Annotated in this window: 118 protein-coding genes and 4 pseudogenes (1 of these 122 running past the window's edge); 61 read left to right on the top strand and 61 right to left on the bottom strand. The window is 73.7% G+C overall.

The features are described from left to right. A protein-coding gene (locus tag ACZ52J_RS02200) for an AfsR/SARP family transcriptional regulator (RefSeq protein WP_465615100.1) crosses the window boundary here: on the bottom strand, positions 1 to 2584 show its 5' portion. It extends 323 nt beyond the left edge of the window; the window shows 2584 of its 2907 coding nt (coding positions 1-2584); the start codon lies at positions 2582 to 2584; its stop codon lies beyond the left edge, outside the window. A 367-nt stretch (positions 2585 to 2951) separates the two neighbouring features. On the opposite strand from ACZ52J_RS02200, the pseudogene ACZ52J_RS02195 reads away from it, so the two are divergent. Continuing rightward, positions 2952 to 3203, top strand: a pseudogene (locus tag ACZ52J_RS02195) (solute carrier family 23 protein); the annotation flags it as partial. 101 nt (positions 3204 to 3304) lie between these two features. Here ACZ52J_RS02195 and tnpA read toward each other — a convergent pair. Continuing rightward, a pseudogene (gene tnpA, locus ACZ52J_RS02190) lies at positions 3305 to 3615 on the bottom strand (IS200/IS605 family transposase). An 85-nt stretch (positions 3616 to 3700) separates the two neighbouring features. Between tnpA and ACZ52J_RS02185 the strand changes: the two are divergent. The 3 genes and pseudogenes from ACZ52J_RS02185 to ACZ52J_RS02175 all read left to right on the top strand — a co-directional run bounded on the left by ACZ52J_RS02185 (position 3701) and on the right by ACZ52J_RS02175 (position 6963). After that, complete coding sequence (locus ACZ52J_RS02185) at positions 3701 to 4936, top strand: RNA-guided endonuclease InsQ/TnpB family protein (protein WP_465615099.1); 1236 nt, start codon at positions 3701 to 3703, stop codon at positions 4934 to 4936. A gap of 13 nt (positions 4937 to 4949) precedes the next feature. Next, positions 4950 to 6104 (top strand): annotated as a pseudogene (locus ACZ52J_RS02180) (uracil-xanthine permease family protein); the annotation flags it as partial. A 136-nt stretch (positions 6105 to 6240) separates the two neighbouring features. Then, complete coding sequence (locus tag ACZ52J_RS02175; RefSeq protein ID WP_465615098.1) at positions 6241 to 6963, top strand: heparin lyase I family protein; 723 nt, start codon at positions 6241 to 6243, stop codon at positions 6961 to 6963. Positions 6964 to 7032: 69 nt separating this feature from the next. Here the strand turns inward: ACZ52J_RS02175 and ACZ52J_RS02170 are convergent. The 3 genes and pseudogenes from ACZ52J_RS02170 to ACZ52J_RS02160 form a co-directional block, all read right to left on the bottom strand. Continuing rightward, positions 7033 to 7164: pseudogene (locus ACZ52J_RS02170) on the bottom strand (DUF397 domain-containing protein); the annotation flags it as partial. A 96-nt stretch (positions 7165 to 7260) separates the two neighbouring features. Further along, positions 7261 to 7470 carry a DUF397 domain-containing protein gene (locus ACZ52J_RS02165; protein WP_465615097.1) on the bottom strand — a complete coding sequence of 70 codons (210 nt, stop codon included), beginning with the start codon at positions 7468 to 7470 and terminating at the stop codon, positions 7261 to 7263. Beyond that, complete coding sequence (locus ACZ52J_RS02160) at positions 7470 to 8303, bottom strand: helix-turn-helix domain-containing protein (RefSeq protein WP_465615096.1); 834 nt, start codon at positions 8301 to 8303, stop codon at positions 7470 to 7472. The genes ACZ52J_RS02165 and ACZ52J_RS02160 overlap by 1 nt, the downstream gene beginning before the upstream one ends. A gap of 128 nt (positions 8304 to 8431) precedes the next feature. Between ACZ52J_RS02160 and ACZ52J_RS02155 the strand changes: the two genes are divergently transcribed. Both ACZ52J_RS02155 and ACZ52J_RS02150 read left to right on the top strand, forming a co-directional pair. After that, positions 8432 to 8728: a hypothetical protein gene (locus tag ACZ52J_RS02155; protein ID WP_465615095.1), complete on the top strand. Its 297-nt coding sequence runs from the start codon at positions 8432 to 8434 to the stop codon at positions 8726 to 8728. After that, positions 8725 to 9231, top strand: a complete 507-nt coding sequence (locus tag ACZ52J_RS02150; RefSeq protein ID WP_465615094.1) for an NUDIX domain-containing protein — start codon at positions 8725 to 8727, stop codon at positions 9229 to 9231. Before ACZ52J_RS02155 ends, ACZ52J_RS02150 begins: the two co-directional genes overlap by 4 nt. Positions 9232 to 9292: 61 nt before the next feature. Here the strand turns inward: ACZ52J_RS02150 and ACZ52J_RS02145 are convergent, their stop codons facing one another. Together ACZ52J_RS02145 and ACZ52J_RS02140 are read right to left on the bottom strand one after the other, a co-directional pair. Then, complete coding sequence (locus ACZ52J_RS02145) at positions 9293 to 9505, bottom strand: DUF397 domain-containing protein (protein WP_465615093.1); 213 nt, start codon at positions 9503 to 9505, stop codon at positions 9293 to 9295. A 10-nt stretch (positions 9506 to 9515) separates the two neighbouring features. Further along, positions 9516 to 9725, bottom strand: coding sequence for a DUF397 domain-containing protein (locus tag ACZ52J_RS02140; RefSeq protein WP_465615092.1), 210 nt, complete (start codon positions 9723 to 9725; stop codon positions 9516 to 9518). Positions 9726 to 10013: 288 nt separating this feature from the next. Between ACZ52J_RS02140 and ACZ52J_RS02135 the strand changes: the two genes are divergently transcribed. Next, positions 10014 to 10241, top strand: coding sequence for a hypothetical protein (locus ACZ52J_RS02135; protein WP_465615091.1), 228 nt, complete (start codon positions 10014 to 10016; stop codon positions 10239 to 10241). 235 nt (positions 10242 to 10476) lie between these two features. On the opposite strand, the gene ACZ52J_RS02130 is transcribed toward ACZ52J_RS02135, so the two are convergent. The 4 genes from ACZ52J_RS02130 to ACZ52J_RS02115 all read right to left on the bottom strand — a co-directional run bounded on the left by ACZ52J_RS02130 (position 10477) and on the right by ACZ52J_RS02115 (position 14639). Then, positions 10477 to 11673, bottom strand: a complete 1197-nt coding sequence (locus ACZ52J_RS02130) for an erythromycin esterase family protein (protein WP_465615090.1) — start codon at positions 11671 to 11673, stop codon at positions 10477 to 10479. 54 nt (positions 11674 to 11727) lie between these two features. Beyond that, positions 11728 to 12087, bottom strand: coding sequence for a hypothetical protein (locus ACZ52J_RS02125; protein ID WP_465615089.1), 360 nt, complete (start codon positions 12085 to 12087; stop codon positions 11728 to 11730). Positions 12088 to 12194: 107 nt separating this feature from the next. After that, positions 12195 to 13448, bottom strand: a complete 1254-nt coding sequence (locus tag ACZ52J_RS02120; protein ID WP_465615088.1) for an RNA-guided endonuclease InsQ/TnpB family protein — start codon at positions 13446 to 13448, stop codon at positions 12195 to 12197. A 399-nt stretch (positions 13449 to 13847) separates the two neighbouring features. Beyond that, positions 13848 to 14639 (bottom strand): alpha/beta fold hydrolase, encoded by a 792-nt coding sequence (locus ACZ52J_RS02115; protein WP_465615087.1) that lies wholly within the window; start codon positions 14637 to 14639, stop codon positions 13848 to 13850. A 499-nt stretch (positions 14640 to 15138) separates the two neighbouring features. On the opposite strand from ACZ52J_RS02115, the gene ACZ52J_RS02110 reads away from it, so the two are divergent. The 5 genes from ACZ52J_RS02110 to ACZ52J_RS02090 all read left to right on the top strand — a co-directional run bounded on the left by ACZ52J_RS02110 (position 15139) and on the right by ACZ52J_RS02090 (position 22131). Next, positions 15139 to 16557: an MFS transporter gene (locus ACZ52J_RS02110; protein ID WP_465615086.1), complete on the top strand. Its 1419-nt coding sequence runs from the start codon at positions 15139 to 15141 to the stop codon at positions 16555 to 16557. A gap of 361 nt (positions 16558 to 16918) precedes the next feature. Next, positions 16919 to 19705, top strand: coding sequence for an ATP-binding protein (locus ACZ52J_RS02105; RefSeq protein WP_465615085.1), 2787 nt, complete (start codon positions 16919 to 16921; stop codon positions 19703 to 19705). A 144-nt stretch (positions 19706 to 19849) separates the two neighbouring features. After that, positions 19850 to 20953, top strand: a complete 1104-nt coding sequence (locus ACZ52J_RS02100) for an NADH:flavin oxidoreductase/NADH oxidase (RefSeq protein WP_360497544.1) — start codon at positions 19850 to 19852, stop codon at positions 20951 to 20953. 162 nt (positions 20954 to 21115) lie between these two features. Then, the gene (locus tag ACZ52J_RS02095) at positions 21116 to 21538 is read left to right on the top strand and encodes a carboxymuconolactone decarboxylase family protein (RefSeq protein WP_465615084.1); all 423 of its coding nucleotides are present in this window, start codon (positions 21116 to 21118) and stop codon (positions 21536 to 21538) included. Positions 21539 to 21585: 47 nt separating this feature from the next. Continuing rightward, entirely contained in the window at positions 21586 to 22131 is a 546-nt protein-coding gene (locus tag ACZ52J_RS02090) for a hypothetical protein (RefSeq protein WP_465615083.1), read from the top strand. A 49-nt stretch (positions 22132 to 22180) separates the two neighbouring features. Here ACZ52J_RS02090 and ACZ52J_RS02085 read toward each other — a convergent pair whose 3' ends face one another. From ACZ52J_RS02085 to ACZ52J_RS02060, 6 genes are all read right to left on the bottom strand, one after another. After that, entirely contained in the window at positions 22181 to 23254 is a 1074-nt protein-coding gene (locus tag ACZ52J_RS02085; protein WP_465615082.1) for a hypothetical protein, read from the bottom strand. Further along, positions 23251 to 24114, bottom strand: a complete 864-nt coding sequence (locus tag ACZ52J_RS02080; RefSeq protein ID WP_465615081.1) for a hypothetical protein — start codon at positions 24112 to 24114, stop codon at positions 23251 to 23253. The genes ACZ52J_RS02085 and ACZ52J_RS02080 overlap by 4 nt, the downstream gene beginning before the upstream one ends. After that, positions 24111 to 24983 (bottom strand): hypothetical protein, encoded by an 873-nt coding sequence (locus tag ACZ52J_RS02075; protein WP_465615080.1) that lies wholly within the window; start codon positions 24981 to 24983, stop codon positions 24111 to 24113. Before ACZ52J_RS02075 ends, ACZ52J_RS02080 begins: the two co-directional genes overlap by 4 nt. Before the next feature lie 71 nt (positions 24984 to 25054). Next, entirely contained in the window at positions 25055 to 25969 is a 915-nt protein-coding gene (locus ACZ52J_RS02070; RefSeq protein ID WP_465615079.1) for a hypothetical protein, read from the bottom strand. A gap of 188 nt (positions 25970 to 26157) precedes the next feature. Further along, on the bottom strand, positions 26158 to 26430 hold the full coding sequence (locus tag ACZ52J_RS02065; RefSeq protein ID WP_465615078.1) for a zinc ribbon domain-containing protein: 273 nt from the start codon (positions 26428 to 26430) through the stop codon (positions 26158 to 26160). 658 nt (positions 26431 to 27088) lie between these two features. Then, a complete protein-coding gene (locus ACZ52J_RS02060) occupies positions 27089 to 28081 on the bottom strand; it encodes a helix-turn-helix domain-containing protein (protein ID WP_465615077.1) in 993 nt (330 codons plus the stop codon). A gap of 71 nt (positions 28082 to 28152) precedes the next feature. On the opposite strand from ACZ52J_RS02060, the gene ACZ52J_RS02055 reads away from it, so the two are divergent. The 3 genes from ACZ52J_RS02055 (at position 28153) to ACZ52J_RS02045 (ending at position 32151) form a co-directional block, all read left to right on the top strand. Then, positions 28153 to 28479, top strand: coding sequence for a cupin domain-containing protein (locus ACZ52J_RS02055; protein WP_465615076.1), 327 nt, complete (start codon positions 28153 to 28155; stop codon positions 28477 to 28479). A gap of 165 nt (positions 28480 to 28644) precedes the next feature. Further along, the gene (locus tag ACZ52J_RS02050) at positions 28645 to 29298 is read left to right on the top strand and encodes a hypothetical protein (RefSeq protein WP_465615075.1); all 654 of its coding nucleotides are present in this window, start codon (positions 28645 to 28647) and stop codon (positions 29296 to 29298) included. 81 nt (positions 29299 to 29379) lie between these two features. After that, entirely contained in the window at positions 29380 to 32151 is a 2772-nt protein-coding gene (locus ACZ52J_RS02045) for a M4 family metallopeptidase (RefSeq protein ID WP_465615074.1), read from the top strand. A gap of 140 nt (positions 32152 to 32291) precedes the next feature. Here the strand turns inward: ACZ52J_RS02045 and ACZ52J_RS02040 are convergent, their stop codons facing one another. Beyond that, positions 32292 to 33275, bottom strand: coding sequence for a hypothetical protein (locus tag ACZ52J_RS02040; protein WP_465615073.1), 984 nt, complete (start codon positions 33273 to 33275; stop codon positions 32292 to 32294). A gap of 267 nt (positions 33276 to 33542) precedes the next feature. Here ACZ52J_RS02040 and ACZ52J_RS02035 point away from each other — a divergent pair, with 267 nt between their 5' ends. Both ACZ52J_RS02035 and ACZ52J_RS02030 read left to right on the top strand, forming a co-directional pair. After that, the gene (locus ACZ52J_RS02035) at positions 33543 to 34694 is read left to right on the top strand and encodes an alpha/beta hydrolase (protein WP_465615072.1); all 1152 of its coding nucleotides are present in this window, start codon (positions 33543 to 33545) and stop codon (positions 34692 to 34694) included. A 54-nt stretch (positions 34695 to 34748) separates the two neighbouring features. Then, positions 34749 to 35855 (top strand): RICIN domain-containing protein, encoded by a 1107-nt coding sequence (locus ACZ52J_RS02030; protein WP_465615071.1) that lies wholly within the window; start codon positions 34749 to 34751, stop codon positions 35853 to 35855. A 10-nt stretch (positions 35856 to 35865) separates the two neighbouring features. Here ACZ52J_RS02030 and ACZ52J_RS02025 read toward each other — a convergent pair whose 3' ends face one another. After that, complete coding sequence (locus tag ACZ52J_RS02025; protein WP_465615070.1) at positions 35866 to 36303, bottom strand: hypothetical protein; 438 nt, start codon at positions 36301 to 36303, stop codon at positions 35866 to 35868. Between the two features lie 22 nt (positions 36304 to 36325). Continuing rightward, positions 36326 to 36847 (bottom strand): peptidylprolyl isomerase, encoded by a 522-nt coding sequence (locus ACZ52J_RS02020; protein ID WP_360497583.1) that lies wholly within the window; start codon positions 36845 to 36847, stop codon positions 36326 to 36328. A 217-nt stretch (positions 36848 to 37064) separates the two neighbouring features. On the opposite strand from ACZ52J_RS02020, the gene ACZ52J_RS02015 reads away from it, so the two are divergent. From ACZ52J_RS02015 to ACZ52J_RS02005, 3 genes are all read left to right on the top strand, one after another. Further along, positions 37065 to 37256 (top strand): hypothetical protein, encoded by a 192-nt coding sequence (locus ACZ52J_RS02015; RefSeq protein ID WP_465615293.1) that lies wholly within the window; start codon positions 37065 to 37067, stop codon positions 37254 to 37256. Next, the gene (locus tag ACZ52J_RS02010; RefSeq protein WP_465615069.1) at positions 37249 to 37545 is read left to right on the top strand and encodes a hypothetical protein; all 297 of its coding nucleotides are present in this window, start codon (positions 37249 to 37251) and stop codon (positions 37543 to 37545) included. The genes ACZ52J_RS02015 and ACZ52J_RS02010 overlap by 8 nt, the downstream gene beginning before the upstream one ends. A gap of 99 nt (positions 37546 to 37644) precedes the next feature. After that, positions 37645 to 38634, top strand: coding sequence for an NAD-dependent epimerase/dehydratase family protein (locus ACZ52J_RS02005; protein WP_465615068.1), 990 nt, complete (start codon positions 37645 to 37647; stop codon positions 38632 to 38634). 7 nt (positions 38635 to 38641) lie between these two features. Here the strand turns inward: ACZ52J_RS02005 and ACZ52J_RS02000 are convergent, their stop codons facing one another. After that, the gene (locus tag ACZ52J_RS02000; RefSeq protein ID WP_465615067.1) at positions 38642 to 38971 is read right to left on the bottom strand and encodes a DUF1330 domain-containing protein; all 330 of its coding nucleotides are present in this window, start codon (positions 38969 to 38971) and stop codon (positions 38642 to 38644) included. A 275-nt stretch (positions 38972 to 39246) separates the two neighbouring features. Here ACZ52J_RS02000 and ACZ52J_RS01995 point away from each other — a divergent pair, with 275 nt between their 5' ends. Continuing rightward, entirely contained in the window at positions 39247 to 41133 is a 1887-nt protein-coding gene (locus ACZ52J_RS01995; protein ID WP_465615066.1) for a glycoside hydrolase family 35 protein, read from the top strand. Positions 41134 to 41166: 33 nt separating this feature from the next. Here ACZ52J_RS01995 and ACZ52J_RS01990 read toward each other — a convergent pair whose 3' ends face one another. The 3 genes from ACZ52J_RS01990 to ACZ52J_RS01980 form a co-directional block, all read right to left on the bottom strand. Continuing rightward, positions 41167 to 42078 carry a DUF4253 domain-containing protein gene (locus tag ACZ52J_RS01990; protein WP_465615065.1) on the bottom strand — a complete coding sequence of 304 codons (912 nt, stop codon included), beginning with the start codon at positions 42076 to 42078 and terminating at the stop codon, positions 41167 to 41169. 151 nt (positions 42079 to 42229) lie between these two features. Next, positions 42230 to 43210 carry an aldo/keto reductase gene (locus ACZ52J_RS01985; RefSeq protein ID WP_465615064.1) on the bottom strand — a complete coding sequence of 327 codons (981 nt, stop codon included), beginning with the start codon at positions 43208 to 43210 and terminating at the stop codon, positions 42230 to 42232. Between the two features lie 74 nt (positions 43211 to 43284). Beyond that, positions 43285 to 43833 carry a hypothetical protein gene (locus ACZ52J_RS01980; protein ID WP_465615063.1) on the bottom strand — a complete coding sequence of 183 codons (549 nt, stop codon included), beginning with the start codon at positions 43831 to 43833 and terminating at the stop codon, positions 43285 to 43287. Between the two features lie 427 nt (positions 43834 to 44260). On the opposite strand from ACZ52J_RS01980, the gene ACZ52J_RS01975 reads away from it, so the two are divergent. After that, entirely contained in the window at positions 44261 to 45118 is an 858-nt protein-coding gene (locus tag ACZ52J_RS01975) for a hypothetical protein (RefSeq protein WP_465615062.1), read from the top strand. Positions 45119 to 45328: 210 nt separating this feature from the next. Continuing rightward, positions 45329 to 46093 carry a hypothetical protein gene (locus tag ACZ52J_RS01970; protein ID WP_465615061.1) on the top strand — a complete coding sequence of 255 codons (765 nt, stop codon included), beginning with the start codon at positions 45329 to 45331 and terminating at the stop codon, positions 46091 to 46093. Positions 46094 to 46278: 185 nt separating this feature from the next. Here the strand turns inward: ACZ52J_RS01970 and ACZ52J_RS01965 are convergent, their stop codons facing one another. Next, entirely contained in the window at positions 46279 to 46356 is a 78-nt protein-coding gene (locus ACZ52J_RS01965; RefSeq protein WP_464336931.1) for a hypothetical protein, read from the bottom strand. Between the two features lie 99 nt (positions 46357 to 46455). Then, on the bottom strand, positions 46456 to 46992 hold the full coding sequence (locus ACZ52J_RS01960; protein WP_465615060.1) for a cupin domain-containing protein: 537 nt from the start codon (positions 46990 to 46992) through the stop codon (positions 46456 to 46458). 439 nt (positions 46993 to 47431) lie between these two features. Between ACZ52J_RS01960 and ACZ52J_RS01955 the strand changes: the two genes are divergently transcribed. After that, entirely contained in the window at positions 47432 to 48280 is an 849-nt protein-coding gene (locus ACZ52J_RS01955; RefSeq protein ID WP_465615059.1) for an HNH endonuclease, read from the top strand. Between the two features lie 110 nt (positions 48281 to 48390). On the opposite strand, the gene ACZ52J_RS01950 is transcribed toward ACZ52J_RS01955, so the two are convergent. Continuing rightward, positions 48391 to 49299, bottom strand: a complete 909-nt coding sequence (locus tag ACZ52J_RS01950; RefSeq protein ID WP_465615058.1) for a LysR family transcriptional regulator — start codon at positions 49297 to 49299, stop codon at positions 48391 to 48393. Between the two features lie 65 nt (positions 49300 to 49364). Between ACZ52J_RS01950 and ACZ52J_RS01945 the strand changes: the two genes are divergently transcribed. Next, positions 49365 to 50174 (top strand): NAD(P)-dependent oxidoreductase, encoded by an 810-nt coding sequence (locus tag ACZ52J_RS01945; protein WP_465615057.1) that lies wholly within the window; start codon positions 49365 to 49367, stop codon positions 50172 to 50174. Between the two features lie 218 nt (positions 50175 to 50392). After that, on the top strand, positions 50393 to 51691 hold the full coding sequence (locus ACZ52J_RS01940) for a hypothetical protein (protein WP_465615056.1): 1299 nt from the start codon (positions 50393 to 50395) through the stop codon (positions 51689 to 51691). A 42-nt stretch (positions 51692 to 51733) separates the two neighbouring features. On the opposite strand, the gene ACZ52J_RS01935 is transcribed toward ACZ52J_RS01940, so the two are convergent. Next, positions 51734 to 52144 carry a RidA family protein gene (locus tag ACZ52J_RS01935; RefSeq protein WP_465615055.1) on the bottom strand — a complete coding sequence of 137 codons (411 nt, stop codon included), beginning with the start codon at positions 52142 to 52144 and terminating at the stop codon, positions 51734 to 51736. 266 nt (positions 52145 to 52410) lie between these two features. Here ACZ52J_RS01935 and ACZ52J_RS01930 point away from each other — a divergent pair, with 266 nt between their 5' ends. The 3 genes from ACZ52J_RS01930 (at position 52411) to ACZ52J_RS01920 (ending at position 54709) form a co-directional block, all read left to right on the top strand. Then, a complete protein-coding gene (locus tag ACZ52J_RS01930) occupies positions 52411 to 53646 on the top strand; it encodes an FAD-dependent monooxygenase (protein ID WP_465615054.1) in 1236 nt (411 codons plus the stop codon). 95 nt (positions 53647 to 53741) lie between these two features. Further along, positions 53742 to 54515, top strand: a complete 774-nt coding sequence (locus tag ACZ52J_RS01925; protein WP_465615053.1) for a MerR family transcriptional regulator — start codon at positions 53742 to 53744, stop codon at positions 54513 to 54515. Further along, on the top strand, positions 54512 to 54709 hold the full coding sequence (locus ACZ52J_RS01920; protein WP_465615052.1) for a hypothetical protein: 198 nt from the start codon (positions 54512 to 54514) through the stop codon (positions 54707 to 54709). Before ACZ52J_RS01925 ends, ACZ52J_RS01920 begins: the two co-directional genes overlap by 4 nt. A gap of 99 nt (positions 54710 to 54808) precedes the next feature. Here the strand turns inward: ACZ52J_RS01920 and ACZ52J_RS01915 are convergent, their stop codons facing one another. Both ACZ52J_RS01915 and ACZ52J_RS01910 read right to left on the bottom strand, forming a co-directional pair. Continuing rightward, a complete protein-coding gene (locus tag ACZ52J_RS01915; RefSeq protein WP_465615051.1) occupies positions 54809 to 55225 on the bottom strand; it encodes a VOC family protein in 417 nt (138 codons plus the stop codon). A gap of 5 nt (positions 55226 to 55230) precedes the next feature. Next, positions 55231 to 55656, bottom strand: coding sequence for a helix-turn-helix transcriptional regulator (locus ACZ52J_RS01910; RefSeq protein WP_360497804.1), 426 nt, complete (start codon positions 55654 to 55656; stop codon positions 55231 to 55233). Positions 55657 to 55772: 116 nt separating this feature from the next. On the opposite strand from ACZ52J_RS01910, the gene ACZ52J_RS01905 reads away from it, so the two are divergent. Further along, positions 55773 to 56993 carry a PP2C family protein-serine/threonine phosphatase gene (locus ACZ52J_RS01905; protein ID WP_465615050.1) on the top strand — a complete coding sequence of 407 codons (1221 nt, stop codon included), beginning with the start codon at positions 55773 to 55775 and terminating at the stop codon, positions 56991 to 56993. Between the two features lie 109 nt (positions 56994 to 57102). Here the strand turns inward: ACZ52J_RS01905 and ACZ52J_RS01900 are convergent, their stop codons facing one another. Then, positions 57103 to 58410, bottom strand: coding sequence for a cryptochrome/photolyase family protein (locus ACZ52J_RS01900; RefSeq protein WP_360497807.1), 1308 nt, complete (start codon positions 58408 to 58410; stop codon positions 57103 to 57105). A 272-nt stretch (positions 58411 to 58682) separates the two neighbouring features. Here ACZ52J_RS01900 and ACZ52J_RS01895 point away from each other — a divergent pair, with 272 nt between their 5' ends. Then, the gene (locus tag ACZ52J_RS01895) at positions 58683 to 59258 is read left to right on the top strand and encodes a carbonic anhydrase (protein WP_360497810.1); all 576 of its coding nucleotides are present in this window, start codon (positions 58683 to 58685) and stop codon (positions 59256 to 59258) included. Between the two features lie 122 nt (positions 59259 to 59380). After that, a complete protein-coding gene (locus ACZ52J_RS01890; RefSeq protein WP_465615049.1) occupies positions 59381 to 60028 on the top strand; it encodes a flavin reductase family protein in 648 nt (215 codons plus the stop codon). 79 nt (positions 60029 to 60107) lie between these two features. Here ACZ52J_RS01890 and ACZ52J_RS01885 read toward each other — a convergent pair whose 3' ends face one another. Both ACZ52J_RS01885 and ACZ52J_RS01880 read right to left on the bottom strand, forming a co-directional pair. Beyond that, positions 60108 to 60749, bottom strand: a complete 642-nt coding sequence (locus ACZ52J_RS01885; RefSeq protein ID WP_465615048.1) for a hypothetical protein — start codon at positions 60747 to 60749, stop codon at positions 60108 to 60110. 286 nt (positions 60750 to 61035) lie between these two features. Further along, positions 61036 to 61476 (bottom strand): nuclear transport factor 2 family protein, encoded by a 441-nt coding sequence (locus ACZ52J_RS01880; RefSeq protein ID WP_465615047.1) that lies wholly within the window; start codon positions 61474 to 61476, stop codon positions 61036 to 61038. Between the two features lie 120 nt (positions 61477 to 61596). On the opposite strand from ACZ52J_RS01880, the gene ACZ52J_RS01875 reads away from it, so the two are divergent. Next, a complete protein-coding gene (locus ACZ52J_RS01875; RefSeq protein ID WP_465615046.1) occupies positions 61597 to 62220 on the top strand; it encodes a TetR/AcrR family transcriptional regulator in 624 nt (207 codons plus the stop codon). Positions 62221 to 62309: 89 nt separating this feature from the next. On the opposite strand, the gene ACZ52J_RS01870 is transcribed toward ACZ52J_RS01875, so the two are convergent. From ACZ52J_RS01870 to ACZ52J_RS01860, 3 genes are all read right to left on the bottom strand, one after another. Then, positions 62310 to 63089, bottom strand: a complete 780-nt coding sequence (locus ACZ52J_RS01870) for an SDR family NAD(P)-dependent oxidoreductase (protein WP_465615045.1) — start codon at positions 63087 to 63089, stop codon at positions 62310 to 62312. Between the two features lie 191 nt (positions 63090 to 63280). Next, positions 63281 to 63553 (bottom strand): DUF4287 domain-containing protein, encoded by a 273-nt coding sequence (locus ACZ52J_RS01865; RefSeq protein WP_465615044.1) that lies wholly within the window; start codon positions 63551 to 63553, stop codon positions 63281 to 63283. A gap of 113 nt (positions 63554 to 63666) precedes the next feature. Beyond that, positions 63667 to 67656 carry a Pls/PosA family non-ribosomal peptide synthetase gene (locus tag ACZ52J_RS01860; protein ID WP_465615043.1) on the bottom strand — a complete coding sequence of 1330 codons (3990 nt, stop codon included), beginning with the start codon at positions 67654 to 67656 and terminating at the stop codon, positions 63667 to 63669. A gap of 542 nt (positions 67657 to 68198) precedes the next feature. Between ACZ52J_RS01860 and ACZ52J_RS01855 the strand changes: the two genes are divergently transcribed. Continuing rightward, a complete protein-coding gene (locus ACZ52J_RS01855; RefSeq protein ID WP_465615042.1) occupies positions 68199 to 68792 on the top strand; it encodes a histone deacetylase in 594 nt (197 codons plus the stop codon). Positions 68793 to 68870: 78 nt separating this feature from the next. Here ACZ52J_RS01855 and ACZ52J_RS01850 read toward each other — a convergent pair whose 3' ends face one another. The 3 genes from ACZ52J_RS01850 to ACZ52J_RS01840 form a co-directional block, all read right to left on the bottom strand. Further along, positions 68871 to 69389 carry a SixA phosphatase family protein gene (locus ACZ52J_RS01850; protein ID WP_465615041.1) on the bottom strand — a complete coding sequence of 173 codons (519 nt, stop codon included), beginning with the start codon at positions 69387 to 69389 and terminating at the stop codon, positions 68871 to 68873. 201 nt (positions 69390 to 69590) lie between these two features. Continuing rightward, positions 69591 to 69977, bottom strand: a complete 387-nt coding sequence (locus ACZ52J_RS01845; RefSeq protein WP_465615040.1) for a DoxX family protein — start codon at positions 69975 to 69977, stop codon at positions 69591 to 69593. A gap of 63 nt (positions 69978 to 70040) precedes the next feature. Then, positions 70041 to 70520 carry a carboxymuconolactone decarboxylase family protein gene (locus ACZ52J_RS01840; RefSeq protein ID WP_465615039.1) on the bottom strand — a complete coding sequence of 160 codons (480 nt, stop codon included), beginning with the start codon at positions 70518 to 70520 and terminating at the stop codon, positions 70041 to 70043. A 184-nt stretch (positions 70521 to 70704) separates the two neighbouring features. On the opposite strand from ACZ52J_RS01840, the gene ACZ52J_RS01835 reads away from it, so the two are divergent. Continuing rightward, positions 70705 to 71628, top strand: a complete 924-nt coding sequence (locus ACZ52J_RS01835; RefSeq protein WP_465615038.1) for an RNA polymerase sigma-70 factor — start codon at positions 70705 to 70707, stop codon at positions 71626 to 71628. A gap of 268 nt (positions 71629 to 71896) precedes the next feature. On the opposite strand, the gene ACZ52J_RS01830 is transcribed toward ACZ52J_RS01835, so the two are convergent. Then, the gene (locus ACZ52J_RS01830) at positions 71897 to 72343 is read right to left on the bottom strand and encodes an anthrone oxygenase family protein (RefSeq protein ID WP_465615037.1); all 447 of its coding nucleotides are present in this window, start codon (positions 72341 to 72343) and stop codon (positions 71897 to 71899) included. 90 nt (positions 72344 to 72433) lie between these two features. Here ACZ52J_RS01830 and ACZ52J_RS01825 point away from each other — a divergent pair, with 90 nt between their 5' ends. Continuing rightward, entirely contained in the window at positions 72434 to 73012 is a 579-nt protein-coding gene (locus tag ACZ52J_RS01825) for a TetR/AcrR family transcriptional regulator (protein ID WP_465615036.1), read from the top strand. A gap of 105 nt (positions 73013 to 73117) precedes the next feature. Here ACZ52J_RS01825 and ACZ52J_RS01820 read toward each other — a convergent pair whose 3' ends face one another. From ACZ52J_RS01820 to ACZ52J_RS01810, 3 genes are all read right to left on the bottom strand, one after another. Next, positions 73118 to 73585 carry an NUDIX hydrolase gene (locus ACZ52J_RS01820; protein WP_360497689.1) on the bottom strand — a complete coding sequence of 156 codons (468 nt, stop codon included), beginning with the start codon at positions 73583 to 73585 and terminating at the stop codon, positions 73118 to 73120. Between the two features lie 75 nt (positions 73586 to 73660). Further along, positions 73661 to 73909: a hypothetical protein gene (locus ACZ52J_RS01815; RefSeq protein WP_360497692.1), complete on the bottom strand. Its 249-nt coding sequence runs from the start codon at positions 73907 to 73909 to the stop codon at positions 73661 to 73663. Further along, positions 73906 to 74112: a hypothetical protein gene (locus tag ACZ52J_RS01810; RefSeq protein ID WP_465615035.1), complete on the bottom strand. Its 207-nt coding sequence runs from the start codon at positions 74110 to 74112 to the stop codon at positions 73906 to 73908. Before ACZ52J_RS01810 ends, ACZ52J_RS01815 begins: the two co-directional genes overlap by 4 nt. Before the next feature lie 118 nt (positions 74113 to 74230). Here ACZ52J_RS01810 and ACZ52J_RS01805 point away from each other — a divergent pair, with 118 nt between their 5' ends. From ACZ52J_RS01805 to ACZ52J_RS01790, 4 genes are all read left to right on the top strand, one after another. Then, on the top strand, positions 74231 to 75070 hold the full coding sequence (locus ACZ52J_RS01805) for a helix-turn-helix domain-containing protein (protein ID WP_465615034.1): 840 nt from the start codon (positions 74231 to 74233) through the stop codon (positions 75068 to 75070). After that, a complete protein-coding gene (locus ACZ52J_RS01800; protein WP_465615033.1) occupies positions 75055 to 75264 on the top strand; it encodes a DUF397 domain-containing protein in 210 nt (69 codons plus the stop codon). Before ACZ52J_RS01805 ends, ACZ52J_RS01800 begins: the two co-directional genes overlap by 16 nt. A 94-nt stretch (positions 75265 to 75358) precedes the next feature. Beyond that, positions 75359 to 75739, top strand: a complete 381-nt coding sequence (locus tag ACZ52J_RS01795) for a nuclear transport factor 2 family protein (protein ID WP_465615032.1) — start codon at positions 75359 to 75361, stop codon at positions 75737 to 75739. A gap of 18 nt (positions 75740 to 75757) precedes the next feature. Further along, positions 75758 to 76192, top strand: coding sequence for a GNAT family N-acetyltransferase (locus ACZ52J_RS01790; RefSeq protein ID WP_465615031.1), 435 nt, complete (start codon positions 75758 to 75760; stop codon positions 76190 to 76192). Between the two features lie 14 nt (positions 76193 to 76206). Here ACZ52J_RS01790 and ACZ52J_RS01785 read toward each other — a convergent pair whose 3' ends face one another. Next, positions 76207 to 76641, bottom strand: a complete 435-nt coding sequence (locus ACZ52J_RS01785) for a hypothetical protein (protein ID WP_465615030.1) — start codon at positions 76639 to 76641, stop codon at positions 76207 to 76209. Between the two features lie 231 nt (positions 76642 to 76872). On the opposite strand from ACZ52J_RS01785, the gene ACZ52J_RS01780 reads away from it, so the two are divergent. Continuing rightward, positions 76873 to 77127 (top strand): hypothetical protein, encoded by a 255-nt coding sequence (locus tag ACZ52J_RS01780; RefSeq protein WP_465615029.1) that lies wholly within the window; start codon positions 76873 to 76875, stop codon positions 77125 to 77127. Between the two features lie 95 nt (positions 77128 to 77222). Here the strand turns inward: ACZ52J_RS01780 and ACZ52J_RS01775 are convergent, their stop codons facing one another. The 3 genes from ACZ52J_RS01775 to ACZ52J_RS01765 all read right to left on the bottom strand — a co-directional run bounded on the left by ACZ52J_RS01775 (position 77223) and on the right by ACZ52J_RS01765 (position 79291). Then, positions 77223 to 77351, bottom strand: a complete 129-nt coding sequence (locus ACZ52J_RS01775) for a hypothetical protein (protein ID WP_465615028.1) — start codon at positions 77349 to 77351, stop codon at positions 77223 to 77225. A 74-nt stretch (positions 77352 to 77425) separates the two neighbouring features. Beyond that, a complete protein-coding gene (locus ACZ52J_RS01770; protein ID WP_465615027.1) occupies positions 77426 to 77965 on the bottom strand; it encodes a GNAT family N-acetyltransferase in 540 nt (179 codons plus the stop codon). Between the two features lie 363 nt (positions 77966 to 78328). Then, a complete protein-coding gene (locus ACZ52J_RS01765) occupies positions 78329 to 79291 on the bottom strand; it encodes an ArsR/SmtB family transcription factor (RefSeq protein ID WP_465615026.1) in 963 nt (320 codons plus the stop codon). Positions 79292 to 79460: 169 nt separating this feature from the next. Here ACZ52J_RS01765 and ACZ52J_RS01760 point away from each other — a divergent pair, with 169 nt between their 5' ends. Then, complete coding sequence (locus ACZ52J_RS01760; RefSeq protein WP_465615025.1) at positions 79461 to 79883, top strand: hypothetical protein; 423 nt, start codon at positions 79461 to 79463, stop codon at positions 79881 to 79883. Positions 79884 to 80219: 336 nt separating this feature from the next. Here ACZ52J_RS01760 and ACZ52J_RS01755 read toward each other — a convergent pair whose 3' ends face one another. After that, complete coding sequence (locus ACZ52J_RS01755) at positions 80220 to 80702, bottom strand: hypothetical protein (RefSeq protein ID WP_465615024.1); 483 nt, start codon at positions 80700 to 80702, stop codon at positions 80220 to 80222. Between the two features lie 335 nt (positions 80703 to 81037). On the opposite strand from ACZ52J_RS01755, the gene ACZ52J_RS01750 reads away from it, so the two are divergent. Beyond that, on the top strand, positions 81038 to 81166 hold the full coding sequence (locus ACZ52J_RS01750) for a hypothetical protein (protein ID WP_465615023.1): 129 nt from the start codon (positions 81038 to 81040) through the stop codon (positions 81164 to 81166). Positions 81167 to 81246: 80 nt separating this feature from the next. Then, positions 81247 to 82452, top strand: a complete 1206-nt coding sequence (locus ACZ52J_RS01745; protein WP_465615022.1) for a PQQ-binding-like beta-propeller repeat protein — start codon at positions 81247 to 81249, stop codon at positions 82450 to 82452. A 124-nt stretch (positions 82453 to 82576) separates the two neighbouring features. On the opposite strand, the gene ACZ52J_RS01740 is transcribed toward ACZ52J_RS01745, so the two are convergent. Then, the gene (locus tag ACZ52J_RS01740; protein WP_465615021.1) at positions 82577 to 83185 is read right to left on the bottom strand and encodes a putative glycolipid-binding domain-containing protein; all 609 of its coding nucleotides are present in this window, start codon (positions 83183 to 83185) and stop codon (positions 82577 to 82579) included. 200 nt (positions 83186 to 83385) lie between these two features. On the opposite strand from ACZ52J_RS01740, the gene ACZ52J_RS01735 reads away from it, so the two are divergent. The 6 genes from ACZ52J_RS01735 to ACZ52J_RS01710 all read left to right on the top strand — a co-directional run bounded on the left by ACZ52J_RS01735 (position 83386) and on the right by ACZ52J_RS01710 (position 89961). Continuing rightward, positions 83386 to 84666: a cytochrome P450 family protein gene (locus tag ACZ52J_RS01735; RefSeq protein ID WP_465615020.1), complete on the top strand. Its 1281-nt coding sequence runs from the start codon at positions 83386 to 83388 to the stop codon at positions 84664 to 84666. Between the two features lie 226 nt (positions 84667 to 84892). Next, the gene (locus tag ACZ52J_RS01730) at positions 84893 to 85846 is read left to right on the top strand and encodes a DUF4331 family protein (protein ID WP_465615019.1); all 954 of its coding nucleotides are present in this window, start codon (positions 84893 to 84895) and stop codon (positions 85844 to 85846) included. A gap of 199 nt (positions 85847 to 86045) precedes the next feature. After that, positions 86046 to 86411, top strand: a complete 366-nt coding sequence (locus tag ACZ52J_RS01725; protein WP_465615018.1) for a hypothetical protein — start codon at positions 86046 to 86048, stop codon at positions 86409 to 86411. Positions 86412 to 86635: 224 nt separating this feature from the next. Further along, positions 86636 to 87733: a sugar ABC transporter substrate-binding protein gene (locus ACZ52J_RS01720; protein WP_465615017.1), complete on the top strand. Its 1098-nt coding sequence runs from the start codon at positions 86636 to 86638 to the stop codon at positions 87731 to 87733. 159 nt (positions 87734 to 87892) lie between these two features. Then, positions 87893 to 88678, top strand: coding sequence for an ATP-binding cassette domain-containing protein (locus ACZ52J_RS01715; protein ID WP_465615016.1), 786 nt, complete (start codon positions 87893 to 87895; stop codon positions 88676 to 88678). Then, the gene (locus tag ACZ52J_RS01710; RefSeq protein WP_465615015.1) at positions 88675 to 89961 is read left to right on the top strand and encodes a sugar ABC transporter permease; all 1287 of its coding nucleotides are present in this window, start codon (positions 88675 to 88677) and stop codon (positions 89959 to 89961) included. The genes ACZ52J_RS01715 and ACZ52J_RS01710 overlap by 4 nt, the downstream gene beginning before the upstream one ends. A gap of 138 nt (positions 89962 to 90099) precedes the next feature. On the opposite strand, the gene ACZ52J_RS01705 is transcribed toward ACZ52J_RS01710, so the two are convergent. Next, positions 90100 to 90660 (bottom strand): TetR/AcrR family transcriptional regulator, encoded by a 561-nt coding sequence (locus ACZ52J_RS01705; RefSeq protein WP_465615014.1) that lies wholly within the window; start codon positions 90658 to 90660, stop codon positions 90100 to 90102. 141 nt (positions 90661 to 90801) lie between these two features. Here ACZ52J_RS01705 and ACZ52J_RS01700 point away from each other — a divergent pair, with 141 nt between their 5' ends. Next, positions 90802 to 91635 carry a patatin-like phospholipase family protein gene (locus tag ACZ52J_RS01700; protein ID WP_465615013.1) on the top strand — a complete coding sequence of 278 codons (834 nt, stop codon included), beginning with the start codon at positions 90802 to 90804 and terminating at the stop codon, positions 91633 to 91635. A 198-nt stretch (positions 91636 to 91833) separates the two neighbouring features. Here the strand turns inward: ACZ52J_RS01700 and ACZ52J_RS01695 are convergent, their stop codons facing one another. Further along, the gene (locus tag ACZ52J_RS01695) at positions 91834 to 92670 is read right to left on the bottom strand and encodes a helix-turn-helix transcriptional regulator (RefSeq protein WP_465615290.1); all 837 of its coding nucleotides are present in this window, start codon (positions 92668 to 92670) and stop codon (positions 91834 to 91836) included. A 145-nt stretch (positions 92671 to 92815) separates the two neighbouring features. Here ACZ52J_RS01695 and ACZ52J_RS01690 point away from each other — a divergent pair, with 145 nt between their 5' ends. Then, entirely contained in the window at positions 92816 to 93070 is a 255-nt protein-coding gene (locus ACZ52J_RS01690; RefSeq protein ID WP_465615012.1) for an EF-hand domain-containing protein, read from the top strand. On the opposite strand, the gene ACZ52J_RS01685 is transcribed toward ACZ52J_RS01690, so the two are convergent. Then, the gene (locus tag ACZ52J_RS01685) at positions 93029 to 94228 is read right to left on the bottom strand and encodes an RNA-guided endonuclease InsQ/TnpB family protein (RefSeq protein ID WP_465615011.1); all 1200 of its coding nucleotides are present in this window, start codon (positions 94226 to 94228) and stop codon (positions 93029 to 93031) included. The two genes, ACZ52J_RS01690 and ACZ52J_RS01685, sit on opposite strands and share 42 nt — an antisense overlap. 301 nt (positions 94229 to 94529) lie before the next feature. Here ACZ52J_RS01685 and ACZ52J_RS01680 point away from each other — a divergent pair, with 301 nt between their 5' ends. Further along, on the top strand, positions 94530 to 95387 hold the full coding sequence (locus ACZ52J_RS01680; protein WP_465615010.1) for an NAD-dependent epimerase/dehydratase family protein: 858 nt from the start codon (positions 94530 to 94532) through the stop codon (positions 95385 to 95387). Between the two features lie 78 nt (positions 95388 to 95465). Here ACZ52J_RS01680 and fusA read toward each other — a convergent pair whose 3' ends face one another. The 3 genes from fusA to ACZ52J_RS01665 form a co-directional block, all read right to left on the bottom strand. Then, a complete protein-coding gene (gene fusA / locus ACZ52J_RS01675) occupies positions 95466 to 97529 on the bottom strand; it encodes an elongation factor G (RefSeq protein WP_465615009.1) in 2064 nt (687 codons plus the stop codon). A gap of 405 nt (positions 97530 to 97934) precedes the next feature. Next, positions 97935 to 98459, bottom strand: a complete 525-nt coding sequence (locus ACZ52J_RS01670) for a hemerythrin domain-containing protein (protein WP_465615008.1) — start codon at positions 98457 to 98459, stop codon at positions 97935 to 97937. 77 nt (positions 98460 to 98536) lie between these two features. Further along, complete coding sequence (locus tag ACZ52J_RS01665; protein ID WP_465615007.1) at positions 98537 to 99469, bottom strand: DMT family transporter; 933 nt, start codon at positions 99467 to 99469, stop codon at positions 98537 to 98539. A 49-nt stretch (positions 99470 to 99518) separates the two neighbouring features. Between ACZ52J_RS01665 and ACZ52J_RS01660 the strand changes: the two genes are divergently transcribed. The 3 genes from ACZ52J_RS01660 (at position 99519) to ACZ52J_RS01650 (ending at position 101575) form a co-directional block, all read left to right on the top strand. Beyond that, positions 99519 to 100079 carry a MarR family winged helix-turn-helix transcriptional regulator gene (locus ACZ52J_RS01660; RefSeq protein ID WP_465615006.1) on the top strand — a complete coding sequence of 187 codons (561 nt, stop codon included), beginning with the start codon at positions 99519 to 99521 and terminating at the stop codon, positions 100077 to 100079. A gap of 93 nt (positions 100080 to 100172) precedes the next feature. After that, positions 100173 to 100694, top strand: coding sequence for a DUF6328 family protein (locus ACZ52J_RS01655; RefSeq protein WP_465615005.1), 522 nt, complete (start codon positions 100173 to 100175; stop codon positions 100692 to 100694). A 242-nt stretch (positions 100695 to 100936) separates the two neighbouring features. Further along, a complete protein-coding gene (locus tag ACZ52J_RS01650; protein ID WP_465615004.1) occupies positions 100937 to 101575 on the top strand; it encodes an AAA family ATPase in 639 nt (212 codons plus the stop codon). A 115-nt stretch (positions 101576 to 101690) separates the two neighbouring features. Here the strand turns inward: ACZ52J_RS01650 and ACZ52J_RS01645 are convergent, their stop codons facing one another. From ACZ52J_RS01645 to ACZ52J_RS01635, 3 genes are all read right to left on the bottom strand, one after another. Continuing rightward, complete coding sequence (locus tag ACZ52J_RS01645; protein ID WP_465615003.1) at positions 101691 to 101930, bottom strand: hypothetical protein; 240 nt, start codon at positions 101928 to 101930, stop codon at positions 101691 to 101693. A 145-nt stretch (positions 101931 to 102075) separates the two neighbouring features. Then, positions 102076 to 102570 carry an EF-hand domain-containing protein gene (locus ACZ52J_RS01640; RefSeq protein ID WP_465615002.1) on the bottom strand — a complete coding sequence of 165 codons (495 nt, stop codon included), beginning with the start codon at positions 102568 to 102570 and terminating at the stop codon, positions 102076 to 102078. A gap of 123 nt (positions 102571 to 102693) precedes the next feature. Beyond that, positions 102694 to 103095, bottom strand: a complete 402-nt coding sequence (locus ACZ52J_RS01635; protein ID WP_465615288.1) for a winged helix-turn-helix transcriptional regulator — start codon at positions 103093 to 103095, stop codon at positions 102694 to 102696. A 143-nt stretch (positions 103096 to 103238) separates the two neighbouring features. Between ACZ52J_RS01635 and ACZ52J_RS01630 the strand changes: the two genes are divergently transcribed. Then, a complete protein-coding gene (locus ACZ52J_RS01630) occupies positions 103239 to 104177 on the top strand; it encodes an NADP-dependent oxidoreductase (protein WP_465615286.1) in 939 nt (312 codons plus the stop codon). Positions 104178 to 104179: 2 nt separating this feature from the next. Here ACZ52J_RS01630 and ACZ52J_RS01625 read toward each other — a convergent pair whose 3' ends face one another. The 3 genes from ACZ52J_RS01625 to ACZ52J_RS01615 all read right to left on the bottom strand — a co-directional run bounded on the left by ACZ52J_RS01625 (position 104180) and on the right by ACZ52J_RS01615 (position 105171). Then, positions 104180 to 104647: an NUDIX domain-containing protein gene (locus ACZ52J_RS01625; RefSeq protein WP_465615001.1), complete on the bottom strand. Its 468-nt coding sequence runs from the start codon at positions 104645 to 104647 to the stop codon at positions 104180 to 104182. 75 nt (positions 104648 to 104722) lie between these two features. Beyond that, a complete protein-coding gene (locus ACZ52J_RS01620; protein WP_465615000.1) occupies positions 104723 to 104971 on the bottom strand; it encodes a hypothetical protein in 249 nt (82 codons plus the stop codon). Then, a complete protein-coding gene (locus tag ACZ52J_RS01615) occupies positions 104971 to 105171 on the bottom strand; it encodes a hypothetical protein (protein WP_465614999.1) in 201 nt (66 codons plus the stop codon). Before ACZ52J_RS01615 ends, ACZ52J_RS01620 begins: the two co-directional genes overlap by 1 nt. Positions 105172 to 105286: 115 nt before the next feature. Between ACZ52J_RS01615 and ACZ52J_RS01610 the strand changes: the two genes are divergently transcribed. The 4 genes from ACZ52J_RS01610 to ACZ52J_RS01595 all read left to right on the top strand — a co-directional run bounded on the left by ACZ52J_RS01610 (position 105287) and on the right by ACZ52J_RS01595 (position 106949). Next, positions 105287 to 106126 carry a helix-turn-helix domain-containing protein gene (locus ACZ52J_RS01610; protein WP_465614998.1) on the top strand — a complete coding sequence of 280 codons (840 nt, stop codon included), beginning with the start codon at positions 105287 to 105289 and terminating at the stop codon, positions 106124 to 106126. Next, positions 106110 to 106319 (top strand): DUF397 domain-containing protein, encoded by a 210-nt coding sequence (locus ACZ52J_RS01605; RefSeq protein ID WP_465614997.1) that lies wholly within the window; start codon positions 106110 to 106112, stop codon positions 106317 to 106319. Before ACZ52J_RS01610 ends, ACZ52J_RS01605 begins: the two co-directional genes overlap by 17 nt. An 81-nt stretch (positions 106320 to 106400) precedes the next feature. After that, entirely contained in the window at positions 106401 to 106604 is a 204-nt protein-coding gene (locus tag ACZ52J_RS01600) for a DUF397 domain-containing protein (protein ID WP_465614996.1), read from the top strand. 141 nt (positions 106605 to 106745) lie between these two features. Then, complete coding sequence (locus ACZ52J_RS01595) at positions 106746 to 106949, top strand: DUF397 domain-containing protein (protein WP_465614995.1); 204 nt, start codon at positions 106746 to 106748, stop codon at positions 106947 to 106949. The last annotated feature ends 314 nt before the right edge of the window (positions 106950 to 107263 follow it).

Genomic DNA, 107263 nt, shown 5'->3' with positions numbered 1-107263 from the left:
CGGCGGTCAGGCATTCCTGGGCGAGGTGCTGGCGGGCGAGGGCGACCAGGTCGGCGCGGGCGGCCCGCTCGGACAGCGAGAGGGCGCGGACCAGCAGGCCGCGCACCCGCGCGTTCCTGCCGTAGCGGCCGAGGGCGACGGCCAGGTTCATCAGGGCGACGGCCTGCGCGGTGCCGTCGCCGGCCTGGGCGGCGAGATCGGGGGCGCGTTCCAGGTGGACGAGGGCCTGCTCGTGGCGCCCCTCCTCCAGCAGGACCCACCCGAGCAGGGCGCGGGCGCGGGACTGGGCGGCCGGGTCGTGGTCGGCCTCGGCGGCGGCCAGGCCGTGTTCGAGCAGCGGCACCCAGCCGTCCCGGACCTGCCACACGATCAGCGGCCACTGCAGCAGGACCAGGCGCCAGGCCCGGTCGTGCAGTCCGGCCGCGACCGCCGCCTCGACCGCGCCGCGCAGGGTGTCGCGCTCGGCGGCGTACCAGGCGAGCGCGCTCTCCCGGTCCGGGAACGGGCGCACGTCGGCGGGGCGCCGGCTGCCGGCCGGCGGGGTGCAGCAGGGCTCGCTGCCGGGTTCGGCGGCGTCGCAGGCGACGAGCAGGGTGTTCAGCAGGTGGTCGAGCAGACGCGGCAGCACCTCGTCGTCGACCTCGCCGGGCAGGCTGCGGGCGTAGAGGCGGACGAGGTCGTGCAGGGTGTAGGCGTCCCGGCCGATCTCGACGATGAGGTGGGCGGTGGCGAGCTGGCCGAGCGCGCCGGAGGCCTCGCCGGGGCGGCAGTCGGCGAGCGCGGCGGCCGTACGGCTGTCGAGGGTGGTGCCGGTGTGCGCGCCGAGGCGGTGGAACATCCGGCGGGCGGGATCGGACAGGTGCTGGACGGTGAGGGCGAGGGCGGCGGCGACGCTGGTGTCCTCGATGTCGAGGATGCCCAGCCGGCCCTGTTCGTCGGCCAGTTCGTCGGCGAGGACGGCGAGGTCGCGGGCCGGGCCGGTGGCGACGCGGGCGGCGGCCAGGCGCAGCGCGAGCGGCAGGCCGTCGCACAGGCCGGCCAGCCGGGCGGCGGCTTCGGGTTCAGCGGCGACCAGGTCGGCGCCGAGGGTGGCGGCGAGCAGGGTGACGGCCTGCGGGGGCGACAGTTCGGCGAGCGGGACGGGGCGGGCGGCGTCGGAGGCGACCAGGCCGCCGAGCCGGTCGCGGCTGGTGACCAGGGTGACGCAGTCCTCGCCGTCGGGCAGCAGCGGGCGGACCTGGTCGGAGCGGCGGGCGTTGTCCAGGACGATGAGCATCCGGCGGTCGGCGGTCAGCTCCCGGTAGCGGGCGGCCATGGCCTCCGGGGTCGCGGGCATCTGCTCGGCGGGCAGGCCCAGGCCGAGCAGCAGTTCGCGCAGGACGGCGGGGGTGGAGCGTTCGGGCAGCGGGCTGTGGCCGCAGAGGTCGACGAACAGCCGACCGTCGGGGAAGTCGTCCTGGCGGCGGTGGGCCCAGTACAGGGCGAGGGTGGTCTTGCCGATCCCGGCGCCGCCGGTGACGACGGCGATCGCGCCGGGGCCGGTGGTGGCCCGGTCGAGCGCGGCCAGTTCGTCCTCCCGGCCGGAGAAGCCGCGCGGGCGGCGGGGGAAGGGCCAGGGTGTGGCGCGCGGCGGGCGCGCGGCGCCGGCCGGGGCGGTGGCGGTAGCGGGTCCGGCGGTGGCGGCGGCTCCGGCGGCCGGGGTGGGCATGGGGGCGGGGACGGGCGCCGCGGCCGGTGCGGCAGGGGCGGGGGCGTGTGCGGGGACCGGGTCGGGGACGGAGGCCAGGCCGCCGACGGTGGCCACCCGCGGGGGCGGGACCCGGTCGGGCCGCAGGGAGGCGGCGTCCGTGCGCAGCAGGGAGTCGTAGGCCTCGACGAGCTCGGGACCGGGGTCGATGCCCAGTTCCTCGGCCAGCGCCCGGCGGGTGCGGTGGAACCAGTCCAGCGCCTCCGAGCGCCGCCCGGCCCGGCCGAGCGCCAGGATGAGCGCCGCGACCAGCGACTCGCGCAGCGGGTTCATGGTGGCCTCGGTGGACAGCACGCCCGCCGCCGCGCCGTGGTCGCCGAGCCGGCCGTGGGCGCGCGCCAGCTCCTCCACGGCCGCGAGCCGCAGCTCCTCCAGGGCGTGCGCTGCGCACTGCAGCGGGACGCTGGGCGCGGTGCCGGCCAGTGCGGGGCCGCGCCACAGCGCGAGCGCCTCCCGGAGCGCCGCGACCGTCTCGGCGGTGTCGGGTGTCGAGCGGGCGGAGCGCAGGAGGTGTTCGAAGCGGGCGGTGTCCACCGCGAGGTCGGGCACCCGCAGCAGGTAGGCGCCGCCGTCGGTGACCAGCTCGACGCCGCCGGCGGGCGCGTCGTGCGCGGCGAGCAGCGCGCGCAGGCCCGAGACGTGGTTGTGGATGACGGTGCGCGAGTGCCGGGGCGGTTCCTCGTCCCACAGCGTCTCGGTGAGCCGGTCCACGGCGACCGGCGCGCCGGGGTTCAGCAGCAGCATGGCCAGCAGGCTGCGGCGCTTGGCGGACCCGACCGGCAGCTCCCGGCCGTCCGCGGCCACCGCGGCCACCGAGCCCAGCAATCGGAAATCCAAAACCCGCTCCCCATTCAATGTGACAAGCATATGACAGTAGGCGATCCGCTGATCACAGGGTGTCGCCCAGGCGACACCCAGGTGACCGCACAATGACGACTGGGCGTCACGGGCCCCTGGGCGCAGGACCGTTGCCGGTGCGTGACGGGGTCCGCGGCCTCGGGTGAGAGCTTGCGCGGTGATCCCTCCCGGCCGCCAGGGATCACCGGCAGTTCGGGACGGCGGAACGCCCGGGCAGGCGCTGACCAGGGCGGATGCCGGGCCCCTGGAACGCGGGGCCGAGACGAGGGGGGATTCGGCGCAACCCGCGGCGGCCACCAGAATGGTGCGGACGGATCTTCGGAAGTACAGAAAGCGAAACCCCATCATGGATCTCGGCGTCCGCTGGAAGCTGCACGGCGACGGGCGCACACCCGCGCCGGGGGCGGTCGTCCGCCCCGACGAACGGCTCTCCTGGCCCCGCACGGCAGGGCTCGGCGCCCAGCACGTGGTGGCGATGTTCGGAGCGAGCTTCGTGGCGCCCGTCCTGATGGGGCTCGACCCGAACCTCGCGATCATGATGTCCGGCGTGGCGACCGTCATCTTCCTGCTGTCCACCCGCGGCCGGGTGCCCAGCTACCGGGATTAATCGCAGTGCGCCGGGCCTCAGCCCGGTGGCGAAGCGATTCCGAACCCTGCTCTCCGCTGAATCCGGCGGTCTCCCGCGCTGTTGGCCTCGGCTCAGACGGGTCGGTTCTGCTGCTCGACGTCCGATCCGGCGACATACGACCCGGACCAGAGGCACTGTGCGCGCCAGTAGTGCTTGAACAGCGCGGGATACTCCTGGCGTAGACGGCGGGAGCCGACGCCCTTGAGGCTGTTGACCACCTTGGAGATCGCCACCTGGGCGGGAATTTCACCAGCGGGTGGACGTGGTTGGCCTTGCCGTTGAATTCCACCGGCTCGGTTTCGAAGTCCGCACAGGCCGCGGGCATGATCTCTTCCGTGCGCTTGAGGTGGGCGTCGGTGAACGCGCGACGCCGGTGCTTCATCACAAGAACCGAGTGGGCATGAGGAAAGCGAAGTGATGTTCTGATACCCGGCCATAAAGGAACTTTAGTTAGTACAGTGTTTTTCGTGCAGCTTCGGTACAGCTTCCGCTTGTACCCGAACGGGCCTCAGCGTGCTGCGCTGGCACGGGCGTTCGGGTGCGCGCGGGTGGTGTTCAACGACGCCCTTCGGGCTCGTGAGACAGCCCGTGCGGACGGGTTGCCATACCCGACGATCGGCGACCTGTCGAAGCTGCTGATCACCGAAGCGAAGAGGACCCCCGAGCGCGCATGGCTCGGCGGGGTGTCGGCGGTCGTCCTGCAACAGTCCCTCCGGGACCTGGAGACCGCGTACTCCAACTTCTTCGCCGGCCTCAAAGGCACCCGCAAGGGCCCGAAGCCCGGCGCGCCCCGCTTCAAGGCCAAGCGGGACACACGTCAGTCGGTCCGGTTCACCGCGAACGCCCGGTGGAAGATCACGCCGGGCGGTGACCTGTCCTTGCCGAAGATCGGCGATGTGCGGGTGAAGTGGTCCCGCGCACTGCCGTCGATGCCGTCCACGGTGACCGTGGTCAGGGACAGCGCGGGCCGGTACTTCGCGTCCTTCGTCATCGAGACCGATCCGGCCTCCGACCTCGGGCGCATGCCCGAGACGGGCGGGCGCATCGGGATCGACCTCGGCCTGACCCACTTCGCCGTCCTCTCGGACGGCCGGAAGATCGACAGCCCCCGTTTCCTGCGCCGGGCCGAGAAGCGCCTCAAGAAGGCACAGCGGGATCTCTCCCGTAAGGAGAAGGGCAGCAAGAACCGGGACAAGGCCCGTGCCAAGGTCGCCCGCGCGCACGCGCGGGTGGCCGACGCCCGGCGCGAATTCCACCACCAGCTCTCAACGAAGATCATCCGCGAGAACCAAGCGGTTGCCGTTGAGGACCTGGCGGTCAACGGACTCGCCCGGACCAGGCTCGCCAAGTCCGTCCACGACGCCGGATGGTCGGCGTTCGTCACGATGCTGGAGTACAAGGCCACCCGCTACGGGCGCACCTTCACCCGCATCGGCCGTTTCGAACCTACCTCGCAGGTGTGCTCGAACTGCGGCGTCCAGGACGGCCCCAAGCCCCTGGGCGTCCGCGTCTGGCAGTGCCGGGCATGCGGCGTGTGGCTCGACCGGGACATCAACGCCGCCGTCAACACAGCCAAGGCCGCCGGACTGGCGGTGACAGCCTGTCGAGCGCAGGTAAGACCGGGACCTGTTCCGGCACAGCGCGAAGAAGCAGGAACCCACCGAGACGGTCAGACGACCGTGGCAGGAATCCCCCGGCCCTAGCCGGGGGAGCGGAAGTCAACTGGGGTGCTCGCTGTCCTTCGTGGGCGTCGCCGCGGTGATCCGGGCCCAGGGCGGCACCAGCGCGACGGTGACCGGCGCGGTGTTCGTCGTGGGCGTGGCGCTGTTCCTGGTGGGCGTCGCCGTCCAGCGGTTCGGGGCGCGGATCATCCACGCGGCGATGCCGCCGATCGTCACCGGCGCGGTCGTCATGCTGATCGGCTTCAACCTGGCCCCGGTCACGGCGTCCACGTACTGGCCGCAGGACCAGTGGACGGCGCTGCTGGTGATGCTCTTCACCGGGCTGGCCGTGGTCGGCCTGCGCGGCTTCTGGTCGCGGGTGGCGATCTTCCTGGGACTGGTCTTCGGGTACGGGATCTCCTGGGTCTTCGACCGCGTCTTCGGCAAGATCCACTCGGTGGACGCGGGCGGCCACATGACCGACCACTGGCGCCTGGACCTGTCCGGCGTCGGCAAGGCCGACTGGGTCGGCCTGCCCACCTTCCACGGCCCCTCCTTCCAGTGGTCCGCGATCCTGGTCGCACTGCCCGTGGTGATCGCGCTGGTCGCCGAGAACGCCGGACACGTCAAGGCCGTCGGCGAGATGACCGGCTCGAACCTCGACGACAAGCTGGGCACCGCGATCTCCGCGGACGGCGTCGCCTCCATGCTCTCCACCGCCGTCGGCGGCCCGCCGAACACCACCTATTCGGAGAACATCGGCGTCATGGCCGCGACCCGGGTCTACTCCACCGCCGCCTACTGGGCGGCCGCCGGCTTCGCGCTGCTCTTCGGCCTCTGCCCCAAGTTCGGCGCCGTCGTCGCCGCCATCCCCGGCGGGGTGCTCGGCGGCATCACCGTCATCCTGTACGGCATGATCGGCCTGCTCGGCGCGCAGATCTGGACCAAGTCCGGCGTGGACCTGCGCAATCCGCTCAACCTGGTGCCGGCCGCGGCGGGCATCATCATCGGCATCGGCAACGTCACCCTGAAGTTCACCGACACCTTCAGCCTCAGCGGCATCGCCCTGGGCACCCTGGTCGTCATCACCGGCTACCACGCGCTGCGGGCCCTGGCCCCCGCCCACCTCAAGACGCAGGAACCGCTGCTGGACGAGGGCACCTCCTCGTACGACGAGCAGGCCGACGCCGGCACCGGCGCCGACCGCTGACGGCTCGTACCGGAGTCGACCGGCGGAAGTGGCCCCATGGCTACTTCCGCCGGTTGTTCCGCCTGGTCACAGGGCCCGGAGGATGGTCGAATCGCTGCGTACGCCCATGTCCGCCCCTTCGACCCCGGGGAGACCCATGTCCCGTCCGTCCCGCCGCCGCAAGCTCTCCTACGGAGGCGTGGCCGCCGCCACTCTCGCCATCACCTGTGTCTCGGTGACGCCCAGCAGCGCGGCGGGCAAGGTCCTCTGGACCCCGAACACCAGCAAGGGGGCGTCCTCCTTCGCCTCCGTGCAGTGCGCCTCCGGCAACTTCAAGGTCGTCGACGACGCCGCCAAGGGCAAGGTGTGGCGGGCGCACCAGGCCGCCGGCGAGGAGCGCTGCGAGACGGTCGGTCCCGACCTGAAGAACGGCGACACCTTCTACCTCGGCTGGTCGTCCAAGGTGGACATCAAGGACGACAACAGCCGGTACGTCTTCCAGCTCAAGTGCTCGCCGAGCACCGATACGGCCAACCACCCGATCGAGATCGACGCGACCAACGGCCGCATCCGGCTGCAGGAGTGGGACACCGAGCACGTGTCGCACACGCTGTGGACCGCGCCGACCGCGAACGGCCAGTGGCACTCCTACGCGCTGAAGATCCGCCTGGGGCGGACCGACGGCACCATCGACTTCTGGTTCGACGGCAAGAAGCAGACCTTCACCACCGGGTCGGGCACCTTCAAGGGCACCACCTGGGACGGCGACCGCAACTACCTCAAGTGGGGCTCGTACCACGAGTCCACGGCGGACGCGACGAACACCTTCACCAGCCCGGTGATGGCCACCACCCTGGAGGCGGCCACCGCCGGCTCGTAAGAGACGGACGGACGGAAGAACGTCCGCAGGCCCGGACCGCATGTGGGAGCGGCCCGGGCCTGCGGCATGTCAGCTTCCGATGTCGCCGAACTCCCCGCTGCGGACGGCGGAGACGAACGACTCCCAGGCCGCGAAGGGGAAGATCAGGGCGGGCCCTTCCGGGTCCTTCGAGTCACGAACCGGCATGACACCCAGGAACCCCAGCCGAGCGTCCTGACTGATTCTTCGTAGCCTGGCCCCGGACAACCAACGCCCCTGAAACCGCCCCAAGCGGGGGCCTTCGCTTCCGGCTTCGACTCAGACCCCGCCGAACTCGCCGCTGCAGACAGCGGCGATGAATGACTGCCATTCCTCGATCGGGAACACGAGGGCCGGACCTTCAGGGTTCTTGGAGTCACGGACCGGAACAAGACCGGGGAAGCTCGGGGCTACCTCAACGCAATTGCCGCCTTGCTGGCTGTAGCTCGCCTTCACCCAATGGGCGGCGGTCAAGTTGATGTCGGACATTAGATCCCTTTCCGAGCAGCGCGCATCCATTCGAGAGTCGCCGTCTCGGCCAGCGCTCCCACCTGGAGTCGATCGTAGTGTTTCCTCCAGATGGCGAGCCGTTCGGTGTCCCGCTCCAGGTGGCTTCGGCCCTCGGATTCTGAGTAGCCCAGGAGAGACTGGCCGGGGAGAGTCAGGAGCACCATCGGCAAAGCGAAGGGGCGTTCCTCCGCCAGCGCGAACGGTGCAACTTGAAGGATCACGTTATTGACGGCATACAGCTCCTCCAGGCGGGAGAGCTGAGCCCTCATCACCTCGCGACCGCCGATAGGACGATGCAGGCAACTCTCGTCCAGTACAGCATGCACCAGCGGCGGTCGGGCGCGCTGGAGTAGCTGCTGCCGCGTGAGCAGGTAGGTTACTCGTTCGTCCGCTTGCTGCGGTGTGATCGTGCCCCGACGGACATCGCTGGCTGCCAGAGCCCGGGCGTAGGGCTCGATCTGGAAGAGGCCTGGGATGATTCCAGCCTCGTAGATCCTTATCTCGGTGGCGTTCTGCTCCTGAGCTGCGTACTCGGGGAACCCCTCCAGCAATGCCGAGTGCTTGGCCTGGAGCCACATCAGCAGCAAGGTTCCGCCCGTCTCAAGCACACGATCGGCGTCACGTGCGAACTTCTCGCTTGGCGGGGTTCGGTCGGGCGGGGCAAGTTCGGCGTAGGAGACATAGGAGGGATCGACTCCCACGCGCCTCGCCAACTGAGCTTGCGTGAGACCAGCAGCCTTGCGTGACCTGCGAAGTTGCACTCCGAACGGCGCCCACGGGCCTGATGTTGGATCAAGTTCCTTGAGCTTCATTGACCTTCACCTACTTGCCGAGCACTGACTTCAAGCTTCAGATCGGCTTCCGATCGTAGGGGGCGGAGCGCCACCATGGCTACACCCGGTGATTCACCGGAAGCGCAGCGCAACCTACGGAGACCCCCATGCCCGATGTGCAGAGACCCGATACCTGGTTCCAACTCCACGAGGTGGTGCGGGACTTCAGCAGCCTCGACAGCGGCAAGCCGTGCGAGGGCGTCTTCGTCGAGGTGGCGTTCGGAAAGGCGGTGCTTCGGCCGCTGGGGTCCACCGGGCCCGAGCGGCGGGTCGACCTGGGCCTGATCCGGTCGCTCGACCCCCGGGAGACCGCGCCGGGGACCTGCGGGAAGTCGCGTCGGCGGCCGTTCGGCGGGTGGCCGCTTCCTTCCGGCATCAACTCATCACCCCGGGAGCAGAGTTGAGCAAGTCCCTCTTCCACAGCAAGCCTCCCGGCCGGCGGTCGGGGCAGCAGGTCTTCGTTCTGCGCGAGGACCCCGGAGGGTCGGGCGACTTCTTCGTGCTCCTGGTCGATTCCGTCCACCACGACGGGCTGGTCATGCCCGGTGGCAGCGCCGAGCAGAACGAGCTCCCCCACCTCGCCGCCCGGCGTCACCTCGAAACGCAGACCGGGCTCGTCCTGCCGCTGCGGACGATCCTCTCGGTCGACTACTCCCCCGCCGGCGAACTCTGCGAAGGCCTCGACTTCGTGTACGCGGGCGGGGTGGTCACCTCCCGGCAGGCCGCAGCGGTCCGCCCGCACCAGCCGCCGGAGGACGTCCGCGCCCTGCACTGGGCGCCCCCGGCCAAGTTGCGCAGGGTCATGACGGACGACCAGTACCGGCGCGTCGAGGACGCCTGGGACGCGTGGGAGCACGGCGCCGGCCTCCCCCTCCTCGTCCGGGGCGTCCCGGTCCCGGTCGGCTGATCAAGACGGCAGGGACCGGGACGGACCGCTGGGGGCGGTCCGGGCCTTCGGCTTGTCGAGGTCAGACGTCGCCGAACTCGCCGCTGCGGACAGCGGCAATGAATGCCCCCCACGCCTGAGCCCGGAAGAGCAGGGCCGGACCCTGGGGAGCCTTCGAGTCACGGACGGGAACAAGACCGGGGAAGTCCGCGGTGAATTCGACGCAGTCGCCACCGTTGTTGGAGTACGAGGACTTCCGCCATCTGCCGCCGGTCAGATCTACGTGCTCGGCCATGACGCTCTTCTCAAACCTCGCCGAACTCGCCGCTGCGAACAGCGGCGACGAACGACACCCAGGCCTCGGCCGGGAAGACCAGGGCCGGCCCGTTCGGGTCCTTGGAGTCCCGGACTGGCATCAACTCACAAAAGCCGCGCGCAACCTCAAGGCAGTCCCCGCCTTGTTGGCTGTACGTCGACTTCATCCACGATGCGGTAGCCAAGTCGAGATCAGCCATGCGATCACCTCCGAAGCAGCGCAGTCACATCTCGGCTCCAGCGTAGAACGGCGGCGGCGCCCGAAGGGGGCTGCCGCCGAATCCGACTGACGAATCGTCACTGTTCGACCGAGGCTGGCGGAGTGCCGAGCCGCCCGCCCCGTCCACCCTTCCCCCTGTGGGCTGGCTGGACTCCTCCGTGGCGTGGACACGGCCGGGCTCGATGATGTCGGCGGGGAGGCCTCGTCGGGCCGGGCCTGACGCTGGACGTACTCCTCGAACAGAGCCCGGAACGGGCCGGGGGTGAGGATGACGGCGCCGGTGCTGGTGGCCTGTCGCAAGCCCTGTCGGCTGCCGGCGGGCAGCATGATGGCCACCACGCGCCTGGCTACCGTGCTCTACCGGCAGGGCGACCGCGCCGAAGCCGACCACCACGCCGCCCAGGCGGCCGCGCTTGCGGCCACCGTTGGCTCTGCCCGGCTGGCCTCAGCCCTCGCCGACATGCGTCGCGCCGCCGGTGCGCTGGCGGCCCGGTGACGAATCACCGAGCCGGTGGCCGCCGGTCGCCGCAGCTGCCGGACCTCGCGTCCGGAGGATGAAGCGCAGGCCCGGACCGCGAACGGTCCGGGCCTGCGTCGGTGTTCGGAGGTTCTCCGGATCCCGGCCCGGCCCTCTCGCCCAAGCCGTGGGGCCTGCGCAAGCCCGCGGTATCCCGTTCGTCGCGGCGTTCCTGGCGCCCGTCGTGGGTTTTCCGGTCGTCCGGCCGACGGGCTCAAGGCAGCCGGCGCACCGGGGTGACCTCGCGGATGTGGATGAGGACGTCGAAGGCTTCGGCCAGGGAGGCGACGGCCAGGTGTTCGGCGGCGTCGCGGTCCGGGGTGTAGACGCCGCTGATGACGCGGGCCTTCGCCGGTCCGTCCCACTGGCCGCGGACGTCGTCGTGGCGCAGGTCCAGCCAGCGGGCGGGCAGGTCCGTTGCGCCGAGCTTGGCGTCGACCAGGTCCGCGCCCGGGGCCGGGAGGACGGCGACGCCGAGGGCGCCGTGGTGGAAGCCGATCGCCGCGGAGACGTACTGCGCGCCGTAGCGTTCGCGCAGCAGGGTGCCGGCGGTGGTCTGCGGACCGCGCTCGGGGGCCAGGCCCAGCACCGTCTCGGCCGCCGACGTGTGCGCGATGCCGTCCCAGTAGACGGTGCGCAGCCCGGTGGCGTGCTGGAAGTCGCCGACGATGTCGGCGCTCACCTCGGCGTCGCCCGCGTAGCTGCCGCGCCCGGCGACGCTGTGCTCGTGGAACTCCACGATCAGGCGCATCCTCGCGACCACGCCGGCATCCCCGACATCGGGGAGGGATTCGACCAACGCGAGTGCGTCGCGGGCGTGTTCGGCGAACGGCCGTCCGGGGTGGAGGCCCCGCGCCCGCTGCACGTGCTCGTCGGTCGTGTGGGCGGTGCGGATGGGGTCCAGGTGGGCCGCCAGCTGCGCGAGCCGCTCGGGCGCCGACGCGCGCACGTGCGCCAGGACGGCGTCGTAGTCGGCGGGTGCCGCCTCGGCCGGCTTCACGCCGAAGATCCGGACCGGGTCGTCCGCGTGGCCGCGGTTGAACGCCCGGATCCACTCCAGGGCCGTGGCCATCTCCTCGGTGCGCCAGGGCCTCCAGGCGCCGGCCAGCGCGGACGCGGCCGAGCCCCCGCCACCGCCCACGTACGCGTCGAGGGCCGCGGCGGCACCCGCGCTGTCCTGGACGGCCAGCGCGCGGAAGCCGTGGTCCCGGACCAGCCGGCGGAACAGCTGGTCCCGCACCCCGAAGGTCTCCCGGGAGAAGCGCGTGGACTCCCCGATGCCCACCACCGTCGCCCCGGCGGCCAGTTGTGCGGCGATCCCGTCGAGCACGGTGTCGGACAGCGGGAGAACCCGGGTGTGGTCAGTGTTCGAAGGGGCGGGGTGGCGGAGGGGTGCGGTGTCGTTCGGCATGCCGCTCAGTCTTGTACCTCAAGCTGACTTGAGGTCAAGCTTCTCGATCGCCGGCTACTCCTGCACCCGATAGGCCGTCCCCGCGGCTTCGGCGTAACTGAGCCAGGCCGCCCCCGCGGAGTGGACATGCAGGTCGACGACGACCTCATCGCCCTCCCAGCGGCCGCCCTCCGAGATCGCGAGGCCGATCAGCGCCAGGTTGCCGGCCTGGTCCCGCACCTCGTACTGCTCACGGGTCTCCTCGCCGAGCTCGCCGTCCGAGTCGTCCCGCTCCCAGGCGTCCACCGCGGCCTGGGCCACGACCCTGGGCAGTCGCACCGTGACACGGCCGACCTGGGCGTGGACGTGATCCCCGATCTCGGCCAGCACCTTCGCTTCTTCCCGGTACAGGGCGTACCGCTCATGTTCCGTCACAGGGCGAGGCTACTGGGACCGCTGGGCCCGTCTCGACCGAATTGATCCGGCGGAACCCCGTGCGGTCGGAGCACGAGCTACAGCAGGTGCTTGACATCCTCCCCGCCCTAAAGGACGGGGATTCCTCCCGCGCCTGCGGCACGGATACCCGTGCGTGGCAGGTCGCCGAGGTGGGTTCCCCGTTCGACGGGCCGTGCCTGGCGTGGGATCGCCACGCCGGGTCTTGCCGGCCCTCCAGGGGCGTTTAACCTGTCCGCCTGCCCGGCGGCCAGGATGTTGCGAGCAGCATTGAGGTCACGGTCATGCCGCACACCACACGCCGTACAGGCCCACTCGCGCACCGCGAGGGGCTTGGGACCGTCACGGTGCCCGCACGCCGAACAGAGCTGGGACGACGGGAACGCGCGGTGCACGATCCCGACGGCGCGCCCGAACCGGGCGGCCTTCTTCTCCAGCAGTCGCCGGAAGGTCGACCATCCGGCGTCGTGGACGGACTTGGCCAGAGGGCCACGGGCGAGGCCGCGCACGTTCAGGTCCTCCAGGTACACCGCTTGGGTTTCGCGGATGATCCTGGTCGTCTGCTTGTGCAGCCAGTCCATGCGGGTGTCGGCCACCTTGGCGTGCGCCTTGGCGACCTTGACGCGGGCCTTGGCCCGGTTCTTGCTGCCCTTGGCCTTGCGGGACAGTTCCCGCTGCGCGGCCTTGAGCTTCCTCTCCGCCTTGCGGAGGAAGCGCGGGTTGTCGATCACGCTGCCGTCGGAGAGGACGGCGTAGGTGGTCAGCCCGAGGTCGATGCCGACCTCGGCATCGACCTCGGGCAGGTGATCGGGTTCGACGTCCACGACGAACGAGGCGTGGTACCGCCCGGCCGGGTCCAGCACGACCGTCACCGACGACGGATCGGCGGGCAGTGCCCGCGACCACTTCACCCGCACATCGCCGACCTTCGCCAGGTACAGCTTCCCGTTGGACCGCAGACGGAACCCGTTGCGGGTGAACCGCAACGACTGCCGGCTGTCCTTTCGGGACTTGAACCGGGGAAGACCCACCGGGCGGCCGGCCCGCTTTCCGGAGACGGAATCGAAGAAGTTCCGGTACGCCGTGTCCAGATCCCGAAGGGACTGGATCAGCGGGTCCACCCCCACCGAGGCCAGCCACGCCCGCTCAGCCGTCTTCTTCGCCCCGGTGATCACCAGCTTCTGAAGATCCGCGCTCTTCGGAAACGGCAGCCCGGCTTTCCGGGCTTCCTTCCGAGCCGCCAACGCGTCGTTGTACACCACCCGGGCACACCCGAACCTCCGGGCCAGCGAAGCACGCTGACCAGCCGTCGGGTAGATGCGATACGAGTACCTCAGGTGCACACGGTCAACCTACCGACCGGCACTGACATCAACAGCTCACGTCACAACCTCCGGAGACCACTCCGGCGCTACCCGGCTCCGAGCCAAGCCCCATTCCTCCCCGGCCCGAAGGCCGGGGCATCCTGGGAGATCAAAGGTGAACAGGAAGCGCACCGGCACCCGAACGCCCAGCTCCTCGGTCAACCTCGCGAACGATGCGTCAGCCGGCGTGGTGCATGGGCAAAGCCGCACCTTTCGGACCCGCGTCGGTGAGAGGAACCGTAACGGAGATCCACGAACGCGCCCGCCAGTCCGCCGAGCGCGCGTGCGAGTGCGAGTGCGGGCTCCGGCCTCCCCCTCCTCGTCCGGGGCGTTCCGGTCCCGGACGGCTGACCGGCCAGGACCGGGAGGAGCGCCCTCCTACCGCCTGCGCGGGGCGGTGGTGAGGAAGTCCAGGACGAGGGGGCCGGCCTGGGCGCGGAACTCCTCGAAGTAGGCGTGCCGGGCCTCGGGGATCAGGTGCAGCCGGGCACCGGGGATGCGGTCGGCGAGCAGGGGGGCGTTGGCGGCGGGGTTGAGCAGGTCGTCGCTTCCGTGGACGACCAGGGTGGGTGCGCCGATCTGCGGCAGGAGGTCCCAGGCGTCGTGCCGGTTGCTGGCCACGAGGTGGTGGCGCCGGGCGTGGGCGGGCATGTCGGGGTCGCCGAGGGTGTGGTGCGGGCCGGGATGGGAGTCGAGCCATCGTGGGGTGTACATCAGCTCCAGCAGGGCCTGCCGGGCGGCGCCGGGCTGGGATTGCGCCAGGGCTCGGCGGACATCGTTGCCGCGTTCGACACCGTGCGGGCCACCGGGTGAGGTGCAGCCGAGGACCAGGGCGCCGACCCGGCGCGGGTGGCGGGCCGCGAGGTGCTGGGCCACCCGTCCGCCCATGCTGGTGCCGTAGACGTCGGCCCGGTCGATGCCCAGTTCGTCGAGGACGGCGATGACGTCCCGGGCGAACAGCTCGGTGCTGTAGGGGGCGTCGGGCTTGTCGCTGTCGCCGGTGCCGCGGTAGTCGAGCGTGAGGGTGCTGCGGGCGGGGTGGAAGTCGGCGCGGACCGCGTCCCACCAATGGTGGTTGTTGGCCTGGCCGGCCAGCAGGACCAGCGGCGCCCCCTGGCCCTGGAGCTGGTAGGCGATGCGGACGCCGTCCGGTGTCATCGCGTGCGTCATCGGCCTCGGCCCCCCTCGTTCCCGTGTCGGCCGTCAGGCTATCCCGCTCAGGCCCCGGGCCCAGCGCGGACGGCGAACGGTGAACGGCGAACGGCCGAGGGCCGACGGCTGACGGCTGACGGCTGACGGCTGACGGCTGACGGCTGACGGCTGACGATGTGGCACGGGCCACACATAAGGGCCGGTTGAGGGCCCCGGAGTGACCAGGGTCACGCCGCGTGCGCGATCGGGCGCCCGGACGGCGCTCGGCCCCGGCAGGACTGGACGAGCCGTTGATCGGCACAGGCGGAGGGCCCGTCCGCTTCGGGACCTTGGTCATGAATCCGGCCGACCTTCGGCCCGGTGGTGACGGTGGCGAACCCGGGCAACCGTGGACGGTCGCCCGGTGTGATCGGGCGGTGGCGCCGTCCGAGGTGGGCGGCGTCGTCCACCTGCCGTCTACCCGGCGCACGGTGAGCGGGCCCGCCCGCCTCCGTACGCTCCGGAGGACCCCAAGCACATGTCCCAGACCATCGACAACGCCCCGTATACCGCCTTCCACCGCAGACTGGCCCTGGCCTGCTCGGGCGGGCCGCTGCTGGACGGCTACATCCTGAGCATCGTCGGCGTCGCCCTGATCGGGATGCGTCCCGAGCTCGGGCTGTCCACCGCCGAGGTCAGCCTGATCGGCGCCGCCGCCCTGGTCGGCATGTTCGTCGGCGGCGCGCTCTTCGGCGTGCTGACCGACAAGATCGGCCGGGAGGTGATGTACACCGCCGACCTGCTCGTGATGGTCGCCTGCTCGGTGCTCTCCTTCTGGGTCGACCAGGTGTGGGCGATCGCCGTGCTGCGCTTCGTGCTCGGCATGGCCGTGGCCGCCGACTACCCCATCGCGACCTCGCTGCTCGCCGAGTGGCTGCCCGCCAAGCAGCGCGGGCGGCTGCTCGGTCAGCAGATCGTCGCCTGGTACGCCGGCTCCGTGCTCGCCTACGTGGTGGGCTACCTGTTCCTGGAGCTGGCCGGGCCGGGCAGCTGGCGGTGGATGCTGGCGAGCTCCACGGTGCTGTGCGTGGTCTTCCTGGTGATCCGCCGCGGTTCGCCGGAGTCGCCGCGCTGGCTCGCCGCGAACGGGCGGGTCGGCGACGCGGTGCGCGTGGTCGAGAAGCACCTCGGGGTCCGGGTCGACGGCCGCGAGCTGATGCCCGACCCGGCCGAACGCGGCCGGCCCGCCGGGCTGCGCCTGCTGATGACCCAGCCCTACCGGCGCCGCACCCTGTTCTGCGGCCTGTTCTTCCTCTGCCAGGTCGGCCCGCTGTTCGCGATGCTCACCTTCGGCCCGCAGATCCTCTCCTCCTTCGGCCTGCCGGGCGGCACCGTCATGGAGACCCTCGGCACCGGGCTGATCAGCCTGGTCTTCCTGCTCGGCTGCTACCCGGCGCTGCGCCTGATCGACAGCCGCGGCCGGCGCCCCGTCATCATCTGGTCCTTCGCGCTGATGACCGTCCCGCTGGCCCTGCTGGGCGTGTGGCCCACCGCCCCCGCCGCGGTCGCCCTGCTGGCGCTGTGCGCGTACGCGTTCCTGTGCGGCGGGCCCAACGTGCTCGACTGGACGTACCCCAACGAGCTGTTCCCCACCGAGATCAGGGCCACCGCCGTGGGTGTGGCCACCTCGGTGAGCCGGATCGGCGCGGCCGTCGGCACCTACCTGCTGCCGCTGTCCCTGACCGGGCTCGGCACCGGCCCGACCATGCTCATCGCCGCCGGCACCACCGCGCTGGGCCTGCTGGTGTGCGTGCTGTGGGCGGAGGAGACCCGCGGCACCTCCCTCGGCGCCGCCCCGGCCGCGTCCGACGTGTCGGCCGCCTCCGACCAGGCCTCGTCGGCGACGAGCCCGGCGCCGGGCGTCCCGGCCCAGCGCCTCCCGCAGCCGGTGCGCTGACGGTGTGCTGACGGCCTGCTGACGGCCACCGCGTGAACCGCTGACGGCGCCGCCCGGTCCTCCCGGGCGGCGCCGTCGCCGGTTCACCGACCGTCGACCGCCGTGTGCCCGAGGCGTTCCGGGGTGCGGCGGTAGGGCCCCCGTTCGGGGCCCGGAAACCCCAGGGGTGCGACACGAACGGGTCGTCCGTACCCGACTTTTCCGAGCGGGGGCGGCACGGGGCCCGGGCCGGGCAGAGCCGCCCCCCCGCCCGCACTCGGGGTGCGGCGGCCGGCTTTGTCAAGCCTGCACCGGAGCCGGGCGCACGGCAGTAGCGTCGGCCTCTCAACAACCGTTCCGACACGGTGAATTGGAGGCGAGGGTGACCGAGGAAAAGCCCGGGGGCGGCGGGTCCGGCGGGGAGGGCGGTCCGCTGCACGAGCGCGAGGCCGAGATCCGCTCGGCAGGGCGGGCGATCGAGGCGCTCACCGGGCCGGCCGGCGCCGGGGTCGGGGAGCTGCTGCTCTACACGGGCGCGGCGGGGCTGGGCAAGACCGCGGTGCTGACCGAGGTGCGGCGGGCGGCGCGGCGCGCGGGCTGCACGGTGCTGTTCGCCCGGGGCGGGCAGCGCCAGTGCCACGAGCCGTTCCACGTGGTGCGCCAGCTGGTGCGCCCGGTGCTGGCGGCCCTGTCCGAGGAGGAGCGGGCGCAGGTCTTCGGGCCGTGGGAGGACGTCGTCGGCCCGGCGGCCGGGCTGCTGCCGCCGCGCGGGCAGCTCGATCCCCAAGGGGTGCGGGACGGGCTGGACTTCGTCCTCACCCGCCTCGTGCAGCTGCGCTCCCCGGTGGCCGTGATCGTCGACGACCTGCACTGGGCCGACCCGGAGTCGCTCGGCTGGCTGGCGGGCTTCGCGGTCCGCGCCCGGGAGCTGCCGGCCCTGCTGGTACTCGCCTGCCGCGACGAGTTCCCCGACGACGCCCTGGCGCTGCAACGCGGCCTCGCCGACCGGGCCGACCGCCGGCACGAACTGCGCCCGCTCCAGCCCGCCTCGGTCGCGCACCTGGTCCGCGCCGCCCTGGGCGCGGCGGCCGAGGACGCCTTCTGCCGCCACGTCTGGGCCGTCACCGGCGGGAACCCGTACGAGACCGCCACCCTGCTGCGCGAGGTCGCCGACCAGCGACTCGACCCGGTCGAGGAGAGCACCGGGCAGCTGCGCGAACTCGCCGCCACCGCCCGGGGGATGACGCTGCGGCACTGGCTGGAGCGGCTCGGCCCCACCGCGCTGCGCTTCGCCTGGGCGGCGTCCGTGCTGGACACCGACATCCGCTCCGACCTCGCCGCGGCCATCTGCGCCCAGGGCCCGGAGACCGCCGCCCAGTCCGTGCGGGAGCTGCGCCACCACCGGGTGCTGACCGGCACCGCGGCGGGCCGGCTGGAGTTCGTCCACCCGCTGGTCGCCACCTCGGTCTACCAGTCGATGTCGCCCTCCACCCGGACCGGGATGCACGGGGTCGCCGCCGTCGAGCTCGAGAACGCCGGCCTCGGCCTGCTGGCCGCCTCCCGCCACCTGCTGGAGATCCTGCCCGAAGGCGACGGCGAGATCGTCGACAAGCTGCGCCGGGCGGCCCGCGAACACCTGGCCATCGGCGCGCCCGAAGCCGCGCAGCGCTGCCTGCGCCGCGCCATCAGCGAGCCGCCCGCCGACTTGGACCGGGCCTCGGTGCTCTACGAACTCGGCTGCTCGGCGCTGCTCACCGACCCGGCGACCACCGTCAACCAGCTGCGCCTGGCGCTCGCCGACCCGTACGGGCTGGACCCCGAGCTGCGGGTGGACGCGACCTTCCGGCTCGCCCAGGCCCTCGCCCACAGCAACCGGCTCGGCGAGGCCGCCGCGCTGTGCGCCGAGGAGGCAGCGCGCACCGGGCCCGGGCCGGGGCGGCTGCGCCTGGAGGTCGCCCACTTCATGTTCGCCGCGTTCCAGTCCGAGGACGCGGACGGCCCGGGCCGCTCGCGGCGGCTCGCGGAGTTCGACCGGATGCTGGGCACGGTCGGCCTGGCCTTCACCGACGCCGACCCCGACCCCGGCTTCGGCGGCGGCGGTGAAGGCGCCGACGCGGACGCGGCGGCGGCCCCGGGCGAGGGCGTGTTCGAACGCGACGGTCTGGCCCACGCGGTGGCCGTGCTGCGCTGCTGGGACCTCACGCTGCGCGGCGTCGACAGCGCGGAGGCGATCGCCCTGGGCGAGTCCGCGCTGCCGGGCGGCCGGCTGCCCCACAGCCTCGGCTGGACCAACACCACCTGGGGCTTCGAGCTGCCCGGGATCCTGGGCATCAGCTTCCTGTACGCCGACCGGGTCGACCGGGCGGAGGAGCTGTTCGGCGAGGCGGTGCGCGCCTACGAGGTCGCCGGGTGGAGCGGCGGCCACCTCGGCTTCGCCTACCTGCTGACCGGCATGCTCCGCTTCCGCTGCGGCGCCCTCGCCGCGGCGGAGGACTACCTGCGCCGGGCCCTGCGCATCGCCGAGCGGATCGGCCCGGGCATCCCGCTGCACTGGGACGCGGTCGGGGCGCTGGCCGAGACCCTGGCCGCGCGCGGCCGGGTGGCGGAGGCCCTGGAGCTCGCGCACAAGCACGCCTTCGGCCCGCCGTACCCGACGGTGATGGTGCTGCCCGACGCCCCGACGCTGTACGGGCGCCTGCTGCTGGCCCGGGGCGACGCGGCGGGCGCGGCCGCGACGCTGGCCGCCGCCGGGGCGGCCCTGGACGCGCGCGGGTGGCGCAACACGGTGTGGGCGCCGTGGCTGGGCCACCTGGCGCGCGCGGTGGCCGCCGAGCAGCCGGACCGGGCCCGCGACCTCGCCGAGGAGGCGGTGCGCCGGGCCCGGGAGTCCGGCACGGACTCGGCCGTCGGCAGCGCGCTGCGGCTGTGCGCCGCGGTGCACGAGCGGCCCCGCAGGGCCGGGCTGCTGGCGGAGGCGGTCGGCCGGCTGGAGCGCTCGCCCGCCCGCTACGAGCACGCGCTCGCCCTGGTCGACCTGGGCGAGGCGCTGGGCACCGCGGCGGACGCCCGCACGGCGCTCACCCGGGGGCTGGAGCTGGCCACCCGGTGCGACGCCGACGGCTTGGCCGCCCGGGCCCGCGATCTGCTGGGCGCGGGCGGCGCGGGCTGAGGCGGGGCGGGGGCCAGGGGGGATGGGGATGGACCTTGCAGATGCGTGCGCGCGCAACTATCTTTGGAGTCATAAGTTGCAGCTGCAATCAGTTGCGGGTGCGCCCCTGCGTCCTGGCGCCGCCGACCCCACCGGGAGTCCGACATGAGCACCACCCTCTTCACCCCGTACACCCTGCGGGCGCTGACCGTCCCCAACCGGATCTGGATGCCGGCGATGTGCCAGTACAGCGCCGTGCCGGGCGGGGACACGGCCGGCGTCCCGACGGACTGGCACTTCACCCACCTCGCGGCGCGCGCCGCCGGCGGCACCGGGCTGATCATCACGGAGGCCACCGCCGTCAGCCCCGAGGGCCGCATCAGCCCGTACGACCTCGGGATCTGGAACGACGAGCAGGCCGCGGCCTTCCGGCGGATCACCGCCTTCCTGAAGTCCCAGGGCACCGTCGCCGCGATCCAGCTCGCCCACGCCGGGCGCAAGGCGTCCACCGAGCGGACCTGGGTCGACCGCGGGCGCCCCGTCGCCGCCGACGAGGAGCACGGCTGGGTACCGGTCGGCCCCAGCGCCGCGCCCTTCTCCCCCGCCCACACCACACCGCAGGAGCTGACCGAGGAGCAGATCGGCGCGATCGTGCGCCGGTTCGCCGACGCCGCCCGGCGCGCGCTGGACGCCGGCTTCCAGGTCGCCGAGATCCACGGCGCCCACGGCTACCTGATCCACGAGTTCCTCTCCCCCCACACCAACCGCCGCACCGACGGCTACGGCGGCTCCTTCGAGGGCCGCATCCGCTTCGCGCTGGAGGTCGTCGACGCGGTGCGCGCGGTGTGGCCCGAGGAACTGCCGGTCTTCTTCCGCGTCTCCGCGACCGACTGGCTCACCGAGAACCCGCAGGACGGCCGCGAGGGCTGGACCTCCCAGGACACCGTCCGCCTCGCCAAGGAACTGCAGGCGCACGGCGTGGACCTGCTGGACGTCTCCACCGGCGGCCTCGTCCCCGACGCCCGGATCGAGGCCGCGCCCGGCTTCCAGGTGCCCTTCGCCGAGGCCGTGCGCACCGAGGCCGGCCTGCCCGTGGCCGCCGTCGGCCTGATCACCGACCCCGCCCAGGCCCAGGCCATCGTCGCCGAGGGCCGCGCCGACGCCGTCCTGCTCGGCCGCGAACTGCTGCGCGACCCGTACTGGGCCCGCCGCGCCGCCGCCGAACTCGGCGGCGAGGTCCCCTCCCCCGTCCAGTACCACCGCTCCTGAGCGTCCCTGACGCCCGCGGCCCCGGAGTGTCGGGCTTGAGTTGGAGTGCACTCCAAGTCCTACGGTTCTGCCGTGGGTCCCGCCCGCCGACCTCGGCGGGCGGGACCGGTCGGGATCGGGACGAGGGCCGCCGGTAGGGGCAGCCGGGAGAGGAGTGCCGCGATGAGCACGGCCGCGAACGACGCAGAGGTCCGCCGGGAGCGCTTCGAGCACGGGATGGAGGTGCTCGAGCGCATCGACGGCGAGGTCGGGCGCCGGGTCGTGCAGTCGCTGGACGACATCAGCCCCGAACTCGGGCACCAGATCGTCGCCTGGGGATTCGGGGAGATCTACAGCCGCCCCCAACTCGCCCCGCGCGACCGCCAGTTGGTCACCCTGGGGATGCTCACCGCGCTCGGCGGGTGCGAGCCGCAGCTGGAGGTCCACATCAACGCCTCCCTCAACGTGGGGCTCACCCCCGAGGAGATCGTCGAGGCGCTGCTGCACTCCGCCGGCTACTGCGGCTTCCCCAAGGCGCTGAACGCCACCTTCGTCGCCAAGAAGGTGTTCGGCGAGCGTGGCCTGCTGCCGGTCGCCGGCGCCTGACGAGCAGCAACGGCTGGCAGCTGGCCTGGCTGCCGGGCGGCCGGGCGGTGATCAGCGGCTTCGACGTGGACTTCAGCACCGAGCGCGACGAGGCGCAGCTGCTGGCGGGCGCGCCGGACTGGGTGCCCGCGCCGGCCGACCGGGCCGGGTTCTGCTTCTGGTGGGAGCCGGACGGCGGGAACTGGCGCAGCGCACCCGGCGAGACGGACCCCGGCGCACGCCTGACCGGCGCGGTGGAGAACGTCGAGGACCACCTGGCCGACCGGGTCCGGGAGCGGGTCCCGCAGGGGGAGGCGGACGAGTCGGCGTACGTCGCCGGCTTCGGCCGGCGGCTGACGGAACTGCTGGACGCCGCCCGCGCGCAGCGCCTGACCGTCGGCGAGCTGGCGCCGGTCCTGGCCTGCTTGGCCGATCCGCAGGACCTGCGGCCGGCGCCGCCCTCGCGGTCGCCGCGCGGGCGGGCTTCACGGCGGGCACCCGCCGGCCGTGGGACGCTGCGCAGGCGCAGGCCTGACGCCGTCCGAGGCCGTCTGACCGCGCCGTGCCGCCGTCCGCCGCTGCCTGGCGCCGCCGTGTGGCCGCCGTGTGGTTGAGCGCAGGAAGTCGGCCGGGCCGACTTCCTGCGCTCGGCCACGCCCGGGCTCAGGCCAGGATGTCGGACTGCAGGGTGACGACCTGGCGGAACGGGGCGGTGGGCACGCCGTTGGGATTGGTCATGGTGACGACGGCCAGGATGTCGGAGGCGCAGAGGTAGGCGACGCGGGCGGTGGGGTTGCCCTTGGGGGCGCTCGCGGTGGACTCCAGGGTGGTCAGCTCCACGCCGTCGACGGTGTCCCAGTCCGTGTGGGCGGTGGACTTCGTGTCGGGGGCGGCCTTGGAACGGCCCTTGGAGCGCAGCGAGGTGTAGGTGTCCCAGGACTCGCCGGTGGAGCCGAAGCGCAGCAGCCGGATCTGGGTGCGGGTGCCGTCGGAGGCCGTCCACTCCCGGACGGTGGCCGCGCGGCAGGCGTTCTGCAGGAGCAGTTCGCGCAGCTTGGCCGGGTCCTGCTGCTCGGTGAGGATCGCGTCGCAGGGCACCCAGGCCGCGGCGGCTGCGGCGGCCTGGGCGGGGGTGGGGGCTGCCGTCGGGGACGCGGCCGGCGGCGTGGTCGGCGACGCCGTCGGGGATCCCGAGGCGGTGGGGCTCGCCGTGGGGGCCGGGAAGGTCGGCGCGGTCACGGAGCCGCCGGCCTCCTTGGGGGCGGGCAGCAGCAGGTAGCGCAGGTCCGCGTAGTGGAGGGACTTGCCCTTGGCGTCCGGCGCGGCCTTGCCCGAGGGCAGGGGCGGCAGGGTCAGCGGCGGGAAGGTGTAGCGGCCGTCGCTCGCGGTGGCCAGGCCCGGGATGTCGGTGCGTTCGGGGGCGGTGACGGCCAGGGCGGTGCCGGTGCCGGCGAGGGCGAACACCAGGGCGGCGCAGCTCCAGCGCACCGCGGCCTTGCGGCGCCGGGCCCGGCGGGCCTCCTGCTCCGCGAGGGCCTCGGGGGTCAGGGCGGGCGCGGTGAACTCGACGGCCCCGATGGCGGTTTCGGGCAGCGGCGGCGCGGGCGGGGCCGTCGGTGCCGCCGGGGTCACGGGCGGCGCGGGCGGGGCCGTCGGTGCCGCCGGGGTCACGGGCGGCGCGGGCGGCGGCGGGAGCGGGTCCGACGCGGGCTGCGGCGGGGTGGCGTGGTCGGTCATGCGGACGCTCCCGGGCGGGCGAGGCGGTCGAGCTGCAGGGTGAAGAGGGCGACGATCTTGTCCTTGGGCAGCGGTGCCACGCCCTCGGCGTTCATGACGACCAGCAGGTCGCCCTCGGCGGCCGAGCACTCCAGGTAGTCGATCGGCGCGGACGGCGCCGCCGGCATCAGGTAGCAGTGCGCCTCGGGGTGGCCCGGGATCGCCGGGCCGATCCGGAAGAGGCCGGTGTCGCCGGTGAAGACCGCGGTGTACTCGTTGATCCGCTGCACTTCCTGCTGGTTGAACTGGCGCAGCTTCAGGCCGATCACCAGGTCGTCCCCGCTGGAGAGGTAGGAGCGCACGCCGGTGGCCTTGATGTGCAGGCCGTCCCAGTAGGAGCGGAGCTTGTCGCGCTTCTCCTTGGGGACCTGCTGGAGTTCGGCGTCCAGCTGGGCGGCCAGCTGCTCGCCGTTCAGCTCGGTGTCGTTGCCGTAGACGCCGTCGTCGGGGCCGAGTTCGTAGCCGGCCGGGACGGGCAGCAGCAGGTCGCGCAGCGCGCCGAAGTGGCTGCCGTTGGACTTGGCGCCGTACGGGGTCGCGGTCGCGGTCGGGGTGGGCCCGGTGGACGGGGCGGCGGCGGTGGCCGGGGCCGGGTCGTCGTACTGGGTCTTGATGATGCCGATGCCGATGACCACGCCGACCAGCGCGGCGGCTGCCGTCGCGGCGCCCGCGCGCAGCAGGCGGCGGGAGGCGGGGTTGGGCGCGGCGGGGGCCTGCGCGTCGGCGGCCTGCGCGTCGGCGGGCACCTGGTCAGGCGTGGGCGTCGGCTCGGGCTCGGGTGTGGGCGCGGCCGGGTTCGCGGTCACGGTGTCGTCGTTCATACCAGCCGCTCCCACTGTCGCTTGGCGAGGTCCTTGAGGAGGTCGGCGTTCACCTGCTGGGTGCCGAAGACCTCGATCGTCATCTGCAACGAGCCGCGCTTGGCGACGGCCTGGCCGTAGTAGTACTGCTCGGTGCTCTCGGCCCAGTGCCGGGGCTCGGACTCCACCTTGTAGCCGCCGTTGGCGCCGTCGGCGAACGACGGCCAGCTGGCGGACTTCGCCTCGTCGGCGTGGTCCGGCGCGAACTGGATCAGCGAGACGCGGTAGAGGGTGTTGTCCTTTTTCCAGTCCACCTCGGCCGCGCGCCGGAAGCCGCGCGAGGCGAGGTCCCGGAACGCGAAGGCCGCGTTGCCGCTCTGCTCGGCGACCTCGCCGATCGAGATCCAGCTGGGCTTGTCCGGGTTCTCGCTCCAGGGAGTGCTGCCCTCGGGGGCGGTGATCAGCAGCTTGGTCAGGTCGCCGTCGATGGCAAGCGGCGCGGGCTGCTCGGCGGCGAGGGCGGCCGGGTCGACCACCTCGGCCGGGTAGGACGGGCGCGCGGCCTGCAGCGGCGGCAGCGGCGTGGGCGGGCGCTGGGCCTGCACGGCGTAGCCGACGCCGCCGCCGGCCAGGGCGCCCAACACCAGGGCGCAGGCGGCCAGCAGCACCGGGCGGGGGCGGCGCGGGACGCGGGGGGCTCGCTCGGGGCCGGCCTCCAGCAGGTCGCCCGGCTCGGTGGCGAACGGGTCGGCGGCGGGCGGCTCGGTGGCGTACGGCGCGGCGGCGGGCGGCTCGGTGGCGGGCGGCGGTGGAACGGCGGGTGCGGGCGGCGCGGCGGGCGCGGCGGGCGCGGCGGGCGCGGGTACCGGCTCCGCGGGTTCGGTGGTCACGGAAGTGGCTCCAGAGGAGGAAGGAAGGGGTGGCGTCGGAGGGCGGGCGGCGGCGCGCGTGGGCGCGGGGCTCAGCCGCCCGAGGCGAGCCAGTCGCGCTGGCGCTTCATCAGCTCGCTCAGCAGCGCCTTGTCCGGCGTCCCCTTCACATCGACGTCGATCGTGTACTGGACGTCGCCCTGGCTGGCGATGCCGGTCATCGAGCCGGTGTACGCCTGCTGCTTGGGCTTCTTGAGGTAGCCGCGGGCGTCGGGGAGGCCGTCGATGTCGACCGGGTCCAGCGACTTGATCTTGTAGCCCTTGACGAAGTCGGTCGCCATCGCGGCGGAGCCGAAGTGCAGCAGGGTGACGGTCACCTCGGCCTTGCCGTCGGCCGTCCGGTACATCCGGGTCGCGCCCTCCTTGTAGCCGTAGGAGGCGAGGATGTCCTTGATGCCGTCCTGCTTGCCGAAGAGGTCGGCGACGTCCTCGTCGGTCATCGTCATCCCGTCCGCGGGCCCGTACGACTCGCCGCCGGCGGGGATCGGGAGCAGGAAGTAGCGCAGGTCGCCCTCGTGCTTGCTGCCGCTGACCGTGCCCTTGACGGTGCTGACCGGGGCGGGCTCGGCCGGGACGGCAGTCGGCGCCGGGACGGGCTCGGGGGTGGGCGAGGCGCTCGCGGTGGCGCTCGCGCTCGCCTTCGGGGCGGCGGTGACGGCGGGTGCGGCGGCGGCCGGGTGGGCGTCGGGCTTGCCGACGGCGACGGTCACCGCGGCGCTGGCCGCCGTGACGGCGAGCAGGCCGGCGGTGGCCAGCGCGACGCCGACGGCGCGCGGCAGGCGGCGCGCGGACGGAGCCTGCGCGGGCTGCGGCTCCGGCTCCAGCTCCAGCTCCGGCTGCGGCTGCGGCTGCGGCTGCGACGTCACGGTCTCGCCGACAGCGGGCTCCCCGGCCGGAGCGGAGGCCGCCGGCGGAACCGGCGCGGTGGCCGGAGCGGGAACAGGCACGGGAACAGGCACGGATGGCTGGGCCGGTGCCGGCGGTTCGGCGGCGGCGCTCTCGTTCTCGGGCTCGGGCAAGGGACTCCCCCAGGGAAAGAATGCGGAATCTCACGCGCCGGGGCCCTCGCGGGACCCACTCCCCCAGCAGGTCCTCCGGACCGTCCGTCACGCGTGTCAGCAGGAATTTTGGCATCCTACCCGCGCTGACGCACGGGGATTCCGGCCGCGCCTGCCGCACGGGGCTTGCGCCCGGTGCGGCCGGTGTTCCGGTGGGTTCCTGTTTCAACGGGCCGTGCCTGGCGTGGGATCGCCACGCCGGGGCTTACCGGCCCTCCGCAGGCGTTTAGCCTGTCCGCCCGCCCGGCGGCCAGGATGTTCCGAGCAGCATTGAGGTCACGATCGTGGAAGGTACCGCATGCACCGCACGTCCACGTGCGGACGTCCAGCGGCTTGGGCCTGTCCAGCACGCCGCAGGTGGAGCAACCTGCGACGTGGGTTCGTACCGGCCGATCACGCCGACGTGCCGTCCGTACCGCGTGGCCTTCTCCTCAAGGAGCCGGCGGAAGGTGGCCCATCCGGCGTCGTGGACGGACTTGGCCAGGCGGGTGCGGGCGAGGCCACGCACGTTCAGGTGCAGCCAGTCCATGCGGGTGTCGGCCACCTTGGCGTGCGCCTTGGCGAGCAATAGGAGTACCTGAGATACACGGGACCAACCTACCGGCAGGCACTGACAACCACCTGCGGCCACCTGCACGGCGGTCCGCCATAACGGCGGAACGCCGCCTCCGAACCCACTCCGCAGACAGTCCATTTCTCCCCCGCAAGCGGGAGGTACCCCCACCCCCGGCCAAAGCCGGGGGTGTCCACGGAGGTCCCCGATGAGAGTCCGCTGACAGGGCTGCCAACAAATCAATCACCGCACATTCGCCCAAGAGTTGATGAACCGGACACGTCGTGATCCAACCGCAATCGGGCGCCGCCCGGTGTCAGTACGCGGCCGCGGCGGTGCGGGCGGCCGCGGCCGAGGCCTGGGGGGCCGGCTTCGTCGGTGAGCCGGGCCAGGTGGCCGTCGGGGCGGACCAGGGCGGCGGTGACGGTGTGCCGGGCGGGGCGACGCAGGACCGGCTAGCCGCCGCCGAAGGTGCGGCGGTAGGCGCCGGGGGTGGTGCCGAGGGCGGTACGGAAGCGGCGGCGCAGGTTGACGGCGGAGGCGAGGCCGACCCGGTCGGCGACGGCCTCCACCGGCAGGTCGGTGCGCTCCAGCAGGGCCCGGGCGGCGTCGATGCGCCGGGCCAGCAGCCACTGGCCGGGGCTGGTGCCCAGCTGCTCGGCGAAGCGGCGGGCCAGGGTGCGCCCGGACACCCCGGCGCGGGCGGCCAGTTCGTCCACCGCCAGCCGCTCCCCCAGGCGCTGTCCGGCCCACTCCAGCAGCGGCGCCAGCGACTCGTCCGCCCGGGCCGGCTCCGGGGCGGCGGCGTACTGCAGCTGGCTGCCCTCGCGGTGCGGGGGCAGCACCATGTGCCGGGCGACCTGGGCGGCGTAGGCCGCGCCGTGGTCGCGGCGCAGCAGGTGCAGGCACAGGTCGATGCCGGCGCCGGACCCGGCGCTGGTGGCGACGTCGCCGTGGTCGACGTACAGGACGTCCCGGTCCACCCGCAACGCCGGGTATTCGGAGGCGAGTTGGGCGGTGCGGCCCCAGTGGGTGGTGGCGCTGCGGCCGTCCAGTAGTCCGGCCCGGGCGAGGACGAAGGCGCCGGTGCAGATGGAGACGATCCGGGCGCCGCGCGCGTGGGCGGCGCGCAGCGCGGCGAGGACGTCGGCCGGGACGGGGGAGCCGGGCGGCTGCCAGCCGGGGATGACGACGGTGTCGGCCTCCTCCAGTGCCGTCAGGCCGTCCTCGACCAGCAGCGGGACGCCGAGGGTGGTGGGCACCGGGCCGGGGGTGCGGGTGCACAGCCGGAAGTCGTAGTGGGCGGCCAGGCCGGGCCGCTCGGTGCCGAAGACCTCGGCGGCGCAGGCGAGTTCGAAGGGCGACTGGGGTGCGCCGAGCAGGGCCACCACCCGGTGGCGGCGCGCGGCGGTGGCGGGGGCGGGGGTCTTCAGGACTGCGACGCTCATGGCAGGAATGTACCTGAGGATGTCTTTTCGGACTCTGGGGCGGCGGGTGCGGGGGCGGCCACAGTGGGGGCATGGACGACAAGGACACGGAACTCAAGACATCGCTGCTGGTGGACGAGGTGGAGCCGATGGAGGTCGCGCCGGGGATCGTGCGGCGCAGGCTGACGGCCACCGGGTACGCGCGCGGCTGGCTGATCGACTTCGCGCCGGGCAGCCGGTGGCCGGAGGTCGACGTGCACGGCACCGAGGAGCGGTACTTCGTGCTGAGCGGGGAGGTGATCGAGGGCGAGGAGCGCCACCCCGCGGGCAGCTACGTGGTGTTCGCGCCGGGCAGCAGCCACCGGCCGCGCACCGAGACCGGCGCGCGGATGCTCGGGGTCACCGTAATGAAGGCCTGAACACCTGGATGCCTGGACACCTGAACGCCCCGCCTCCGGAGAGCCCGTGACGATGTCGCGGCCCCGTCACCGCTCGGCACGGATCCCGGCCCGGGGGTGTGGGCGGCCCCCCGGGCGGTAGGAGGATCGGCGGGAGGGCCGGACGACGGGGGGAAGGGCGGCGACGTGGGCGACCTGACGGGCGGGGGGCGCGGGCGGGGGTGGACGGCACCGGCCGCGGTGGCGCTGGCGGTGCCGGCCGTCGCGGGCGCGTCGGCGGTGTGGGCGTGGTCGCAGGACCGGCCGGTGGGCGGGGCGCGGCTGTGGGTGTGCGCCGTCGCGCTGGCGGTGGCCGTCGCCGCCTGCGTCCCGCTGAGCCGCCGGGCGGCGGGCCGGGGCTTCGCGCCGGTCGCCTCCTTCGCGGTGCTGCTCCTGCTGGCCCTCTGGGGCACGGCGTTCGCGGCGGCCCAGGCCGCCGACACCGTCCGCACCCGGGTGCACGAGCCGCCCAGTGTGTGGGCCGTGGTGACGCACTGCCGGGTGACCGGCCAGGTGCCGGTGGAGGGCGGCGGGCTGGGCGACCGGACGTACGGCTGCACCTACCGCTGGAGCGTGGACGGACGGTGGTTCAGCGAGGAGCGCCCGGTCGACAAGCCCTTCCCGGACAACCACGAGGTCAAGGTCTGGCTGGAGGACGGCGGGCGGATGGCCACCGGCCGGCCGAGCCTGCCGGCGATCCCGTTCTGGATCGTCCTGGCCCTGGCCGGCCTGGCCGCCGCGGCGGCCTGCGCCGTCCACCTGGCCGGGTGGGCCCGGGACGCGGGCCTGCGCGGACCTTGATGGGCAGCCAGTCGACATATGTCGGCGGTCTGCCTATTGTGGTCGGTGCGGTGAGCCGTCGTGCCGCCGCACCCTTGACTCATGCACGAGAGGACCGCCGTGCCCCGACTCCCCCGTACCGCAAGCACATTCACCCTTGGCGCCGCAGCCGTCGTGACGCTGGCGCTGGCCGTACCGCCCGCCCTGGCCGTACCGGCGGCGGGCGCGCCCGCGCCGGACGCGGACCCGGTGCCGGCCCTGGTGGCCGGCCGCGACACCGCCGCCCCGCAGCTGGTGACCGGCCTGTCCGAACCCGCCCAGGGCGACCCGGCCCCGGCCGCCCTGGCCCACCTCGCCGCGCACCCCGACCGCTACCACATCGACACCGGCGAGCTGGCCGAACTCGGCTCCACGCAGGGCCCCGACGGCCGGCGCACCGTCAGGTTCGAGCAGCGCCACGGCGGGATCCCGGTGCTCGGCGGCCAGTACCTGGTGCACCTGTCCGGCCAGGGCGCCGGGCAGAAGGTGGAATCGGCGGGCGGGCGCTACTTCACCGGCCTGAGCGCCCCCACCGCCCCCACCGTCCCGGCCGAGACCCTGCGGCAGGCGGCGCTCACCGCGCCGACCGGCCCCCAGGCCGCCGCACCCGCAAGCCCGCAGACCACCGCCACCACCACCGCCGAGGACCGCGGCGCGGTGATCCTGCCCGACGGCGGCGGCCGCCTGACCGAGCACTACACCGTGCGCGACAAGGCGGCGGCCGGCGTCCGGGAGGTGTACGTCGACGCCACCACCGGCACGGTCGCCCTCGCCCACGACGCCGGCGCGCCCCACCCGGCGACCGGGGCGGCGACCGCCCCGGCCCCCGCCGCCGCCGACGGCCTGCAGCCCGCCACCGGCACCGCCCCCGACGCCCACGGGCGCACCGCCGCCGTGAACATCGCCAAGCGGGCGGACGGCACCTACCAGCTCACCGACCTCACCCGCCCCGCCACCATCACCACCTACGACGCCGACGGCCGCGACGCGGGCGACTTCGACCACGTGCCCGTCCCCGCCGACGCCGTCCCCGCCTCCTCCCCCACCCCCGACTTCCCCGCCGCCACCGGCGAGCACGGCGCCACCGACGCCCACGTCAACGCCGGTATCGTGTACGACTTCTACCGCGACCGGCTCGGCCGCGACGGCCTGGACGGCAAGGGCGGGGCGATCGTCTCCGTGGTGAACGCGAGCGACGGCGGCAAGCCGTTCCCGAACGCGTTCTGGGACGGCTCCAAGATGGTCTACGGCTCCGGCCCCGGCTACTACCCGTTCTCCGTCGCCTTGGACGTGGCCGCGCACGAGATGACCCACGGCGTCGTCGAGCACACCGCCGACCTCTTCGCCCTCGGCCAGCCCGGCGCCATGAACGAGGGGATCTCCGACTACTTCGGCAACGCCATCGAGGCCACCGCCCGCGGCCTGTCCATGGACGACCCAGCCGCCGCACTGCTCGGCGAGGGCCTGTGCCGCAGCGGCACCCCGCAGGCCTGCGCCCAGCGCCGCCTGGACGACCACCGCACCACGGAGGCCGACTACCTGGGCACCCGCTACGAAATCGACCAGGGCGGAGCGCACTACAACTCCACCATCTTCAGCGGGGCGCTGTGGGACATCCGGCGCACCCTCGACCCGCTCACCGCCGACCGGGTCGTCTACCACGCGCTCGCCGACTACCTCACCCCGCTGGACGACTTCACCGCCGGCCGCGACGCGGTCCTCTCGGCCGGCCGCGACCTGGGCCTCACCAAGCGTCAACTGCGCTCCGTCGCGGCCGCGTTCGACGCGCACGGGATCCGCCCCGGCTGGCAGAAGCGGCTCGGCACCGACAGCCGCACCCTGCTGCCGAACATCTCCAACGGCATGGCCACCCCGGCCGTCGCCCGCGGCCACTGGCTGATCCTCGGCGACGGTCCCGCCGGCACCGGCCTGTACACCGGCACCGTCGACGGACACGGCACCCCGGTACGCCTGAGCCCCGAGGACGGCCGCATCCACAGCTGGGCCACCACCGACGGCACCAACGCCGTCTGGGCGGCCATGGGCGGCCCCCAGGGCGCGAGCCAGGAAGTGCTGACCGCCCCGCTGAGCGGTGCCGGCCCCGTACGCAGCGTCTTCCGCTCCACCAGCACCGCCCAGCAGCTCGGCAACGCCCGGATCTCCGGCACCGACATCGCCTTCACCCTCACCGAGAACGGCCACACCCGGCCGTACCTGAGCCACGACGGCGGCGCGCCGGTCGCACTCCCGGTGCCCGAGGGGCACAACGCGTCCGAACTCGCCCTCAAGGACGGCCTCCTCGCCTGGAACGAGACCTGGCGCGACGGCGACGGCCCGCTGGTGACCGTACCGACGCTCTACTCCGTCGCCGCCGGGAAGGTCACCGCCCGGTACGCCGAACACGCCCCGGCCGGAACCGGGCCCAGCAGCGCCGCCTCCCTCACCCTGGCGGGCGGACGCCTGCTGTGGCTGGACTTCCCCGCCGACCACACCCGGCGCGCCACCATCCGCTCCGCGGCCCTGGACGGCTCGGGCATCGTCGACCTGCTGAGCGGCGACTCCCCGAACGCCCCGCGCTCCACCGTCCTCACCGCCTCCGACCAGGCCGTCACCTACCGGGTCGAGAGCGACAAGCCCGCCGGCGGCTGGACCAACGCCGCGCTGCCCAAGCTGTGGCAGGTCCCGCTCGCCGGCGGCACCCCGCAGCGCCTCTCCTGCGACCGCGGCGGCCAGTACGAGGCCGCCGCCGACCAGGGCACCCGGGTGATCTGGCTGGACGCGACCGCCGGCCGAACCGACCTGGTGGTCCGCGACCGCCCGGCGGGCGCCTGCTGAGAACGCGTCACGGACGGCAGGACGACAGGAGGGCGGGACAGCAGGACGGCAGGATGGCGGGGCCGCGGGGCGAACTGCCCTGCGGCCCCGCCGCCGTGCTGCGGCCCCGCGCTACGGCATCCCGGGCTGCGGCCCCCGGTTCAGAGCCATCCCCGGCGGGCTGCCTGGACGCCGGCCTGGAAGCGGGTGGTGGCGCCCAGGTGGGCGAGGAGGACGGAGACGCGGCGTACCACGGTGCGCCGGCCCAGGCCGAGGCGGCGGGCGATGGCGTCGTCGGTGGCGCCGCCGGCCATCAGGGTGAGGATGCGCCGGTCGCGTTCGTCGACGCGCAGGTCGACGCCGACCACGGTGGCCGGGACCGCCAGGCGCCACAGGGTCTCGAAGACGCCGGTCATGGCCTGCAGCAGGCCGGAGGGGCGGATCAGCAGGGAGACGACGCCGGGGCGGTCGTCGGCGGGCAGGGTGACGATGGCGAGGTCGTCGTCGCCGATGGCGAGTTTGAGCGGCGGCTCGTCCAGGGTGCGGGCCTGCTCCCCCGCCTCGACCATGCGGGCCATGTTGGGCCCGGCCACCGGGTCCTCGAACGCGCAGCCCTGGTAGATCGCGCGGTAGACGACGCCCGCGGCCATCCGGCGGCGCTGCAGGACCTCCTGGTCGGCGTAGTGGGCGTGGCTGCCGGAGTACGGGGGCACGTCGATGACCCGTACCTGGTGACGGGCCACCAGCTGCAGGCGGCGGCTGGCCGCGAGCACCTCGGCGGGGTCCTCGACCACCTCCAGGGCGCCGTAGCTGCCGGCGTCGCGCCGGGCGAAGCGGTAGAGGCGTTCCAGTTCGGCCCCGGCCCGGCGGGCGGTGGCCTGGCGCAGCGCGTCGCGTTGCAGCACCGTCTCGACGACCCGGCCCGGTGGCAGCGCCTCCCAGTCGTGGTCGCGGTCGTCGGCGCTGCCGGTGCTGTCGATGGCCACGGCGACGCCCTCGTCCGCGAGGTCGCGCAGGACGGCCAGCACGGTGTCCTCGTCCAGGCCCGCGCCGTGTGCCAGGTCGGTCAGGCGGGCGCGTGGCCGTCCGACCAGGCCGCGGTAGACGCGGCCGCGTTCGGAGTCCGGATCCAAGACGTCGTGCACGACACCCCCCGGTCATCGTGTCCCCTGCCGCCCGGCCGTACCGGGTGGCCGGAGGAGCCTACCCGGGCGGGTGGCTCACATGCGCCAGTGGCCCAGGTGCGCCGCCGGGCGCTCTGGCGCGGAGCGGGTGATGTGACGAGAGTTGTCGATGTTCAGACAGGAGAGGTGAGACCGATCATCAGGACCGATCATCAGGACCGATCGTCAGAACCGCCTGCCGGGACAGCCCGTCACCACCGCCCCGTCGAAGGCCGAGGACGACCACCCATGACCCCAGCCCGGCTCCTGCCCGCCCGGCTGCGGCGCGCCCGTACGGCCGTCGCCGCCCTGGCCGCCTGCCTGCTCCTGCTCACCGCGCCCGCGGCCGCCGCCGTCCCCGCACAGGAGCCCGCTCCCGGGGAGGCCGCTTCCGGGGGGTCCGCTTCCGGGGAGCCCGCCGGGCCGCCGCCGCTGGCGGACGGCTTCGGGCTGACCCAGGTCGGCACCGCCACTGGCAGCGCCACCAACTTCGTCATCACCGTCACCACCCCCCAGGTCGCCGGGCAGCACACCATCCGGATCCTGCTGCCCGCCGACTACGCGCAGCACCCCGACCAGCGCTACCCCGTGCTGTACTTCCTGCACGGCGCCTCGGACAACCCGAGCGACCCGGCGCTGGCCTACCCCGCGCTGGCCGCCGCGCAGTCGATGATCACGGTCATCCCGGACGGCGGCCTGCGCGGCTGGTACACCGACTGGCTCGACCAGGGCACCGCCGCCGGCGCGCAGAACTGGGAGACCTTCCACCTCAACCAGGTCCTCCCGTTCGTCGACGCCAACCTGCGCACCCGCACCGACCGCGCCCACCGGGCCGTCGGCGGCCTGTCCATGGGCGGCTTCGGCGCCCTGCACTACGCCCAGGACCGCCCCGAGCTGTTCGGCCAGGTCCTCACCATGTCCGGCGCCAACGACCTGTCCGCCGACCAGATGGTCCTGCGCGGCGCCGTCGTCGCCATGCTGACCAACGCCGGCACCGTGCTGTGCGGCCCCAGCGACGGCCGCCCCTGCGGCTTCGACTACGGGCCCACCGTCTCCAGCGACGCCCTCTTCGGCACCCCGTACCCGGTGTTCAACGCCGACTGGCGCTGGAACGCCGCCGACCCGGCCTCCCGGGCGGCCCTGCTCGCCCACACCGGCATCGCCGTCTACACCGGCAACGGCAACGGCAACCCCGCCGACATGGAGTTCTGGGCCGAGGGCACCGCCAAGCGCCTCAAGGAGCGCCTGGACGCCCTCCACCTGCCGTACCACTACGTCGACTACGGCGACGGCACCGGCTGGGGCGCCGACTGCCACGGCGGCCACACCGCGGGCTGCTGGGCGCAGGACCTCACGGACTACGTCCCGCGCCTGGAAGCGGCCTTCGCCGCCGCGCCCTGACGCCCTCCCCTCCTCTCCCCTCCCTGTTTCTCCCCTGACGAAAGGACACCCTCCTTGCCCGCCACCGAGAACCCCGGCCGTACGGCGCCCTGGCTGCGCCTGCTCGCGGCCTTCCTGGTGACCTGTTGCGCCGCCCTGGGCCTGAGCGCCGCGCCCGCCCACGCCGCCCCGGCCCCCGCGCCCGCCGCCGCTCCGGCCGCCACGTGCGCCACGCCGCAGCAGTGCCTGACCATCAAGTCGCTCAGCAACGGACGCCAACTCGACGTCCAGAACGGCAACACCGGCGACGGCGTCTACGTCGTCACCAACTCCGCGCCCGGCTACCATCAGTCCTGGCGGCTGAACGTCGACCCGTCCGACTCCACCTTCACCATCGTCAACAACGACACCGGCAAGTGCATCGACCTGGCCTCCTGGTTCGTCCCGGCCCTGCGCCAGCAGACCTGCGCCGGGCAGGCCAGCCAGCGCTGGTTCCTGCAGCCCGCCCCCGGCGGCGGCGACGCCTTCATGATCCGCCACGCGGGCGACAGCACCTGCCTGGACCTGCTGAGCGGCGCCCAGTACGACGACGCCTGGACCGACCAGTACGCCTGCAACGGCACCGCCAACCAGCAGTGGGCCACCGGCTTCCCGCAGGCCGCCCGCACCCTGGCCGTCGACCACGCCGCCAAGCAGTGCCAGAAGGACGCCTCCACCTGCTCCTGGGCCGTCCAGAGCGAGGCCCCGGCCGCGCCGCTGCCCCGGATCTGCTCCTCCGCGGTCTGGTTCAACAACACCAGCGGCACCGTCCAGCAGAGCTTCGCGGTCACCGACACCAGCGGCTGGTCGACTTCCCTCGGCTCCGAGATCGGCAGCGAGATCTCCGCCGGCGCGCCGGGCGCCCTGAACGCGGCGGTCAAGGTCGGCCTGACCTTCACCAACGTCTGGAACGGCTCGCGCAGCGTCAACAACGCCGTCACCGTCTCCGTCCCGCAACAGCAGTACGGCTGGGTGACGCTGGCCGCGGTCGCCCGCAAGGTCACCGGCACCTGGACCTTCGACGCCCACGGCATCCCGTGGACCGCCGACGACACCATCACCATCCCGGTGACCTCCGACCCCAACGCCGGGCCGACCCTCTACGTCGCCAACACCAGCCCGACGTTCACCAGCTGCACCTGACGGTCCGCCGTCAGCTCTCCGGCCGCCGCCCGCTTTCCACCGGGCGGCGGCCGTCCGCGTCCTCCCCGGGACCGCCGCCCTCCCGGGCCAGGGCCTCGCGCGCGGCCAGCCGTCCGGCCACCCGGAAGGAGTGCTCGCGCGAGTCCAACTCGTGCACGACGGTGAAGTGCACCACCACCGCCAGCGCCACCGCCCGTCCCGGCGCCCGCTCGGCCAGCTCCTCGCGCACCCCCTCGGCCAGCGCCGCGTGGAACAGCGCCAGGTAGTGCGGGTCGGAGTCGCCGCGCACCGTGGCGTCCGGCGCCACCTCCAGGTGCACGCCCTCCTCCCACGGCTCGAAGTCCACGGTGACGATCGCCACGTCGCAGGGGCAGCCGCTCTGGCGGACGTAACGCGCCTGCACCCCGCGGATCGGGTGCGACGGGAAGCTCTGCGGTGCGACGCTCATCGGGTCCTCGGAATCCTCGGGCTCAGGAGTAGGTGATCTCGACGGACTCGATCACCACGTCCGTCACCGGGCGCTCGTCCTCGGTGGGGGCGGTGGCGATCGCGTCGACCACGGCCTTGGAGGCCGCGTCGGCGACCTGGCCGAAGATGGTGTGCCTGCGGTTGAGGTGGGCCGGAGTGCCCACCGTGATGAAGAACTGCGAACCGTTGGTACCCGGGCCGGAGTTGGCCATCGCGAGCAGGTACGGCTTGGTGAAGAACAGCTCCGGGTGGAACTCGTCCGCGAAGGCGTAGCCCGGGCCGCCGGTGCCGGTGCCGGTCGGGTCACCGCCCTGGATCATGAAGCCCGCGATCACCCGGTGGAACAGCGTGCCGTCGTAGTACGGGCCGCTGCCCGGCTCACCGGTGCGCGGGTCCGTGTACTCGCGGGTGCCCTCGGCGAGTTCGACGAAGTTGCGGACCGTCTTCGGCGCGTGGAACGGGAACAGCTCCAGGCGGATCGGGCCCGCCGTGGTGTGCAGGGTGGCGAAGCGGGCAGTGGCCACGGGGACTCTCCTCGGGATACGGCTTGTACGGCTTGTACGGCCGGCGCTTGTGCGGCTGGCGTGCCTGGTGCGGCCGGTGCGGTGATCAGGAAGATCGGCTACGGCATCCTGGCACAGCCTCGGGGTTCACGGCCGAACCGGGTGGAAGGATCCGCACGTGACACGTAGTACGTCGTCGTTTTAGTCGTAGGTCGTAGCGGAAGGGCCGGTGGCCGTGATGGTCGGTGCGGTGCTGATCGGGGTGCTGGTACTCGTCGTCGCCGGGTGCGGATGCGTGGTGTGGGCCGACCGGGGCGGGCCGCCCTGGACCCGCGTGGTCGCGGCCCTCACGGTCCGCACCGGGGAGGTGCTGCGCAGCGCCCTGCGCAGCCGGCGGCGCCGGAACACGAACAGCGGCAGCGGTGACTGAGGGCGGCGCGGTGGAGCGGGACCGGCTGCGGGCCGTCTTCGAGTCGGTCCTGGCCGGGACCCTGGCCGGGCGCGGGGTGCCGAGCTGCCTGGGCCTGGACATGGAGACCGACGAGGCGCTGTGGGCGATCGAGTTGGCCCGCCCCGACGTGTCGCCGGACCTGGTCGAGGCGGCGCGCCGTGCCTTCGCCGGGCAGCTGGACGGCAGCAATGCGGCCCGTCAGCACGCGTGGCAGGCAGGCAGGTTCGCTGGCCGGGCGGCTGGCGCGAGGCCCCGGCGGCTGACGTGAGGCCGGGGCGTCCGACGCGGGACCTCGACGGCTGACGCCGGGGCCTCGGTGCCTGACGCGCCGCGTCGCCCGGGTCGGGACGTGGATAGGGTGGGGCGGGTGAGCTTCCATCTCGTCGTCGGATACGGGCCCGCCGGGGCCGCCACCGCCCGTCTGCTGGCCGAACAGGGCCACCAGGTCCGGGTCGTCACCCGATCCGGACGCCCCGCGCACCAGCCTGCCGAGGGCGCCGAGGGCGCTGACGGCGTCGAGGGCGTCGAGGGCGTCGAGCACCTCGCCGTCGACGCGAGCGACCCCACGGCGCTGGCGCAGGCCGCGCGCGGCGCCGTCGCGATCCACGGCTGCGCCGCGCCGCCGCTGCCGCAGTGGGCCCAGCGCTGGCCGGCCCTGTCCGCCTCGCTGTGCGCGGCGGCCGAGGAGAGCGGCGCGGTGCTGGTCATGCTCGGCAACCTGTACGGCTACGGGCCGCTGGCCGACCCCGCCCGCCCCATCACCGAGGACCTGCCGCTCGCCGCGACCGGACCCAAGGGGCGGGTGCGGGCGGCCGCGTGGGAGCAGGCGCGGGCGCTGCACGAGGCCGGGCGGATCCGGGCGGTGGAGGTCCGTGCCTCCGACTTCTTCGGCCCCGGCGTCACCGACGGCGGCCACCTGGCGGCGCGCGCGATGCCGGGCGTGCTCAAGGGCGGCTCCGTCGCCGTCCTCGGTGACCCGGACGCCCCGCACAGCTGGACCTACCTGCCGGACGTGGCACGGGCGTTGGTCGAGGTCGCGGGCGAGGAGCGGGCCTGGGGCCGGGCCTGGCACGTGCCCACCGTCCCCGCCGAGCCGGTGCGCGCGATGGTCGATCGCCTGGCCGCCGAGGCCGGCACCGCGCCGGTCGCGGTGCGCCGTCTGTCCCCCGTCCTGCTGGGCGCGGCCGGGCTGTTCTCCCCGCTGCTGCGCGAACTGCGCGAGACCCGTTACCAGTTCGACCGGCCGTTCGTCGTGGACTGCTCCGCGTACGAGAAGGCGTTCACGGTGCGGGCGACGCCGCTGGAGGAGCAGGTCGCGGCGACGGTCGCGTGGTGGCGCGAGCGGGTGCGGCCGTAGCACCGGCTCAGTGCGCGAGCGCGTCCGCCCCGCGGTAGCCGGGCGTCGGCACGCCCTCGACGAGGATGATGTCGGCGTTCATGTGCCGGGTGCGCAGCGGCAGGATCTCCCGGTAGGCGGGCGAGTGCCACCAGGCGCGGGCCCGCTCGACGTCGGGGAACCCGATGACGATCGTGCCGCCGGCGCCCCAGCGGCCCTCCACCGTCTCGGACGGGCCGCCGTGGACGAGGAAGCGGCCGCCGAAGGGGTCGAGGGTGGCGTCGATGCGCTCCAGGTACTCGACGATGTCGGGGCCGAACTCGACCGAGTGGACCTGGGCGATCGCGTAGGCGGTCATGGGGTGCTCCTGGGGTTCGTCGCGGTGGTCGGTGGTTCCTGCTGACGTCCCCGACGGTAGGGCGCGGGGGGTGGCGGGCGAATCCGTCACGTATAGGTAGGGGTGACGTGCCTGCCGGTCAAATATCTCCATGTGCGGAAGGCCACATCCACAAGTCGGCGATAGCTCGGAGAGTGGGGAACCGGTCACCCGGAGTCAGTGCCCCGGGGTGGTTCCGGCCGGCCCGGCTAGGCTCGGGCGGGACGGGTTCTCCAGACCGGAAGGCGGGTGTGCGCATGCTCGGGTACGACGCGGACGGGTTCGTGCGGGACGGGGTGGCGCACCGGGTGGTGGCCGGGGCGGTGCACTACTTCCGGATCCACCCGGAGCTGTGGGAGGACCGGCTGCGGCGGGTGCGGGCGCTGGGGGTGAACACGGTGGACACGTACGTGCCGTGGAACTTCCACGAACTGCCGGACGGCCGGGTCGACTTCACCGGCTGGCGGGACGTGGCCCGGTTCGTGCGGCTGGCCGGGGAGATGGGCCTGGACGTGGTGCTGCGGCCCGGCCCGTACATCTGCGCGGAGTGGGAGTTCGGCGGGCTGCCGGCCCGGCTGCTGGCCGTGGACGGGCTGCGGCTGCGCTGCGCGGACCCGGCGTACCTGGCCGAGGTGGACGGCTGGTTCGACGCGCTGGTGCCCGAGGTGCTGCCGCTGCTGGCGAGCCGGGGCGGGCCGGTGGTGGCGGTGCAGGTGGAGAACGAGTACGGCAGTTACGGCGACGACACGGCCTACCTGCGGCACCTGCGCGACGGGCTGGAGCGGCGCGGCGTGGACTGCCTGCTGTTCACCACCGACGGCGCGCACGACACCATGCAGCAGGGCGGCGCCCTGCCCGGGCACCTGGCCACCGCGACCTTCGGCTCGCGCGCCCCCGAGCGGCTGGCGGTGCTGCGCCGCCACCAGCCCGAAGGGCCGCTGACCGCCATGGAGTTCTGGATCGGCTGGTTCGACCAGTGGGGCCTGCCCCACCACGTGCGCGACGCCAAGGAGACCGCCGCGTCCCTGGACGAGCTGCTGGCCACCGGCGCCTCCGTCAGCCTCTACATGGCGCACGGCGGCACCAACTTCGGCCTGTGGGCCGGCGCCAACCACTTCGGTGCGCACCCGCTGGACGGCGGGTACGAGCCGACCGTCACCAGCTACGACTACGACGCGCCGATCGGCGAGGCCGGCGAGCTGACCGACAAGTTCCACGCGCTGCGGGAGGTCATCGGCCGGTACCTGCCCCTGCCGGAGGGCGAACTGCCCGCCCCCCTGCCCCGGGTGGCGCCGCAGCGCCTGCGGGCGGACGGGCGGGCCGCGCTGCTGGAGAGCCTGGACGCGCTGTCGCAGCCGGTGGAGCGGGCCGCGCCACTGCCCATGGAGCAGCTCGGGCAGTCCCTGGGCCTGATCCACTACCGCACCCGCGTGCCCGGCCCCCGCCCCGAACTGCCGCTGCGCATCGAAGGGTTGGCCGACCGGGCGCAGGTGTTCGCGGACGGGCGCCCGCTCGGGGTGCTGGAGCGCAACTCCCCCGGTGCGACGCTGGACCTGGCCACCGGCGCCGACGGGGTCACCCTGGACATCCTGGTCGAGGCGCTGGGGCGGGTGAACTACGGCCCGAACATGGACGACCGCAAGGGCATCACGCGCGGCGTCTCGCACGGCGGCCAGCGGCTGTTCGGCTGGCAGATCCGGCCGCTGCCGCTGACGGACCTGTCCGCGCTGCGCTTCACCCCAGGCACCCCGGGCACGCCGGGTACGGCGGGCACGCCAGGCACGGCGGGTACGCCTGGTGCGGCGGGCACGGCGGGCAGGCCTGGGGTGACGGGCAGGCCGGGCCCGCCGGTCCGGGACGGGGAGCCGGTGTTCCACCGTTTCACCGCCCGACTCCCCTCCCCCGCCGACGCGTTCGTCGCCCTGCCCGGCTGGGGGCGCGGACTGCTGTGGCTCAACGGCTTCCTGCTCGGCCGCTACTGCGCCGCCGGCCCCCAGCGCACCCTCTACGCCCCCGCGCCGCTGTGGCGCCCGGGCGGCAATGAGCTGGTCGTGCTGGAGCTCGAACGGCACGGCGAGGCAGTGGAGTTGCGCGACCAGCCGGACCTCGGGCCGACCACGGCGGCGCCGAGCTCCGAGTACTGACGCGCCCGGCCGGCCCCCGGCCGCTTTCCCGGGTCAGTCCCACCAGAAGAACCACTGGCGGGCGCCCACCAGCTGCTCGGCGTACTCGGTGAGGCGGCCGGCGCCCTGGAAGACTAGGTCGGGGCAGAGGGCGGTGTGCTCGGCGGCCAGCGGGAGCGCCTCGGCGAGCGTGGCGGGCGGCACGGGGACGCTCAACCGGAGGGTGTCGAAGCCGACTTCGACGACCTGGGCGCCGAAGCGGCGTTCCCAGTCGGCGAGCACGGCGGCGATCTTGGCGATGTCGTTCTCGTGGTTGACCGGTCCGCTCCACCCGCACACCGCCAGCGCCTCGGCGCCGCTGCCGGCCCGGACGAGGCCGAGGCGGGCGTCCTTCACGGACTGCAGCACGTCGGCCAGTTCGCGGGCCTCGGCGCCGGCCGCGCCGTCGGGCACGTCGGCGGCCGGGGCGGGGCCGGGCCAGGTGCGGCCGTAGGGGGCCAGGGCCTCGGCGAGTTCGTCCCCGTCCCCATCCCCGTCGTCGTGGCCGTCCCCGTCGTCGTCGTGGCCGGCCTCCTCCTCGCCGTCGCCGTCCGCCTCCCACCAGCGGTGCAGCAGGGCGGCCGGGTCGTACCGGTCGGGAGCACAGGCCTGGCTCGGGTACAGCTCGCCGGACAGCCAGGGCCGGTAGTCGGGGCCGTCGCCCAGGGGGCTGAGCAGCAGCGGCCACAGGCCGGTCTGCGGGTGCGCGCGGTGCAGTCGCGCCCACAGGCCGGTGGGGGCGGGGGCGTCGCTGATCCACAGCAGCGGCTCCCGCCCGTCCCCGCCGTTCCCTTCGCCTCCTTCGCCTCCTTCGCCTCCTTCGCCTCCTTCGCCTCCTTCGTCTGCGGCGACGAGGCGGCCGGGCGGCAGGGCCACGGGCAGGGCGGAGAGGGCGGCGGCGAGGTCGAGGTCCGGTGGCTGTGTCATGGCGCCCACCGTAGGAGCGGGCACCGACAACGGGGCGGGTGCGCCCGGGTGCCCTGGTGCCCGGTGACGCCCGACGTCCGCCGCCGCCGCCGACGACGGCCGATCAGGTGTCCGATCAGGTGTTCGTTCGGGTGTCCTCTCAGGAGTGCGCTCAGGCCCAGGGCAGCTGCGAGCGCGTGTGCCAGTACGCCTCGGCGGGCTCGGCCATGGCGGCGAGGGCGGCGAGGTCCTGCGGGGTCGGATGGGCCTCGGCCGCGGTCAGGTTGGAGGCGAGCTGGTCGAGGGTGGCGGCGCCGGACAGGACGACGTCGGCCCAGGGCTGGGCGGCGGCCGCGGCCAGGGCGAGGGCGTCGGGGGTGGTGCCGGTGCGGGCGGCGAGGGTGCGCAGGGCGGCGGTGTCGGGGCCGGTGGCGTTGCGGCCGGCCAGGCGGCCGTTGGCCATGCCCTCCTTGACCACGACGAGCCAGCCGGCCGCGTGGACCTCGGCGAGGGCGGGCGCGGCGGAGGTCTCCAGCAGGTTCCAGGTGGCCTGGACGGCGGTGAACAGCGGGCGGCCGGCCACGGTGACGGCGAGGGCCTCGCGGATGGTGTCGGCCTGGGCGGGGCCGCTGGTGGACAGGCCCACCCGCACGCCCTCGGCGGCGAGGGCGGCCAGGCGCTCGTGCAGGGCGGGGTCGGTGAGGGCAGGACTGCCGGGCACGACGGAGTGGACGAGGTAGACGTCCAGGCGGTCGCCGAGCAGGGCGCGGGTCTCGCGGATCTGGCGGTCGAACACCGCCGTCGAGTGCTCCTTGACCTCGTGCGCGGCGACCCCGTTCGCCTGCCAGCCCGCCGTGTAGGTGTAGCCCCACTTGCTGCCGACCGTCACCTCGGCCGCCGCCTCGGGGTGTTCGTCCAGCCAGCGGGCGAGGAACTCCTCGGCGCGGCCGTAGGAGCGGGCGGTGTCGAGGTAGCGCACCCCGGCGGCGTACGCGGCGTCGAGGAGGGCGTGGGTGCGCTCGCGCAGCGCCTCGACGGTGCGTTCGGCGGGCAGGTCCGCGTCGCGCCCCAGGGTGATGTAGCCGGGCCGGCCGACGGCTGCGGTGCCCAGTCCCAGACGCGCGGGCTCCGGACGGGCGGGGTCGGTCGGCATGGCGTGGTCTCCTCGGGCGCGACGGGTGCTCACCTGGGACTTTAGCCGTGCCGGCCCGGGCGAGCGCCGGCCGGCTACCAGGCGGCCCGGCGCGCGGTCTCCCCCGGCCGGGTCGCGGGGGCGGCGGTCTCCCCCGGCCGGGCCGCGGGGGCGGCGGTCTCCCCCGGCCGGGCCGCGGGGGCGGCGGTGTGCCCGGGCTCGGACCAGTCCGAGGACGAGGTGCGGACGGCCTGGAGGGGCGCGTCGATCGGCACTTCGGTCAGACGGACGGCGCGCACCGGCGCAGGGGTCGTGGCGAGGACCTGGTCCAGGCGCAGCACGAAGTTGACGTAGTCCAGCGCCTTGCCCGGCCAGTGGCAGTCGTTGCTGGTGAGCAACTGGCTGCGGACACCGTCGCGTTCGGTGACCGGCCCGGGGGTGGTGCGTAGGTTCGGCTGCCAGCTGCGCCCCCACAGGTGGTGTTCCAGGGACAGCGTCCAGCTCTCCTCGTCGACCTCCAGCGCCGCGCCGACCCGCCCGGCCAGCACCCGGCTGCCGTACGGTCCGCGCACGACCGCCCGCTGGTCGAAGTCGGCGCTGCGCCCGATCACCGTGATCCGCCACGCGCCGTGATACCTGAGCATGCCCGCCTCCTGACGCCCCGGCGCCCCCTCCGACCGGCGGCGCCCCTTCCACGTCTACGGCCGAACGCCGCCCGGCGGCTCAACCCGCCCCCGGGACGGGGCCGCCGGGTCGGGGTGGCGTCGGATCGTCGGGGACGGGGAGTTGCCGGTGCGGGCGTGGCGATTCCCCGGGCGCGGGAATCTGACGGATGGTCACTTCGGGGCCGGGTACGGCCGGGTACGGCAGGGTCCAGGGGCGGCAGGGCCCGGGGGGCGGGGGCGGGGTGTACGGCGCGCGGGGCTGGTGTGGCGGATCTACGCTGGTGGCGTGACCGCCTACGTGACCGCCTAGCGGGCGGCTCCGGAACGGGATCCCTCGCGGGCGGCTCCGGAACGGGATCGGTGACCCGCCGTGGCCGCTCGGACCTTTTCGCCCTGGAGGTGGGGTATGCGTGGCACGCGTGGCACGGCCGCCGGGCGCCGGACGGGGGCGCGGCGGGTGCGGGCGGGAGTCCTGGTCGCGGCGGCGGTGCTCGCGGGCGGCGGCCAGTTCGCGTACGGGGCGTGGCCTGCCGCGGCCGCCGGTACGGCGCCGGTGCGGGCGTGTCCGGCCGAGGCGCTCGCTCCGGGCCTGCCGCCGCTCGCGGCCGCGCCGTCCTCGGTGGCGGTGCCGGACGGCGTCGCGCTGCCGTCCTCGGCCGCGGTGTTCGCCGCCCGGTACCCGGGCGAGGTCCAGTACCTCGTCGCGCCGGGTGACTGGACCTGTGACGTGGTCTTCTTCAGCGGCGACGGCGGAGAGCAGGCGTTCGTCCACCCCGGCGCTCCTGTCGCCAACCCGGCCGGCACCCGGTTCGCCTCGGTGGTGCAGGCCGTCTTCGTCAGCGGCGGCGCGCAGACGAACATCGACCTGGCCTGCCCGTTCGTGCCCCAGGCCGCGGCCGCGCCGAACATCTGCAACTCCCCGCCGCGCCAGGGCGCCGACCGCCTGCACGCCCTCCCGGTCCACGCCCCGGGCGTGTTCCTCACCGCCGTCGGCGTCCCGGCGGGCACCCGCGAGCCGAACCTTCCCGCGAGCGGAGGGCCGGACCGCACGGTCGCCCTGGTGGCGTTCCAGACCCCCGGCGGCCCCGGGCAGGAGATCAGCTGCACCGTGCCGACGGCCGCCTCCCCCGTACCGACCTGCCAGGCCGCCCTCGGCTTCTTCCTCGCCACCAGCACCGCCGGCAGGCAACTGGCCCCCACCGACCTGGCCTCCGCCCTCGCCGACCTGGACGCCTTCGTCGCCTCCTACCTCGCCCAGCCCTGACGACCCGGCCCGCTGCGCGGGAAGTCGGCCCCTCCGACTTCCCGCGCAGCCGCAGGCCGCCCGGGGTGGCGGGGGTCGGGGGGGTGGGCGCGCTCGGCAACCGTGGGGCCACGGTGGGGAATTGAGTACGGGAGCGGATTGCGGTCCGGGGCGCGGGCGGGGCAGGGTGTGGGCGCAGAGGCGTGCGCGACCCGAGAGGACCTCCGGCCGGTGGAAAGCATCCTGTACCTCCTCCTCTATCCGCTGTCCCGGCTTTGGGAGGCTTTCCGAGCGCTGCGCGCACACTGGCCCACCGACCGGCGGATGGTCGCCCTGATCCACTCGCCGCGGGCGCGGGCGGCGAGGGCGGCGGAACGGGAGCGGATCCGGGAACTGGTGGGCGCACTGGGGGCGGTGGAGGGCGTCGAGCACGTGCTGACCCAGGTCAGGGACTTCTCCGTCCGCCCGGACGGCCTTGCCGTGCTCCACAGTCTCTCCGACGCCGATGCGCTACTGCTCTGCCGGATCTCCGCACGGGCCTACTTCGTGGTCCGGGAGGACATCACCGACGTGCTGCCCAGGATCGAGGCGGCGGACGTGGCCGAGTGGTGCGCCCGGGACCAGAGGCCGAGCGCGGGCGGGACCGTCGAGCACGCGCTGCGCTGGTACCGCAACGGCGGCATCAACCAGGAGGGCCTGCCGATGGACTCCCCCGACCTGTTCAGCCCCGTCGCGCGGCTGAACTGGGACCGGTCCGGCATCCTGCGCCCGGACCCCGAACCGAACGGCCCGTACATCAGCCGGCGCTTCAGGACGGACCGGACCCCGGCGGACGCGGACGGGGCGCAGCTGCTGCGCGAGGCCCGCGCGGGCGGGCAGGGCGTGGGCGGGCAGGGCGTGGTCCTGGAGCTGGTTCTGGGCGCGAACGGGCACGACCACCGCCAGTACCACGTGGTGCCGCGCGGCGGCTTCGCGGGGCGCGGGCGACTGATCTGACCTCAGCGGCCTCGATCTCAGGCGCGTTTGGGGAACCTGGAGGCACGGGGGAGCACCGCCCGCGCCGTCGAGTGACGGGCGGGCGGTGCCGAACGCGGACGGGCGCGGCTGTCAGCCGTCAGCTGTCGGCCGTCGGCGGGATGCCGCCGACGGCCGCGCGGTCAGCCGCTCAGCTGCTCAGCCGTTCAGCACTGGGGGCGGCGGCCGTGGTTGGCCCCGCGCCTGGCCCGGGCCTTCTTCTTGCGGCGGCGCTTCGACGACATGGCCTCTCCTCTCGCAACCGGGACACCCTGGTCTTCCACCGTTCCACACCCGGGCCGTCCCGGCCCGTCGAGCCGCCGGCGGCCGGGGAGCCCCGCCGCTCAGGCGCGGCTCGCCAGGGCCTCGCGCCAGGCGGGGCTGTCGACGTAGTGGTTGTCGAAGCGCTCGGAGGAGGCGGCGATCGCCGCCGGCGCGGTCTCGCCGCGCATGACGCTGCCCAGCAGGCGCAGGTAGTCGAAGCGCTCCATGCCGGGGGTGAACATGAACAGCACGTCGGCCTCGGCCCCCTGCGCGGCCGCGAAGGCGTGCGGGGTGTGCGGGGGCACGGCGAGGAAGTCGCCCGCGCCCAGGACGGTGACCTCCTCTCCGACCAGTACCTCCAGCGAGCCGCTGATCACGAAGAACAGCTCCCAGGCCCGGGTGTGGAAGTGCGAGGGGGCCCCGGCGGCGCCCTCGGCGAAGGTGGAGCGGTAGACGGTGAAGCCGCCCGCACCCGGGTCCGTCTCGGCGAGGAGGGTCATGGTGGCGCTGGGGTCGGCGCAGGTCTCGGCCTCGGCGCAGCGGGTCAGGACGGGGGTCGCGACAGGAGCGGCAGCGGTGGCGGTGGCGGTGGCGGGGATGTTCTTCGTCGTCGTCATGTGATCAATCTACGGCCGAATAGACCCATGGTCATGTGGCAATCAGAGGCCGTTTTCATGGGTCAATTCCCCTCCGGCCTCCGGGCATCCCGCCATGGCGCAGGAGTCGGCGGTCAGTCGGGGAGGTTCCCGTTGCCGCCCAGGTTCGCCACCATGCGGCGCAGCATGTTGATGGCGGTGCCGCCGGAAAGGGGGCAGCAGCGGGCGATACAGGCGATACGGCCGAACGGCAGGTTGCCCGGGAGTACGCTTACCCCGACAGAGCCGAATGCTTTGTCCATCACCAAGCCGGGCGCCGGTCGGGGGTATCGTGGGGATTTCGGCCAAGGACAGGAAGATGCTCTGGGGGCGCTCAGGCAACGAGTGCGCCTTCCCTGAGTGTCCCAGAGAACTGGTGGCGGATCTCGGGGGATATACGGAGGACGGCTCGGGAGTCGGTGTGACACTGGGCGAGGAAGCACACATCGTCGCCGAAAACGACGGCGGCCCCAGGGCCGACCCCCGCATGCCCAAGCCCGAACGCGACTCATACGCCAACATGATCCTGCTGTGCGAAGAGCATCACAAAGTGATCGACTCCGCCAACGGGAAATTCTTCTCGGTCGACCAATTGCTCGTGATGAAATCCGAGCACGAGGAGCGGGTGAAGCGGCAACGCGATCGCCATTCGCAAGAACGCCAAGCCAAGGACGAGAATATGGCGGCACTCCTGAGCGAGTGGGAGCGTCAGGTTCTGCTTGATGACTGGGATGCCTGGACATCGTGGCTGCTCTCTCCGCACCCACGCATGACATCGGAACGGTTCAGCCACCTCCAGAATTCCCATATCTGGGTGAAGAGTCGCTTCTTTCCGCCTCGCGACTACCGGCAGCTCGCGAGGGCATTCAAGAATTTCTCGCTCGCCTGGGGCGACCTCATGCAGTTCCTGGACATCCATTTCAAGAACGCCCGATGGGATCCTCGCCAGCTGGAGCTGCATGCCAAGTACAAGGAGATTCCCTGGGATCCGCCACTGTACGAAAGACTGGGGAAGGAGTTCGACGACAACTGCGATATCGTACACCTGCTCACGATGCAGACTTCAGCGGCGGCGAACTTCCTCCTGAGCGCCGTGCGAGAGTCTTTCGATCCGGTTTACCGCTTTGACATCGGGTTCATTACAGTCACCCGCGGTCCGGACGAGATGCTGCGGTTCCAGCATTACCGTCCGGAGTACTCGGCGGACGATCTCAAGCGGGAGTTCCCGTATCTCGGCATGGATAAGCTTGTCGAAGGCTTGCGTGACTGACGTACCACGCTCTCCCTCGTGGATCTCCCCGCAAATGCACCGGCCCCACAAGTGGCACGTTCCACCGAGGAGCCGGCCCCGGTCCGATGGGGCGCGGACCCGCGTGCCCCCTACTCCCCCGCCCCCGCGCCCGCGTCCGCTGCCTCCCGCAGGAAGTCCGTGAAGCCCTTCACCGCCGGCGGTACTCGCCGGCCCCTGCGGGTCGCCGTGTAGACGTGCCGGACCGGGGTGTCGTCGGGGTGCAGGGGGATGAGGGCGAGGTCGGGGCGGGCGGCGCGGGCGGCCAGGGAGGGGATGAGGGTGGGGCCCAAGCCGGCTGCCACCAGGCCGAGTTTGGCGGTCCAGGCGGAGACGGCGTATTCGATGCGGGGTTGGAAGCCGCTGCGCAGGCAGGCCGCGAGGAGGGTGGTTTCGGCGTGGCGGCGGGCGGCGATCCAGGGTTCGTCGGCGAGTTCGGCCAGTCGCAGGCGTCGTCGGCCGGCGAGGCGGTGGCCGGGTGGCAGGGCGACCAGCACGGGGTCGTCCAGGAGTGGCCGAAGGTCGAACTGTTCGGCCTCGTCCGTGAGTTCGCCGTACGAGGCGACCACGGCGAGGTCGATCGCGCCGTTGCCGAGCAGCTCGAGCAGGTGGGCCGAGAGGCCTTCGGTGAGGCTGATCGCCACCTGCGGGTGTGCGGTGCGGAAGGCGGCGAGCGCGCCGGGGACCAGGGCCGCGTTGGCGCTGTCGAAGGCGCCCACCCGCAGCTGTCCGGCGGTGAGTTCGGTGAGTGCGGCGAGGTCGCGCCGGGTGGTGTCGAGGCGTTCCAGCATGGCTTCGGCGTGTGGCAGCAGTGCCCGGCCGTGCTCGGTCAGTCGCACTCCGCGGGCCAGGCGGTCGAACAGTGGGGTTCCCAACTCGCCTTCCAGGGTGGCGATCTGGCGGGAGATGGCGGACTGGGTGAAGCCCAGCCGTTCTCCGGCGGCGGTGAAGGAGCCGAGGTGTGCGACGGTGCGGAAGACGTCCAGCCAAGCCATGTCCATTCCGCATGCCTACCATGCGAGACATTCGCTTGTCGCCTGGGTTGTGGCTGCCTAGCGTTGCGGGCATGGAAAAGATCGCATTTCTGGGACTGGGCCGGATGGGCCTGCCGATGGCCCGTCGCCTCGCCGCCACCGGCCACCCGTTGACCGTCTGGAACCGCTCCCCCGGCCGTATCGACACCCTCGCCGACGGCCTCACCGACGGCCTCACCGAGGCCGCGACCCCGGCGCAGGCAGTGCGGGGCGCGGACATCGTCGTCACCATGCTGTCCGACCCGGCGGCCGTCGCCGAGGTGGCCGGGCGGTTCACGGCGGAGCTGGCGCCGGGCACGCTGTGGATCGACATGTCCTCGATCGGCCCGCGCGCCACCGCCGGGCTGCGCGCGCAACTCCCGGACGGCGTCGGCCTGGTGGACGCCCCGGTGGTCGGCAGCGTGGGACCGGCGGCGACCGGCGACCTGCTGGTCTTCGCGGGCGGCGAGGACGCCGACCTGGACCGCGCGCAGCCCGTCCTGGAGCGTCTGGGCCGGGTGCGGCGCTGCGGCGGCCCGGGGTCGGGCGCGGCACTGAAGGTGGTGGTGATCGGCGCGATCGTGGCCTCGGTCACGGTGGTCGGCGAAGTACTGGCGGTGGCCGAGGAGTTGGGCGTGCCGCAGGAGCTGGCGCGGGAGGTGCTGTCGGCCGGGCCGCTCGCGGGGGTGGTGGCCCGGGCGCACAGCACCGAGTCGGACTTCCCGGTCCGCCTGGCCGCCAAGGACCTCGCCCTGGCGGGCGGCGGCCCGGTCCTGTCGGCGGCCCGCGAGGTGCTGCTGGCGGACCCGTCGATCGCCGAGGAGGACCTGTCGGCGGTGGTGAGGGCCCTGCGGCGGGGCTAGGCCGTTTCCTGCGGATCATCTGAGGTCCACATCGGACGGCCTTGTAGGCCGCTTCGAAGCGCAGGAAGTCGGCGGGGTCGACTTCCTGCGCGGCGCGGCGCGGCGCCGTGACGGCACGGCTCTCGGCGAGTGAGGCCGGAACTTCCCTCCACGTCCGGCCAACGGCCCCTGTATAAACGGAGACAAGGGGGACCGTAAGGGACCGAGGGGGTTTCAGCATGCACGCGAGGCAGCAGCCGGAGAAGGCCGGGCGTCCTCATCGCGACGCGGGCCCGGCCCGACGGCCCGGCACCGGTGCACGATCCGACGCCGGAACGGTGCCCCCGCAGGCCGGCGCGGCCCTGCAACGCACCGTCGGCAACGCGGCAGCGTCCCGCATGATCGCCAGGCGCCGGGACGGCTCCGGCTCGGCGGACCGTCAGACGGTGCCGGTACTCCAGCGCGTGGTGCGCGAACAGCTGGACCCGAACAACGTGCTGAGGGTCTGCGAGGCCGCCACGTACAAGGAGGGGACCGTCACACCCGGCGGACGGGCGTCCGAGCTCCGGAACATCGTGTGGGAGAACCACTGGGCCGCCATCGCGGAGGTGTGCCGGAAGCACAAGTACACCATCGCCGTCCGCGAGACCGGGGAGCATTCCATCCGGCGCATCGCGGAGGGCGCCAAGCCCAAGCCGCACACCATCCTGGAGAAGTCCATCAAGCCCTCGTCCGTCCGTCGCAAGTACGGCACCGGGCCCGGGCAGGCGCAGGGCGACCCCGCGACCGTGCTGCGCTGGCTGAAGGACCACGACCTGAGCGGCTTCGTCGGCCACTGGAGCGACCAGGGCCTGATCGGCGTCCGGATCGACCACCCGCCCCAGCAGGTCCTGGACCTGGGGATCGTACGGACCGGCGCCAGGGGCGAGCAGTACGTGCCGCTCGACATGGCGGCGCAGGACGGCGGCCCGGAGCTGGCCCAGCTGAAGGCCGACCCGCAGTGGAAGCACTACCTCTACACCGGGGACTACGACCTGCACGAGGTGTACTCCGCGCAGGGCGGCACGGGCGGCGGCCAGATCCCCGAAGCCACCCCCGAGAAGGCCAAGCTGCTCAACCGGCTCAACGGGGGGATCGCACTCGACGCCCAGGAAGAGGTCGTGCGCAGCGGCACGGTGGCCACGGAGAACGGCAGGCTGCACATGGCGGGCGGCTCCGAGTACGCCATGTTCCAGCACGGTGACCAGGCCACGTACCGGATGAACCAGTACTTGGAGGCGCAGGACGCCGCCGAGGCGCAGGACGGGCTGGAGGGTCAGGTGGCCCGGCAGGCGGCGCAGTTGGTGCGGGCGGTGGCGACGGAGGCCGACGAGCCGCTGGCGTGGTGCCGCATGGGGCAGTGGTTCGTGACGAGGGACCGTGCGGAGCACGCGGTCCTGCGGGCCCGCTGGAAGCTGGCCGTGCCGCACACCTGGGGCGCCGAGGAGGTGGAGCGCACGGCCCGCGGCGGTTACCGCACGGCCCGCTACACGGACTGACCCGCGCCGTCGGGCCGGCCGACCGCCTGGCCGCTGATCACGCTATTCGCGCTCACCGAGCTGGTCGAGGACCGCGTCGACCTCGACCTCGACCAGCCACCGCTCGTCGATGAAGCGCGACACCTCCATGAACGTGCACGCCGGTCGGATCGTCGCGAAGCGTTCGCCGTGGGCGCGCGCGGCCTCCTTCCACCGCGTGATGTCGGTGAGCATGACGCGGGTGCGCACGACGTCCTTGAGCGAGGCGCCGGCCTCCTTCAGGGCTGCCTCGGCGACGTCCAGGCAGTGGACGGTCTGGGCGTGGACGTCGCCCTGGGCCACCGCCGTGCCGCTCTCGCCGATGGGGGCGGTCCCTGCGACCGCGACGTACGGGCCCTTGCGTACGGCCCGGGAGAAGCCGATCCGCGGTTCGAGGGGTGAGCCGGAGCTCACCAGCTGTCGAGTGTTCTCCATGCCGCCATCGTCCCGCACTAGTGCACCCGTCGCCGTCCGCCCCGCCCGCCTCCCGCCTGCGCGAAAGCCCTCGACCGGGCACCGGGAGCGCGGCCTCGAGCACCCTGGCGCACTAGTACACCGTCCCCAAATCCCTGCAGTACATGGCTTGTTGAGCCGATGCGTACGGCGTACATTCATCAGCGTCGAACACCCCGGACACCCCGGACACCCCGAACGCGCCGGGCCACCCCGGACACGCCGGACACACGGACGGAGCGAACCCCGTGAGCAGCATTGACCACCCCAGCGACATCCTCGTCTCCGGCGGCGGCATCGCCGGTCCCGCCCTCGCCCACTGGCTGCGCCGCCACGGCTTCAACCCCACCGTCGTCGAGCGCGCCCCCGGCCCGCGCCCCGGCGGGCAGGCCGTCGACCTGCGCGGCGCCGGGCGCACCGTCGTCGAGCGGATGGGCCTGATGGAGCGGGCCCGCGCGCTCTGCGTCGAGCAGCGCGGCATCGCCCTGGTCGACCGGCGCGGACGGATGAGCGCCCGGATGCCCGTCGAACTGTTCGGGGGCGAGGGCATCGTCTCCGAGATCGAGATCCTGCGCGGCGACCTCGCCGACCTGCTCCGGGAGTCCACCGACGGCGTCGAGTACCTCTGGGACGACACCGTCACCGCGCTCGCCCAGGACGCCGACGGCGTCACCGTCACCTTCGAGAACGCCCCCGCCCGCCGCTTCGCCCTGGTCATCGGCGCGGACGGGCCGCACTCCGCCGTCCGCCGCCTCGCCTTCGGCCCCGAGGAGGGCCACTACCGCCCCCTCGGCGGCTACCACGCCTGGTTCACCGTCCACGACGCCGCGCTCGCCCGCGACCTCGACAGCTGGTTCCTGATGTACAACGCCCCCGGCGGGCTGGTCGCCGGCGCCCGCCCCGGCCGGCTGCCCGGCGAGGTCAAGGCCTCCCTGGGCTTCCGCTCCGCGCCCCTGACGTACGAGCGCCGCGACACCGCCGCCCTCAAGCGCCTGCTCGCCGACCGCTTCGCCGGCGCCGGCTGGGAGGTGGACCGGCTGCTCGCCGGGATGCGCACCGCCGAGGACTTCGCCTTCGACTCCTTCGGCCAGATCCGCCTCGACCACTACAGCCGCGGCCGGGTCGCCCTGCTCGGCGACGCCGGCTACAGCCCCAGCCCCCTCACCGGCCTCGGCACCAGCCTCGCCCTCGTCGGCGCCTACCTGCTCGCCGGTGAACTCGCCGCTGCCCAAGGCGACTTCGGCACCGCCTTCGCCCGCTACGAGGAGCTGATGCGGCCCTACGTCACCCAGGCCCAGGAGCTGCCGCCCGGCGGCCTGCCCGGCTACGCCCCCGACAGCGCCCTGATGATCCGCCTGCGCGCCGCCTCCATGCGCTGGATGGGCCGCCGGCCACTGCGCAACCTGCTCGCCGCCCAGTTCGCCAAGGCCGACGCCATCGACCTGCCCGACTACCCGCTGCCCGCCCGGCCCGGCCACCCCTGAACCCGCACCCGAAGCCGACCCCGACCCCGACCCCGAACAACCCGACCCCGAACCGGGCTTGCACCTCACCCGACGTCAGGAGGAATGCTCGTGCCATGCCCACCGAACAGACCTGGAAGGTCGGCCCGCTCGCCGAGGCCAGCGGCCTGACCGTACGAACGCTGCACCACTGGGACCGGATCGGCCTGCTCGCCCCCTCCCGGCGCACCGCCTCCGGCCACCGCGCCTACACCGAGCAGGACGTCGTCCGCCTCTACCAGATCCTCGCCCTGCGCCGCCTGGGCCTGGGCCTGGACACCATCGCCACCTGCCTGGACGCCGGCATCGACCCCGTGCGCCTGGTGCGCGAGCACCTGGCCGCCACCGAGGCCTCCCTCACCTCCCTGCAGGCGCTGCGCGAGCGCCTCGCCCACGTGCACACCGAACTCAGCGCCGAACGCGCCCCCTCCACCACCGACCTGCTGCGCCTGGTCCAGGCCGTCGGCGCCACCGGCCCGACCGGCCCCGCCGCCCGGGAGGCCCTGCACCGCCACCTCGACGACGACCAGATCCACGCCCTCGCCGACCACGCCGCCGCCCTCGGCCCCGCCGCCCACTACCTGCTGGAGGTCGAATGGCCCCAGCTCTACCGCAGCGCCGAGGCCCTGCGCACCGCCGGGGCCGGGCCCACCGACCCCCGGGTCCGCCGCATCGCCGAACGCCTCGACGAACTCGGGCGCCTCTTCAGCGGCGGCGACACCACCCTGTCGACCGCCGTGCGCACCGCCTGGCGCGAGGACCCCGCCGCGATGTCCGGCGACCCCGACGCCCCGGCCGACGCCTGGGCCGAGCTGCGCGCCTTCCTCGACCGGGCCCGCCAGGCCTCATGACCGCCACCGCCCCCGAAGGCCCCCGGCTCCCCCACCACCTGCGGCTGCGCCTCGCCTTGGCGGCCACCCTCCCCGTCCTCACCCCGGCCACCCTCGCCGCCGCGGCGGGCCTCCTGCCCTGGACGGTGCTGCCCGCCGTCACCGCCGCCGAGGCCCTCCAGGCCTACCGGCACTACCACCGCCTCGCCCGCTGACCCCGGACGAGCCCCGGGCCCCGGGCCCCGGGACGAGCCCTGACCCCGGACGAACTCCGGCCCGGTCCCACGGGGGTGGACCGGGCTGCGCCTCGCCCGCTACCGCGTGCGGGGCTGGTTGAAGCGGAGCATGTTGCCCGAGGGGTCGCGGAAGGCGCAGTCGCGGACGCCGTAGGGCTGGTCCATGGGTTCCTGGAGGACTTCGGCGCCGGCGGCGCGGATGCGTTCGAAGGTGGCGTCGCAGTCGTCGGTGCGGAAGATGACGCCGCGCAGCAGGCCCTTGGCGAGGAGTTCGGCGGCGGCGTGGCGGTCGTCCTCGGAGGCGTGCGGGTCGGCCAGCGGGGGTTCCAGGACGATCTCGACGCCGGGCTGGTCGGGTGAGCCGACGGTGACCCAGCGCATGCCCTCGAAGCCGACGTCGTTGCGTACCTCGAAGCCGAGGACGTCGCGGTAGAAGGCGAGGGCCTTGTCGTGGTCGTCGACGGCGATGAAGCACTGGGCGAGTTCGATGCTCATGCCGGTCACGCTACGGGAGTGGTCCCGCCCTTCGCTTCGGTTCGCCGGACCGGGCGGGTGCGGATCTTGGCGATGCAGGCGGGGATCGGGGCACCGTCCTCGTGGTCGCGGGCACGGTAGGCGCTGGGGCTTTCGCCGACGAGTTCGGTGAAGCGGGTGCTGAAGGAGCCCAGCGAGGTACAGCCGACGGCCATGCACACGTCGGTGACGCTCAGGTCCCCGCGCCGCAGCAGCGCCTTGGCCCGTTCGATGCGGCGGGTCATGAGGTAGCTGTACGGGGTCTCGCCGTAGGCGGTGCGGAAGCTGCGCGAGAAGTGGCCGGGGGACATCAGGGCGGTGCGGGCGAGCGCGGGCACGTCCAGGGGCTGGTCGTAGTCGCGGTCCATCCGGTCGCGGGCCTGGCGCAGCCGGACGAGGTCGGCCAGGGGCACCCGGCCCGTACGGGCCGGGCTGCTCGCTCGGGCCGCACTGCTGGGGCTGCTCTCACGGGGCGCACCGCTCGTACGGGGTTCTGGGGAGGACACACCTGCCACCGTACCGACCGCCGGTGACAAGCGGCTTCCCCCGTCCGGCGCGGCCCGTTGGCGCCCGCGCCGCCGGGCCGACCACCCTGGGGGGACGGTCGGGCGAGGACCGGGGCGCGACGGACGGCGGAGAGGGCGGCGGGGTGGAGACCAACGGCACCGTCCCGCGGGCACCCGGCCACCGGGCGGTGGTGCTGGGGGTGCTGGCGGCGACGGCGGTCGTGCTGCTGGCGCAGGCGGCCAGTGGTACCAGTGCCCGGCTGGTGCTGCTGCTGGTGTTCCTGCCCGCGCTGCTGGCGGGGCTGGGCACGGTCGCGCAGACGGTGGCCGTCTCGGTGTGGGTGGCGGGTGTGGTGGTGGTCAGCACGGTGCTGTGGCCGCCGGTGTCCGTGGAGGCGCGGGTGGGCACCCTGGTGGCGGTGGTCGGTGCCGAGGCCGCCGTGGTCGGGCTGTGCGCGCGGCGGGTGCGGCGGGAGCGGCAGCTGTCGCGGATGCGGCAGAGCGCGGTGGCGCTGCAGCGCCAGTTGCTGCGTCCGCTGCCGGTGACCACCGCGGACGTGCGCCTGGACGGGCTGTACCGACCGGTGGAGGAGGACGCCCTGGTGGGCGGTGACCTGTACGACATCGCCGAGACCCCGCACGGCACCCGGGTGCTGGTGGGCGACGTGCAGGGCAAGGGCCTGCCCGCGATCGGTACGGGCTTCGCGGTGCTGAGCGCCTTCCGGGAGGCGGCGTTTCGCGAGGCGGAGCTGACCGCCGTCGCCGACGCCCTGGAGGCGGCGGTGGAGCGGCACAACGCGTACGCGGTGCAGAGCGGCGAGCAGGAGCGTTTCGTCACTGCGACCGTGCTGGGCCTGCGCGGCGCCGAGGACGTGCGGGCCGTCAACTGCGGCCACCTCGCCCCGTACCTGCTGCGCGCCGACGGCCGGGTGGAGCCCGTCGCGCTGCCCGCCGGGATCCCGCTGGGCCTGGCGTCGCTGGCCGAGCTGACCGGCGGGGCGCGGCCGCGCACGGTCCGGCGTTTCGCGCTGCCCGCCGACGGGGTGCTGGTGCTGCTCACCGACGGCATCACCGAGGCGCAGGACGCCTCCGGCGTGTTCTACCCGGTCGAGCGGGGTCTGGCCGAGCTCGCCGCGACGGCCGCCGACGCCCTGCCCGAGGCCCTCGACCGGCGGGCCCGGCGCTGGAGCGGCGGGCGCAGCCGCGACGACGTCACGGTCCTGGCCCTGCGCGGCGCTTCGTAGGGCGCGGCGCTCGCGGTGGGCCGGGTGGCGCCCGGGGCTCGGGCCCGCCCGTCAGCCGGTGGCGTGCATGCGGGCCGTCGGGCATGCGGGCCGTCAGGCATGCGGGCGGTCAGGGCATGCGGGCGGTCAGGGCGTCCGGGGGCACCAGGGGGGCGGGGTAGTCGAGGGGTTCGTCCAGGGTCCAGGGGCGGTGGACGGTACGGCCGGGGAGGTGGGCGAGTTCGGGCAGCCAGCGGCGCACGTAGGCGCCGTCGGGGTCGTAGCGCTCGGCCTGGCGCAGGGGGTTGAGGACCCGGTTGGGGCGGGTGTCGTTGCCGGTGCCGGCGATCCACTGCCAGTTGAGCTGGTTGTTGGCGAGGTCGCCGTCGACGAGGAGGTGGAGGAAGTGGGCGGCGCCGGGGCGCCAGTCGTGGCGCAGGGTCTTGGTGAGGAAGGAGGCGGTGAGCAGGCGGGCGCGGTTGTGCATCCAGCCTTCGTGGGCGAGCTGGCGCATGCCCGCGTCGACGATCGGGTAGCCGGTGCGGCCCTCGCGCCAGGCCCGCAGTTCCTCCTCGTCGTGGTGCCACCGGGTGCCGCGGGGGCGGTAGTCGGCGTGGGCGGCGTCGGGGCGGGCGGCCAGGACCTGGTGGTGGAAGTCGCGCCAGGCGAGCTGGCGGACCAGGGCGTCGGCGCCGGGTCCGCCGTGTTCGGCGGCGCGGTGGGCGAGTTCGGCGGCGGACAGGCAGCCGAAGTGCAGGTAGGGCGAGAGGCGGGAGGTGGCGTCGGCGGCGAGGTCGTCGTGCAGGCGGTCGTAGTCGCCCGGGTTCCAGGCGCGCAGCCGGCGGCGGGCGGCGCGTTCGCCGCCGGGCGGCAGGCCCGGGGAGGTGCCGGCGGGGGCGGCGGGCAGCGGGTCGCCGTGCGGGCCGTCGGGGGTGGCGAGGGTGCGCGGGGCGGGCAGCAGCGGGCGGCGCGGGGCCTGCTGCCAGGCGCGCAGGTACGGGGTGAAGACCGCGTAGTGGTCGCGTCCGGCCGGGGTGAGGGCGCCGGCGGGGACGACGGTGAGCCCGTCGTGCAGGTGCAGCCTGTCGCCCAGCGCGCGGCGCAGCGCGGCTTCGCGGCGGGTGGCGAAGGCGGAGACGCCGGCGGCGGTGTGGACGGCGCCGGCGCCGCATTCGGCGGCGACGCGGGCGGCCTGTTCGGCGGGGTCGCCGTGGCGCAGGACCAGCCGGGAGCCGGCCGCGCGCAGGGCCCGGTCGAGGTCGGCGAGGCTGTCGGCGAGGAAGGCCCGCCGGTTGGGCGCGGCGAAGCCGGCCCGCTCGACGGCGGGGTCGAGGACGAACAGTGGCAGGACCTGGTCGGCGCCGGTGCGGGCGGCGTGCAGGGCGGGGTTGTCGTGCAGGCGCAGGTCCTGGGTGAACAGGACGACGGCGGTGCTCATCGGGGCCGTGGGCATGGGTCGACTATGGCGGGGGCCGCCGTCCGGCGCCCGGGACACGCCGTGCCCGCAGGGGTGCGACGTCAACCCCCCGGCTGCGGGGCCCACCTGCGGCGTTCTAGGGTGCTGGCATGATCCCCACACCGATATCCGACCCCACGCCGGTGTCCGGCGCCACGCCGGTGTCCGCCTCCGTCCCGGTCTCCGTCCCGGTCTCCGTCCCCGACCCGACGGCCGACCCGGTGACCGACCCCCGCCAGGCGCTGCGGGTGCTGATGGAGGGCAACGCCCGGTTCGTCGCGGGCAGCCCCCAGCACCCCAACCAGGACGCCGGGCGCCGGGCCGCGCTCGCCCCGGCGCAGCGGCCCTTCGCGGTGCTGTTCGGCTGTTCGGACTCCCGGCTGGCCGCCGAGATCATCTTCGACCAGGGCCTGGGCGACCTGTTCGTGGTGCGCACCGCCGGGCACGTCACCGGGGCGGAGGCGCTGGGCAGCATCGAGTACGGGGTGAGCGTGCTGGAGTGCCCGCTGGTGGTGGTGCTGGGGCACGACTCCTGCGGTGCGGTGGCGGCGGCGCTGGACTCCCTGGAGCAGGGGCAGCTGCCGGGCGGCTTCGTGCGTGACGTGGTGGAGCGGGTGACCCCGAGCGTGCTGTCCGCCAAGGCGGCGGGCATCGAGGACCGGGACGCGATCGTGGACGAGCACATCCGCCAGACCGTGGACCTGCTGGTGGAGCGTTCCCAGGCGCTCGCCGCCAGGGTCGCCGAGGGCACGGTGGCCGTGGTGGGCCTGTCCTACCGGCTGCGGGACGGCCAGGCCCGTCAGGTCGCCGCCCGGGGGCCGGTGGACTGACGGGCCCGGGGCGGGCGGCGGGAACTGGATGTCCGATCGCCGCCAGCGCCCCCGTCCGGGCGAGGGCAGAGTCGGTGGCCGACAGCGGTTCCCTCCCTCCCTCTTCCAAGGACGGCAATCCCGTGCACAAGGTCACCGACCTCAAGGTCCTGTACTTCGGCACCCCGGTGGTGCTGATCGGCTCGCGCAACGAGGACGGCAGTGCCAACCTCGCGCCGATGTCCTCGGCGTGGTGGCTGGGGCAGTCCTGCGTGCTGGGCCTGGGCAACAGTTCCCAGACCTCCGTCAACCTGCGGCGCGAGGGCGAGTGCGTGCTCAACCTGCCCTCCTCGGCGCAGGTGGACGCCGTGGACGCCCTCGCGCTGCTGACGGCCAACCCGCACATCAGCGAGATGCGGCGGGAGCAGGGCTACCGCCACGAGCGGGGCAAGTTCGCGGCGGCCGGGATGACCGAGCTGGCGGGCGAGCTGGTCCGGGCGCCGCGCGCCGCCGAGTGCCCGGTGCAGCTGGAGTGCCGGCTGGAGGCGGCAACGCCGCTGGCGGGCAACGACCGGTGCACCGCCTTCGAGGTGACGGTCGTGCGCGCCCACGTCGAGGAGAGCCTGATCGTGCCCGGCAGCGACCACTACGTCGACCCGCTCGGCTGGGACCCGCTGATCATGAAGTTCTGCGAGTTCTTCGGCGACGGCAAGCGGCTGTCCCCCTCCCGCCTCGCCGAGGGCTGGCGGATGCCCGGACGCCTGCCCGCCGCCGCCACCGCCGCCGTGTGACGGCCGCCCGCCGCAGCCGCTCACGGTCACGGCCGCGGGCCACGGCCGCAGGTCACGGCCACGGGTCACGGGTCACGGGTCACGGTGCGATGGTCGCCCCGCAGGAGTCGCACACCCGCGTCGCCGGCAGTTCCAGGAAGCAGGTCGGGCAGATCGCCGGCGGGCGCGGCACGGCCGCGGCGGCGGCCGGCTTGACGGCCGCCTTGGCGCCCGGCTTGACGGCCGGCGTGGCCGCCTTGCGCTCCACCGACGCCTGCAGGCGCGGGGCGAGGGCGGGCGTGCCGCCGTCGGCGGGCAGGTCGGCGCCGAAGTGCCGGTAGCAGGCCAGGCGGGCGGCGGCCGCGTGCTGCTCGCGGTCCATCTCCGCGGTCACCGGCGGCTGCCCGGCCACCGCCAGCACCTCCTGGTAGCCGGCGCCGACCTTGCCGTCCGCCGCGTTCACCACCAGTGCCGTCAGCGGCGGGTCCCCGCGCCGGTGCGCCTCCAGGATCACCAGGGACAGCACCTTGCCGATCCAGTGCCGCTGCTGGACCCGGGTGCGCACCCCGGAGGCCTCCTGGACCGCCTCGGCCAGCTCCGCGTAGGTGATCACCGCGTGGTAGTGGCGCGCCACCTCCACCAGGGCCGGGTAGGCCGCCCGGGTCCACACGATGTGCGCCTGGGTGGCGCCGACCGCCGAATCGTCCGACACCCGCCAGTAGCCGCGCTGCTGCTCCGTCATCCGCCCGCCCCTGTTCGTCGTCTGTGCACGGCCCAGCAGGCCCTCGCCGTGAGCGAGGCTACCGGGCTGCGGAGCGCCGCGGGCTGGCGGGGCGGGCCGTCGCGGGGCGGAGCCGGGGCCCAGGACTTGACTTCAAGTCCTGTTGAAGTTGTCGAATGGCACCCGACCGCAGCCGTACGGGCATCCGCGGTCGATGCCCCGCCCGTACGGAAACCGTACCCGGGGCCGGGGCCGCCTTCATCCGATCGCGCCGTCGGCGGCCCCGGCCCCCGGGTCCACCGTTGCGCTACTTCCCTTCCAGGGCCGCCACCAGCTGGGGCAGGTTGCCGCCGGCGACGGCGAGGGCCAGGTGGTCGTGGTAGTCCCGGCTGTGGACGATCAGGCCGTCGCGGACCCGCAGCACCAGGACGTTGGCGACCTCGAAGTCCCGCCCGGTGTCCCGGTGGTGCGCCTGGTAGTCGAACTGCGCGACGACCACCTCCGGATCCTCGGTCTCCCGGACCACGACGTTCTTCGCCCGCAGGTCCAGCGTCAGGTGCGCGCCGACCTGCGCGAACCGCTCGGCGATGACGGCCCGCCCCGCGAAGACGCGCGGCTCGACCGGCGCGAAGACGGTCTCCACCACCGCGTCCTCGGCGTAGAGCCGGGCCAGCTCCGAGAACCTCCCCCCGGTGATGCCTGCCAGCAGTTCGAGGAAGACCTCGCGCGGAGACGGTGTTTCGGACATGATCAACCCCCAGGATCGCGCCGCTGGAATCGGACCAGCGACTCCGCTTGGAACGATACGGACTGACCACTCCGGTTGTCCATGGGTACATCCGCGATCGCCGCGGACGGAAGGAGACCGGTGCCGGCGGAACGGAAGGACACCGGTGCCCTGGGCGGTGTCAGCGGTGTCATGAGCGGCGCCCCGGAACGGCCCCTGCGCGCGGACGCCGCCCGCAACCGGGCCAGGCTCCTCGACGCCGCCACCGAGGTGTTCGCCACCCGCGGCATCGGCGTGCCCACCGAGGAGATCGCCCGCGCCGCCGGCGTCGGCGTCGGCACCCTCTTCCGCCACTTCCCCACCAAGGAAGCGCTGCTGGAAGCCGTCATGGTCCGCCGGCTGCAGACGATCACCGACCGCGCCGCCCGGCTCGCCGCCGAGGCCGAACCCGCCGAGGCCTTCTTCGCCTGCTTCCGCCTGGTCGTCGAACAGTCCGCCGGCAAACAGGAGTTCACCCGTGCCCTCACCGAAGCCGGCATCGACGTGCACGCCTCCCTGCGGGAGTCCAGCGAGCTGATGCGCGCCCAGCTGTCCGAACTCCTGGACGGCGCGCAGCGGGTGGGGGCCGTGCGCCCCGAGGTGGGCCTGCCGGAGCTGATCGCGCTGCTCGTCGGCGTCGGTACGGCGGCGGAGCAGCTCGCGGGCGATCCGGCGGCCCGGGAACGGGTCTTCGACGTGGTCTTCGCCGGGCTGCGGACGCACTGACCCGGCGCGGCCCGACCGCGAGCTGCCGGCCTCCTACTTCCGGGGTCCGTCACGCATCGCGAGGAGGGAGGCCCCGGGTTCCGGGTGGATCACCCGCCCGTGATCGGGCCGAGGTAGGTGCCGCCGGAGACGTCGATGACCTGGCCGGTCACCCAGCGCCCCTGGGGGCCCGCCAGGAAGCCCACCACGTCCGCGACGTCCTCCGGCCGGCCGATCCGCCCGAGCGCGGTGATCGACTCGAGTCCGGCCACCGCCTCGGGAGCGACGGTCCACCCGGCGGTCATGTCGGTCAGCACCACCCCGGGTTCGACCGTGTTCACCGTGATCCCGCGCCGGCCCAGTTCGTTGGCGAGCGAGGGGCCGAGGGCGGCGAGCGCCGCCTTGGTGACGGTGTAGCCGATCTGGAAGGGATTGGCGATCCGGGTGGCCGCCGAGCCCACGTTGACGATCCGTCCGCCGTCCCGCAGCAGCGGCAGCGCCCGCTGGACCACGAAGACGGGCGCGCTCACGTTGACCGCCAGGAGCCGTTCCCACTCCTCCTCGGTGAGCTGCCCGATCGAAGCGACCGCGTGGATGCCCGCGTTGTTGACCAGGATGTCCAGACCGTCCGCGCCGTGGTCCGCCAGCCCGGCGGTGAGCCCCTCGAACAGCGAGTCCACCGCACCGCTCTCGCCGAACCTGGCCGGTACCGCGAACGCCCGGCCCCCTGCCTCGCCGATCAGCGCCACGGTCTGCGCGGCGGCCGCTTCGTTGCCGCCGTAGTGGACCGCGACCAGCGCCCCCTCGGCCGCGAGCCGCACGGCGACCGCGCGCCCGATCCCGCGCGAGCCGCCTGTCACCAGAGCGGTCCTGCCGTCCAGTTCCCCCACGATCGTCTCTCCCTTCGTGCCGCCCCGGCCGAGTCCGGGACCGATCTCCAGTACAACCCGAAGTTCCGCGCCGTCAAAGGGCGGAAGGCGTCCGGGATCAGTCTCGGTACTGCCGCAGGGCCGGCCACAGTGCGGGCCGCGGCCCGGGCGGGACCGGGGCGGCGAAAGGCCGGGGACGGCTCAGGGACGGCTCAGGGACGGGTCCGCTCGGCGAGGGTGTGGGCGACGAGGGCGTTGGCGTGGCCGTGGCCCAGGCCGTGGTCGGTCTTGAGCCAGGCGACGAGTTCCATGTGCTTGGTGAGGGGGGAGGTGCGGATGAGGTCCTTCCACTCCTCGATGGGGCGGCCGTGCTTCTTCTCGATGGAGGGGAAGTAGGAGGCGGGGCCGCCCTTCGCGGCGGCGGGCTTGGCGGCGGGCTCGGCGACGGGCTTGGCGGCGGCGGTCTTCACGGGGGTGGCGGTCATGAGCGTGGTTCCTCTCGGTCGGGCAGAGAAGTCGGGCATCGAAAAAGCGGTGCGGTCACGGGTTATGACCGTGACCGCACCGCGAACTCATCGGCCGGTGGAAGTGACCTGCCTCACGCCGCCGCCGGGGCCCGCCGTCTGCCGCGTCCGGCCCGGCGCCCGGCGGGCGGGGTGGGGTCGGTGTTCCACGCGGCGACGGGGTTGCCGAGCCAGCGGGTGGCGCCGGGGACGTTCTCGCCGCGCATGACGAGGGAGGCGGGTCCGACGGTGGTGTTGGCGCCGAGGGAGGAGTTGAGCAGGACGATGGTGTGCGGGCCGGTGGTGGAGCCGGCGCCGAGGTGGACGGGGCCCAGGCGCATGACGCGGTCGTGGAAGAGGTGGGTCTGCAGGACGGTGCCGCGGTTGACGCTGGCGCCGGCGTCGACGGTGACGAGGTCGCTTTCGGGCAGCCAGTGGGTCTCGCACCACACGCCGCGTCCGATGCGGGCGCCGAGGCTGCGCAGCCACACGTTCAGGTAGGGGGTGCCGGTGATGGTGGAGCCGCCGAAGGGCATGGCGAGTTCCTCGACGAAGGTGTCGTAGAGCTCGTTGCGCCACACGAAGGAGGACCACAGGGGGTGTTCGGCGACGCGGAAGCGTCCGACGAGCAGCCATTTGGCGGCGGTGGTGACGGCGCAGGCGATGACGGCGGCGCCGGTCAGGACGAGTCCGGCGCCGGCGAGGGCGGTGCCCAGCCCGTAGGCGTCGCGCAGTTCCTGCAGGACGGCGAGGACGAGGTCGCCGAGCAGGGCGGCGAGGACGACGGGCAGCAGGCGGCAGACTTCGACGCCGGCGCGGGCCCACATCAGGCGCCGGGGCGGGTCGTAGGTGCGGCCTTCGGTGCCGGTGTCGGCGACGCGGGGCAGGGCGAAGGCGGGGCGGCCGAGCCAGGAGGTGCCTTCGGGGGCGTGGGCGGGGGTGTCGGACAGGACGCCGACGAGGGAGTTGTCGGGCAGGTGGCGGTCGGGGCCGACGATGCCGGAGTTGCCGACGAAGGAGCGGCGTCCGACGCGGGAGGGGCCGAGGTGGAGCCAGCCGCCGCGCAGTTCGTAGGGGGCGATGAGGGTGTCGTCGGCGAGGAAGGCGCCGTCGTCGACGCGCATCAGGCCGGGCAGGGCGAGCACGGTGGAGGCTTCGACGCGGCGCCCGACGCGGGCGCCGAGCAGGCGCAGCCACACGGGGGTGAAGAGGCTGGCGTAGAAGGGGAAGAGGGTGCGGCGGGCGGTGTCGCTGAGGCGGGTGACGGCCCAGGCGCAGAAGGCGACGCGGCCGCCGGCGGGGTGGAAGCCGGGGCGTAGCGGCAGGGACAGGACCCGGACGAGCAGCGCCATGAGGGCGGCGTGGCACAGGAGGGTGAGGGCGGCGAGGGGGACGGTGGCGGGCAGGAGTTGGACGAGGGCGGCGGTCAGGGTGCGGTCGGTGTCGATCATCGGGTAGACGATGAGCAGCGCGGGCAGCGCGGAGATGATCGGGACGAGGCCGAGGAGGGTGAAGCCGGCGCCGTAGGCGAGGTTCCAGGGGTTCCAGGAGCGGCGGGCCGGGGTTGCGGCGGGGGGCCAGTCGGCGAGGGGTTCGGTGGTGGGGCGGGCCGGGGAGCCGTGCCAGTGTTCGCCGGGCGGGACGGTGCCGGTGACGCAGGAGCCGGGGGCGATCTCGGCGCGGGCGCCGACGCGGGCGCCGGGCATGAGGGTGGCGCGGTGGCCGACGCGGGCGCCTTCGCCGACGTCGATGCGGCCGAGGTGGAGGGTGTCGCCGTCGAGCCACCAGCCGGCGAGGTCGGCTTCGGGTTCGAGGGAGCTGTGGGCGCCGAGGCGGGCGAGGCCGGTGACGGGGGGCAGGGTGTGCAGGCGTACGCCGCGGCCGACGCGGCAGCCGAGGGCGCGGGCGTAGCGCGCGGCCCAGGGGGTGCCGGCGAGGGCGGCGGTGGCGAACATGGCGGTGTAGCGTTCGGCGGCCCACAGCCGCAGGTGGACGTGGCCGCCGCGGGGGTGGCTGCCGGGGCGGATGCCGGCGGTGAGGGCGCGGGCGCCGGTGGCGGCGAGCAGGGTGCGTCCGGGGGCGCTGTAGAGGAGGACGAGGCCGGCGGCGACGGGCCACCAGGAGGTGTGCGGGGCCCAGGCGAGGTGCTTGCCGGTGAGGTTGTCGAGGGCGATCAGGACGAGGATCCAGCGCAGTCCGGCGAGGGTGAACATGGCGAGGAGCACAAGGGTCTGCCACAGGGCGGCGCTGCGGGGGGTGCGGCGTACGGTGCGCCGGTTGTCCGCGGCGGCGGGGGTGGCGTTCTCGGGTGCTGCCGTGAGGGAGTCCAGGTAGGCGGCGAGGTCGCCGAGGACGGGGTGGGCGTACAGGTCGGCGACGGAGACGCCGCCGTGGCGGGTGCGCAGGTCGGAGACGAGGCGGGCGGCGGTGAGGCTGGAGCCGCCGAGGGCGAAGAAGTCGTCGGCGCGGCCGGGGGCGGTGCCGAGCAGGCGTTCCCAGTGTCCGGCGAGCCAGCCGGCGGTGCCGTCGAGGGTCTCGGCGGGGCGGTCGGCGGTGCCGGTGGTGGTGGCGAGGGGCCAGGGCAGGGCGCCTCGGTCGACCTTGCCGGAGGTGCGGGTGGGCAGGGAGTCGACGAGTGCGAGGACGGGCACCAGCGGGGCGGGCAGGCGTTCGAGGAGCTGGCGGCGGGCGGCGGCGAGGTCGGGGGTGGTGCCGGGTTGGGCGACGAGGTAGCCGACGAGCAGGTCGGCGCCGGCCGGGGTCTTGCGGACGGCGGCGGCCGCGGCCCTGATGCCCGGCAGGGCCTGCAGGGCGGCGTCGATCTCGCCGAGTTCGATGCGGCGGCCGCCGAGTTTGACCTGGTCGTCGGCGCGGCCGAGGAAGACCAGGCCTTCGGGGTCGTTGCGGACCAGGTCGCCGCTGCGGTAGACGCGGGGTGAGGCGAGGGCGGGGTGGGCGCTGAACTTCTCGGCGTCCTTGGCGGGGTCGAGGTAGCGGGCGGTGCCGACGCCGGTGATGAGCAGTTCGCCGGTCCCGTACCAGGGCACGGGGTGGCCGGCCCGGTCGACGACGGCGATCTCCCAGCCGTCCAGGGGCGCGCCGATGCGTACGGGCTCGCCGGGCAGCATGCGGGCGGCGGTGGCGACGACGGTGGTCTCGGTGGGGCCGTAGGTGTTCCAGAACTCGCGGCCGTCGGTGGCGAGGCGCTCGACGAGTTCGGCGGGGCAGGCCTCGCCGCCGACGATGATCAGGCGCACGCCGTCCAGGCACTCCTGCGGCCACAGGGCGAGCAGGGTGGGGACGGTGGAGATCGCGGTGATGCGGCGCTCCACGAGCCAGGGGCCGAGGTCGGTGCCGGCCTTGACCAGGGAGCGGGGGGCGGGGACCAGGCAGGCGCCGTGGCGCCAGGCCAGCCACATCTCCTCGCAGGAGGCGTCGAAGGCCACCGAGAGGCCGGCGAGGACGCGGTCGCCGGGGCCCAGGGGCCGGGCCTGCAGGAAGAGGCGGGCCTCGGCGTCGGCGAAGGCGGCGGCGCTGCGGTGGGTGACGGCCACGCCCTTGGGGCGGCCGGTGGTGCCGGAGGTGAAGATGATCCAGGCGTCGTCGGCCGGCGTGGGCCAGGCGGGGCGGCCGCCGGGCCGGGCGGCGGGCCCGGCGTACAGGCGGGCGTCGGCGCCGATGACGGCGCAGACGGCGGCGTCCTGCCAGATCATCTCGGCGCGTTCGTCGGGGTCGTCGGCGTCCACCGGCACGTAGGCGGCGCCGCAGCGCAGCACGGCGAGGATGGCGACGTACAGGTCGGCGGTGCCGGAGGGGATGCGCACGCCGACCCGGTCGCCCTGGCCGATGCCGTGGCCGGCCAGCTGCCCGGCGAGGGCGTCGACCTCGTGCAGCAGGGCGCGGTAGCCGAGGACGGTGTCGCCGGTGTCGAGCGCGGGCGCCTCGGGGTGGGCGTCGGCGGTGGCGGCGATGACGTCGAGCAGGCTGCGGGGGTGGGCGGGCTGGGCCACCGGCCAGCCGGACGCGGGGCCCGGGTGCGGGCGGTGCAGCGTGCCGGGGCCGACCGGGTCGTGGCGTGCGTCCATGGGGGTTTGTTTCCTCGGCTCCGTGGTTCTGAGGGCGCGTTCGGGCTGTCGGGGCTGTGTCGGGGGTGACGGGAGGTGACACTGAGGTCACCGGCGGGCGCGCCCACTCACCATGACTCGGCCGGGAGTCCGCTGGATGCAGTGATGGTGCGGTCAAAGGAAATTCTCATCATCGATGCCGCGCGGGGCCGGCAGCGTATGAATCGAATGTCGTTCGGTGCTTTTCGGGCGTTTTCGCTGGTGAAGGGTAGCCGCCGGACGGTGGCGGCGGCGCAACGGGAGAGGACGGAGTGACGAACACCATGGCGTTCGGCACGGTACCGGTAGCGAGCTACCGAATCGGGGGGATTTGGTCGGATCATCATCCTTTTCACCCGATTCACACGTCCGCGCGGAAGGCTTCCACCGCCGTCACAGCGGGCCCGCCCGGTGAGCGAGCCGTGAGCGGGGCCGCCAACGGGGCCGGAAGCGGGCGCGGGGCCGAAAGCGGGCGCGGGGCCGGGCAGGCTCCCGGCCTGAACGGCACAGGCCTCGTCTGGTACGTGGCCTACGGCTCGAACCTGCACGCCGCCCGCCTCACCTGCTACCTGCGCGGAGGCCGCCCGAACGGCGGAACGCGCACCTACCCCGGCTGCCGCGACCACAGCCCCGCACGCCGGTCGGTCGCGACCGCACTGACGGGCACGCTGTACTTCGCCGGGCGGTCACCGACCTGGGGCGGCGGATCGGCCTTCTACGACCCCTCAGTACGCGGCGAAGTCCCGTGCCGGGCCTACCTGTTGACGGCCGGGCAGTTCAGTGACATCGCTGCCCAGGAGATGCGCCGCTCCCCCGGCACCGACCTCGACCTCGACCGGGTACTCGCCCACGGACGCGCCGAACTGGGCCCGGGCCGGTACGAGACCCTGCTGCACGTCGGCCAACTCGACGGGCACCCGCTGCTCACCTTCACCGCCCCCTGGGGCGTGGCCGGCGCCGAACTGGCCGCCCCCGCCGCCGCCTACCTGCGCACCCTCGGCGCGGGGCTGGCCGAGTCCCACACCTGGGGCCCCTGGCGCACCGCCGGCTACCTCGCCACCCGCCCCGGCGCGCAGGGGCACTGGACACCGGGGGCGGTGGCGGCACTGCTGGGGTGACAGGAACCCGGGTGTCAGGCCCGGGCCTCGGGCGTGGCTCTCAGGCGTGGCCTCGGGCGCGGCTCTCAGGCGTGGCTCTCAGGCGTGGGGCGCCCAGAAGGCGACCAACCGGGCGACACCATGCTCGACGCTCTTCCAGTCGCCCTGGAACGTCAGCACCGCGGCGGCGGCCGTCGGAAAGCCGGAGCGGTTCATCCGGGCCGGCAGATCGCCGTCGGCCTCGCCGGCCAGGGCATCGGCCAGCGCGTGGACGCCGGGGTTGTGGCCGACGACGACCAGGTCCTGGACCTCGTCGGAGACCTCGTTGAGGATCGCGATCATCTCCCCGAGGCTCGCCTCGTAAAGGCGGTCCTCGAAGACGCTCCTCGGCCTGACCGGCAGTTCGGCGGAGGCGAGCTTCCAGGTCTCCCGGGTCCGCGTGGCGGTCGAGACGAGCGCGAGGTCGGGGGTGACACCGGTGCCGGCGAGCCAGCGGCCCAGCACCGGCGCGTCCTTGCGGCCCCGCTCGGCGAGGGGACGCTCGTGGTCGTCCGTATCGGACCACTCGGCCTTGGCGTGACGGACCAGGACGATGCGGCGCGGCATTTCCTCGGACATGGGTTCCTCCCTCTCCCCCGCACGGGCCTCCCGTACGGACGCGACAGCCAAGATCGTGGCAGCCCGACCGCGCAACCACCCCGTACCGACCGCCCGTTGGCCGGGACACACCGGCAGGGTTCACCCGTGCGGGTGACGGAGCGCCGGATCCCGGCCAAACCGGTCCGGCCATACGCCTCCGGTCCGGCCGTACGCCCCGGCTCAGTTGAGGAACGGCGCCGGCCCGAAGCGCCCCCACGCCACGAACGCGGCCAGCAGGATGTAGACCGCGTCCACCACCACGAGCCTGTACTCCCGGCGCCGCGCCCGCACCACCGCCGCCCCGGCCATCAGCAGCACCAGCCCGACGGCCGCCAGCGGCACGAACACCGGCGCGACGCCGAGCACGGCGGGCAGGACCAGCCCCACCGCAGCCAGCACCTCCACCGCGCCGATGGCCTTCACACCGCCCGCACTGAAGTCCTCGACCCACCTGCCGCTGCGCCCCGCGGCGGCGATCTTGGCCTTGGGTGCGGCCAGCTTGAAGGCGCCGCCCGCCAGGTAGACGGCGGCCAGCAGTCCGGCGACGATCCACAGTGCGACGTTCACGACGTTCGTTCTCCTTGCCTGCGTACGGGGTTGCGACGGGAGCGGGGCCGGGGCCCGTCCGGGTCAGAGGCGGTGGTGCATGCCGGGCTGGTAGCCGCCGGCGGGCTGGCGGGTCATGACGTTGCCGCGGTTGAAGGCGTTGATCACCGCGATGAGGCTGACCAGCGCGGCGAGCTGCTCCTCGTCGTAGTGCTTGGCGGCGTTCTCCCACACCTCGTCGCCGACCCCGCCCGCCGCGTCGGCGAGCCGGGTGCCCTCCTCCGCCAGCTCCAGGGCGGCCCGCTCGGCGTCGGTGAACACGGTGGCCTCGCGCCACGCCGCCACCAGGTTCAGCCGGGTCGCTTCCTCCCCGGCGTGCACGGCGTCCTTGAAGTGCATGTCGACGCAGTAGCCGCAGCCGTTGATCTGGCTGGCGCGCAGCTTCACCAGCTCCTGGGTGGCGACCGGAAGGGTGGACTCCAGCAGTGCCTGGTTCGCGGCGACGAGATGCTTGAAGACCTTGCCCATGACCGGGCTGGCGAAGGGGTTCAGGCGGGCTTCCATGGTGTGGCTCCTCGGTACGTTGTCCGCTGGTGCCCTTTGAGACAGGGCACCCGGGCGGTCTGTGACACGGCCCGGATGTGACGTGCGCCACCCCGGTGCGGGGCGGTGCCGGGGAGGGAGGGGTTCCATGGCGGGATCGGCGGGATCAGTGGGTTCGGCAGGATCTGCGGGATCGGCAGGATCGGTGGGTTCGGCGGGCGTGGCGGAGGCGGCCGGATACCGGCCGCTGCTGTTCTCCATCGCCTACGGGATGACGGGCTCGGTCGGCGACGCCGAGGACCTCGTCCAGGACACCTTCCTCGGCCTGACCCGCGCCGACCGGGCCGGCACCGCGGTCGCCGACCCGAAGGCGTACCTGGCCACCACGGTCACTCGCCTGGGCATCAACCACCTGAAGTCGGCCCGGGTGCGGCGCGAGACCTACGTCGGCGAATGGCTGCCCGAGCCGGTGGTCGCCTTCGCGGAGCGCCCCGGCGGCCCGGCCGAGCACGCCGAGCTGGCCGACACCCTGTCGATGGCCTTCCTGCTGATGCTGGAGGCCCTCTCCCCCGTCGAGCGGGCGGTGTTCCTGCTGCGCGAGGCCTTCGGGTACGGCTACCCGGAGGTCGCGGAGATGACCGGCAAGTCCGAGGCGAACTGCCGTCAGATCTTCGCCCGGGCCCGCAGGCACCTGGCACCGGGCGCCGACACCCGGCCCGCCCCGGAGCGGCGCGCGGAGGGCGACGAACTCGCCCGCCGCTTCTTCCAGGTCGCCGAGGGCGGCGACCTGGAAGCGCTGCTGGACCTGCTCGCACCCGACGTCGTCTTCCACGGTGACGGCGGCGGCAAGACCCGGGCGGTCGGCAAGTCGGTCAGCGGCCTGGAGCGCGTCGCCCGCCTGCTGCTGTTCGGCTTCGACCGCAACCGTCAACGCGGCGTCTCCGTGCGGCCCGCGTGGGTCAACGGCCGCCCCGGCGCGGTCATGTTCGACGCCGAGGAGCGCATCACCAGCGTCATCGAGCTCGACATCGCCGACGGCGCGATCCGGGCTCTGCACTCGGTGTCCAACCCCGACAAGCTCGCCCACCTCGGGCCGGTGTCGGACCTCGGCCTGCTGCCGAAGCAGTAGCCGGGCCCGGGAGCAGGAAGTCGGACCGGCCGACTTCCTGCTCCCACTGCTCTCTCCGGTCGGCGCCGGGACCGACCCCCGGGAAGGATCCCCCGAAGACCATCATTTTCCTTACCGGAAACGGCAGCTGGCGCCTTGTGCGACCTCCCGGAGCCGCCGTCGCATGACCACACCCCCCATCACCCCTGGGGTGAAGCCGAGCACGCGCTGTGCGCGGGCGGTTATGGCCGGCTGACGGCCCGGCGGCTTCCCCCGGCTTCCCGCAGGTTCAGGTGAGGGCGGCGACCAGCAGGGTGAAGGCGGCGATGAGGACGGCGACGCGGGCGTAGTGGAAGCGGTCCCAGCGGTTCATCTGCTCCTTCCAGTCGGCGGGCCGGTTCTCGGGGGTCCACGTCTTGCCCCGGTTGTTGATCGGGACGAGCAGCAGGATCGACATGATCACGCTGAGGACCAGCAGGGCACCGGCGGTGACGACGAGGCCGGTGCCGTGGTGGTGCCATCCGGCGACGGCCCAGACCGCGACGAGGACGAGCGAGGTGATGTACCAGACCGGCATCACGGCGCCGAGCATCCGACCCCCGTGGGCGCGGCCGAGTTGGCCGCTGTCCTCCGGGAGGGCGTTGAGGATCCGGTTGATGACGAAGGCGACGGAGAACTCCACCCCCACCATCACGCCGACGCCCACGGTGGTGAAGACCTCGAGTGCGTTGAGCATGATGACCCTCCTGCGATCTAGCATTGATAGCTGATGTGGCAACGCTAGTCCTTCTGCCGCTCTCTTGTCTAGCGGTGCTAGGATCGAGCCATGTCGGTACAGGAACGAAAGCAGCGCGAACGGGCGGAGCGCGAACGCCTCATCGTGGCCACGGCCCGCGAACTCGCCGAGCAGCAGGGCTGGGACGCGGTCACCACCCGCCGGCTCGCCGAGCGCATCGAATACAGCCAGCCCGTCCTCTACAGCCACTTCCGCGGCAAGCGCGAGATCATCGGCGCCGTCGCCCTCGAAGGGGCCGCCGACATGGCCGCGGCGGTGCGGGCCGCGGCCCGCACCGCGGACGGCCCGCGCGCCCGGGTCACCGCCCTCGCCCGCGCCTACCTCGACTTCGCCGCACGCAACCCGGCGGTCTACGACGCCATGTTCCAGCTCGACGGCGGCCTGGCGTTCGCGCAGGAGGACACGCCGGAGCCGCTGAAGGACGCCTTCGCCGCCCTGCTGGAGAGCCTCGGCGAGGTCGCCGGGGACGGCGTCCACCCGGGGCTGTTCACCGAGGCGTTCTGGGCGGCCCTGCACGGGCTGGCGACCCTGACCAGGGCGGGACGGCTGCCGCCGGAGGAGACCGAGCGCAGGACGCAACTACTGGTGGAACGGCTCGCCGTGCTCTGACGCACCGCCCCGGCGGGCACACGGCCGGGCGGGCGGGCGGCAGCGCAGGAAGTCGGCCGGGCCGACTTCCTGCGCGCTGCGGTGCGGTGCGGTGCGCTGCGGGGTTCAGTCGGCGCGCTGGCCGTGGAGGAGGACGGGCAGGGACCGGTTGACGAGGGCCTCGGCGGCGCGGGCGGCCTGGGAGGGGGCCATGAAGTCCGGCAGGTCGTTCGCGGGGACGAAGCGCGCGCCGAGCAGGCCGCTCTTGTTCTGCGGCGGGACGGTCAGGCGCACGCCGTCGGAGACGGTGCCGCCGTCGAAGACCAGGTTGAGACGCTCCAGGTGGCGGTCGGCGGGCGTGAAGTCGACCGCGACGAGAGCGGTGAGACGGACGATCAGGCCGGTCTCGGCGTGCAGGTGCCGGGCGGCGGCCAGATGCGGGGGCTCGTTGGGACGGGCGGCGCCGCCGGGCAGGATCATGCCGTCCATGTAGTCCGGGTCCACCAGCAGGACTTCACCGCGCTGGTTGCGGACGAGGACGAGGCAGCCGAGCCGGCACACGGGCGGCTTGGCGAGCAGACGGGGGTCACGCATCAGGGAGTCCACTTTCTCAAGGCGGCGAGAAGCACGAGAGAGAAGCACGCCCACCACGCGAGGCGGGCGAGGAGTTCAGTCGTCATACGTGAGGCGCTCGTAGCGCAGCCCCTTGCGCAGCAGGTCGAGCAGGCGCAGCAGGTCGAGCGGGCGGGCGACACCGAGGTCGATCAGGTAGGTGCCGGTGAGGCGGCCGTACTCCCAGTCCACCTCGATCGAGGGCCACTTCACCCCGCCGAGGGCGAGGACGGTGGTCAGGTCGTCCAGGACGGCGGCAGCCTGCCGGCGCTGCTCGGCGGTCGCGCGGGAGAGGGCGGAGGTCATCGCGCCGGCTCCCCCGGGCGCGGGTGGACCTCGAAGGCGCGCCACGCGTCGTAGGCGTCGGTGAAGAAGGTGAACCCGGCGAGCTCACCGGTGGGCTGGCGAAGCCACTCGCCGGTCATCTCGTTGCGGACCCGGTAGAGCTGGGTGGCGGGGTCGAAGCGGACGCCGTAGCCGTGGAGGCGGGGGGACTTGTCGTCGGACATGGCAGGGGAACCCTCTGCGATCGGAGTTTCACGTTCTGTGCATATGGTGGCGCAGCGTCGCCTACGATCGGAAGCGGCTTGCTACTTGCCTTCGGCCGGCCAGAAGTTGAGGACTGCCATGAACAAGAAGAAGGTTGACCCGGAGTCCAGCCCCTGGGCGCCCTTCGGGATCCAGCTCCGCAAGTTCCGAGAGGCGAAGGGCCTCCTCCAAGAGGACCTGGCTCCGCTCCTGGAGTGCTCCCCCTCGCACCTCTCGTACATCGAACTTGCGCACCGACCCCCGAGTCGCAGGCTCGCCGAACTCGCCGACCTCGCGCTCGACACGGACGGCACCCTCCTGCTGATGTGGTTCCAGCTGAAGAACGCCGCGATCCTGGAGGGCTTCCCGGAGTACGCGCGCTACGAGGGCCTCGCCGAGCAGATCAGGGTCTTCGAGATCGATGTCATCAACGGACTCCTGCAGACCCGGGCGTATGCAACGGCCATCGAAATGGGTTACGCCAGGCAGACGGACACCAGCGACAAACTGGTCGAGGAGCGCATCGAATTCAGGCTTGCCCGACAGAAGATCATGGAGCGGCCTTCTCCCCCACTCGTACACGTGGTGCTGGACGAGGCCTCACTCAGGAGGATCGTCGGTGGGCGAGACGTCATGGTCGAACAGCTGCTCCACCTTGAGCAGTTGAGCAGCCGCCGCAACGTGGTCATCCAGGTGGCGCCGTTCTCCCTGGGCGAGGACCGGCCGTTCACACACATGGCGGCTCTCCTTACCATGCCGAATCGCAAAGTTTTCGCTTATGGCGAGGTTGAACAGCGCGGTTACATCGACCGCGATACCAAGTCGGTTGCCGCGCTAGTCAAGAGCTACGATCGGCTAGCGATCGAGGCCCTCGGCCAGGCCGAATCGCGAGCCTTCATCCGTGCGGCAAGGAGGGACCTGGAATGGATGTCGACCTGACGGACGCTTCCTGGCGGAAGAGTTCGTACAGCGGCGGGGGCGGCGCCAATTGCATCGAGGTCGCCGACGGCTTCGTCGGCGCCATGCCCGTCCGTGACTCCAAGGACCCTTCCGGCCCGGCCCTCGTCTTCTCGTCCTCCGGCTGGCAGTCCTTCGTCACCGCCGTCCGCACCGGCGAGTTCGACGCCCGCTGATCGCGCCTACCACATCAGCGACTTGGGCACGCCAACTACGACCCAGTACGAGTGCGGACCGTGATCGGACTGCTACGTTCCGTCCATGGATTTCATGAGCGTTGCGAACGCGTTCGTCCAGCACTACTACACGTCCTTCGACGGCGGTGACGCCGCCCGCAAGGGCCTGGCGGGCCTCTACCGCCCCGAGTCGATGCTGACCTGGGAGGGTGCCCAGGTCCAGGGGCAGCAGAACATCATCGCCACGATCGCCAAGCCCGAACTGACCAATGTCAAGCACAACATCACCACCACCGACTCCCAGCCCTCCCCGGGCGCTGGCGTCCTGGTCGCGGTGACCGGCACCGTCATCGTCGACAACGCCGGTGACAAGCCCCTGCAGTTCGCCGAGACCTTCCACTTGCAGCCGATCCCCGGCCAGCCCGGCGGCTTCTTCATCTACAACCAGGTCTTCCGCCTCCTCCTCGGGCTCTGACACGCCGACCCCGGTCCGGTGTTGCGGCTGCGTGAACTGGTCGACGGTGACGCCGAGTCCGTGCGCCGCGTCTACAACGGCGGCTCCGTCACGGACATGTGGTTCGGCCCGATGACCGGCGACCAGGCCCTCGCCTACGTCCACGAGGCCGCGACCGTCCCTGCCCTCCTCGTGCGCGGCATCGACGTGGGCAGGGACCTGCTCGGCGTCGTCCGGCTCCGACTCGACGCCGACCGCAGCACCGGCCGGCTCAGCTACCTGGTACGCGAGGACGCCCGGGGCAACGGCTACGCCACCGCCGCCGTACGGCAGTTCCTCACCGGCGGCATTCCCCCGCACGTGCTCGCCGAGCACCGGACGGCCAACCCCGCCTCCGGGCGGGTCCTCGCCAAGGCCGGGTTCGTCGTCACCTGCGCGACCGCCGACCTCGTCCACTGCGAACTGCGCCGCTGAACCGGCCCCCGGCCCTACCAGGCGGCGCGCCGGTCCTGACGCTCGGTGGAGAACCCGGCCGGAATGGCCGTCCCCTCGTGCCACAGCAGGCCGGGGCTGGGCGGGAACTCCTCGGTGGCGGGCGCCGGCGGGTGGAGGCGCCGGTGTCCGGGCAGCGGCACCTCCCGCAGTTCGCCGTCGCGCATCATCCACAGCCCCCAGCAGTCGTCCTCCTCGTCGTGGATCAGCACCTGCACACTCGCCGGGTACGGCCACGCCAGCGACTCCAGGTGCCGCAGCAGGCCCGTCCGCGGGCGCATCCGGTTGAACTCGATGACCCACGCTTCGGAGAACAGGCCGAGCTGTTCGAAGCAGCCGTCCCACGTGCGGGAGTCGTCCGGCTGCGTCAGCGGCCCCATCACGTCCTCCGCGTGCACTGCCAGGACGATGACCTGCGCGATTCTGCTCATGCAGCAGTATCGGCGCGGTCCCTATGCCGACGGCAAGGGGATTTCCCTCTGTTCGACAATGCCCCGGACCCGTCCGCCACCGTTCGGATGATCTTCGGCGAGGCGCCTTGTAGCGGCGCTCGGCCGCGCGGACTGCCGGCCGGGTGGCGGGCCGGCTCGCGTTGATCGGACGTCTACCCCCGACGGCTCTACTACGGGCACCGATTCAACCGAGACCCGTGAAGGACCATCGTGATCAAGCGTGTAGTAGTCGGCGTGGCGGCAGCCGCGCTGTTCGGCCTCGGCACCGGTGTGGCGCTCGCCAACGCGGGCGCGGACAGCACCGCACAGCCGACCGCCCTAGCCACCCAAGTCGTCCCGGCGGCGCAGGACACCGAGGACTCCTGGTCCTGGGTCAATGCGAGCGCCTGGATCGGCCACTCCGGGCACGAGCAGCTGGTGACCGCAGCGGGCTGGCTCGACAAGCCCCGTGAGCACGACATGTAGTCACAACACGGCGTTCAGCACGGATTTCAGCACACATGCCCCGCCGGCACTGCGTTGCCGGCGGGGCATCGTCGTCGCCTCGGACGGTCCGAGGGCTACGCCTCGGTCTGCTCCGAGTCGCCCGGCTCATCGGCGGGCCGGCTCGGGGTGTCCACGGAGTCGATGTCGGGCTCGACCTCGTCGACCGGTGCGACACGGGTTGAAACGCGGCCTGGATCCACCATGGTGGTCCTCCTGTGGTGATCACGCGTGAGTGCGCTGGGTGTTCGCCGTGGAACCCGGTTGGTTCCCGGCGGGTTCATGAGGGGCGGCGCAGCTGCCCGCTCGACATCCCGAACAGCAGGAGGTCGGCGTGGGTGCCGCGCTGCTCCACGTACTGGTGCTCCCGGCGCCGCTGTTGGAAGCCGACGCGTCGCAGGAGCTTCGCGGACGCCGTGTTGCGGACGTCGCAGGCGGCCGTGATCCGTTGCACGCCGGTGGCGAAGAGGCGGTCCGCCACGGCGGTCATCGCTTCGGTCGCGTAGCCCCGGTGGTGCATGTCCGGGGCCAGGGTGATGCCCATGACGGCCTGGTCGCGGCCGGTCTCGATCGCGACGGCGAGGTCGCCGATCAGGCCGGGGCGCCGGGCCAGCTCGATCGCGTACTGGAAGCAGCCGGGACCGTCGGGGCTCTCCGTGAGGTAGCCGGCGACGATCTCCTGCGCCTGCGCCTGATCGATCGGCGAACGCCAGGTCTGGTAGCGGGCGATGCGGGGATCGGAGCGGTAGCGGGCCAGGGTCGGCGCGTCGTCACGGCTGAACCGCCGTAGCCGCAGGCGACGCGTCACGAGGTCGGTCATCCGTCCCTTCCCTCGCGGGTCGGTTCTCGAAAACCGGTACCCCGGCCGGCACTGCGGCCGGCACTGCGGCCCGTCATGTGCAGCTGACAGGGCTGCCGGCGCAGGCCTCGGGGGCCGCCGGGCCGACGGCTTCCACCGCGACGCGCGGGGCCGCACCTGCGGAGACCTGCGTGCCCGCGACACCGAGCACCACGACCGCCGCCACACCGACCACTGCTCGAACTACCCGCCTGATCACGAGGATCCTCCCGACCGCGAACGGAACACTGGCCCCCTCAGTGGGCCAGCCGCCGGTAGACAGCCGATCAACAGCCGGTGGGCACAGCGGCCGTCGGATCCTCTTCCCGGTGCCGGGTCGCGGGGTCAGGCCGGGGCGCCGCCGAGCCCAGGGCCCCGGCCCGGGCTCGCTCCGAGTCGCTGGTACAGGACGTGGTGGGAGTGGCGCCGGCGGGTGACGAGCCCGGCCCGGTGCAGGATCTGCAGGTGGTAGGAGACGGTCGCCGGGCTCAGGTACAGCCGCCGGGCGAGTTCCGCGGTGGAGCGGGGCGCGCCGAGTTCGGCGAGGATCCTCGCCCTGGTCGCGCCGATGAGCCGGTGTTCGCCCGACGGGGCGAGGCAGGCGGCCGGGGCCGCGGGATAGACGATCAGCGGAGTGCGCGGGGCGGGTGCGCCCGGTGGTTCCCCGGCGCAGAAGATGGCCTGGTCGGCGAAGACGCTGGGCACCAGGATCACGGCGTCGGCGTCCAGGGTCAGGCCGTGGGGGCTGCCGGGGCGCAGGCCGACGGTCAGTTCGCCGTCGCGCCACTGCAGGTTCGGGGCCAGGTGGTTGAGGGTGTCGGCGAGCCCGTGGTGGGCGATGGCGGTGGCGCGGGCGCTGACGTCCGCCTCCAGCCGGGCTCGGATGCCGGGCCATGACGGTGCCAGTGCCGCGTGCCAGAACTGTGCCATCTCGTCGGCGAGATGGTGCGCGAAGTGCTGTTCTCCGCGTTCGAGGACCCGTCGGAGCGGTCGGGTGGAGCGCTGGTCCGGGTCGGGGTCCCACGGGTGGCCGTGGATGGCCAACGCCAGCTCGTAGCCGATCCGTTCCGCCGGGGTGGTAGCGACGTCGTGCAGCGCCACGTCGAGGCCCGTCTGGAAGCCCTGCGACTCGGGCCGCAGGAAGTCCGGGGCGTAGCCGCAGGGGCCGCCGCCGCCCACCGCGCCCAGCAGCCCGAGCCGCTGGTGTGACAGCGCCTGCCTGGTCCGGGCCCGCCACTCGGCGCTGAGCGTGTGCGGGGTCCGTCGGAGGGCGTAGAGCAGGTCCTTCGCGGAGTCCAGCGGAGACACCGCGAACCTGACAGCCCCCAGGCCGCCGACACCGAGCCGGACGCGTATCACGGGCAGCCCCCTCCCCCACCGGGAATCGAAATCCATCGAATCATTCGACCGGCCCGACCGGTCCGGGATTTCCTGGATCCACCGCGCAAACCCGTGACTGTCGAAGGGACTCACGAACGTGATCGCTCGCAGGACGCTCGCAGCGGCGGCCGTCGCCGCCGCCACCCTCTCCACCCTCGCGCTCGGCGCCGGCAGCGCCAACGCCGTCACCTCCGGCACGTACTGCGGCGCGACCCAGCAGGTCGCCGGGGACGTCTACGCTCAGGCGTGCATCAATGTCAGCGGCTACTCGGTCTACCCGTCGCTGCACGTCACCAACCACGGCAACCACACGATCACCGGCGTGGTCTGGGTCAACCACAACGGCGGCTACGAGGACTACGCCACCTGTTACGGCATGACCGCGGGCGACCCGGGCTCCTGGTGCGGCGCGGGCTGGGACTGGATCGGCGCGGGCGGCTACGCCCAGGCCCAGGGCCAGCTGGTCATCGACGGCAACTGGTCCGGCAAGGTCTTCTCTCCCTCCGAGTACATCGGCTGATCAGTTGATCGGCTGACCGGCTGACCGGCCCGGTACCCGGCGCCGCAGACCCGATCACGTGGTGGGGCGAGGCCCGCCCCGCCGGTGACGAGGCGGCTCGACCCGACCGAGGAGCAGCGGGCGCAACCGAAAGCCGCTGTTGCCTGTCCCCCACACGGTCGGGTCGGCCGTCGGCGTGGGCGGCCGTCCGCGTGGGCGGCTCGGCTTCCCCGGCCCGCCGTACGCCGGCGGGCCTTGGCACGCCGCGTCGACCGGGGGCACCCCTGGGTGAGGATCCGCTGATGGCACGTCGGACGAGGGGCTGGGGGCGGCCAGGGGTTCGGCGGGGCACGGCTGTCATCCCCGTGCGGGGTCGCCCAGGCGGCGGTGCCACCAGTATTCGGCGCGCCAGGGGCGCCGGTGGGCGAAGGGGTCGGGCAGGGTGCGGCGGTGGAGCGCCACGTCCAGGGGCCTGACGAGGCGGGCGAGTTCGGTGCGGGGGCGGGGCGGCAGTCGTTCCAGGACGGCGTCCAGCACGTCGCGGGCGTGCCGGACGTCGTCGAAGGCGCAGCCCGGGCACGAGGGGCACATCGACTCCTGCGGGTAGAGCGGGCGCCGGCCCGGTGGGTGCAGGAATGTGCGGTAACGCCGTAGTGCCCGGTCGGTGGCGCCGGGGTGGAGGTAGAAGCTGTCGCAGCGCTCCTCGAGGCGGTGGACGGCCAGGCTGGTGCGGGTGGAGAGTCCGTGGATGCGCGGCGGTGGGGCGCAGTCCCGGGAGCGGGGGGACGGGCCTCGGGTTGTTCCTTCGGCGCGCAGGGCGCGCGGCCGGTTACGCGGCATGGGCCTTTCGGCAGGTGGTCATGGGGGTCATGATGCCAGGCCGGGGTGTCCGGTCGCACGCGTTTGGGCTTGGGCCGGTTGAGTGGGAAGTCGGCCCGGCCGACTTCCCGCTCCCCTTCCCCCCTGGCATGCGCATGGTGAACCGGAGTGCAGGGAGGGGCCGTTGAGCGGATGGGGGCGCGCGTCGCGTCCCCTGCCGTTCCACGACCTCCGGAGGATCCCGTGTCCGCTGCCCCCCGTTCCGTCCGGGCGACCGGCCTGCTGCTGGCCGCCGGCCTGATCTCCGCCGTCGGCCTCACCGCCGCCACCACCAGCGCCTCCAGAGCAACGAGAAGGTGACGCTGTTCGGGATCCGCCCGAACGGCCACGAGTTCAAGATCGCCACCGACTCCTTCGACGACGCCGACGGCGAGCACGTCCGGACCCTCGGCACCCCCGACCGCAACGACTGGACCGCCTCCTAGTCGCCCCTCCGCACAACCGCACAACTGCCCGACCGCCCGACCGCCCGGCCTGCGGGAACCGCAGGTCCGTACCCGAAGTCATGATCGATGTGAAGACCGACGCCATGCAGAACGAACCGTCCCCGTCCGCGACTCCTCCCCGGATCGACCGCAGGAGGCTGCTGCTCAGCGCCGCCGGAGGCCTCGGCGCGCTCGCCGTCGCCGGCGGGATCGGCTGGTGGGCGCGCCGGGACGACGCGCGCGGCCCGCGGCTGTGGAGCTCGCCCGGCATGGGCGGGCGGGTCGTGCTGCCCGCCGGGGAGCAGCAGGGGCTGTTCGCCTCGGGGTACGACGGCAGTGTGCGCTCGCTCGATCCGCGGACCGGCGCGGTGCGCTGGAGCCGGGTGGTCGGGGCGGCCGCGCCCGTCGACCACTTGGGCGTCTGGCAGTTGGACACCTCGGGCGGGTGGCGGCTGGCCGCGGGGGACGGCGTGGTGTGCGTGGTCTCCACGAGCGGTGTGCACGTGCTCGACGCGGCGTCGGGCGAGCTGCGCTGGGAGGCGGCGCTGCCGGACTGGGCCGAGGACGCGTGGGACCAGGATCCGGTGGTCGGCGGCGGCCGGGTGTTCGCGGCCCACGGGTCCTCGCTGCGCTGCTACGACGCGGCCACCGGCGCGGTGCGCTGGAGCAGTGACCCGGGCGCGTCGGGGGTCCTGGCGCTGGCCGGGGACACCGTGTACGCGGCGGGCCGGTACGGCGGGCTGCTCGCGTTCGACGCGGGCACCGGTGAGCGGCGCTGGGCGCAGGACGCGGTCGGTGGCCTCGGTGACCGTCCGGTCGTCGACCGGGGCGCCGTCTACGTCAAGCAGAACGGTCCGGCGCAGAATTCCGCGGCCGTCTTCGCGCTGGACGCGGCGACCGGTCAGGTGCGGTGGCAGCGCGGGCGGCTGCCCGTGGCGGGCCCGCTGTCGGTCGCCGACCGGACGGTCTGCCTGCTCGGCGGGAACCGGCTGACGGTGCTGGACGCGGACACCGGCGACACCCGCTGGACGGCCGGCGTGCCCGTGGGCCTGGGGCGCGGGATGAGTTCGATGACCGCCGCCGACGGCACCGCCTACGTGGGGACGAACGACGACCGGCTGTTCGCGTTCGACCTCGCGACGGGGCGGCCGCGCTGGCGGGACGAGCCGGAGCGGCTCAAGGGGGACACCGAGTACACCAGGGTGTTCCTGGCCGCGGCCGGTTCGGCGGTCTTCCGGGGCAGCCGCACCGGCCTGCACGCCCTGGGGGCGCTGCCGTCGGCCTGACGGCCCGGGCGTTTGGGGCGCAGGCGCAGGCGCGGGGGCGGAGGGGGCGCAGGTGCGGGGAGTGGGAAGTCGGCCGGGCCGACTTCCCGCGTCCGGTGGGGGCGGCCGGCGTCAGGCGATGCGGTCAGGCGATGCGGTGGGCCAGGCCCGGGTAGTCGACGACGAGGCCGTCCGGGTCCAGCAGCAGGTCGGCGTGGTAGTCGCCTGACGTGTAGCGGACGGTGGCGCCACCGTCCTCGTGGCGGCGCAGGTGGGTGTAGGTCTGGTGGGAGGGGAGGACCGCCAGGTCCGGTACGCGGATCCAGGCCATCAGGAGGCTCTGCTCGCCCGGGCCCCGGTGGAGGGCGTGGCGCAGGACGGGCGGGGTGTTGGTGAGCGGGGACAGGCCCAGGTCGCAGTCGAGGGCGCCGGCGAGGTCGGGGCGTTGGCGCCCGTCGACGCTCCAGCGGCCGGTGGCCTCCTCGCGGCGCAGGTCGAGGGTGCGCACGGCGCCGGACGTGTGGGCGGTGACGTGCATGCGGCGGGTGGTGAAGTCCTCGCCGGTCTCGAGTTCGTAGGTGAGCCAGTACGGCGCGGGCTCGGCGGCGGCGACGCGCCCGCGGGCGGTCAGGGCGGTGGGGCCGAGGTCGACCCAGGCGGTCTCCAGGCCCGCGCTCTCGACGACCCGCCAGGTGGGCGTCGCGGCACGGCTGTCGGTACGGCTGTCGGCGGGGGCGTCGGTGCGGCTGTCCATTCGTGCACGGTACGCCGGGCCGGCGGCCGCTGCCGCCCTGGGCCTGCGTCACCTCTCGCGTCGCGCAGGCCCTCTCGACGCGGGCGCGCCCGGGGCCGCATCCTCGTCCGGGGGCGCGGCCGCGCGGCCACGCGTCGTCACCGCACCGTCACCGCACCCGTCACACCGCACCCGTCACCGCACCCGTGGAGGAGCCCCCCGTGGACCGTCTCGTCCTGGACCCGACCGGCCGTGACCGCGACGCCGAGACCGCCGAGCTGCACGCGCGCGGCCCGGCCACGCCCGTCGACATCCTGGGGGTGCGGGCCTGGGCGGTGGCCGACCCGGCCCTGCTGGAGGAGCTGCTCAAGGACCCCCGGGTCTCCAAGGACCCCCTGCTGCACTGGCCGGCCTTCGCCGAGGTGGTCCCCACCTGGCCGCTGGCGCTGTGGGTGAGCGCCCGCAACATGTTCACCGCGCACGGCGCGGACCACCGCCGCCTGCGCCGCCTGGTGGGCACCGCGTTCACCGCCCGCCGGATCAGCGCCATGACCGCACGCGTCGGGCAGCTGACGGACGTCCTGCTGGACGACCTTGCGACGGCCGGCCCGGACACCGTGGTGGACCTGCGCGAACGCCTCGCCTACCCGCTGCCCATCCGGGTCATCGCCGAACTCCTCGGCCTGCCCGACGACTTGAAGGACCGGTTCCGCACCACCGTCGACCGGGTCTTCGACACCACCCTCACTCCCGAGGAGTCCGGGGCCAACACGGTGGCGTTCTACACCATGCTGGACGAGCTGATCGCCGCCAAGCGCCGCGAGCCGGGCGAGGACATGACCTCCCTGCTGATCGCCGCCCGCGACACCGACAGCGAGAACGGCGACAGCGGGAACGGCGAGAGCGGCGGCGAGGGCGGCGAGGGCGACGGCAGCGCCCTGACCGAGGAGGAACTGCGCGACACCCTGCTGCTGGTCGTCTCGGCCGGCTACGAGACCACCGTCAACCTCATCGACAACGGCATCGCCGCCCTGCTCACCCACCCCGAGCAGCTCGCCCTGGTCCGCGCGGGCAAGGCCGGCTGGGGCGACGTCGTCGAGGAGGCGCTGCGCCGCGACGCCCCCGTGGCGCACCTGCCGCTGCGCTACGCCGTGGAGGACATCGAGCTGCCCGGCGGGACGACCATCCCCCGGGGCGAGGCGATCCTCGCCTCCTACGCCGCCGCCGGACGCCACCCCGCCCGCTACGGCGACAGCGGCGCGGACTTCGACGTCACCCGCCCGGCCAAGGACCACCTCGCCTTCGGCCACGGCCCGCACTTCTGCATCGGCGCCCCGCTGGCCCGCGTGGAGGGGCAGACCGCGCTGCGCAAGCTCTTCGAACGCTTCCCCGACCTCGCCCTCGCGCCGGGCACCGAGCTGCGGCCCGTCGAGTCGATGATCTCCAACGGGCACCACGCCCTGCCGGTCCTGCTCGGCGAGCAGGCACCGCCGGCCCTCTAGAACGGCCCTCCGGAGCGGCCGTCCGGAGCGGCCGTCCGGGGCTGCGCTAGTCCGCGCGGAGCAGCGGGCGGGCCGGGGGCGGGCGGGCGTGTTAGCAATGGCCGCAGGGGTGGGGCCATCCGTACGAAGCACCCGACGCACGCACGTACACACGCCAGCACGCACACGCCAGCACGCACGCGCACGCGTTCACGCGCACGTGCGCACTCGAAGCGGGAGACCCGTCTTGTCGCACCATCTCAGCGGACCGAACCTGCGCTCGCCCGACGGCGACGCGCGCCTGGACCTGACCGACCTGTTCGCCTTCGCCTCGCCGCAGGCGGGCCGGACCGTGCTGATCATGAACGTCAACCCGGTCGCGCCGACCGGCGGGCAGGCCTTCCACCCGGAGGCGGTGTACCGGATCAACATCGACACCGACGGCGACAACCGGGCCGATCTCGCCTTCAGCTTCACCTTCTCCGAACCGGTCGGCGGTGCGCAGACCATGACGGTGCGGCGCGCCACCGGCGAGGGGGCGCGCGGGCACGAGGCGACGGGCGAGCCGCTGGTGTCGGGTGCGCCGGTGAGCTTCACGGACACCCCGGCGGTGGTGGAGGCGGGTCCGTACCGGGTGAGCGCGGGGCTGCGCAGCGACCCGTTCTTCGCGGACCTGGACGGCATCGTGCACGAGTTCCGGTGGACGGGGGTGGACTGGGGCGCGGACAAGAACGTGTTCGGGATCGTGCTGGAGGCGCCCGAGGCGGAGTTCGGCGACGCGCCGCAGATCGGGGTGTGGACGCGGGTGAGCGTGCGCAAGGACGGGCGGCTGGTGTCGGTGGACCGGGGGGCGCACCCGTCGCTGACGGCGTACTTCAACGAGGAGGACGTCAAGGACGCGTACAACGCGGGTGAGCCCGCCGAGGACTGGCAGACCTACCGTGCGCCGTGGACGGCCAAGCTGCAGCACTTCGGCGGGTACACCACGGAGGCGGCCGAGGCGCAGCTGCGGCTCGTGCTGCCGGACATCCTGCGCTACGACCGCACCCGTGCGGCCGGCTATCCGAACGGGCGCACGCTGAGCGACGACGTCACCTCGGCGCGGCTGTCGATGCTCACCGACGGCACGGTGCCCACCGATCACATCGGCCCGCACACCGACCTGCTGCCCGCGTTCCCGTACCTGGGCCACCCGCACTGACGCACCCCGCGCTGACGTACCCCGCGCTGACGCACCTCGCGCTGTGCAGGCGTCGCCGAGTACGCCGGTCAGGGGCGTGTGGCAAGGCGGCGCGCCCCTGTCAGATGTCAGGGACCGCTGCGGCCGGTGCGTTCCTAGGCTGACGGGCACCGGTCCGGTCGATCGCCGGGCCCCGCACCAGCCAAGGGAGAACCACCCCATGCGCAGGATCACCCACGCCCTGGCCGCCCTCGGTCTCGCCACCGCCGCCCTGACCGCGATGGGCACCGGCAGCGCCGGCGCCGCGGACGGCTCCTGGGCGAACTGCCCGTCCGGCGCGGTCTGCGTCTACCCGCAGAACCAGGACCCGGCCGTCTCCCCCACCGACGTGTACTGGAGCTACGGCGCCCACAACCTGAGCAACCAGTACGGCAACCACTGGGTGCTGAACAACCAGACCGGCGGCGCGCACGCGCACCTGTGCCGCGGTTCGGGCGGCGGGGACTGCGTCTACGACATCGCGGCCCAGCGGGGCGTCTACTACGACCTGGGTCCGATCAACTCGATCACCCTCGACCGCCCCTGACGGGCGGTCATCCGAGCGTCACCGCAAGTCGGGGGTGCCCGCCGCACGGGGGAGCGGCGGGCACCCCCATTTTCCCGGGTCTTCACCGGGGCGTGTTCATGAAGATGACGAGTCGAGGTGGATTCCGGGCAGTTTGGTTCTACTTATTGACGCCATGTACACGCTCAGGTTGACTCCCCCCACCCCGCCGCAGAGCCGCGGCGGCCCCAGGGAGAGGCACCCGTATGAATGTCGTACTGCGCCGCGTCCTCGTCTCCACCACCGGCCTCGCGCTGGCCCTGTCCATGACCGCCGCCTGCGGGAAGGCCGGTGGCACCAAGAGCGACGCCACCTCCGCCGGCGACTCCGGCACCATCGGCCTGCTGCTGCCCGAGAACGCCTCCTCCGTCCGCTACGAGTCCTTCGACAAGCCCTTCATCGAGGCCAAGGTCAAGTCCCTGTGCGGGCAGTGCAAGGTGCTCTACAACAACGCCGAGGGCAGCGCGGCCAAGCAGAAGCAGCAGTTCGACACCCTGCTCACCCAGGGCGTCAAGGTGATCATCCTCGACCCCTACGACGCCAAGTCCACCGAGGGCTGGGTCCAGGAGGCCGCCGCCAAGGGCGTCAAGGTCCTCGCCTACGACCGCCTCGCCGGCGGACCGATCGCCGCCTACACCTCCTTCGACAACGAGAAGGTCGGCGAACTCCAGGGCCAGGCCCTGCTCGACGCGCTGGGCGCGCAGGCAGCCGACGCCAACATCGTCATGATCGACGGCGACGAGGCCGACCCCAACTCCGCCCAGTTCAAGTCCGGCGCCCACAAGGTCCTCGACGGCAAGGTCAAGAAGGTCGTCTACGAGCAGTCCGGCCAGTGGAGCCCCACCGTCGCCGGCCAGAAGATCTCCGCCGCCGTCACCGAGCTCGGCAAGAACGGCTTCCAGGCCGTCTACTCCGCCAACGACGGCATGGCCGGCGCCATCATCACCCAGCTCAAGGGCGCCGGCATCAAGGTCCCCGTCGGCGGCCAGGACGCCGGCCTCGACGCCGTCCAGCGCCTCGTCAACGGCGACCAGGCCTACACCATCTACAAGGCCTACAAGCCGCTCGCCGAGACCGCCGCCGAACTGGCCGTCGACCTCCTGCAGGGCAAGGACGTCAAGACCGTCGCCACCGCGAGCGTCGACAGCGCCACCGCCAAGAACATCCCGGCCAAGCTGCTGGACCCCAAGGTCGTCACCAAGGACAACATCGCCGCCACCGTGCTGGCCGACGGCCTCTACAAGGCCTCCGACATCTGCACCGCCGACTACGCCGCCGCCTGCGCCGCCGCGGGCCTCAAGTAGCCCCGGCCCCTTCAGGAACGCCTCCTCGGGAACGCCTTCTCAGGGACGCCTCCTCGGGGACGCCTCCTCGGGAACGCCTCCTCGGGGACGCCTTCTCGGGAACGCCTCCTCGGGAACCCGAGCAGCCCCTGCCCCAGCCCACTCCAAGGTGGTTCACACGTGACAGGCGCACCCGTCCTCCAGCTGCGCTCGGTCTCCAAGCGCTTCGGTGCCGTCCAGGCCCTCACCGACGTCGACCTCACCGTCCACGCCGGCGAGGTCCTCGCCCTCGTCGGCGACAACGGCGCCGGCAAGTCCACCCTCGTCAAGACCATCGCCGGCGTCCACCCCGTCGACGGGGGCACCGTCACCTGGCACGGCGAGCCCGTACGCCTGGCCCGCCCGCAGGACGCCGCCGCCCTCGGCATCGCGACCGTCTACCAGGACCTCGCGCTGTGCGACAACCTCGACGTCATCGCCAACCTGTTCCTGGGCCGCGAGAAACGCCGCCGCGGCCTGCTCGACGAAGTCGACATGGAGCAGCACGCCCGCCACCTCCTGGACACCCTCGCCATCCGCATCCCCGACGTGCGCACCCCCGTGGCCGCCCTGTCCGGCGGGCAGCGCCAGGTCGTCGCCATCGCCCGCGCCCTGGTCGGCGAGCCGTCCCTGGTCATCCTGGACGAGCCCACCGCCGCCCTCGGCGTCGAGCAGACCGCCCAGGTCCTCGACCTGGTGGAACGGCTGCGCGAGCGCGGCCTGGCCGTCGTGCTGGTCAGCCACAACATGGCCGACGTGCGGGCCGTCGCCGACACCGTCGCCGTACTGCGCCTGGGCCGCAACAACGGCGTCTTCCCCGTCGCCGACACCACCCAGGAACAGATCGTCGCCGCCATCACCGGCGCGAGCGACAACGCCCACGCCCGCCGCAAGGCCCGCCGCAGCGAGGAGGCCGACGCCGCATGACCACCCCCGAAGCACCCGTCCCCACCACCGCCTCCCCCGCGCCCACGGCTTCCCCCGCGCCGGGCGCGCCCGACCCGCGGCTGCACGCGCCCGCGCAGGGATGGGCCGGGCACCTGGAGGCCGTCCGGCGCCGCCTGGCCACCGGCGAACTCGGCTCACTGCCCGTCGTGGTCGGCCTCGTCGTGATCGCCGTGGTCTTCCAGTCCGTCACCCACCACTTCCTGCAGGCCGACAACCTCACCAACATCAGCCGCTTCATCGCCGGCCCCGGCCTGATCGCGGTGGGCGTCGTGTTCGTCCTCATCCTCGGCGAGATCGACCTGTCACTCGGCTCCGTCGCCGGCGCGAGCGCCGCGATGGCGGCGGTGCTGACCGTACGCCAGGGCCTCAACGAATGGGTCGCGATCCTCCTCGCCCTGGCCGCGGCCTGCGTCATGGGCCTGCTGCACGGCCTCTTCTTCGCCCGCGTCGGCGTGCCCGCCTTCGTCGTCACCCTGGCCGGCATGCTCGCCTGGAGCGGCCTGCAGGAGTACGTCCTCGGCGACGGCGGCACCGCCAACAACCGCCACGACGGCGTCATCGCGAGCCTGGACACCACCTTCCTCGGCGACGGCGACATCGCCTACGCCTGGGCCCTGGCCGTCCTCGCCCCCGTCCTCTACCTGCTCGCCCACCTGTACACCGCCCGCCGCCGCCGCGCCGCCGGCCTCACCGCCCGCACCGGCGCCGACACCGCCGTACGCGCCGGAGCGCTCACCGTCCTCACCCTGGCCACCGCCTACGCCCTCAACCAGGACCGCGGCCTGCCGCTGTCCCTGGTCGTGCTGCTCGGCACCGTCCTCGCCACCGACTTCGTACTGCGCCGCACCCGCTACGGGCGGCAGGTCTTCGCGGTCGGCGGCGGCGTCGAGGCGGCCCGGCGCGCCGGCGTCGACGTCGCCCGGGTACGGATCTCGGTGTTCGTGCTCTCCGCGTTCCTGGCCGGCCTCGGCGGCCTCTTCTACGCCTCCCAGCAGGGCTCCGCCGACAAGCAACTCGGCAGCGGCAACGTGCTGATGAGCGCCATCGCGGCCGCCGTCATCGGCGGCACCAGCCTCTTCGGCGGCCGCGGCAAGACCTGGTCGGCGCTGCTGGGCATCCTGGTCATCCAGTCCATCACCACCGGACTGGACATGGTCCACGCCGCCCAGGCCATCCAGTACATGATCACCGGCGCCGTCCTGCTCGCCGCCGTCGTCCTCGACTCCCTCACCCGCCGCACCCGCGCCACCACCCGAAGGTAGGTCAGCCGGCCGCGCCGCGTGCCGGGCCCCGCCGCCCCACCGAGGCGGCGGGGCCCGGCACGTGCGTCTCCGGCACGTGCGTCTCCGGCGGGACGCCGGGCGGGACGGACGCCGTATGGCACCCGCGCGATGGGCGGGTCAGGACCCCAGCAGGTCGGCGAAGCGTTCCAGGGCCCGGTCGGCGCGCTCGCGGTCCCCGGTGGTGGTGAGGTCGAACAGCAGGCCCCGCAGGACGGCCATGACCAGGGTGGGGGTGGCGGTGTCGCCCTCGCCGTCGGCGACGTCGCGAAAGGCGGCGCCCAGGGTGTCGAACCAGTCGGTGACGGCCCGGGCGCGGTCCGGGTAGTGCTCGGGGTGGGCCAGCCCGTCGGCGTGGACTTCGAAGAACAGCCGGACCAACGGGGCGCGTTCGGGCGCGCTGAGCCACGCCCAGATGCCGCGCAGCCGCTGCGCGGGCGTGCCCGCCCCCAACGGGGGGCATCCGGCCAGGCGCGCCGCGCCACGGCGGCGGGCCTCGGCGAGGACGGCGGCCACCAGTTCCTGCTTGCTGCCGAAGTCGTAGAGCAGCATGCGCGGGCTGGTGTCGAGGGCGGCGGCCAAGGGGCGCAGGCTCAGTCCGGCCAGCCCGTGGGCCAGGACGTGGTCGGTCGCCCCGGCCAGGGTGCGCTCGCGGCGGGCGGGGTCGGCGGGTCGTCCCACGGCGGTCGGTCCTTTCTCCGGGGCCCGGTGACGGCTGGTCGGCACCGGGTGGGCACTGCTGGACGAGTTTATGGTACGACTGTTTCAAGAACGGCGGGGGTCGCCGTGACGAAGGGGGAAGCCATGGGGAACGGGGTCGCTGTGACGGACGGTCACGGCCTCGGGCGGGCGCTGGTGCTCGGGCCCGGGGGCCGGCTGGGCATGGCGTGGACGGCCGGGCTGGTGAACGGGCTGCGCGAGGCCGGAGTGGACCTGGGCGCGGCGGAGCTGACGGTCGGCACCTCGGCCGGGGCGATCGTGGCCGCGCTGCTGGCCACCGGACAGGACCCGGGCCGCATCGTGGACCCGCAGCACCGGTCCCAGGGCCCGGCCCGCCGGCCCGACCCGGCCGCCACGGGCGAGGTGTTCGCCGTGCTCGGCCGGGGCCTGGATCCGGCCGAGGCGCGCCGCCAGGTCGGGCGGATCGCGCTGGCGAGCGCCGGCGCCGAGGCCGAAAGCGACCTGCTGGCCCGCCGCGAGGCCCTGATCGGCGCGCCCGAGTGGCCTCGCCGACGGCGCCTGCTGATCACCGCCGTGGACGCGGACAGCGGCGAGGAGCTGGTGTGGACGGGTGCCGACGGTGTGCCGCTGCTGCGCGCGGTCGCCGCCTCCAGCGCGTTCCCGGGGGTGGAGGTGCCCGTCACCCTGCCCGGCGGCCGCCACGGCATGGACGGCGCGCTGCGCGCGGGCACCAACGCCGACCTCGCCACCGGGGCCCGCGCGCTGGTCGTGGTCGAGCCGCTGGCGCACCGCCACCCGCCCACCGACCTCACGCCCTGGCCGTCGGCCGTGGCGCTCGCCCCCGACGCCGGGGCGCGGGCGGTGCTGGACTCCGAACGGCCGGACTGGGACACCTGGGTCGGCGCCTACCGGGAGGGCGTGCGCCAGGGCGGCGAGGCTGCCGAACGGGCGGGCGCCGTCTGGGGATCCGTCTGACCGGGGCGCAGCGGACCGCGAGGCCGGCCATCGTCTCCGTGCGCCCTCGTCTCAGCGCACCTTCGCCGCGATGAGCCTGCGGGTCTTCGGTCGCCGCGATGAGCCTGCGGTCTTCGGTGCGGACAGCCGGAGCGTGGTGCCGCCCCTGCCGGACGACCCTCACCGGTGGCGGCGTCGCCATGGGAACCGGTCAGGGCCTCAGGCGGGGGCGGGGGCGCCGACGACGCGCAGCAGGTCCAGGCGGGAGGCGCAGTCGCTGCCGGGCGCGGCGGTGTGCACGAGCAGCAGTTGGTCCTCGCCGCCGGCGGCCAGCACCTCGCACTCCAGGTCCAGCTCCCCCACCACCGGGTGCAGCACCCGTTTGCGGCCGCTGCGCCGCCGGGCGACCTCGTGGCGCTCCCAGTGGGAGGTGAACTCGTCGCCGGTGGCGAGGAGTTGCTCCAGCAGTTCGGCGGCGCGCCGGTCCCCGGGGCGGGCGGTGCGGGCGGCGCGCAGGGCGGCGACGTGGGCGCGGGCCAGGTCTTCGTGGTCCTCGGGCGGGAACAGTGCCCGGGTGTGCGGTTCGGTGAACCAGCGCAGCAGCAGGTTGCGCCGCCCCGGCGGCAGGGCGCCGGTGTCGCCGAAGACGGCGGCGGCCATCGCGTTCTGCGCGAGGACGTCGCCGAGGTCGGAGACCACCTGGGCGGGCGCGTCGTGCAGCCGGTCCAGGATCAGCAGCAGCCCCGGCCGCACGTGCCCGAGCGGCCCGTGCCGGCGCGGCGGCTCGTGCCCGGCGAGGCGGAACAGGTGGTCGCGTTCGTCCTCGCTGAGACGCAGCGCCCGCGCCAGGGCGGCCAGCAGCTGCGGCGAGGGCTGCGGCCCGCGCCGCTGCTCCAGGCGCGCGTAGTAGTCCACCGACAGGCCCGCCACCTGCGCGACCTCCTCGCGCCGCAACCCGGGCGTGCGGCGCCGCGCCCCGGGCGGCAGCCCCAGGTCGGCGGGGGCGAGCCGGGCCCGGGTCCGGGTGAGGAAGTCGGCCAGCGCCGCGCGATCGATCATGCCCCCAGCATGGCGCGCCGGGCGGTGCGTATCCAGGGACCGCCGATCCCTGGCCCGCCGGGCCGCGCCTCCCCGACGCCGACTCGCCCCACCGATAGCGTTCCGGTCGTAAAACTCCCTGATACGAACGGATGGTGACGATATGTCGGACGAGGCGAAGCGGCGCATCTTCACGATGCTGGACAGCGACGGCGACGGCACGATCACCCGCGACGAGTACCTCGCCCGGGTCGACCGGGCCGCCTCGGCCTTCGGACGCGGCCCGCAGGACCCGCTGGTCGCCACGGCCCGCGCGACCCACCAAGAGGTCTTCCTGCAGGTGACTCCTCCTCCGGCGGGAGCCGGGGGCTTCTCGCTATACCGGTACGGCTTCGCGACGGGCCAGCCCGGCCCGTAGAACGTTGGTGGCTCCCACTGTGTCGGCGTGGGCCTTGTGGCCGCAGGCGACACAGTGGAAGGTCTCCTGGGTGGGCCGGTTCTCCACTGTGATGTGCCCGCATGTGGGACAAGTCCGGGAGGTGTTGCGGGGGTTCACGGCGATCACTTCCCGTCCGGCGCTTTCAGCCTTGGCGGTGAGGATCGTCAGGAACACCCCCCATCCGGCATCGTTGATCGACTTGTTCAGCCCGGCCTTCGCCGTCGCACCGTTGGGCAGGAAGCCGCCCGGCCGGTCGGGGTCGGGCCTTGGCGCGGGGGTGCGCACCATGTTGCGGACCTTGAGGTCTTCGTGCGCGATGAAGTCGTGCGCACGGACCAGGCCGAGGGCGGCCTTGTGGGCGTGGTCAAGCCGTTGACGGCGGACCTTGCGGTGCAGGTCGGCGACGCGCTGAACGGCCTTGCGGCGGCGGTTGCTCCGCTGCTTGCACCGGGACAGGGCATGCTGCGCGGCTTCGAGCTTCGAAGCGGCCTTCCGGCCATGGCGGGGGTTGGGCACGAACCCGCCATTGGAGTCGGCGAGGAAGTTTGCTATGCCCATGTCGATGCCGACCGCGCTGCCCGTCGCCGGCAGCGGCTCGGGCGCGGCCTGCTCGGCTGTCAGCACCACATACCAACGCTTGCCCTCGCGCTTGACGCTGACGGTCTTGACCCTGCCGACTACCGGACGGTGCCGGTTCACCCTGACGTGCCCCACGCCCTGGAACCGGACCCGGGTCACGGGGTCGCATGGGGTGGAGTCCCACCGGCAGCCGTCGCCGTCCTTGGGAAACTCCACAGTGTCGAACCAGCTCACACCCCGAAAGCGCGGGTAGCCGGGTGTGTCACCAGACTTGACCCGGCGGAAGAACGCGGCGAACGCCCTGTCCAGGCGGCGGAGCGTCGCCTGCTGCGAAGAGAACGACCAGCGGCCCTGCCGCTCCGCGTCGAACGCCCGGATCTCCTTGAGCTGCACGGACTGCATCCCGTACGTGACGCTTGCCTTCGACGGGTGCCGGTAGGCGCCGCGACGTTCCTGCAACGCCCCGTTGTACAGCGAGCAGTGATCCCGCAGCATCTCGCCGAGCGCCTGCGCCTGGCGCACGGTGGGCCGCAGGAGGAACTTGTACGCACGAATCATTCGGCCCACCCCCTTCGGTCGGTGCCATCAACATAACTCGCCCCACTGACAACACGCAGAATTCCGGCTCTCCGCGCCCCCGGCAATGAACTCGCTCCCCTCCCCAGCTGAATCCGGGGATACTCGCGCAAGATCAGGGATGGAGGAGTGGATGGCGGCTGGCTGACCACTCAGGCCCGATCGCCCGGGCCCCAGCCGGGGATCGGCGGTCCCTGGATCGGGAGGTCTCTGGCGGGCCTGCCGCGCCGCGGACAGGGTGGTGGGTGTCGGAGGACGGCAACTTCCCTGGAGGAGACGGGCGATGGCGACAATCCTGGTGACGGGCGCGACCGGTTCGGTCGGGAGCCGGCTGGTGCCGCGGCTGGTGCGGTGGGCCGGGGCGGACGGCTCGGCGGTGCGGGTGCTGGTACGCGACGCGGCGAAGGCGGCCGTACTGGCGGGGCCGGGCGTGGAGGTGGTGGTCGGCGACCTGTGCGAGGAGGCGGACCGGGCGCGGGCACTGGACGGGGCCGAGGTGGTGCTGAACGTCGCGGCGGCGCTGCGCGGGGTGCCGGAGGAGACGGCGTGGGCGGTCAACCGGGACGCGGCGGTGGCGCTGGGCCGGGAGGCGGCGAAGGCGGGGGTGGCGCGGTTCGTCCACACCAGTACGAACCTGGTGTACGGGCGGGGGCTGGGACGCCCCGCGGTGGAGGACGACCGGCCGGCGCCGGATCCGGCGTGGGGGGTGTACGCGGCGTCCAAGGCGCAGGCGGAGGCCGGGCTGCGCGCACTGGGCGACGAACTTCCGCTGGTGGTGGCGCGGTTGGCGTTCGTGTACGGGGAGGGCGATCCGCATCTGGCGCAGTCGCTGCAGTGGGCCGCCGACTGGCCCGCGCACCAGCGCCTGGCGGTGGTGCACCACGCGGACGTGGCGCAGGCGCTGTGGCGGGCGGTGTCCGTGCCCGGGATCGAGGGGCGTACGTACAACGTGTGCGACGACGCGCCGCTGACGGCCTGGGACCTGCACGCGCTCAACGGCCTGACACACCCGGGCGGTTCGCCGGATGCGCCGTTCGACCCGTGGGAGGGCCAGGTGTCGACGGCCGCGGCGCGCCGGGACCTGGGCTGGCGGCCGCTGTACCCGTCGGCGTGGGCGGCGGCCGAGGCCGGGGCGCTGTAGGGGCCGGGGTCCGGACCCGTCGGTCGGGTGCGGGCCGGTGCCCGGCCCTCCCGGGGAGGGGAGGGCCGGGCACCGGGCTCAGCCGGCGCTCACGGGCGAGGGCGACGGCGCGGGCGCGTAGCCGGCCGGGCGGGTGGTGAAGGTGCCGCGGCCCTGGGTGCGCCCGCGCAGGCGGCTCGCGTAGCCGAACAGTTCGGCCAGCGGCACCAGCGCGCTCACCTGCGCGGTGCCGCCGCGTCCGGCCGTGGTGGCCCGGACGTGGCCGCGCCGGGCGGCGAGGTCGCCGAGGACGGTGCCCAGCGCGTCCTCGGGCACGGTGACCGTCACCTCCGCGACCGGCTCCAGCAGCCGCATCCGCGAGGCCCGCAGCGCCTCGCGCAGTCCGAGGCGGGCGGCGGTGCGGAAGGCGAGCTCGGAGGAGTCCTTGGGGTGGGTGGCCCCGTCGGTGAGGGTGACGGCGACGCCGGTGACCGGGTGGCCGCCGTGCGGGCCCTCGGCGAGGGCGTCGCGGCAGCCGGCCTCGACGGCCTGCACGTACTCGCGCGGCACGCGCCCGCCGGTGACGGTGGAGGCGAACCCGAACTCCCCCTCGCTGCCGTCCGCGAGCGGGTGGACGTCGAGGACGAGGTGCGCGAACTGGCCCGCGCCGCCGTCCTGCTTGGCGTGCCGGTACACGAAGCCGCGCACGCCCTCGACCAGGGCCTCGCGCAGCGCGACCGTCGGCCGTCCGGTGACCGCCTCGATGCCGCTGTCGCGCCGCACCTTCTCCACCGCCACCTCCAGGTGCAGCTCGCCCAGCCCCGACAGGGTGCGCTGCCCGGTCTCGGGGTCGGTGGCCAGGCGCAGCGAGGGGTCCTCCTCGGCCAGGCGGGCCAGGGCGGCGGCGAGTTTGTCGGTGTCGGTGGCGCGGCGGGCCTCGACGGCGACGGTGACGACCGGTTCGGCGCTCACGGGTGCCTCCAGGAGGACGGGGTGGTCGGGGTCGCACAGGGTGGCGCCGACGCGGGCGGTCTTGGGGCCGATGACGGCGACGATGTCGCCGGCGCGGGCGTGGTCGGTCTCGGTGTGGCGGTCGGCCATGACGCGCAGGATGCGGGCGACGCGTTCGCGGCGTCCGGTGGCGGTGTCGAGCACGGTCGCTCCCTTGTGCAGGGTGCCGGCGTACAGGCGCAGGTAGGTGAGGCGGCCGGTGGGGGCCGCGACGACCTTGAACGCCAGGGCGGTCAGGGGCTGTTCGGGGTCGGCGGTGCGCTGCTGCGCGCCGTCGGCCGAGCGGACGGGCGGGACGTCGAGCGGGGAGGGCAGGTAGGCGACGGCGGCGTCCAGGAGGGGTTCGATGCCGCGGTTGCGGTAGGCGGAGCCGCACAGCACGACCACGGCCTCGCCGGTGCGGGTGAGTTCGCGCAGGGCGGTGGCGAGGGTGGCGGCGGTGACGGCGCCGTGGGCGCAGAACTCCTCCAGGGCTTCGGGGTTCAGTTCGGCGACGGCCTCCTCCAGGGCGCGGCGCCGTTGGGCGGCCTGGTCGGCGAGGTGGGCGGGCACCGGGCCCTCGGCGGCCGGGGTGCCGTCGTCGTGCCAGGTGTGGGCGCGCAGGTGCAGCAGGTCGACGACGCCGGTGAACGACTCCTCGGTGCCGATGGGCAGTTGGACGGCGAGCGGGCGCGGGTGCAGGCGTTCGCGGATGGAGGCGACGGCGGTGTCCAGGTCGGCGCCGGCGCGGTCGAGTTTGTTGACGAAGGCGATGCGGGGCACGCCGTGGCGTTCGGCCTGGCGCCAGACGGACTCGCTCTGCGGCTCGACGCCGGCGACCGCGTCGAACACCGCCACCGCGCCGTCCAGGACGCGCAGCGAGCGTTCGACCTCGTCGGCGAAGTCGACGTGGCCGGGGGTGTCGATGAGGTTGATCCGGTGTCCGGCCCAGGCGCAGCTGACGGCGGCGGCGAAGATGGTGATGCCGCGGTCGCGTTCCTGGGGGTCGAAGTCGGTGACGGTGGTGCCGTCGTGGACTTCGCCGCGCTTGTGGGTGGTGCCGGTGAGGTAGAGGATCCGCTCGGTGACGGTGGTCTTGCCGGCGTCGACGTGGGCGAGGATGCCGAGGTTGCGGACGGCGGCAATGGCGGAGGCGGTGGTGTCGGTGCGCATGGCCCGGGTGCCTTTCGAGGCGTTTTCCTGCGGGTGGGCGCGCGATTCGGCGGTGCTGACGACACGTCAGGTGCGTTTTCCTGGCGGGCCCGTGCGGGCCGTGGATGCCGGGGTTCAGACGGTGGCGGCACTGCTCCGGTGCCGGCCGCGCAGCGGGCACCGGGAGGACGGGGACACCAGGATCACCTCGTACCGCGACGCGGGAGAGGGGGCGGCGGCGCTCTGCTTCGGCACGGCCGCTCGCCCCCTCTCTCGTCTCGTCCATCGGCACGGTCGGCCGCACGGCATGGCGCGGCGCGGCTGCGTGGCGAGTGTAGGGAAGGCGGGCCGGGCGGGGCGACGGGTTTTACGACGGCGGTTTACCGGCAACGGTTTTCCCGGCAGCGGTTTTCCGGCAGCGGGGATTTACGACGGCGGGTTCTGCGGCGGCGGGTTCTGCGGGGCCGCGAAGCGCAGCACCGGCGCGGACCAGCCGTCGTCGGGCACCCCGGCGTCGAGGGCGGCACCGATGGCGCGTTCCTCGTAGCCGAAGTGGGAGTCCATGATGGCGGCCAGGCCGTCGAGTTCGCGTCCGATCGCTTCCAGGTGGGCCGGGTCGGCATCGGACAGGTGGGCGGCCTGTTCGGCGAGGTCGCGGACGCGGGCGAGGATGGCGGAGATGAACCCGTGGTCCTCGACGAGTTTGGCGACGGTCGGCGCCAAGTCGGGGCGTTCGTGCAGGAGTTGGGTGAAGAGGCCGCTGTCCTCGCCCTGGTGGTGGTTGGTCAGGGCGGTACAGAAGGCCAGGCAGTGGGTGAGGAGCGTGTCGCCGTCCGGGCGGGGCCGGCCGAGGTTCGAGCGGACGTCGGCGAGGCGGCGGCGCAAGTCCTGGTGCGCGCGGGAGAGTTGAAGACTGAGGGCGGCCGTACGGCCGCCGGCGGGGGAGGCCACGGGTGGCGGTCCCTTCGGTTCCGCACCTCCATGCCTGACGCAGTCCGTCACCGGCACGCGATGCTGGCGCCAGCAGATCACGCGACCCGATCATCGGGCAAGCGCGCGCCGGCGGAAGGCTCGGCGGCGGCCTCGGCCGACGAGGGCTGCGCCGACCGCCCGCGCGGCCGTCCGAGGAGGATCCCGACCGCCACCAGCACCAGTCCCGCCCCCTGCCGCACCCCGAACGGGTCCCCGTCCAGCGCGGTGCCCAGCAGCACCCCGGCCAGCGGGTTGAGCAGCCCGAGCAGCCCCACCGTCCCGGCCGGCAGGTGGCGCAGTCCGGCGAACCAGCAGGTGAAGGCGAGGGCGGTGGCGATCAGGGTGGTGTAGGCGAAGGCGAGCAGGGTGGAGGTGTCCATCGCCGGGGGCGCGCCCTCGGTGGCGGCGGCCAGCGGCAGCAGCATCAGGCCGCCGGCGGTCAGCTGCCAGGAGGTGGCGGCCAGCGGGTCGGCGCCCTCTCGCCAGCGGGCGGCGAGCACGTAGCCGACGGAGGAGACGAGCATGGCCGCCGCCGAGGCGGCCAGCCCGGCCCAGCCGATGGCGCCGCCGGTGCCGAGTCCCCCGAACAGGGCCAGCGCGACTCCGGCCAGGCCCACCACGGCGCCCGCCAGGTGGGCGCGGCGCGGGCGCTGGCCGGCCAGCACCCAGGCGGTGAGCAGCATCGCCAACGGGGAGGCGGCCATGACGGTGGCGGCGGCGCTGGTGGGCAGCAGTTGGGAGGCGAGGTAGAGCAGGACGAAGAAGACGGCGGTGTTGAGCAGTCCGAGCAGGGCGCTGCGCCACCACCACGGGCCGTGCGGGCGGCGGCGGGCGAGGGCGAGCAGGAGCAGGCCGGCGGGCAGGGCGCGCAGGACGGCGCCCCACAGCGGGCGGTCGGCGGGCAGGTAGGCGTGGGTGACGTAGTAGTTGGCGCCCCAGGTGAGGGGGGCGAGGGCGGTCGGCAGCACCCACCGCACATTGGCTTCCATGGAAGACAATATAGCTTCTCGGGAAGCTATCCGCGCTACACTGGCTGCCATGGAGACCGACCACGCCGACCACGCCGCCCACGCCGCCCCCCGCGACCCCGGCGACCACGTCGCGCAGATCCAGGCCGAGTGGCGGCGCGAACGCCCCGACCTCGACGTCTCCCCGCAGGCCGTCATCGGCCGCCTGCACCGCCTCGCCGCCCGCCTGACCGCCGAGCTCGCCCTCGTCTACCAGCGCTACGGCCTCGGCGAGGGCGAGTTCGACGTGCTCGCCGCACTGCGCCGCGTCGGCGCCCCGTACGAACGGGCCCCCGGCGAACTCGCCGCCCACACGATGGTGACCACCGGCGCGATGACCAAGCGCATCGACCGCCTGGAACGCGCCGGACTGGTCACCCGCCGCCCCGCCGAGGACGACCGGCGCGGACGCGTCGTCGCCCTCACCGACGCCGGCCGGCGCCTGATCGACGAGGCGTTCACCGCCCACATGCGCAACGAGCACCGCCTGCTCGCCCACCTGGACCCCGAGGAGGCCGCCGCCCTGCAGACCCTGCTCACCGCCTGGCAGGCCCGCCTGGACGGCACCGGGCAGGCGGCCCACGACCGGTGACCGCGCCGGGCCCGCGCGCCCGCCACCGCCACCGCCACCGGCCACCCCCCGGCCTCCCGCGACCGGCCGCTACCTCCGTCGACAATGTGGTCCATGACCAGCACGCCGCCCCCGCCGGACTCCCCTTCGCCCTCCGCCCCTCCCCCGCCCGGCTGGGAGAACCCCGCCGTCCGGGCCGACCGGCGCCTGGTGGAACTGCTGCAGGAACTGCGGGTGCTGCAGACCGGCGTGCAGATCGTCTTCGCCTTCCTCCTCGGCGTCGCCTTCACCCCGCGCTTCGCCGAACTCACCGACGCCCAGCAGGACATCTACGTCGCCACCCTGCTGCTGGCCGTCGTCGCCGCGGCCGTCCTCGCCACCCCCGTCGCCCTGCACCGCGGCCTGTACCGCCACCCCGGCAAGGAACGGATCGTCACCGTCTCCGCCCGCATCGCCCAGGCCGGCCTGCTGCTGCTCGCCTGCGCACTGACCGGCGCCGTCCTGCTCGTCCTCGACGTCATCCTCGGCGCGGCGGTGGCCGTGCCGATCACCTGCGTCATCGCGCTGATCTTCGCCACCCTGTGGTTCGTCCTGCCCTGGGCCGTACGCCGCGCCACCACCCACGACCGCGCCTGACCGCACCTGACCGCGCCGGCCGCCGCCTCCGCTGCCCGCTTCCGGCGTCCGCTCGCCACCCGCTTCCGCCGCCCGTTTCCGCCGCCGCTTCCGCCACCCGCACGACGGGGTGCGGGCGGCGGACCACGGACCGGGCCATGGGCCGGCTGTCGGGCGCCGGGGGCCGGGCCGGGAAGGCGCGCCCCGGCCGCCTCCCCCACCCCACCGAGCCCACCCCACCCCGAACCGCTTACCGTGCCCGTATGCACACCGACGAAAGCCCGTGGGACGTCCTGCTGATCGGCGGCGCCTCCGGGATCGGCAAGAGCCGCGCCGCCGCCCGACTCGCCGCCCGGCACGGGGCGTTCACGGTGGAGTTCGACGACATCGTCGCCGCCCTGCAGGCCGCCACCACCCCGGCCACCCACCCCGGCCTGCACCACTTCTCCGCCCCCGACTTCTCCGACCCCGACTTCTCGGCCCCCGACGAGGCCCCCGACGAGGCCAGGAGCGCCGAGCGCGTCCTCCAGTCGCAGATCGCCACCGCCCACGCCCTGGACGACGCCCTGCTCGGCGTCGTGCGCAACCGGCTCACCGTCGACGTGCCCGCCATCGTCGAGGGCGACTACCTCACCCCGGACGCCGCCGCCCGCGCCGCCGCCGAGGCCGCCGGGCAGGGACGGCGGGTACGGGCGGTCTTCCTCCACGAGGGCGACCCGCAGCGCATCGCCGCCAACTACGCCGAGCGCGAGCCCGGTTGCGGCCCGCAACGCGAGCGCGCCGCCGTCAGCGCCCGCTACTCCGCCTGGCTCGCCGACCGGGCCGCCGCCCACGCCCTGCCCGTGGTCGACTGCCGCCCGTACGCCACCCTGCCCGAACGCCTGGCCGCCGCCCTGACCTGACCGGCCCGCCCGGGCCTGCAGCACCTGCGGCAGGGCCAAGTCGGAGCGCCCGCCCCGCACGTGCGTTGGCCCGCCGGCACAGGAAGCCGGCGGGCCAACGGGAACAACGTGCGGACTAGACCAGGAACTTGGCGATCGTCTCCGCCTTGCGCTGCAGCTTCTCGGGGCTCACCGAGGCCAGTTCGGCGGTGATCTTGTCGGCGTGCATCTTCAGCTGCTTCACCACCGTGGTGTCGGTGTCGCCGCCACCCGCCGTGCCCACCTCGGCGAGGCGGGCAGCCTGGATACAGGTCTGCGTCTGCGGCTCCAGGATGGTCAGCAGGGCGTAGAACTTGGCAAGTTCCTCAGTGGTCATGATGGGCTCCCAAGCCTCGAGGTGCACGAATCACCACCCACCGTATCCATGCGAATCCTCTCCGTCACGGAGGCGCGGCCGCGAGCAGACCAGGGCAGCTGACGCGCCGTCCCGCAGGGGGGCCCGGGTGTCCTACGGGGCTGCCCTACGGGGCGGTGTAGGGCTCCTTGACGTGCTGGGCGCACTCATCGCGGGTGAGGAAACCGTCGCCGTCGGCGTCGATCTGCTGGAACTCCTGGAGGGCTTCGACCTGGGAGAGGCCCTTGTCGCCCTGCCAGGACAGCCACTCCGCCAGCGAGATCCTGCCGTCGCCGTCGGCATCGGCCGCCTCCAGGACGGCGAGCTCGAACGGGATGGCGACCTGGTCGAGGAACTCCGGACGGCGGTAGGCGGCGACGAACTCGCGGGCGGTGACCCTCCCGTCCCCGTCCGCGTCGGCACCGCTTCGCAGCGTCTGCCACATCCTGTTGCTCAAGCCGGTCACCCGACGCCAGGTCGCGGACCCCGGGACGGCGCCGGCCCGCGCCAGCACGCCCTGGGTCAACTGGTCGATGTCGACCTGCTCGATCACACCGTCACCGTCGACGTCGACCTTCCTGAACATCGCCTGGAAGCGGTCGCGCTCCGTCCGAGTCACCACGAGCCCACCTGTGCCTTTCCTCATGTGCGGGAGTACCGTTCGCCAACGTGCCACACACCTCCGTCCACAGGCGGGCATCGCGCCCGTCGATCACCCGAAAGAAGCCGTCACGGGCACCGCGGCTCACACCGGCGTGCCGCGCCCGTCGTCGTACGCGGCGCGGGCCTGCAGCACCTGCGGCATGTGGGACTCCGCCCACGTCTTGATCGACTGCATCAGCGGAAGCAAGTCCCGGCCGAGCGAGGTGAGTTCGTAGTCGACGCGGGCCGGGACGCCGCCGGTGACGGTGCGGGTGAGCAGGCCGTCGCGTTCCAGCGCGCGCAGGGTCTGGGTGAGCATCTTCTCGCTCACCCCGGCCAGGCGCCGGCGCAGGTCGCTGTAGCGCTGCGGGCCGCCGGCGAGGGCGTTGACGGCCAGGCTGGTCCACTTGTCCCCGATCCGGTCGAGGAGTTGGCGGGCCGGGCACTGGGCGAGGTAGGCGTCGAAGCCGGCCGCTGCGGCGGCGCGGCGCTGGGCGGCGGTCATGGTGGGCGACACGGGCTCTCTCCTTGCCGTGCGGTACGCACCTCGGGGTGCGTGCTTCCCCGTGGAGAGTAGCTCTCCTTAGGTTGGGCGGTGTTGGACGGCATGGGGCGGTGTTCCCCCCTGATCTCGAGGAGTGTGGTGTGGTGCGTGCCGTGGTGGTACGGGAGTTCGGCGGCCCCGGGGCGCTGGAGCTGGTCGAGGTGGCGCTGCCGCAGCCGGGGCGCGGGCAGGTGCGGGTGCGGGTCGCGGCGGCCGGGGTCAACCCGGTGGACGCGGTCACCCGCGCCGGCGTCCTCGCCGAGGCCGGGCTGATGGCGCCCCGCGCGGTGACGGGCATCGGCTGGGACCTGGCGGGGACGGTCGACGCGGTCGGGCCGGACGTCGCCGGCTTCGCGCCCGGGCAGCGGGTGGCGGGGCTGCGCGACCGCCTGGACGTGGACCTCGGCGCCTACGCCGACCACGCCGTCCTGGACGCCGACGCCCTCGCCGCCATCCCGGCGAACGTCACGTTCGAGCAGGCGGCGACACTGCCGCTCAACGGCCTCACCGCGCTGCAGGCCCTCGACCTGCTGGACCTGCCCGCCGGGTCGACGCTGCTGGTCACGGGCGCGGCGGGCGCCGTCGGCGGCTTCGCCGTCGAACTGGCCGCGCTGCGGGGCCTGCGGGTGGTGGCGCAGGCCGGGGCGGGGGACGAATCACTGGTACGCGGACTGGGCGCGCAGTGGTTCGTGCCGCGCACGGCAGGCGATGTGGCGGCGGCCGTACGGGAGTTGGTGCCCGGCGGGGTCGACGGCGCGATCGACGCGGCACTGCTGGGCGTACGGGCGCTGGGCGCGGTACGCGGACGCGGCGCGTTCGTCGCGGTCGCGGGCGCCAGCGCACCGGTGGGGCTACGCGGGATCCGGGTCGCGAACGTGTGGATCACCGCCGACGGGCCCGCCCTGGGCCGGCTCGCCGCACTCGCGGGCGAGGGCCGCCTGACCCTGCGAGTGGCGGACACGCTGCCGCTGGAGCGGGCCGGGCAGGCGCACGAGCGCCTGGCGGCGGGCGGGCTGCGGGGGCGGCTGGTGCTGGCGCCCTGACCTCAGGCGGCGCGTTGGCCGTGGAGGAGGACGGGCAGCGTGCGGTTGGCCAACGCCTCCATGGCGCGGGCGCATTGCGAGGGCGCCATGCGGCTGGGCAGCTCCCGGACGGGGACGAAGCGGGCGCCGAGCAGGCCGCTGCGATGTTGCGGCGGGACGGTCAGGCGGGTGTCGTCGCGGACCGTGCCGCCGTCGAACACCAGGTTGAGGCGCTCCAGGTGGCGGTCGGCCGGGGTGAAGTCGACGGCGACGAGGTCGCTCAGGCGCAGGTGCAGACCGGTCTCGGCATGCAGGTGCCGGGCGGCCGCCACGTTCGGCGGCTCGTTCGGCTTCGCGGAGCCACCGGGCAGGATCATGCCGTCCATGTAGTCCGGGTCGACGAGCAGGACCTCCCCGCGCCGGTTACGGACGAGAACGAGACAGCCGAGCCGGCACACCGGCGGCTTGGCGAGGAGGCGGGGGTCACGCATGGGACAGTTCACTTTCTGACGGCGGCGAAGAGGACGAGAGAGAAGCCCGCCCACCACAGCAGGCGGGCCAGGAGTTCAGTCGTCATACGTGAGGCGCTCGTAGCGCAGCCCCTTGCGCAGCAGGTCGAGGATGCGCAGGAGTTCCAGCGGACCGGCGGAACCGAGCCGGACGAGGTAGTTGCCCGTCCTGCGCCCGTACTCCCAGTCCACGGCGATGGACGGCAACTTCACCCCGCCCAGGGCAAGCACGGACACGAGGTCTTCGACGACGGACGCGACCTGCCGCCGCTGCTCGGCGGTCACACGGGCGAGCGGGGAAGGCATCACCTCTCCCCCGGCCGCTTGTGCACCTCGAAGACCTGCCAGGCACTGTAGGCGTCACCGAAGAAGGTGAAGGACGCCAACTCACCGGAATCCTGACGCATCCACTCCCCCGTGATCTCGTTACGGACCCGGTAGCGCTGCACCTCGGGGTCAAAGCGCACCCCGTACCCGTGGGTGCGGGGAACCTGATCTTGAGCCATGGAAGAACCCTCCGCGATCGGCGTTTCACGTTCTGTGCACATGGTGGCCCGGCGTCACCTAGCATCGGAAGCGGCAAACGACTTGACCTCGTGGGCGCGTTGTTTTGGAGCAGCCATGGTGAACATCAAGGAAATCGACCCGGCGTCCGGCCCCTGGGCCCCTTTCGCGGTCCAACTCCGCAACTCACGCAGGGCGAAGGGCCTCAAGCAGTTCCAGCTCGCCCGCAAGTGCGGAGTCAGCGCCTCGTACGTCTCGTTCGTTGAACTTGCACGTCGACCCCCGAGTGAAAAGTTTGCTACCAAGGCCGATGAAGTCCTGGAAACGGGCGGGACTTTGATGCTGATGTGGTGGCAGCACAAGCACACAGCCTTGGTGCCAGGCTTCCCCGAGTACGCCAACTACGAGAACCGGGCCGCAGAGGTGCGACTGTTCTCAATCGACATCGTGTCCGGACTACTGCAAACCCAGGCCTACGCCGGCGCCTGGGAAGCCGCCAACGTCAGGCGCGGAACCGCAACCTCCGAACAGGCGGAGGAGCGGGTCAACTTCCTCATGACTCGCCAGCAGCTTATGGCCCGCACACCGGCGCCGCTGCTTCACGCAGTTCTCGACGAGAGCTGTCTGCGTAGGCCCGTTGGCGGGACCGAGGTCATGATCGAGCAGCTGCTGCACCTTGAGCAGTTCGCCATGTCTCCGAACGTCCTTCTCCAGGTAGCCCCGTTCTCCCTGGGCGAGGACCGCCCGTTCACCCTTCCCGTGATTCTCCTGACCATGCCCGACCGCAAAGTACTCGGATACACAGAAACCGAGCTGCGCGGGTACCTCGACCGCGATATCAACACTGTCCTTCCGCTTGCCAGGGGCTACGATCGGCTGCAGATCGAGGCACTGAACCAGGCCGCATCGATGGAGATGATCCGAGCGGTACGGAAGGACTATGAGGATGCACGTTGACCTGACCAACGCTGGCTGGCGAAAGAGCACTTACAGCGGCGGGTCGAACGGCTGTGTAGAGGTCGCTGACGGCTTCCCTGGCGCCATGCCCGTGCGCGACTCCAAGGACCCCAACGGCCCGGCCCTGCTCTTCTCCGCCACCGCCTGGCAGTCCTTCGTCACCGCTGTCCGCGCTGGCGAATTCGGCGCCTGACAGGCCTACTTCACTCCGGAGTGGGAAGTCGTCCCCATCGACTTCCCACTCCGTTCGCACAGCCTGACCAGGAGGCCCGCCATGGACCCCGCCCACATCACCACCTGGCGCAAGAGCACCCACAGCGGACAAGGCGGCCAGTGCGTCGAGGTGGCAGACGGCTTCACCGGCATCGTCCCGGTCCGCGACTCCAAGGACCCGAGCGGCCCGGCCCTCGTCTTCCCCTCCCCCGCCTGGCAGTCCTTCGTCACCGCCATCCGCACCGGCGAATTCGACGCCGAGTGATCCCGCCTGTGCGCCGCAGCCAGGCGACAGACGGGCCAACCTTGCGGTGATGCCGGCGAGGTGGTGGTCATACCCCACCCCGCGCAGGAAGTCGGCTCTGCCGACTTCCCACTCCACCCACTCGATCAGGAGGGACCCGCAATGGACAGCAACTCCCCCACCACCTGGCGCAAGAGCACCCACAGCGGCGGCGGCGGCGAGTGCGTCGAAGTGGCAGACGGCTTCACCGGCATCGTCCCGGTCCGCGACTCCAAGGACCCGAGCGGCCCGGCCCTCGTCTTCCCCTCCCCCGCCTGGCAGTCCTTCGTCACCGCCGTCCGCGCGGGCGAATTCGGTACCGGCTGACGGTGCTCGCAGGCCGCCACCCCGGCCGGTGCGCACGGTGTCCACGGGTGGCCACGTCTGCGCGGCTGTCCGGGTGTTGGAGCGCCCCCGGGGCGGCCGGCGGCACGATGGTTGCTCGCTGCCGGGTCTGGTGCGGGGTCCTGTGGCCGGAGGCCGTCTTCGTCCGCTGGTTGGTGCTCGGCGGCGGTCAGCTTGACGGGCACGGCGGAGGCGAGGGGCACGGGAGGAAAGCGGCCGCCCCTTCGGGGGCAGCGGGGGTGCGGGCCGGCACCAGGGCGCACCCGTCCCCCCGGTTTTGGTGGCGGTTCCGCACG

The sequence above is a fragment of the Kitasatospora sp. NPDC034035 genome (genome assembly GCF_055575755.1).
Note: the sequence above shows the minus strand (reverse complement) of the source record. Positions and strands in the feature narration are given on the sequence as shown.

Coding starts and splice junctions, on each gene's coding strand:
- ACZ52J_RS02175 (WP_465615098.1), top strand. CDS start 6,241: ATGTCCCGTCCGTCCCGCCGCCGCAAGCTCTCCTACGGAGGCGTGGCC.
- ACZ52J_RS02165 (WP_465615097.1), bottom strand. CDS start 7,470: ATGTCCGACATCAACTTGACCGCCGCCCATTGGGTGAAGGCGAGCTAC.
- ACZ52J_RS02160 (WP_465615096.1), bottom strand. CDS start 8,303: ATGAAGCTCAAGGAACTTGATCCAACATCAGGCCCGTGGGCGCCGTTC.
- ACZ52J_RS02155 (WP_465615095.1), top strand. CDS start 8,432: ATGCCCGATGTGCAGAGACCCGATACCTGGTTCCAACTCCACGAGGTG.
- ACZ52J_RS02145 (WP_465615093.1), bottom strand. CDS start 9,505: ATGGCCGAGCACGTAGATCTGACCGGCGGCAGATGGCGGAAGTCCTCG.
- ACZ52J_RS02140 (WP_465615092.1), bottom strand. CDS start 9,725: ATGGCTGATCTCGACTTGGCTACCGCATCGTGGATGAAGTCGACGTAC.
- ACZ52J_RS02135 (WP_465615091.1), top strand. CDS start 10,014: ATGACGGCGCCGGTGCTGGTGGCCTGTCGCAAGCCCTGTCGGCTGCCG.
- ACZ52J_RS02130 (WP_465615090.1), bottom strand. CDS start 11,673: ATGCCGAACGACACCGCACCCCTCCGCCACCCCGCCCCTTCGAACACT.
- ACZ52J_RS02115 (WP_465615087.1), bottom strand. CDS start 14,639: ATGACGCACGCGATGACACCGGACGGCGTCCGCATCGCCTACCAGCTC.
- ACZ52J_RS02110 (WP_465615086.1), top strand. CDS start 15,139: ATGTCCCAGACCATCGACAACGCCCCGTATACCGCCTTCCACCGCAGA.
- ACZ52J_RS02100 (WP_360497544.1), top strand. CDS start 19,850: ATGAGCACCACCCTCTTCACCCCGTACACCCTGCGGGCGCTGACCGTC.
- ACZ52J_RS02095 (WP_465615084.1), top strand. CDS start 21,116: ATGAGCACGGCCGCGAACGACGCAGAGGTCCGCCGGGAGCGCTTCGAG.
- ACZ52J_RS02085 (WP_465615082.1), bottom strand. CDS start 23,254: ATGACCGACCACGCCACCCCGCCGCAGCCCGCGTCGGACCCGCTCCCG.
- ACZ52J_RS02080 (WP_465615081.1), bottom strand. CDS start 24,114: ATGAACGACGACACCGTGACCGCGAACCCGGCCGCGCCCACACCCGAG.
- ACZ52J_RS02060 (WP_465615077.1), bottom strand. CDS start 28,081: ATGAGCGTCGCAGTCCTGAAGACCCCCGCCCCCGCCACCGCCGCGCGC.
- ACZ52J_RS02055 (WP_465615076.1), top strand. CDS start 28,153: ATGGACGACAAGGACACGGAACTCAAGACATCGCTGCTGGTGGACGAG.
- ACZ52J_RS02045 (WP_465615074.1), top strand. CDS start 29,380: ATGCACGAGAGGACCGCCGTGCCCCGACTCCCCCGTACCGCAAGCACA.
- ACZ52J_RS02035 (WP_465615072.1), top strand. CDS start 33,543: ATGACCCCAGCCCGGCTCCTGCCCGCCCGGCTGCGGCGCGCCCGTACG.
- ACZ52J_RS02025 (WP_465615070.1), bottom strand. CDS start 36,303: ATGAGCGTCGCACCGCAGAGCTTCCCGTCGCACCCGATCCGCGGGGTG.
- ACZ52J_RS02015 (WP_465615293.1), top strand. CDS start 37,065: ATGGTCGGTGCGGTGCTGATCGGGGTGCTGGTACTCGTCGTCGCCGGG.
- ACZ52J_RS02000 (WP_465615067.1), bottom strand. CDS start 38,971: ATGACCGCCTACGCGATCGCCCAGGTCCACTCGGTCGAGTTCGGCCCC.
- ACZ52J_RS01995 (WP_465615066.1), top strand. CDS start 39,247: ATGCTCGGGTACGACGCGGACGGGTTCGTGCGGGACGGGGTGGCGCAC.
- ACZ52J_RS01990 (WP_465615065.1), bottom strand. CDS start 42,078: ATGACACAGCCACCGGACCTCGACCTCGCCGCCGCCCTCTCCGCCCTG.
- ACZ52J_RS01985 (WP_465615064.1), bottom strand. CDS start 43,210: ATGCCGACCGACCCCGCCCGTCCGGAGCCCGCGCGTCTGGGACTGGGC.
- ACZ52J_RS01980 (WP_465615063.1), bottom strand. CDS start 43,833: ATGCTCAGGTATCACGGCGCGTGGCGGATCACGGTGATCGGGCGCAGC.
- ACZ52J_RS01975 (WP_465615062.1), top strand. CDS start 44,261: ATGCGTGGCACGCGTGGCACGGCCGCCGGGCGCCGGACGGGGGCGCGG.
- ACZ52J_RS01965 (WP_464336931.1), bottom strand. CDS start 46,356: ATGTCGTCGAAGCGCCGCCGCAAGAAGAAGGCCCGGGCCAGGCGCGGG.
- ACZ52J_RS01960 (WP_465615060.1), bottom strand. CDS start 46,992: ATGACGACGACGAAGAACATCCCCGCCACCGCCACCGCCACCGCTGCC.
- ACZ52J_RS01950 (WP_465615058.1), bottom strand. CDS start 49,299: ATGGACATGGCTTGGCTGGACGTCTTCCGCACCGTCGCACACCTCGGC.
- ACZ52J_RS01945 (WP_465615057.1), top strand. CDS start 49,365: ATGGAAAAGATCGCATTTCTGGGACTGGGCCGGATGGGCCTGCCGATG.
- ACZ52J_RS01940 (WP_465615056.1), top strand. CDS start 50,393: ATGCACGCGAGGCAGCAGCCGGAGAAGGCCGGGCGTCCTCATCGCGAC.
- ACZ52J_RS01935 (WP_465615055.1), bottom strand. CDS start 52,144: ATGGAGAACACTCGACAGCTGGTGAGCTCCGGCTCACCCCTCGAACCG.
- ACZ52J_RS01925 (WP_465615053.1), top strand. CDS start 53,742: ATGCCCACCGAACAGACCTGGAAGGTCGGCCCGCTCGCCGAGGCCAGC.
- ACZ52J_RS01920 (WP_465615052.1), top strand. CDS start 54,512: ATGACCGCCACCGCCCCCGAAGGCCCCCGGCTCCCCCACCACCTGCGG.
- ACZ52J_RS01915 (WP_465615051.1), bottom strand. CDS start 55,225: ATGAGCATCGAACTCGCCCAGTGCTTCATCGCCGTCGACGACCACGAC.
- ACZ52J_RS01900 (WP_360497807.1), bottom strand. CDS start 58,410: ATGAGCACCGCCGTCGTCCTGTTCACCCAGGACCTGCGCCTGCACGAC.
- ACZ52J_RS01895 (WP_360497810.1), top strand. CDS start 58,683: ATGGAGGGCAACGCCCGGTTCGTCGCGGGCAGCCCCCAGCACCCCAAC.
- ACZ52J_RS01885 (WP_465615048.1), bottom strand. CDS start 60,749: ATGACGGAGCAGCAGCGCGGCTACTGGCGGGTGTCGGACGATTCGGCG.
- ACZ52J_RS01880 (WP_465615047.1), bottom strand. CDS start 61,476: ATGTCCGAAACACCGTCTCCGCGCGAGGTCTTCCTCGAACTGCTGGCA.
- ACZ52J_RS01865 (WP_465615044.1), bottom strand. CDS start 63,553: ATGACCGCCACCCCCGTGAAGACCGCCGCCGCCAAGCCCGTCGCCGAG.
- ACZ52J_RS01860 (WP_465615043.1), bottom strand. CDS start 67,656: ATGGACGCACGCCACGACCCGGTCGGCCCCGGCACGCTGCACCGCCCG.
- ACZ52J_RS01850 (WP_465615041.1), bottom strand. CDS start 69,389: ATGTCCGAGGAAATGCCGCGCCGCATCGTCCTGGTCCGTCACGCCAAG.
- ACZ52J_RS01840 (WP_465615039.1), bottom strand. CDS start 70,520: ATGGAAGCCCGCCTGAACCCCTTCGCCAGCCCGGTCATGGGCAAGGTC.
- ACZ52J_RS01830 (WP_465615037.1), bottom strand. CDS start 72,343: ATGCTCAACGCACTCGAGGTCTTCACCACCGTGGGCGTCGGCGTGATG.
- ACZ52J_RS01825 (WP_465615036.1), top strand. CDS start 72,434: ATGTCGGTACAGGAACGAAAGCAGCGCGAACGGGCGGAGCGCGAACGC.
- ACZ52J_RS01820 (WP_360497689.1), bottom strand. CDS start 73,585: ATGCGTGACCCCCGTCTGCTCGCCAAGCCGCCCGTGTGCCGGCTCGGC.
- ACZ52J_RS01815 (WP_360497692.1), bottom strand. CDS start 73,909: ATGACCTCCGCCCTCTCCCGCGCGACCGCCGAGCAGCGCCGGCAGGCT.
- ACZ52J_RS01810 (WP_465615035.1), bottom strand. CDS start 74,112: ATGTCCGACGACAAGTCCCCCCGCCTCCACGGCTACGGCGTCCGCTTC.
- ACZ52J_RS01805 (WP_465615034.1), top strand. CDS start 74,231: ATGAACAAGAAGAAGGTTGACCCGGAGTCCAGCCCCTGGGCGCCCTTC.
- ACZ52J_RS01800 (WP_465615033.1), top strand. CDS start 75,055: ATGGATGTCGACCTGACGGACGCTTCCTGGCGGAAGAGTTCGTACAGC.
- ACZ52J_RS01795 (WP_465615032.1), top strand. CDS start 75,359: ATGAGCGTTGCGAACGCGTTCGTCCAGCACTACTACACGTCCTTCGAC.
- ACZ52J_RS01785 (WP_465615030.1), bottom strand. CDS start 76,641: ATGAGCAGAATCGCGCAGGTCATCGTCCTGGCAGTGCACGCGGAGGAC.
- ACZ52J_RS01775 (WP_465615028.1), bottom strand. CDS start 77,351: ATGGTGGATCCAGGCCGCGTTTCAACCCGTGTCGCACCGGTCGACGAG.
- ACZ52J_RS01770 (WP_465615027.1), bottom strand. CDS start 77,965: ATGACCGACCTCGTGACGCGTCGCCTGCGGCTACGGCGGTTCAGCCGT.
- ACZ52J_RS01755 (WP_465615024.1), bottom strand. CDS start 80,702: ATGCCGCGTAACCGGCCGCGCGCCCTGCGCGCCGAAGGAACAACCCGA.
- ACZ52J_RS01745 (WP_465615022.1), top strand. CDS start 81,247: ATGATCGATGTGAAGACCGACGCCATGCAGAACGAACCGTCCCCGTCC.
- ACZ52J_RS01740 (WP_465615021.1), bottom strand. CDS start 83,185: ATGGACAGCCGCACCGACGCCCCCGCCGACAGCCGTACCGACAGCCGT.
- ACZ52J_RS01725 (WP_465615018.1), top strand. CDS start 86,046: ATGCGCAGGATCACCCACGCCCTGGCCGCCCTCGGTCTCGCCACCGCC.
- ACZ52J_RS01720 (WP_465615017.1), top strand. CDS start 86,636: ATGAATGTCGTACTGCGCCGCGTCCTCGTCTCCACCACCGGCCTCGCG.
- ACZ52J_RS01710 (WP_465615015.1), top strand. CDS start 88,675: ATGACCACCCCCGAAGCACCCGTCCCCACCACCGCCTCCCCCGCGCCC.
- ACZ52J_RS01690 (WP_465615012.1), top strand. CDS start 92,816: ATGTCGGACGAGGCGAAGCGGCGCATCTTCACGATGCTGGACAGCGAC.
- ACZ52J_RS01685 (WP_465615011.1), bottom strand. CDS start 94,228: ATGATTCGTGCGTACAAGTTCCTCCTGCGGCCCACCGTGCGCCAGGCG.
- ACZ52J_RS01680 (WP_465615010.1), top strand. CDS start 94,530: ATGGCGACAATCCTGGTGACGGGCGCGACCGGTTCGGTCGGGAGCCGG.
- fusA (WP_465615009.1), bottom strand. CDS start 97,529: ATGCGCACCGACACCACCGCCTCCGCCATTGCCGCCGTCCGCAACCTC.
- ACZ52J_RS01665 (WP_465615007.1), bottom strand. CDS start 99,469: ATGGAAGCCAATGTGCGGTGGGTGCTGCCGACCGCCCTCGCCCCCCTC.
- ACZ52J_RS01660 (WP_465615006.1), top strand. CDS start 99,519: ATGGAGACCGACCACGCCGACCACGCCGCCCACGCCGCCCCCCGCGAC.
- ACZ52J_RS01655 (WP_465615005.1), top strand. CDS start 100,173: ATGACCAGCACGCCGCCCCCGCCGGACTCCCCTTCGCCCTCCGCCCCT.
- ACZ52J_RS01650 (WP_465615004.1), top strand. CDS start 100,937: ATGCACACCGACGAAAGCCCGTGGGACGTCCTGCTGATCGGCGGCGCC.
- ACZ52J_RS01645 (WP_465615003.1), bottom strand. CDS start 101,930: ATGACCACTGAGGAACTTGCCAAGTTCTACGCCCTGCTGACCATCCTG.
- ACZ52J_RS01635 (WP_465615288.1), bottom strand. CDS start 103,095: ATGACCGCCGCCCAGCGCCGCGCCGCCGCAGCGGCCGGCTTCGACGCC.
- ACZ52J_RS01625 (WP_465615001.1), bottom strand. CDS start 104,647: ATGCGTGACCCCCGCCTCCTCGCCAAGCCGCCGGTGTGCCGGCTCGGC.
- ACZ52J_RS01620 (WP_465615000.1), bottom strand. CDS start 104,971: ATGCCTTCCCCGCTCGCCCGTGTGACCGCCGAGCAGCGGCGGCAGGTC.
- ACZ52J_RS01615 (WP_465614999.1), bottom strand. CDS start 105,171: ATGGCTCAAGATCAGGTTCCCCGCACCCACGGGTACGGGGTGCGCTTT.
- ACZ52J_RS01610 (WP_465614998.1), top strand. CDS start 105,287: ATGGTGAACATCAAGGAAATCGACCCGGCGTCCGGCCCCTGGGCCCCT.
- ACZ52J_RS01605 (WP_465614997.1), top strand. CDS start 106,110: ATGAGGATGCACGTTGACCTGACCAACGCTGGCTGGCGAAAGAGCACT.
- ACZ52J_RS01600 (WP_465614996.1), top strand. CDS start 106,401: ATGGACCCCGCCCACATCACCACCTGGCGCAAGAGCACCCACAGCGGA.
- ACZ52J_RS01595 (WP_465614995.1), top strand. CDS start 106,746: ATGGACAGCAACTCCCCCACCACCTGGCGCAAGAGCACCCACAGCGGC.